Source organism: Streptomyces kanamyceticus (genome assembly GCF_008704495.1).
GTDB classification, from domain to species: Bacteria; Actinomycetota; Actinomycetes; order Streptomycetales; family Streptomycetaceae; genus Streptomyces; species Streptomyces kanamyceticus.
In genome coordinates this window covers 9,188,125-9,303,467 of the sequence record NZ_CP023699.1, presented here as the reverse complement: position 1 = coordinate 9,303,467, position 115,343 = coordinate 9,188,125, and the positions used below count along the sequence as shown (strand labels likewise).

The window sequence follows — 115,343 nt, the reverse complement described above, 5'->3', positions numbered from 1 at the left end:
GCACGCGCTCCAGCTCGGCGATGAGGTTGTCGAAGGCGCGCTGGGCGCCGGGACGGTCGGCCACGCACCGCGTGAAGGTCTGGTCCACGCGGACGTAGGGGCGCTCGCGGTCGCCGAACAGCACGGGCACCGCCTCGGGATTGCGCTCCATCTCCTCGGCCCTGGCGAGCGCCGGGTGGTCGGGGAAGCGGGTGCGCAGCTGCCGGACGTGCTCGTCGTCGGGGAGGTTGTAGAAGTCGGGGCGCAGCAGCGCGTCGAGGTCCTCGTCGCTGAGCTTCACGTCACGGACCGAGGAGAGGGCGGTCGGCACGTGTTCGTCGTTGCGCATGCCGAGGAGCAGCAGGTAGTCGCAGCGGTCGGGGTGGAAGCAGTCCTCGGTGTGGAGTTCGAGGAGCGCCTCGCTGCCGTGTCCGGTGGGCCGGTCCTCGTCGCCGCGGATGGGCAGCACGTCCTGGACCATGCGGCCGAGCTGCAGGGTCAGCCAGTTGTAGGGGTCGCCGAGCGCCGTCGAGCACATGGCGAGGAAGTGGTCGGGCTCCCGGGTGGATCCGCTCGGGTCGGTGCGCTCCCAGTGCTCGGGGGTCGCGCCGACCGCCGCGTCGTCCACGGGGAAGCCGTGGACGAGGAACCCCACGTGGTCCTCGGTGCGGCGGAACCGCTCCAGGGCCTTGCGCAGGCCGTCCGGGAGCCCGGCGTCGGCGAACGGGTTGCGGTCGTAGCCCGTCGGGTCCGTCGCGTCGGGCAGGGTGGCGGCGAGGCGGGCGCTCTCGTCCCTTAACTGACGTGCCTCGGCGGGGGACAACTCGTAGTGCAGGATGTTCTCTTCGGCCATGGCGCCGGACTTCCTTCCTTGAGCCTCGGGTGCGTGCGGGGTGATGGGGGCGGGCAGGGTCACGGGTGCGTGGGGCTCCCGGCGAGCGCGCGGGCCAGGACGGCCGCGATGTCCTTCAGCGGCGCGGGCCGTGTCATGTCCAGGTGCTCGCAGGCCAGGGAGTGGGACGCGATGTCTCCCGCGACGTACGCGCGCCAGTCCTCGGGCAGCGGCGAGGTGCCGTCCCGCCCCAGGGCCGCCGTGAAGTGCAGGACGTCCCCGGGGTACGTGGCGGTCTCGGCCTCCTCGACGAGCCGGACCGTGTGCGCGGCCGCGGTGGTGAGCGAGGCGACGAAGGCGGGTTCCTGTTCCGGCCACTCGCCGCCTTCCCTGCGCAGGAAGCCCGCGATCTCGCCCGGGTCGAACGCGGGCGCGGAGCCGTCGGCGTCCATCGGGGTGGAGGTGTCCGTCGAGGTGGAGGCGTCCATCGGGGAGGAGGCGTCCATCGGGTAGGAGTCGAGGAGCGCGAGGAGTGCCACCCGCTCGCCCTGTCCGCGCAGGCGGCAGGCCATCGCGTGCGCGATGTTCCCGCCGAGTGACCAGCCGAGCAGGTGGTAGGGACCGTGCGGCTGCACGCCGCGTAGATGCGCGAGGTAGTCGTCCACGAGCGCGCCGAGGTCGGCGGGCCGCTCCTCCTCCCAGACGCTCGCCGCCTCGCCCTCGCCGGGGCGCCGCGCCTGGAGCCCGTACACGGGCCGGTCCGTCAACTCACCGGCCAGGCCGCCGTAGCACCAGCTCAGACCGGTCACGGGGTGGACGCAGAAGAGCGGCGGGAGACTGCCCGTGGTGCTCAGCGGCAGCAGCACGCCGGAGCCGGGCCGCGTGCCGCCGCCGTCCGCCCGCGCGGCGAGACCCGCCACGGTCGGCGTCTGGAAGAAGTCCTGCAGCGTGAGACCGGCCAGACCGGCATGCGCCGCGCACTCCGTGTGGATCCGGCTCACCAGCCGCGTGACCAGGAACGAGTGGCCGCCCAGATGGAAGAAGCTGTCGTCCACGCCGACGTCGGGCACGTCGAGCGCCTCGGCGAACAGGCCGCTCAGCCGCTGTTCGAGCTCGGTGTCCGGGCGCCTGCCGGCGCCGCCGTACTCGGGCACGGGCAGCGCCCGCCGGTCCAGCTTGCCGTTGCCGGTGACGGGCAGGGCGTCCAGCGGCACGAAGGCTGCGGGGACCATGTACGCGGGCAGTGACTCGGAGAGGAAGCGGCGCAGCGCGTCGGGGTCGGTGCCGTCCCGGCCACCGGCCGCGACCACGTAGGCGACCAGACGCTGGTCGCCCGGCCGGTCCTCGCGGACCACCACCGCGGTGTGCGCGATCCCCGGGTGGCCGCTCAGGACCGCCTCGATCTCGCCGAGTTCGATGCGGAAGCCGCGGAGTTTCACCTGGTCGTCGGCGCGCCCGCAGAATTCGAGGCTCCCGTCGGAGCGCCAGCGGGCGAGGTCTCCCGAGCGGTACATGCGCGCCCCGGTGGGGCCGAAGGGCGAGGCCACGAAGCGTTCCGCGGTGAGCGCGGCGCGCCCGGAGTAGCCGCGGGCGAGGCCGCGTCCCGCGATGTACAGCTCCCCGGTGACCCCGGGCGGTACCGGCCGCAGCGCCGCGTCCAGGACGTACACCCACATGTTGCTCATGGGGCGGCCGAGCACGGGCGTCGGCGATCCCTCCAGCGGCGCGGTGAGCGTCTCGACCGTGCACTCGGTGGGCCCGTAGCAGTTGTAGCCGGTGGTGCCCTCCTCTTCGAGCAGCCGCCGCCACAGGGGTTCGGGGATGGCCTCGCCGCCCAGGGTGATCGTGCGCGGGGTCAGTCGCGGCGTCGAGAGCAGACCGTGCTCCAGCATCTCCAGGCCGTACGTCGGTGTGGTGTCCAGGAGGTCCACGCCGTGCCGCCCGATGTAGCGCACCACGGCGGCCGGGTCGCGCCGGTCGGCCTCGGTGAGCGGATGCAGCTCGTGGCCCAGGCACATCGCGACGACCCACACCCAGGAGGCGTCGAAGGACAGCGGCGCGGTGAACGCGATCCGCGCGGTGTCGCGGCCGGTGGCCAGCAGGTGCTCGGTGAAGAGCTCCTCGCGGTGGGCGTGGCACATGTTGGTGAGGTTGCGGTGTTCCACCACGACGCCCTTGGGGCGCCCCGTGGAGCCCGAGGTGTAGAGGACGTACGCCGGGTGGGCCGGGCGCAGCGGCGTGACCCGCTCGGCGTCGGTGGGGTCCTGCGACAACACGGAACATCCCGGCCCGTTCTCCCTGTCGTCGGAGCCGGTCTCCGCGCCGTCCTCCAGGTGGTCGAGGAGCAGTACGGGCCCCGGGTCGAGGCCGTCCAGGGTGGCGAGGGCTGCCATGCTCGTCAGGGTCAGCCGGGACTCCGCGTCGTCGAGGATGTACGCGATGCGGTCCGACGGATGTCCGGTGTCGACGGGGACGTAGGTGGCTCCCGCCTTGAGCACCGCGAGCAGCGCGACCACGGACGAGACCGAGCGTTCGAGGAGTACGGTGACCCGGTCCTCGGGCCCGATCCAGCGCCGGACCAGCTCCCAGGCGAGTGAGTTCGCCCGGGAGTTGAGCTCGCCGAAGGTCAGCCGCCGACTGCCGAGGACGAGCGCGGTGGCGTCCGGCTTGAGCCGCGCCTGCTCCTCGAACAGTTCGTGCACGGGCCGTTCGTCGGCGAGCACGGAGGCGTGTCCGCTCCACTCGGTGAGGATGCGGCGGTGTTCCTCGGGGTCGAGCAGTTCCATCCGGCCGAGCGGCTCGTCGGGCCGTTCGGCCACGCCGGTGAGGAGGTTGACGAGCCGGACGGCCATGGTCTCGACGGTCGCGTGGTCGAACAGGTCGGTGGCGTACTCGATGTCCCAGCGCAGACCGGCCGGTTCGCCGTCGTCGTCGAAGCACTCGTGCGCGGCGAAGAACGTGTCGAACTCGGCGATGTGGGCGACCACCGGGAACTCCGACGCCTGGATTCCGGGGAGGTCGAAGGAGGTTCCCGCGCTCTGGCCGCGCAACATCAGCATGTGCTGGAAGAGCGGGTTGCGGGAGGTGGAGCGGGCCGGGTTCAGGGCTTCCACGACGCGTTCGAAGGGCAGGTCCTGATGGGCGTACGCGTCGAGATCGGTGACACGCACCCGGTCGAGCAGCTCACGGAAGGTCGGATCACCCGACACATCGGTCCGCAGAACCAGCGTGTTCACGAAGAACCCGACCAGATCGTCGAGCGCGTCATCGGTACGCCCGGCCACCGCCGTCCCCAGCGGAATGTCCGAACCCGCACCCAACCGCGAGAACAACGTCGTCAACGCCGCCTGCAACACCATGAACAACGTCGCACCCGACTCACGCCCAAGACCAACGAGCCCCGCGTGCACAGAGGCGGGCACGGTGACGGATACGGTCCGGCCCCGGTAGGAGGCGACCGCCGGACGAGGGTGATCGACCGGCAGCTCCAGCTCGGCGGGCAGGCCAGCCAACTGCGCCCGCCAGTACGTCAATTGGCGAGCGCCGAGGCTCGCCGGATCGGCCGCGTCGCCGAGCAGCTCCCGCTGCCACAGGGCGTAGTCGGCGTACTGCACGGGCAGTTCGGCCCGCTCCGGAGCCGTCCCGGCCAGGCGTGCCGCGTACGCGACCGAAAGGTCCCGAGCCAGCGGCACCAACGACCACCCGTCACCCGCGATGTGATGCAGCACCACCAACAGCACGTGATCGTCCTCGGACACCCGGAACAGGTCACACCGCAACGGCGGTTCGGCCGCCAGGTCGAAGCTGTGGCCCGCCGCCGACTCCACCCGCTCCGACAGCGCCTCCGCGTCCACCTCCGTGACCAGCAGCGGGACCTCGGCATCGTCGGCGATCTCCTGCCGTGGTGCACCGCCCTTCGCGGGGTAGCGCGTGCGCAGCGTCTCGTGCCGGGAGACGACGTCCCCGAGCGCGAGGCGGAGGGCCGCCGCATCGATCGCGCCCCGCAGCCGCACGGCAAGCGGAATGTTGTAGGAGGCACCGCCCTCCTCCCACTCCCGCATGAACCACAAGCGGTACTGCGCGAACGACAGCGGCACCACGTCGGGCCGCTCCCCCGCACGCAGCACGGGACGCGCCTCGTCCGCGTCCCGGAGCAGCGCGGCAATGCCCGCCGGGGTCGGCGCCGAGAACAGTCGGCGGATGCCCACCTCGACGCCGAGCACCGTGCGGATGCGGCTGATGAGCCGGGTCGCGATCAGCGAATAGCCGCCGAGCAGGAAGAAGTTGTCGTCCATGCCGACGCACGGCACGCCGAGGACCTCCGCGAAGAGCCCGCACAGCACTTCTTCCTGAGGGGTGCGCGGAGCGCGCGGGCCGGACGGTTCGGCCGCGACAGGGCGGGGAGCCGCTTTCGCACGGGGTGCGGGGTCCGGGGCCTCGGCCAGTTCGAGCGTGCCGTCGTGCCGCCAGCGGGCCCGATGCCCCGTCCGGTACATCCGGCCGTCGGGGGTGAAGGGGCTGTCGACGAGCCGGTCATCGTCGCCGGGGGCGGTCGGTGCGGCCGCGAGGTACACGTCACCGGTGACGCCCGCGGGCACGAGCATGAGCCCGGCGTCCAGGACGTACGCGGTGTGTTCGCACTCCGGACCGGTGGACGAGGCGGCGAGCCGCTGCCATAGGTCGGCGGGCAGGGCGGTGCCCCACTCGGCGAGGATCCGGCGGCGTTCCTCGCCGTCGAGGAGCTCCACATTGCCGACCGGGGCGTCGGGTTCGGCGACGACCGCCTCCAGAACGCGGCGGAAGCGCCGGGCAAGGACCTCGACGGTCTCGTGGTCGTAGAGGTCGACCGCGTACTCGAACTCGGCGCGCAGGCCCGTCCGCCCGTCATCGGCACCGGGCGTCTCCACCACGCTGACGGTGAGGTCGAACTTGGCGGCGCGGTGCTTGAGGGGGTGCGGCTCCGCGCGCGTGCCGGTGAACTCGAAGGTGGCGACGTCGTTGTTCTGGAGGACGAGCATGTGCTGGAAGAGCGGGTTGCGGGCCGTCGACCGATCCGGGTTGAGCACTTCCACGACGCGTTCGAAGGGCAGATCCTGATGGGCGTACGCATCGAGGTCGGTGACACGCACCCGGTCGAGCAGCTCACGGAAGGTCGGATCACCCGACACATCGGTCCGCAGAACCAGCGTGTTCACGAAGAACCCGACCAAGTCGTCGAGCGCGTCATCGGTACGCCCGGCCACCGCCGTCCCCAGCGGAATGTCCGAACCCGCACCCAACCGCGAGAACAACGCCGCCAACGCCGCCTGCAACACCATGAACAACGTCGCACCCGACTCACGCCCAAGACCAACGAGCCCCGCATGCACAGAGGCGGGCACGTCCACCGAGGCCGTGCGGCCGCGATACGACGCCACTGCGGGACGCTGCCGGTCTTTCGGCATCTCCAGTTCGTCCGGAGCGCCCGCCAACTGCTGTCGCCAGTAAGCCAGTTCGCGGGCCTGGACGCTGTCCGGATCGGCCGCGTCGCCGAGCAGCTCACGCTGCCACAGGGCGTAATCCGCATACTGCACCGGCAGCGCGGCCCACTTGGGACTCGCCCCGTCGCGGCGTGCCGCGTACGCCACCGAGAGGTCCCGCGCCAAAGGCGCCAACGACCAGCCATCACCCGCGATGTGATGCAGCACCAGCAACAGCACGTGATCGTCGCCAGAGACCCTGAACAGCTCACACCGCAACGGCGGTTCGGCCGCCAGGTCGAAGCTGTGGCCCGCCGCCGACTCCACCCGCTCCGACAGTTCCTCCGCGCCAACCTCCGTGACCAGCAACGGGACTTCGGCATCCGCGGAGATCTCCTGCCGGGGCTCACCGCCCGTCACAGGGAAGCTCGTGCGCAGCGTCTCGTGCCGGGAGACGACGTCACCCAGCGCGAGCTGGAGGGCCGCCGCGTCCATCGCGCCCCGCAGGCGTACGGCGAGGGGAATGTTGTAGGCGGCGCCACCCTCCTCCCACTCCCGCATGAACCAGAGCCGGTGCTGCGCGAACGACAGCGGTACGACCTCGGGCCGCTCCCCCGCACGCAGCGCCGGGCGTGCGTCGCCGCCCTCGCGGATCAGTGCGGCGATACCCGCCGCCGTCGGCGCCGCGAACAGATCGCGCAGGCTCAGCTCGGCGCCCATCCGCGAGCGCACCCGGGAGACGAGCCGGGTCGCCGACAGCGAATGACCGCCCAGGGCGAAGAAGTCGTCGTCGACGCCGACCCGGGGAACTCCGAGCACCTCGGCGAACAGGCCGCACAGCACGTCCTCTTGTGGCGTGCGCGGAGAACGGCCTCCCTCCCCGGCACCGCCCGCCACGGGTACGGGGGCGGGGAGCGCGCGCCTGTCGAGCTTGCCGTTGGCCGTCAGCGGCAGGGCGTCCAGGACCACGACGGCCGAGGGCACCATGTAGTCGGGCAGCACCCGGGCCACGGACGCGCGCACCGGTTCCGGCTCGACCGACGCATCGGCCGCCCCCACCACGTACGCGACGAGGCGACGTCCCCCGGCCTCGTCCGCGCGAGCCACCACCGCACACTGGGCGACCCCGGCGCACCCCGCGACCACCGCCTCCACCTCGCGCGGCTCCACCCGGAAACCCCGCACCTTCACCTGGTCGTCCGCGCGCCCCAGGAACTCCAGGACACCGTCACGGTTCCAGCGGGCGCGGTCCCCGGTGCGGTACATGCGCTCCCCGACGGCGTACGGGTCGGCGACGAAGCGCTCCGCGGTGAGCGCGGGCCCGCGCGCATAGCCGTCGGCGAGGCCCGCCCCTGCCACATACAGTTCGCCCGGCACGCCGACCGGGACCGGCTGGAGCCGCGCGTCCAGGAGGTAGGCGCGCTTGCCCGCCAAGGGGGCGCCGATGGGGACGGAGGTCGCGGCGGGGGCGAGGTCCCGCACGGTGTGGCTGGTGGTGAAGCCCATCGACTCGACGGGGCCGTATCCGTTGACGACGGTCAGCCCGGGGAACAGCTGTCCCGCTCGGGCGACGTGTTCCACCGATGCCGCCTCGCCCGCGGTCATCACCGTGCGCAGCCCGGAGAGGATCTCGGGCCGCTCGTCGACGAAGAGGTTGAACAGGGTCGCCGAGACCTGGAGGACGGTCACGCCGTGCTCCCCGGCCAGGTCGGCGAGTTCGTCGATGTCGGTCTTGCGCTCCTTCGGCAGCACCGTGCGGCCGCCGTGGAAGAGGGCGCCGAAGACCTCCAGGGCGAAGGCGTCCCACGACACCGGCGACGACTGGAGGTAGACGTCATCGGCGCGGAAGCCCAGGTAGTCCTGGCCGAGGAAGGTCGACGCCACCGCGCGGTGCGGTGCCACCACGCCCTTGGGGACGCCGGTCGAGCCCGAGGTGAACATGACGCACGCGGGGGTGCCGGGCGGGCAGGCGATGTCCAGGTCGCTTCCCGAGTGCGCCGCGACGGTCTCGGCCTCCTCGTCGAGGAGCAACAGGCGAGCGTCGGTGGCGAGGCGCTCTGGCGGTGAGCCTTCGGCGCTCAGGCGCTCGGGCAGTGAGCCATCGGCGCCCAGGCGCTCGGGCAGTGAGCCATCAGAGACGATCACCCGCGCCCTGACCGTGTCCACCACCGTGCGCAGCCGCTCCTGGGGGAAGGAGGGGTCCAGGAGCGTGTAGGCGGCGCCCGTCTTGAGCACGGCGAGCAGCGACGCCACCAGGTCGGTTCCCCGGGCCAGGAAGATCCCCACCACCTGGTCCCGGCCGACGCCCAGGTCGGCGAGGCGGCGGGCGATCCGGTTGGCACGGGCGTTGAGTTCGGCGTACGAGACGTGCGCGGTGCCGTGGACCAGGGCGGTCCTGTGCGGGTGCGTGCGTGCCTGCTCCTCGAAGACCTCGTGCACGGCGCGGGCCCGTGGGAGCGGTGCGTGGGCGTCGCTCCACTCCGCGAGGACGCGCCGTTCCTCGTGGGCTTCGAGGAGTCCGATGCGGGAGACCGGGCGGTCGGGGTCCGCGACGACCGACTCCAGGAGCCGCAGGAGACGGCCGGTCAGGGTCTCCACCGTGGTGCGGTCGTAGAGATCGGTTGCGTACTCGACGTCGCACCGCAGCCCGTTCGCGGTGCCGCCCGTGTCCTCGTCGAAGGTCTCCTCCACGAAGAACGTCAGGTCGAACTTGGCCGACCTGCGGTCCAGCGGCACGGCGGACGACGTCACGCCGGGGAAGGTGACGTCCAGTGCCGCGCTGTCCTGGAGGACGAGCATGTGCTGGAAGAGGGGGTGGCGGGCGCTGGAGCGGGCCGGGTTGAGGGCTTCCACGACGCGTTCGAAGGGCAGGTCCTGATGGGCGTACGCGTCGAGGTCGGTGGCGCGCACCCGGTCGAGCAGTTCACGGAAGGTGGGGTCGCCCGAGACGTCGGTCCGCAGGACGAGGGTGTTCACGAAGAAGCCGACGAGATCGTCCAGTGCCTCGTCCGCGCGTCCCGCCACAGCCGTGCCCAGGGGAATGTCGGAGCCGCCGCCGAGCCGCGAGAACAGCGCAGCCAGGGCCGCCTGCACCACCATGAACAGCGTCGCGCCCGACTCGCGGCCCAGACCGACGAGACCGGCGTGCAGCGCGGCGGGCACCTCGACCGTCACCGAACGGCCTTGGTAGGAGGCGACCGCCGGACGCGGGCGGTCCGTGGGCAGCTCCACTTCCGCTGGCACGCCCGCCAACTGCTTTCGCCAGTACGCCACTTCACGGGCCTGGACGCTCGCCGGATCGACCGCGTCGCCGAGCAGCTCACGCTGCCAGAGCGCGTAGTCCGCGTACTGCACCGGGAGCTCGGACCACTTGGGACTCACCCCGTCGCGGCGTGCCGCGTACGCCACCGAGAGGTCCCGAGCCAGCGGCGCCAACGACCAGCCGTCGCCCGCGATGTGATGCAGCACCAGCAACAGGACGTGCTCGTCGGCGGTGATCCGGAGCAGCTCACACCGCAGCGGGCCCTCGGCCGCCAGGTCGAACCGGTGATCGGCGGCGGCGTCCACGCGCGCCGACAAGGCGCTTTCGTCCACGGTGGACGTCACGTCGGACATCAGGAGCGGGATCTCGGCGTGGTCGGCCACCTCCTGCCGCGGCTCTCCGTCCGTCACGGGATAGCGCGTGCGCAGGACCTCGTGCCGGGAGGCGACGTCGCCGAGCGCGAGCCGCAGGGCCTCCGCGTCGACCGCGCCCCGCAGGCGTACGGCAAGGGGGATGTTGTAGGAGGCGCCGCCCTCCTCCCACTCCCGCATGAACCAGAGCCGGTGCTGCGCGAACGACAGCGGCACGACCTCGGGCCGCTCCCCCGCACGCAGCACCGGGCGTGACGACTCCTCGTCGACCCGCAGCCGGGCGGCGAGACCCGCCACCGACGGGGCCGAGAACAAATCGCGCACGCTCAGCTCGACGCCCATCCGCGAGCGCACCCGGGAGACGAGGCGGGTCGCCGACAGCGAATGCCCGCCCACTGCGAAGAAGTCGTCGTCCACGCCGACCCGGGGAAGTCCGAGGACGTCGGCGAACAGGCCGCACAAGACCTCCTCTTCGGGAGTACGCGGGCCACGCCCGGTCCCCGCTCCGCCGCCTGCCTCGGGGGCGGGCAGAGCGCCCCGGTCGAGCTTGCCGTTGGCCGTCAGCGGCAGGGCGTCCAGGGCGACGACGGCCGAGGGCACCATGTAGTCGGGCAGCACCCGGGCCACGGACGCGCGCACCCGTTCCGGCTCGACCGACGCACCCACCACGTAGGCGACGAGGCGAGGCCCTCCCGCCTCGTCCTCGCGGGCCACCACCACACACTGGGCGACCCCGGCACAGCCCGCGACCACCGCCTCCACCTCGCGCGGCTCCACCCGGAAACCCCGCACCTTCACCTGATCGTCCGCGCGCCCCAGGAACTCCAGGACGCCGACGGGGGAGGCGATTTCGGGTTCCGTGTGGAGCGCCGGTCGTGAGGAGATGAGCCGAACGTGCCCGTCTGGGTCCAGCGGTGCGGGGGCATCGAGCTCGACCGACGTCAGGGGCAGCCAGTTCATGTCGTCCTCGCTCCACATGTCAGGGGGTGGGGTTCAGGGGGCGGCGGACGGATCAGGGGGAGTAGACGCCCGGGAGCTTGGGGTACGCGCACGCCTCCCAGATGTGCTCGACACCGGTGATGTACCGGGTGAGGCGTTCGAGGCCGATGCCGAAGCCCGCACTGTCGGGGATCCCGTCCCTGACCATGTCGAGGTACCAGGCGTACTTCGACGCGTTCTCGCCGGTCTCACGCATGCGCGTCACGATCCGGGCGTACTCGAATTCGCGCTCACCGCCGCTGGCGAGCTCCCCGTAGCCCTCCGGGGCCAGCAGGTCGAAGTTGCGCAGGACGCCGGGCAGTTCGCGGCTCTCGCGGTCGTAGAACCCGCGCGATCCCTTGGGGTAGTCGGTGACGAAGAAGGGGCGGGTGGCCTTCCTGGAGATGCGCGCCTCGCCCTCCCAGTCGATCTCCGCGTGCGGGTCCCCGCCGACCTCACTGACGGCGTCGGCGTGCGAGATCAGATCGAAGGGACGCCGCAGCAGATCGCCGAAGAGGTCGGTGTCGCGCCCGAGGCGCTCCAGTTCCTTCGGCATGGACTCGATGGCCTCGCGCACGGCGCAGACCACGATCTCCTGCGCGACCCGCATGATCTGCTCGCGGGAGTAACCGGCCGCCTCAACGTCGATCTGGTTGAACTCGGCGAGATGGCGGCTGGTGCCCGCGGTCTCCAGCGGTTCGAGCCGGACGTTGGGCGCGATGCAGAAGATCTTGTCGAAGGCGAGCAGCGATGCCTGCTTGTAGAGGATCGCGCTGGTCATGAGCTTGTACCGGCGGCCGTAGTAGTCGATGTCGACCTGCTTGGCGCCGCGGGCCCCCGGGTCGGTCACGGGCCCGATGATGGGCACCCTGATCTCCACGAATCCCTCCGCGTCGAGGTGCCTTCGTATCGCCATGAGCACCTTGTGCTGAATTCGCAGCACGTCGCGGGTCGTCTCGGAGGTGAGGTGTTTGTGCGGGGTGTCGGGAAGGCGCTCGGGACGGGGCATCTCAGCTGCTGGGGGCTGCTGCATGTCGGGATCCTCTTTTCTCCGGGAATTCGGTTCTGTTGGTTCCCCAAGGACTTCCGGACGGACTGCTCTCGTATCTCTTGAAGGTAATCTCTTCCGCGTGGCGCGTGCGGCAGCTAAGAGCGGCAGCTTTGGGCGGCAACGCGCTTATGCGGAAAGGACGGTGGGGCTATTCGGTGGCTTTGCTTCAACGTCTCAGGCGTTCTGCCGGCGCTCTTCAGGAGTTCTTCAGGCGTTCTTCAGGCGGGCCGCTTCGCGCGCCAGGTCGCGCAGTGCCGGGTACTGGTAGACCAATTTGGTCGGAATGACCACGCCGAGGCGCCGTTTGAGGTTCGCCACGACGCGCAGCGCCATCAGGGAGTGGCCGCCCATGGCGAAGAAGTCGTCCGTGGCCAGGATCCGGTCCCTGCCGAGGACTTCCTGCCACGCCTCGGCCACCGTCACCTCGAACTCGCCCTCGGGCAGCGCGCCGTCCTTCGTCCCCTCGTCGGCCGCGGGTGCGGGCAGCGCGGAGCGGTCGACCTTGCCTCCCACGCCGTAGGGCAGTTCCGCGAGCGCGGTCAGCGAGGGGACCAGGTGGGCGGGCAGCCTGGCCGCGAGCCAGGCGCGCAGCCCCGGCAGGTCCAAGTCGGCGCCAGCGCGCGCGACCACATATCCGGCGAGGGCCGCGCCCGTGGCGTCCTGGCGTACGGCGACCACGCCCGCGCCGACGTCCGGATGGTCCGTCAGGGCCGCCTCGATCTCGCCCGGTTCGACGCGGAAGCCGTTCACCTTCACCTGCCGGTCGGCGCGGCCGAGGTAGTGGAGCGTCCCGTCCGCCCTGCGCCGCACCCGGTCGCCGGTGCGGTACATGCGGCTGCCCGCGGGTCCGAACGGCGAGGCGACGAAGCGTTCGGCGGTCAGTGCGGCGCGGCGCCAGTAGCCCTGGGCGAGACCGGCGCCGGTCAGATACAGCTCGCCCTCGGCGCTCGGCGCGAGGGCGTCGTCGAGCACGTGCGCGCCGACGCCGGGCAGGGGCGCGCCGATGTGGGCGCTGTCCCCGCTGACCCACGCCGCCGTGGAGTCGACGGTGCACTCGGTGGGTCCGTACAGGTTCACGGCGCTTACGACCCCGCGTGCGGCGAGGTCCGCCAGGTCCGCCCACATGGCGGGCGGCACCGGTTCGCCGCCCAGGAGCAGCCGCAGCGGACGGTCGGGCAGGGTTTCCGCGGCCGCCACCACCTGGTCGCGCAGCGCAATCCAGTGGGAGGGGGTCGCGTCCAGGTCGGTGGTGCCGTGCCGGGCCAAGTGGGCGGCCAGCGCGTCGGGTTCGGCGCGCAGTTCGTCCGCGAGGAGGACGAGGGTGTCGCCCCGGCACACCCGGATCCACTGCTGCACGGACGCGTCGAAGGACACGCTGGCGTTCCACGCGACCCGTCCGGGGGTGTCCGGGCAGATGCCGCCGCGCTCCAGCGAACTCACCAGATGGGCGACGCCGCCACGGGTCACGGTGACGCCCTTGGGACGGCCCGTGGAGCCCGATGTGTAGATCACGTACGCGGGTGTGCCGGGCGACACCCGGGCCTCCGGCGTCGGGAAGAGCGCGGTGGCGTCGGGCGCCAGGACCTGCACGCCGTCGGCCCAGGTGTGACCGCCCGGCTCCGCGACCACCACCGGGACGCCCGCGTCCCGCGCCATGTGGTCGAGCCGCTCCCCCGGGTACGCCGGATCGAGCGGGACGTACGCCGCGCCCGCCCGCCAGACGGCGAGCAGCGCGACGACGAGAGCGGGCCCGCGCCGCAGGCTGACGCCGACGACGGCACCGGGGCGCACCCCCGCGCCGGTCAGCGCGGCCGCCAACGCCCTTGCCCGAGCGTCGAGTTGGGAGAACGTGAGGCGCTCCCCCGTGGGGGTGACGACGGCGGTGCGACCGGGGTGCGCGGTGACCGCGGCCCGGAAGCGGGACAGCGGGTCGGCCTGGATGACGGCCCGGTCCCGCTCGGCGGGCGCGACCTCGGTCGGACCGGTGGAACTCGCGTGCATCACAGGCTCCTTCGTCTGAACAGGACGTCCGGAATGAGCGGAAGACGACTGGACGGAAAGGGGTGGCGGCCGGTCCATCGGCGCGGACCACGGGGGCCGGGTCCACTCGGCCCGAACCGCACAGGCCGTGGCCGCTCGGCACGGGCCACAAAGGCCAGACCTCCGGCACGGGCCACAGAGGCCAGACCTCCGGCTCGGACCGGAGAAGCCGGGCTCCGGGCCCGGACCAGCACCGGGCGACTCGGCCCGGACCGGAGCCGTCCCACCCGGCAAGGCTCAGACCAGCCAGGCCCCCGGCCTGACTCAGCTCACGGCCGCCGCCCGCCCCGCCTCCCCCCTCGGCCCCACCGGATCGCAGTCCGCCACCGCCACCGGCTCGCCCATCGCGACGACGATCTTGCGGTCACCCCGGAAGGGGTCGCGGCCGTGTGCGGCGAGGACGTTGTCGACCAGGAGCAGGTCGCCGGGCCGCCAGGCCCGCCGCACCGTCGCGCGCTCGTACGCGGCGTCGAGGACGGCGACCTCGTCGGGGGTCAGCCGCGTCCCGTCGCCGAGCGCCGTGGTGAAGGGCAGTCCGTCCGCGCCGAACTCGCCGACCAGGACGTCGCGGATGTCGGGGTCGAGGGCCCACTCGCTCCAGAAGGCCACGTGGTTGAACCACACCTCCTCGCCGGTGCGCGGGTGCCGGATCAGTGCCGCGCGCAGCTGACGGGTGCGCAGGGTGTCGTCCGCGCCCCACTCCCAGCTGATCCGGTTCTCGCCGCAGTAGCGCTCCACGTCCGCGCGGGACTCGGTAGCGAAGGCGGTGCGCCAGTCCAGCGAGATGTGTTCGGCGTAGTTGCGGGTCAGCTCCCATCCGTACGTGCGGAACCGCTCCACCAGCTCGGGCGGCAGCTCGGCGAGGACCCGTCGTACGTCCGCGACGGGCGTGGCACCGCCCTGTTCCGGCGCGACGAGGCAGCAGAAGAGGAGCAGTCCGGGAAAGGTGAGGGTGTAGCTGTTCTCGTTGTGCATCCGGATGGACTGCGACGGCGGCAGGTCCGTGGACGAGAACACGTCGTCGCCGAAGTCACTGCGGGGAGTGGCCTTCTCCTGGTACTTGGCACGCCGCGCGAACAGCGCGTCGCGCAGCCGCGCGAAGTCCCCGGCACCGGCGATCGGCAGACCGCGCACATAGAGCGCGCCGTACCGGCCGAGCGCCTCGCGCAGCTCGGTGTGGTGCGCACTCACCCAGGCGTGTGCCTCGTCGAGGGTGGTCACGTCCTCGACCACGGTCGTCGCCGGTGTGCCGGGCTCCTCGGTCCAGTGGAGCGTCATCGGAGTTCCTTTCGCGGCGCGAAGTGCTCGGGCAGGTCCTTCCACAGCGGCTTCGTGTAGAAGTGGCCGCCGGGCAGCGCGTCCACGCGCAGCTCGCCGTGGGCCACCCGTGCCCACTGCTCGGCGACGGCGGGTTCGATCACCGCGTCGTCCTCGCCGTACAGGACCTGCACGGGCAGCGAGACGGCGGCGCCCCGCGCGGGCCGGTAGGAGTCGCGTACGACGATGTCGGCGCGCATCAGCTCGATCGCCATCTCGCTGAGGTCGGGGTCCTCCAGCACGTACGGCGGCAGCAGACCGATCTCCCCCATCCAGTCCAGGAGCCGGGCGTCGGCGTCCTCGATGCGGGGGAAGCGGTCCCGTTCGGTGACGCCCCGGTCCGGGGCGTTGCAGGAGGAGACGATCAGCTGTACGGGGGCGTGCTCGCCGCGCGCTTCGAGCCGGGCGGCGACGTCGAAGGCCATCCAGCCGCCCATGCTGTGCCCGAACAGCGTGTACGGGAGCCCGCCCGCGGCCCGCAGCACCGACTCCACGGCGTCCGCGGCGAGTTCGTCCCAGCTGGTGGCGTACTCCTCGGCGAACCGGCCCTCGCGGCCCGGATAGCAGACCAGGGCGAGTTCGGTGTCGTCGGCGAGCAGCCCGGGCCAGTCCCGGTAGGGCCCCGTCCCTCCCCCGCAGAAGCCGAGGCAGACGAGCCGGTGCCCCGCGGCGGGTTTGGGCTCCGGCCGTACGACCGACGCGTCCTGCAGCACCTGGTCATTCATGGCTACGAGGCCACCTCGTCCATCTCGCGACGCAGGCCCGCGGGGCGCATGTCGGTCCAGGTCCGCTCGATGTACGCGAGGCACTCGGCGCGACTGTCCGCGCCGTGCGCGGTGCGCCAGCCCGCGGGCACCTCGATCGTGGCGGGCCACAGGGAGTGCTGCTCCTCGTCGTTGACGAGGACCAGATACTGGCCCTCTTCGTTTTCGAAGGGATTCGCCATGGGCTCTGTCCTTCTCTCTCGTGAGAGCTGTGGCCGCTCGGTCGCGTCGAGCGTACAAAGGGGCACGCGTTCGGCCCGGCAGTTCTCCGGGCAGGTGCCGGGCAGTTTCCGCGGCAAAGCCCGTCCTTCGCCGTTCCGTCGCGCCGTGTCACGGAAACTGCCGGTGGACCTGCCGACCATGCGGATCGCCCGAGACTACGGTTTGTCAGAGGCTTTTCCTTCCCCTGGAACCCGCATGGAACCCGCACTCCGGAATTGACCATTCGGCCGTCGCCGGTGTCACCGGAAAAGCCCGTTCCACGAAAGCAACGCACGTTCCTGGATTCCGCGAACCCGAGAGGCGAGTGACCGGTGATTCCGCTTTCGTTCGCACAGTCACGGCTGTGGCCGCTCCGGCGGTCCGGCGGGCCGGACGGCGCCCACCACCTCTCGCTCGGCGTCCGGTTGCGCGGCCCTCTGGACACCGGCGCCCTGCGCGAGGCGGTGCGCGATGTGGTGGGGCGGCACGAGGCGCTGCGCACGGTCTACACGGAGCGGGCGGGGCAGCCGTGCCAGCGGGTGCTCGACGTGCGCGAGGCGGTCGTGCCGTGGTCCGTCGCCGCGAGCACGCCCGACGCGCTGGCCGCCGACGTGGCCCGCGCCGCCGGGCGAGCCTTCGACCTCGGTCACGCGATCCCGCTGCGCGCCGAACTCTTCGAAGTCGCCGCCGATGACCACCTGTTGCTCGTCACCGTGCACGCGCTCGCGGCCGACGGCTGGTCCCTGGCACCGTTGGTGCGCGACCTGGCGACCGCGTACGACGCCCGGTGCCGGGCCACCGCCCCCACCTGGTCGTCGCCGCCTCTCCCGTACGCCGAACACATAGCGGGCGAGCGCGAGCGCCTCCGCGCGTCCGACGAGCCGAGCGGGCTCGCCGCCCGACAACTCGCCTACTGGCACAAGGTGTTGGAGGACCTGCCGAGACAGCCCACGCTGCCGCAGGCCCGACCGCGCCGCGCCCCCGCCGAGCACCCACTTCGGTACGACGTGGTGCCCGCGGACCTCGAACGGGCCCTGCACGAGCGCCTCCTGACGTTCGCGCGGGAGCAGCGGACCACGGTGTTCACCCTGCTGCAGGCCGCTCTCGCGGCCCTGCTGACCCGGCTCGGCGCGGGCACGGACATTCCGCTGGGGACGCTCACGAGCGTGCCCGATCTGGTGGGGCGCTTCGCCGACACCGTCGTACTGCGCACCGACGTGTCGGGGAACCCCTGTTTCCGGGAGCTGGTGAACCGGGCCCGTACGACGGGACAGGAGGCACACGACCACGCCGACCTCCCCTTCGACCACGTGGTCGCGGGGCTCGCCGCCGAAGGGGCACTCCCGGACACCGCCGACGCCGCCCTCTTCCAGGTCATGCTGGTGCGGGCCCCCGGCGCGCCCGGGGTGCGGTTCACCGGCCTCGACGCGGAGGTCTGGGTCTCGGACGGTGTCGTGGACGCCGTCCCGCACGGCCGGGACGGCGCGGGGCACGACCTCACCGTGGAGTTCGCCGAGCGCCACGACGGGGAGGGGCGACCCGCCGGGATCCGCGTGCTCCTGAAGTACGCGACGGACGTCCTGGACCGCGCGGTGGTGGAGCGGATGGCCGAGCGCCTCCTCCGGCTCCTGGACGCGGCGCTCGCCCAACCTGACGTACCCGTCGGGGAGTTGGCGGTCCTCTCGGAACACGAGCGCGGGACCCTCCTCGACCGGTGGAACGAGCACCCCGGCCACACGCCCGACAGTGAGACCTGCGTCCATGAGCACGTCGAGCGCCGGGCGGCGGCCACCCCGGACGCACCGGCCCTCCTCTTCGAGGAGCAGCGGGTGTCGTACGCGGAACTGGACGCCCGCGCCAACCGGCTTGCGCGGCACCTGGTGGACCGGGGCGTCGTCCGCGGCAGCGTGGTCGCGGTCCATCTGCCGCGCGGTGTGGAACTCGTCGTCGCGGTCCTCGCGACGCTCAAGGCCGGTGGCGTGTACACCATGCTCGACCCCGACCTCCCCGAGGAACGCGTCACCGGCATCCTCGGCCGCACCGGCGCCTCCTGCGTCATCACCTCCGGTGAGCTGGCGGGGCGGCTCGGGTCGGGACACACCGAGATCGACCTGGACCGGGAGGCGGCCGCCGTCGCCGAGCACTCCCCCGAAGGCCTGGGGCGCGTCGCGGGCCCCGAGGACCCGGCCTGCGTGATGTTCACGTCCGGCTCCACGGGCCTGCCCAAGGGCATCGTCTCGCCGCACCGCTCGGTGGTGGGCACCCTGATCGGGCAGCGGTACGTCGACTTCGGCGCGGGCCGCGTCTGGCTGCAGTGCGCGCCGGTCTCCTGGGACGCGTTCGCCCTCGAGCTGTTCGGACCGCTGATGTCCGGGGCCGTCTGTGTGCTGCAGCCGGGGCAGCGCCCGGAGGCCGACGCCATCGTCGACCTGGTGGCCCGGCACGGCGTCGACACGATGCACGTGTCCGCGAGCCTGCTGAACCTCCTGATCGACGAGTACCCGCGGGTCTTCACCGGGCTGCGGCAGGTGATGACGGGCGGCGAGGCCGCGTCCGTCCCGCACGTCATGCGCCTCACCCGCGACTTCCCAGGACTCCGCCTGGTCAACGGCTACTCCCCCGCGGAGAGCATGATCTTCACGGTCACGCACCGCATCACCGCGGCGGACGGCGCCCACGGCACCATCCCGGTCGGCGGCGCCGTCCCGGGCAAACGCCTGTACGTCCTCGACGACCGGCTGCACCCCGTCGCCCCCGGCGTCGTCGGCGAGCTCTACATGGCGGGGATCGGCCTCGCCCACGGCTACACGGGCCAGCCGGGACTGACCGCGGCGCGGTTCGTGGCCTGCCCGTTCGGCGCCCCGGGCGAACGCATGTACCGCACCGGTGACCTGGTGCGGTGGCGTACGCAGTCCACCACCCCCACCCCCAGGAGGCAGCCGCAATGACCCCAGAAACGGCGACGCGAGCGTCCCGCACCCGCCAGGTGATGAGGTTCTACGCCCTGGTCGACGCGGGCGACGCCCCGGCCATGGCCGCGCTCTTCGCACCCGACGCCGTCTACCGGCGCCCCGGCTACGGCCCCCGGATCGGCCCGGCGGGACTGCTGCACTTCTACACGAAGGAACGGACGATCCGCGAGGGCGGTCACGTCATCGAGCGGGTCGTGGAGAGCGGTGCAGACGTGGCCGTCTTCGGGGAGTTCCACGGCGTGCTGCACGACGGCAGCCCCGTCGACCTGGAGTTCGCCGACTACTTCGGCTTCGGCCACGACGGCCTGTTCACCCGCCGGGACACCTACTTCTTCGCCCCCCTCGCCTGAAGGAGCTCACCCATGACCTCTGTCACCGAGCCGAGCCGCACCAAGGCCGTGGCCGACCCCGGACACGGTGAGGCGTTCACCGACCACATGATCCTCATGGACTGGTCGGAGACCGGCGGCTGGACGCGGCCCGAGGTCGCGCCCCTGGAGGACTTCTCCGTCCACCCCGGCATGATCGGACTGCACTACGGCCAGGTCGCGTTCGAGGGGCTCAAGGCCCACCGCCGCACCGACGGATCCGTGGCCGCCTTCCGCCCCCGGGACCACGCGCGGCGCTTCCAGCGCTCCACCCGCCGCCTCGCCATGCCGGAGCTGCCCGAGCAGGCGTTCGTCGACGCCATCGGCCTCCTGCTCGGCCTGGACCAGGACAGCCTCTCGGACGATCCGGCCCACAGCATCTATCTGCGCCCGCTGATGTTCGCCACCGACGTGTCGCTGATGCTGCGGCCCTCGCGTACGTACCGCTTCGCTCTGATGGCCTTCGTCGCCGGTGGCTTCTTCGGCGACGACGTGGAGACGGTCAACGTCTGGATCAGCCACGAGCACGCGCGGGCCTTCCCCGGCGGCACCGGTGACGTCAAGATCGCGGGCAATTACGCGCCCACCTTCCTGGCGCAGCGTCAGGCCGAGGCGGCGGGCTGCCAGCAGGCGATCTGGCTCGACGCCGAGGAGCACCGCTACATCGAGGAGATGGGCGGGATGAACATGTTCCTCGTCCGGGGCAGCGGGCCCGGGGCCGAGGTGGTCACTCCCGAACTCACCGGCACCCTCCTGCCCGGCGTCACCCGGGACACCGTCCTGAAGCTCGCGGAGCGCCTCGGCTATCTGCCGCGCACCGAACGCGTCTCCCTCGACCAGTGGCGCGCCGAGTGCGCGGACGGCACCGTCTCCGAGGTCTTCGCCTGCGGTACGGCGGCCGTGGTCACCCCCGTGGTCGGCGTGCGCGACACGGTGGGCGGCGACTGGACCATCGGCGACGGCGGCGCGGGCCCGGTCTCCCTCGCCCTGCGCCGAGCCCTGGTGGACCTGCACCACGGTGAACTCGCCGACCCCGAGGGCTGGTTGCACGTCTGCCGCCCGGCGCGCTGACCTCCGCTCGGCGCGCGGGGCGGCTCCGGCCGCCCCGGGCGCTGCCTCCGGTCACGTGCCGGGCCGGTACCTCCGCTCGACGTGCCCCGCGAGGTCCTCGGGGTAGAAGTAGACGGGGCGCAGATCACCTTGCGCGTAGCGCTCCGCCTGATCGTCGAAGTGCGGTGATTCGGGGTGCCCGCTGCCGCCTCCCGCCGTCACCGCCCAGGCACGCAGCCGCGGGCCGAACTCCACCACCGCCACGAAGCTGTTGCCGCTGGTGCCGTAGAAGCGCTTGGTCCCCGGGTAGCGCTTCGCTCCGAACGAAGCGAGCGAGCCCCAGCGCGCCGAGGTGAAGGGCACGGGGATGCTCGGCTTCGCGTCGCTGAACTCCTGGACGATCGAGCCGTCGTTGCGCTGGTAGCGGTTGATGTCGCCCCACGGCACCCGCCAGCCGCCGAAGTCCTGCTCCAGCCGCTCCACCGCTTTTTGGAGCGCCCCGAGGCGCTGCGTGTTGGAGGCGCGCTCCGCCATGTAGTCCCACACCGACATGCCCGATTCCGTGGCCGCCTCGACGGTCAGCGCCCACAGCTCCTCACCCCAGAACACGGCAAGGGACGTGGCGGTGGACCGCTCGGCCCAGCGGCGGTTCCAGTCGCGCAGCAGGGCGACGGGACCGGCAAGACGTTCCTTCTGCCCGCTGCCCGCGGGCAGCCGCTCCCACGCGGCGACGAGCCCCGGCACCAGGCGTGCGAAGGCGGTGAGGTAGGGATCGAAGGCGGCCGCGATCAGGCGTCGCGGGGTGAAGTCGTCGCGCGCGGAGAGGACCCGAACCGCCTGCGGTCCGCGCGGGTTCTCCCCGACCCGGTCGAAGTAGCGCGGGTAGTCGTCCGCGTCGGGGCTGTCCGCTCCCGCGGCGGTCCAGGGCCAGTTGTTCGTGTTGAACGCCCAGCCGTTCCTCGGGTTCACCGCCTGCGGCATGCTGTCGAGGCTGTGCAGGCCGCGCCAGTCGGTCGCCGGATCGCTGCCGTCGACGGGCCTGCGGTAGTCGAAGCTGTCGTCGCGCACCGGCATGAACTGCGGCATCAGGAAGGCGATCTCGCCCTTCGAGTCCGCGAAGAGCGTGTTGTTCGAGCTGTTGGCCTTGAGGTTCGCGACCCGGCGGTAGCCCGCGTAGTCCCGCGTCTTGGTGCGCAGGAAGCTCTGCTTGAGGGCGTCGAGGGGCTTGTTCATCAGCGCGCACGCGATCCACTTGCCGTCCGCCTCGCGAACGATCGGGCCGTGGTGCGTGGCGAAGGTGGTGAAGCCGCGCTCCTCCTGCCCGCCGTCGGCGGTGCGACAGGACAACGTGATCTTCTTCGTCGTCACGGGGCGCAGCACGTCGCCGTAGCGGTAGTGGCGGCTGCCGTCCGCCCGGGTCACGATCCGCTCGGCGAATTCGTCGACGTTGTCGACGCCGCTCGTCGTGTGCATCCAGCCGGTGTCCGCGTTGAAGCCCTGGTAGATGAAGAACTGGCCCCAGGTGGCGGCGCCGTAGGCGTTGAGTCCTTCGTCGCTGGTGACGTGCTGCTCGGACCGGAAGAAGAAGCTGGTGTGCGGGTTGATCAGCAGCAGCGCACGGCCGTCCCTGGTGCGGCTCGGCGCGATCGCCATGCCGTTGGACCCCGTGGGTTCGCGTATCAGCAGCCCCCGTTCCGCGTCGGTCATCGGCACCGTGCGCTTGCCGTAGAAGGCTTCGAGCTGGCTGAGCGGCACCGATTCGATGTCGCCGCCGATGCTGCCCTCCGAGAAGCTCAGCGGCATCCACGGCTCGAACCGCCGGATCACTCGCGGACGCACCTCGGGATGGGTCGCGAGGTAGTGGTTCAGCCCGTCGGCCCAGGCGCGCATCAACGCGCGCAGCCAGCCGGGGGACTTGGCGTAGGTCTTCTTCAGGGATGCGGGGTCCAGGAACAGCCGCTGGCGCAGGTCCTGCCAGATCGCGCTCTCGCCCTCCGCCTCGGAGAGCCGTCCGAGGGCGACCAGGTAGTTGCGTTCGATCCGGTCGAAGTCGTCCTCGGCCTGGGCGTACATCATCCCGAAGACGGCGTCGGCGTCGCTCTCGCCCCGCACGTGCGGCACGCCCCAGTCGTCGCGGGTGATCGTCACGCGCGCCGCGTGTCTGTGCCGGCGGGCCGCGTCGGGTGGCGACTGCCGCGGTGCCGCGCTCGCGGCGCCCGCGGGCAGACCTGCCGCGACAGCGGCAAGCCCGGCAGCTCCTCCCAGGACGCGGCGCCGACTCACATCCGTGTGCTGCGTGTGGCTCATACGTCGCTCCACCCTCCGTCGGGACCCGTTGATCACCCGCACGGACAGTGCTATCCAGCGGGCCGCGGAATGACAAGGCCCCGGACCGGGCGGCGAAGGCCCGAACGGCTCGGCACGGGCGCCCCGCCATGTCACATGCGAGTCACCTGCCGGAAACCCTTGACGTTTCTCCACACACGTTCTTAACCTCTGCATGTAGTTAGCACCTTGTGGTTCACGTGCTGCGGCGCTTTCCGCAGTGTTTTGACAGGCACAGACATAGACCACCTGTCGGTGGTCTCGTCATGCCTGTTTCCGTGCTCCCCGTGCCACCGATGGGTCCTCCTCAAAAGGCGGATTCATGGCACAACGTCCGAGCGTCAAAGGCGTCGCCGACGTCGTTGCGCTCATCGATGGGCTGGGCAAGATCACCGGCCGGGCGCAGGTCATCTGGTTCCTCGTGTTCGGCGGGCTGTTTCTCGACGCCTACTCGAACGCCGCGCTGAGCGCGGGTCTCGGGCCGATGACGGCCCAGATGGAGCTCACCAGCACCCAGGTCTCCATCCTCACGGCCACCGCTCCGGCCCTGGCGATCATCTTCAATCCGGTCGGCGGCTGGCTCGCCACCCGGTTCGGCCGTGTTCCCCCGCTGCTCATCGCCAAGGTGTTCGCCATCGCGGGCGCCCTGCTCGCCGCCTTCGCCGGTGATTTCACCGTCGTCTGGCTCGGCCGGGTCCTGGTGGGTGTCGCGTACGGGATCGACTTCGCCGTCGCCATGGCCCTGCTCGCCGAGTACACGCCCGCCAAGCTGGGCGGGCGCCTCAACCTGTGGCAGGCCGTCTGGTACGTCGCGACCACCAGCAACCTCGCGCTCGCCCTGCTCTTCTTCAACCTGGACGTCGGCTCGGACATCTGGCGCTGGTCGGTCGGCTCCGCCGCGATCGTCGCCCTCGCGCTGCTGATCGGTCAGTGGCTGATGCTGCGGGAGAGCCCTGCCTGGCTGGCGAGCAAGGGGCGCCTCGACGAGGCCGTCGTCAACCTGGACAGGATCTACGGCCTCAAGGCCGTCGCCGGGAAACCCGACGAGGCGACCCGCGCCGCCACCGAGGCACCCGCCATCGGTTTCCGTCAGGCCGGACTGCTCTTCAAGGGCGAGTATCTGCCGCGCACGGTGCTCTCCTCGGTCATCTCGCTCGGGCAGTCGATGCAGTACTTCGCGGTCGGCTGGTACCTCCCGCTGATCAGCCTGACGATCTTCGGCGAGAGCTTCGAGAAGGCCACGATCGGCTCGATGGTCTTCAACGCCTTCGGCATCGCGGGCGGACTCCTCTCGGCCTACTTCGGCCGCCGCCTGGGACTGCGGCTCAGCTCCGCCGCCGGTTTCGCCGGGGTCTTCGTGGCGCTGATCGCGATGGGAGTGACCTTCGAGAGAGTGCCCACGGCCGTGGCGTTCCTGCTGCCGGTGCTGTTCATCCTCTGCCACTCCGCGGGCCCCGGCGCCAACGGCAAGTCCATCGCCGCGCTCTCGTACAGCAGCGACGTCCGTGCGCTCGGCACGGGTGTCACCGGGATGGTCGGCAGCTTCGGCAGTGTCATCGGGCTGTACGTGTTCCCGCAGATCAAGGACTCCCTGGGACTCGCCGACACCTTCCTTGTGCTCTCCGTCGTGCCGCTGCTCGGCCTGATCACCTGCCTGGCGATCAAGTGGGATCCGACGAAGGCCGCCTCACCCGACGAGGTCGCGGCACAGGACAGGGTCGCCGCAGGGACCCCGACGGGCTCGTGAAAGGGCCGTACGGGCTCATGAAAGGGCTGTCATGACACAGACGTTCCCCGGCGCCGCCCGACGGCGCGGTGTGCTGTCCATCGACGAGGGCACCACGGGCACCCGTGCCGGAGTGGTCCTCGACTCCGGTGCCGCGCACGAGGTGTTCTACCGGTCGATCAAGGTCGGCCACCCGGACGACCTCTCGGTCGAGCAGGACCCGATGGAGATCTGGACGGCCACCGTCGAGGTGGCGCGCCGGGCCGTCGGCCGGGCGCACGAGGAAGGCATCGAGATCACCGCGGTGGCGCTCGCCACCCAGCGGGCGACCGCGATGCTGTGGGACCGGGTGACCGGGCGGCCGTTGCTGCCCGCCGTGGTGTGGCAGGACCGGCGCCACGCGGCCGAGCTCACCGCGTACGCGACGGAGTGGGACGCCGCCCTGCTGGCCCGCCAGGGCCGTCCCGTCGGCGCCCGCGCCCCCTTCCTCTGGGCCGCCCGGCAGATCGCCACGCACCCGGAGGTGGCCGCCGCGCACCACGAGGGCCGACTGCTCTTCGGCACCGTCGACACCTGGCTGATGTGGCGGCTCACCGGCGGCGCCGTGCACGCCACGACGCCGACGAACGCCGCCTCCACCGGCGGCTATCTCCTTGAGCGGCACGCCTGGGACGAGGAGTGGATCGACCACCTCGGCTTCCCCCTCGACCTGCTGCCCGAGCTCCGCTCCGACGACGCCGGATTCGGCACCACCGACCCGGCCGTCCTCGGCATCGCCGTCCCACTGGCCGCCTCCATGGGCGACCAGCACGCCGCGCTCGTCGCGCTCGGCGGCCTCGCCGCCGGGCAGGGCATGTGCGTGTACGGGACCGGCGCCTTCGTCGACGCGGCGACCGGCACCACACCCGCCCTGCCCCGCCCCGACATCTCCGGAGTGCTCGCCCAGCCGGGGCGGCGGCAGGGCGACGTCAGCCACTACAGCCTGGAGGCGTACACCTCCACGGTGGGTTCGGCGCTGCACTGGCTCTGCGACGGACTGGGCCTGTTCGCCTCGCCCAAGGAGCTCGGTGAGGAGGCCGCTCTCGCCCCCGCCCGGCCGGGCCGCACCCCGCGCTTCGTCCCCGCGCTCGCCGGGGTCCGTACGCCTGTCTGGCATCCGGAGGCCACCGCGGCCCTCACCGGGCTCACCCTCGCCACCACCCGCGCCGATCTCGCCCGCGCCGTGCTCGACGGGATCGCGCACTCGGTGTGCGACCTGATCGACGGGGTCGCCGACACCATGGGCACGCCGTTCACCCGGCTCCGGGTCGGCGGCGGCGTCTCCGGCAGCGACCCGCTCCTGCAGATCCAGGCCGACCTGACGGGGCTGCCCCTTGAGCGCGTCGCCGACTCCGCCACCGCGAGCCTGCGGGGCACCGCGTATCTCGCCGGTGTCGCCCAGGGCCTGTGGTCCTCGCTCGAAGAGGTCGTCGAGGCACAGCCGCTCGGCCGGATCTTCGAGCCCGCGATCGCGGCGGCCGAGCGCACCGCGCAGCGGTCGGCCTGGCGCGACGTCCTGATCGCCCACCTCGGCGACCCGGCGCTGCTCCCCCTGAACGACCCCGAACCGCACACCCCCACCAGGAGTTGATGTTGTGATCACCATGCCCGCCAGGAAGCCGCGGCGCAGCGCCGCGGCGGCCCGCCGAACGCCCCTGTTGCTCGACCGGAAGGCACTCAAGCGGCAGTTGGCCGACGACACCTTCGACGTGCTCGTCATAGGCGGTGGCATCACCGGGGCGTACGCCGTGCTCGACGCGGCCTCGCGCGGGCTGCGCGCGGCGCTGGTCGAGAAGGACGACTTCGCCTCCGGTACGTCGTCGAAGTCCTCGAAGATGGTGCACGGTGGCCTGCGCTACATCGAGCAGGGCAACGTCAACCTCGTCCGCCACTCGCTCCTGGAACGGCACAGGTTCCGCAAGAACGCCCCGCACCTGGTGCACCGGCTGCCGTTCCTCTTCCCGATCCTGGAGAAGGAGGGCGTTTTCGACGCCCGCCTCGCCAAGGGTTTCGAGGGTCTGCTGTGGACGTACGACCTGGTAGGCGGCTGGCGGATCGGCAAGCTGCACCAGCGGCTCACCGTTCCCGAGGTGCTCGCGCAGGCGCCGACGCTGCGCGCGGAGAACCTCAAGGGCGGGCTGATGTACTTCGACGCCCGCACCGATGACGCCCGCCTCGTCCTGACCATCGTCCGGACGGCGGCCGCGCTCGGCGCGACGGTCCTGAACGGGGCGCGGGCCGAGGGTCTCCTGACGCATCTGGGCAAGGTGGCGGGCGCCCGGGTCTCCGCGGACGGCGACACCTTCGACATCCGTGCGCGGGCGGTCGTCAACGCCACCGGCGTATGGACCGACGAGCTCGACGCGAAGGCGGACGACGGGCACGAGCCGCAGGTCAGGCCCGCCAAGGGCGTCCACATCGTGGTGCCGTGGGACAAGGTGCGGATCAACTGCACGGTCACCGTGCCGATCCCGGGCCGGGCCCGCCGCGCGACCTGCACCCGCTGGGGCAACAGCGTCGTGCTCGGCACCACCGACGAGGACTACCGGGGCTCCCCCGACGACGTGCACTGCACCCGCGAGGAGATGGACTTCCTCCTTGAGGGCGCCAACACCGCCTTCGAGGGGAAGCTCACCCCGGACGACGTGGTCGGTTCCATCGGCGGTCTGCGCCCGCTGGTCGGCGGCAAGGAGGGCGCGACCCTCGACATGCGCCGCGACCACCACATCACCGTCGGCCGCACCGGCATGGTGACGGTGACCGGCGGCAAGCTCACCACCAGCAGGCACATGGGCGAACTCGTCGTCGACAAGGTGATGGCGGTCCTCGGCCGCAAGGGCAAGAGCCGCACCGCGAACCTGCCGCTGCTCGGCGGCGCCGGTTACGACGCCGAGGCCGTCGCGGCCTCCGGCGGGATCGCCGCCCACCTCGGCGAGCGCTTCGGCACCGAGGCCCGCTTCGTCGGTGACCTGATCCAGGACGACCCGGCGCTCGCCGCGCCGATCGTCGCGGGACTCCCGTACACGAAGGCCGAGGTGGTGTACGCGGCCCGCGCCGAGCTGGCCCGCTCGGTCGACGACGTGCTCTCCCGCCGGATGCGCGCCCGGCTCTTCGCCCGGGACGCGTCCGTCGAAGCCGCCGAGGCCGTCGGCGCGATCCTCGGCCAGGAACTGAACCTCCCGGAGGCCGAGGTGGAGCGTTCGGTCTCCGATTACCTCGCAGCCGTCCGGCACGAAAAGTCCGTACTCCTCGAAGGGGCAGCAGCATGATCAGCCGTCAGACCATCACCCACCCGTTCAACCGGGGCAACTACACCATCGGCGCCCCCAGCTTCGCCAAGTGGGCGCGGAACACCCCGATCGGGGACGGCGAGGCCGCCCTCCAGGTGGACCCGGTCGAGGTGCCGGAGAGCGTGGTCGAGGCGCTGCGCGAGGCCGCGCACGCCGTGCACACCGCCCGCGACGAGGTCGTCACGAGCACCCGTGACTGGTGGGCGGGATCGATGATCGGCGAGACCGAGGGCCGTCCCGCGACGCCGGACGCGGTGGTCGTCGAGGCCACCGACGCCGACCAGGTCGCGGCCGTCCTGCGGATCTGCCACCAGGCGGGCATACCCGTCACCCCGTCCGCGGGACGCTCCAACGTGACCGGTGCGGCGCTCCCCGTCTTCGGCGGCGTCGTGCTCGACGTCTGCGGCCTCAACGAGATCACCGGCTTCGACGCCGAGTCGAACATCGTGGACGTCCAGGCGGGCATGTTCGGCGACCTCTTCGAGAAGCAGCTCCAGGAGGAATACGGCGTCACCACAGGCCACTGGCCCTCCGCGTTCGCCGTCTCCACGGTCGGCGGCTGGGTCGCCTGCCGCGGCGCGGGGCAGCTCTCCACCCGGTACGGCAAGATCGAGGACATGGTCGTCGGCGTGGACGTCGTGCACGCGGACGGCACGCGCGCCACCTACGGCGACTACGCCCGCGCCGCGGTCGGCCCCGACCTGCGCCAGCTGTTCGTCGGCTCCGAGGGAACCCTCGGCGTCATCGTCTCGGCGCGGCTGCGGGTCCACCCGCTGCCGGAGTACGCCAAGGCCGTCGCGTACGGCTTCACGACCTTCGCCGAGGGCCTCGACGCCTGCCGCAAGATCATGCAGCGCGGCGCGACCCCGGCCGTCCTGCGGCTCTACGACACGCTGGAGTCGGGCACCCACTTCGGCCACCCCGACACCAACCTCCTGCTCATCGCCGACGAGGGCGACCCTGCCATCGTCGACGCCTCCATCAAGGTGGCGGCCGAGGTCTGCGCGGCGTACGGTCCCGAGCTGGACAGCGAGGCGGTCTTCGCGCGCTGGCTGGACGAGCGGATGCTGGTCGGCAAGTCCGCCGACGGCTTCACGCCAGGGCCCGGCTTCGTGGCCGACACCCTGGAGATGGCGGCGTCCTGGACGGACCTGCCGGTGATCTACGACGAGGTGGTCGCCGCCATCCAGTCGGTGCCCGGCACCCTGGCCGCCTCGGCCCACCAGTCCCACGCGTACACCGACGGAGCCTGCGTCTACTTCTCGCTGCGCGGCGACGTGGCACCCGAGGCGCGCCGCGACTGGTACCGCTCGGTGTGGGACGCGGCGAACGGCGTATTGATCAAGCACGCGGCGGCGCTCAGCCACCACCACGGCTGCGGGCTGCTGCGCGGCCCCTACCTGGAGGAATCCCTCGGCGCCGGCTTCGCGACCTTCGTCGCGGTGAAGAACGCCCTGGACCCGGCCGGGATCCTCAACCCTGGCAAGCTGGGCCTTCCCAGCCGATTCGGTACGTCTCCGCTGAACTGACAGGTCACCGCCATGCCCCCTTCCCCTTCCCGGCCCTGTGCCGCGCTCGACCCCCGGCTCACCGCGGCGTTCGCCGAGGTGCCGGTCGTCGCGTCGGTCGTCGGCCCCCAGCCGCTGCGGCAGTTCCTGACCGCACCGGCCAAGGTCTGCATCCTCGCCTCGTTCGCCGTGGGACAGCTGCCCCAGGTCGTCCCGGCGCTGGGCCGGGCGGGGAAGACCGTGTTCGTGAACGTGGACAGCAGCCCCGGTCTGGCCCAGGACCGGGGCGCGCTCGAGTTCATCAAGAACATGGGCGCGCACGGCGTGGTCAGCACGCGGCTCTCCCTGATCGAGAAGGGCCGCCCGCTCGGCCTGCTGACGATGATGAAGGTGTTCGTCACCGACCGGTCCAACCTGCGCCGCTCCACGGACGCGATCTCGCGCGGGGCGCCGGACCTGGTCGAGATCATGCCCGCCCCGATCGTCGCCCGGATGAGCGCGCAGGCACAGCGCGCGATGTCCCCTTCGGTGGCCGCGGGCTTCGTGGAGACCCCCGCGGACGTCGCGCTCGCCCTGGCCCTCGGGTCGGCCGCGGCCGCCACGTCCGATCCCCGCCTCTGGAGTCTGCGCAGGGACCAGCTGCCGCCGGTCCCGCCCTCCGCTGTGAAGAGGCCCGCCGCACCCGAGGAGTAACCCCATGACCTATGTGGTCGTAGCCCGCTACCGCACCAGAAGCGGAGCGGAGAACACCGTCCTGCCCCTGCTCGACACGGTCGCCGCCGCCTCCCGCCAGGAGCCCGGCAACCTCGCCTACCGGGTCCACCAGGGCACCGAGGACCCGCGCGCGATCGTCCTGTACGAGGAGTACGTCTCCGAGGCGGACTTCACCGCGCACTGCGCGACCCCGCACTTCCAGGAGATCGTGCTCGGCAAGGTCGTCCCGCTCTTGGAGAGCCGCGACGTGCTGCGCTGCGCCCCACGTACGGAGGTGACCGCGTGAAGACCCGCGCGGTGGTGCTGCGCGGGACGTCGACGTCCCGCCCGTACTCCGAGACCCGCCCTGTCGAGGTGGAGGAGCTGGAACTCGGGGCCCCGCGCGAGGGCGAGGTACTGGTACGCGTCGCCGCCGCCTCGCTCTGCCACTCGGACCTCTCGGTGGTCAACGGCGACCGGGTCCGTCCGCTGCCGATGGCGCTTGGCCACGAGGCGGTGGGGGTCGTCCAGGAGACGGGGCCCGGCGTCGGCCGGGTCTCCCCCGGCGACCATGTGGCGCTGGTCTACGTACCGAGCTGCGGCTTCTGCGGCGACTGCGCGGCGGGCCGTCCCGCCCTGTGCGCGAAGGCCGCGGCGGCGAACGGCTCAGGTGCGCTGCTGCACGGCCCGTCGCTCCTGACCGACGCCTCCGGCGCCCCGGTCCTCCACCAGCTGGGCGTCTCGGCATTCTCCGAACACGCGGTGCTCGCCCAGGAATCGGTGGTGCCGATCCCCAAGGACATCCCGTTCACCGTCGCCTCGATGTTCGGCTGCGCGGTCCTTACGGGCGCGGGCGCGGTGATCAACACGGCGGCCCTGCGTCCCGGTCAGTCGACGGTGGTCTACGGCCTGGGCGGCGTGGGCCTCTCCGCGGTCCTCGGCGCCCGCGCGGCGGGGGCGTACCCGATCATCGCGGTCGACCCCGTCCAGGAAAAGCGCGAGCTGGCCCTGCGCCTTGGCGCGACCCATGCGTACGCCCCCGACGACGCGGTCATGGATATCCGCGAACTCACCTCCGGCGGAGCCGAGTTGGCGGTGGAGGCGGTGGGCAGCGCACAGGTGATGGCGGAGTGCCTGACGGCCGTGGCCCGCGGCGGCAAGGTCGTCTCGGTCGGCCTGCCCGCACCCGACCGCGTGCTCCAGGTGCCCGCCCTCGCGTTCGCGGGCGAGGGCAAGTCCCTGCTGGGCTCGTACATGGGCGACGCGGTACCGCGCCGGGACATCCCGAGGTTCCTGGACCTGTGGCGGGCGGGCCTGATGCCGGTGGAACACATGCACAGCGGCACGCTCCCGCTGACGGACATCAACACGGCGCTGGAGGAACTGGCCTCGGGCCGGGCGATCCGTCAGGTCATCGACACGTCGGGCATGCTGAACGTGTGATCAGCGTCAGGCCCTGCCCAGGTACCGCAGCACCGCGAGCACCCGCCGATGGTCCGTGTCCGTGATCGGGAGGTCCAGTTTGGCGAGGATGTTGTTGATGTGTTTGGCCACCGCGCTCTCGCTGACGACCAGTTCCGCGGCGATCCCCGCGTTCGAGCGGCCCTCGGCCATCAGGGCGAGTACGTCGCGTTCGCGCGGGGTGAGGCGGTCGAGCGGGTCGTCGCTCCGGCGCAGGATGAGCTGCGAGACGACCTGCGGGTCCAGGGCCGTGCCGCCCGCGGCGACCCGGCGCAGGGCCTCGATGAACTCCTCGACGTCGGCGACCCGTTGCTTGAGGAGGTAGCCGACCCCTCCGGCGTGCGTGGCCAGGAGGTCCGCGGCGTAGCGCTCCTCGACGTACTGCGAGAGCAGCAGGACCGCGGTGTCCGGCCACTGCTGCCGGATCATGAGGGCCGCGCGTACGCCCTCGTCGGTGAAGCCGGGCGGCATCCGCACGTCGACGACCGCGATGTCGGGGCGGTGTTCGTCGACCGCCGCCAACAGCCCCTCGGCGTCGCCCACTTCGGCCGCCACCTCGAACCCGGCGGCCTGCAGGACCTTCACCACCCCGATCCGCAGCAGCAGCGAGTCCTCGGCGATCACAGCACGCACGGCAGCTCCACGGTCACGACGGTCGGGCCCCCTCGGGGGCTGCTGATCGAGAACGTCCCGTCGACGGAGGCCACACGCCGCCGCAGGCCGTCGAGTCCACTGCCCCCGGCCGGATCAGCGCCGCCCACGCCGTCGTCGGAGACGATCACCTGAAGTATGCCGCCCGAGCGGACCACGCTCACCTCTGCCCCCTCCGCCCCGGCGTGCTTGGTGACGTTGGCGAGGGCCTCGGAGACGACGAAATAGGCGACGGCCTCCACGGCGGGCGCGGGCCGCTCCTCCAGGGACACCGTGAGTCTGACGGGCAGCGGGGCGCGCGCCGCGATCCCGGACAGGGCCGCGTCCAGGCCCCGGTCCTCCAGGACGGCGGGGTGCAGCCCCCGTACGAGCAGCTGGATCTCCTCGATGGCGGCCTTGGCCTCGCGGTGCGCCTCGTCGATGACCTGGCGCGCTTCGGGCGCCAGATCGGTGAGCGTGGCGCGGGCCAGGCCCAGGTTGACCGCGAGCGAGACGAGGCGCTGCTGGGCGCCGTCGTGCAGGTCCCGCTCGATGCGGCGCCGCTCGGCGTCGGCGGCGGCCACGGTCTCGGCGCGCCGCTCCGCGAGGTCCTCGACACGCCGCTCCAGCTCCTCGGCACGACTTGGGCCCAACAGCCTTGTGACGACGGGCTGTTCGACGCGAATCAGCGCGTTGAAGGTGCGCGGAGCAATCAAGAGGCCTACGACACCCACGATCATGAGGAAGGCGATCTGGGTGGAGTAGCCGGCGTACGCGTCCCGCCACGGGTCGGGCAGCGCCCACTCCCAGGCGTAGACCGTGGCGGCGGCGACCGAACCCACCAGCAGGGTCAGCACCGCCGCCTCGGCGATGCCCATCACGATCCCGGCGAGGAAATGGTGCGCGGCCTGGCGCCAGTACGGCCGCGAGCGCATCCGCAGCCAGCCGCGCACCAGGCCGTACCCCCCGCGGAGCGGCGGGACGCGCGGGATCTCCGCGTCCCGCACGTACGCCGCGAAGCGCAGCCGGTGCAGCCAGGCGGCCGGGACCACCGAAGCCAGGCCGAGCGCCAGGGGGACGAGGGCGCCCCCGGGAGCGTAGAAGAGCATCAGCCAGAACCACACCCACAGCAGGAACGCGGTTCCGTGCAGCAGCACGCCGGTGGCGAGGAAGGCGATCCGCGCGCCCAGGAGTCGCCGGGCGCGGCGCAGGGGTTCCTTCAGCGGGCGGCCCAGTGCGCCGAGCAGTGCACGGGTTGTGTGGATCATGCGTACGACGGTATCCGCCCAGGTCGGGCGTGGGCCATGCGGCCAGGGTCCGGGTCGGGGGTAACGCTAGTGCCACCCCAAGTCGGAAAGCAGCGTTACTGATCTTGGCCGCCGTTCCGCGAAGCCTTGGCCGTGAGCCCGAAACCCGGGTCCACGACACCGGAAGGCGCCGCCCGCGATGACCCTCATCACTCTCACCTCTCGTACGGATACGGCCACTTGGAATCGCTGGCAGGGGCGGCTGCTCGTCGGAGCCGGAGCGGTCCTGCTGCCGTGGATGGCCTACCTGGCCGCGACCCTTCCGCCCGAGCAGGCCGTCGCGTGGATAGCCCTCGACACCCTGGAGGCGGCCGCGCTGATCACGGCGGGCCGCTCGCTGCTGCGGGGCGACGGTCGGCACCGCACGGCCGCCGCGGGGGCGGCGCTGTGCCTCCTCGCCGACGCGACGGCGGACCTGCTGACGTCGGCGCCGGGCGCGGAGTTCGCGCAGGCGGTGGCGATGGCGGTGGCGGCGGAGCTGCCGCTGGCAGCGCTGTGCGGAGGGCTTGCGATGGGGCGGCGGGGGCGCGCCCGGTAGTCCTGCGCGGTCTTCAGTCTTCAGGCCACTAGCCCAGGAACGACAACCGGACCTGCCGCTGTGGGTTGTCCCGGTTCGTGTCGACCAGGCACACCGACTGCCAGGTGCCGAGTTCCAGGCTGCCGCCCACGACCGGCAGCGTCGCGTGGGGCGGGACAAGGGCGGGCAGGACGTGGTCGCGGCCGTGGCCCGGGCTGCCGTGGCGGTGTTGCCAGCGGTCGTCGGCGGGGAGCAGCGTGTGCAGCGCGGCGAGGAGGTCGTCGTCGCTGCCCGCGCCCGTCTCCAGGACGGCGATGCCCGCCGTGGCGTGCGGGACGAAGACGTTGAGGAGGCCGTCGCGGCCTGCCGCCGCTTCCCGCAGGAAGCGCTCGCAGTCCTGGGTGAGGTCGACGACCGTCTCGGCCGAGCCGGTGGCGATGTGCAGGACCCGGGTGGTGAAGGCATCGGACATGGGTCCATCCTCCCTCACGACAGCCGCTGATCGCCGACGGCACCATCCGATCACTGATATGTGACGTCCGCCTTTCGAGACGGCATTGACCCTGCGTACGCGATCTGGCTACGTTCTGCGGCATGTTGCGTTCAGCCTTGCTCACCACGCGCGGTCACATCGACCTGCTGCGGGTGGCCTCCTCCGCGTGTCGTCGCGGCTGCTGACGCCCTCTCACTCGCTCTCCCCTTACTCTCCCCACCGCCCGGCCGGTCCGCCGCCGTTCTCCGCCGCTCCCGCGTGATCTCCGTGTGCGCTCGCCCGGCACGCGCGCCCGAGCGCCGCTGACGCACGCCGTCCCGGACCGGTCACCCCTCCCCCTGCCGTGGAGCCCCCATGAGCATCAGCCATGCCCCGCCGCATGACTCGGCCGACATTTCCGGTATATCCAAGAAACAGGACCCCGACAGCGGGACCGGCCCCGCGTCGGATTCGGCATCGGTGTCGCCATCGAAACCGGGGTCGACAGCCGCATCGGCACCAGGACCCGAACTCGAACCCCTCGTCCCCGCCTCGAGCCGCCGCACCTTCGTCCCCCGCTGGCTGCGCCGCACCTCAGGCCCGCTCCTGCTGCTCGCCCTGTGGCAAGTCCTCAGCTCCACGGGCGCGTTGACGGCCGACGTACTCGCCTCGCCCGGCACCATCGCGCGCCTCGCGGGCGACATGGTCGCCGACGGATCGCTGCCTTCCGCCATGGGCGTCTCGCTGCGGCGCGTCGCCGTCGGGCTGCTGTTCGGCACCGTCGTCGGCACCGCGCTCGCCCTGGTCTCCGGGCTCTTCCGGATCGGCGAGGACCTCGTGGACGCCAGTGTGCAGATGCTGCGGACCGTGCCGTTCGTGGGGCTCATCCCCCTGTTCATCATCTGGTTCGGCATCGGTGAGGCGCCCAAGGTCGCCATCATCACGCTGGGCGTCTCCTTCCCCCTCTACCTCAACGTGTACGCCGGAATCCGTGGCGTCGACTCCCAACTGATCGAGGCCGGGGAGGCGCTCGGGCTCTCGCGCTGGGGGCTCGTGCGGCACGTCATCCTGCCGGGGGCGCTGCCCGGCGCCATGACCGGGCTGCGCTACTCGCTGGGCATCGCCTGGCTGGCCCTGGTCTTCGCGGAACAGGTCAACGCCGACGCCGGCATCGGCTTCGTGATGGTCCAGGCACGTGACTTCCTGCGCACCGACGTGATCGTCGTCTGCCTGATCGTCTACGCCTTCCTCGGCCTGATCGCCGATTTCATCGTCCGCACCCTCGAAAGGCTGCTGCTGCAATGGCGACCGACGTTCACCGGCCGGTGACCACCCCGGCGGCCACCGCCCCCGCGGGATCCACCCGCTCCGCCGTGCGCGTCGAGGGCCTGACCCGCTCCTTCGACGGGCGCGCCGTGATCGACCGGCTCCACCTCGACGTCAGGCCCGGCGAGTTCGTGGCCCTGCTCGGACGCAGCGGCTGCGGCAAGTCGACGCTCCTTCGCATCCTCGCCGGGCTGGACCGCGACATCGAGGGCACCGTCCTCGTACCGCGCCGCAAGGCCGTCGCCTTCCAGTCGCCGCGGCTGATGCCGTGGAAGCGGGTGTGGCGCAACGTGCTGCTCGGCCTGCCGGGCAAGCCCCGACGCGACGTCGCGGAGCAGGCGTTGACCGAGGTCGGCCTCAAGCACCGCACGAACGCCTGGCCCAAGACGCTCTCCGGCGGCGAGGCCCAGCGCGCCTCGCTGGCCCGCGCGCTGGTGCGCGAGCCCGATCTGCTCCTGCTCGACGAGCCGTTCGGCGCGCTCGACGCGCTGACCCGGATCAAGGCGCAGCGCCTCGTCGACGAGCTGTGGCAGCGCCGCGGCTGCGCGGTGCTCCTGGTCACGCATGACGTCGAGGAGGCCGTCCTGCTCGCCGACCGGGTGCTCGTCATGGACGAGGGCGTCATCGCGTACGAGAGGGAGATCGATCTCGACCGGCCGCGCGGGATCGCCGACCCCCGGTTCGCCGAGATCCGCGCGGAGCTGCTGCGGCGGCTCGGCGTGGAGGGACCCGACGACGCCGACCCGGCGGGCGGGACCGGCACCGCCGAGACCACCGAAACCGCCGAAACCCCTGCTCACACCGCCACCTGAATGCCCGTCACGCCCGCCACGCCCCTCACGCCCCTCACGCCCCTCACGCCCCTCACGAACGGATCGCACACCACAGCCATGCGACGACCACGCCTCGCCCCAGCCGCCCTGCTCCTCCCCCTGGCCCTGCTGCTCGCCGCCTGCACCGGCACCTCGTCCGCCGACACCTCATCGGGCGGCGCCGGTGGCTCCGTCGACGGCAAGGGGTCGCTGACCCTCAACGTCGGTGATCAGAGGGGAGGTTCGGAAGCGGTACTGCGCGCGGCCGGGGAGCTCGACGACCTCACGTACAAGATCCACTGGTCGACCTTCACCTCCGGACCCCCGCTGCTCGAAGCGATCAACGCCAAGGCCGTCGACCTCGGCGCGGTGGGCAACACGCCGCCCGTCTTCGCCGCGGGCGCCAACTCGAAGATCTCCGTGATCGCGGCGAGCCACGGCACGGCGAACGGCGAGGCGATCCTCGTCCCGAACGGCTCGCCCCTGAAGCGCACGGAGGACCTCAAGGGCAAGTCGGTCGCGGTGGCGCAGGGTTCGTCGGCGCACTACCAGCTCGTCGCCTCCCTCGAGAAGGCCGGGCTCGACTTCACGGACATCAAGGTCAAGTACCTGCAACCCGCCGACGCGCTCGCCGCCTTCACCGGCGGCAAGGTGGACGCCTGGGCCGTCTGGGATCCCTACACCTCGCAGATCCTGCAGCCCAAGAAGGGCCGCGTCCTGACCGACGGCGAGGGCGTGGTGAACGGGATCAGCTTCCAGGTGGCGGCGCCCGGCGCGCTCGGCGACAAGAAGAAGTCCGCGGCCATCGACGACTACCTGAAGCGGCTGCGCAGGGCCCAGGCCTGGGTCTACAAGCACCCGGAGGAGTGGGCGAAGGTCTGGGCGAAGGACACGGGCCTGCCGTACGAGGTCGCCCTCGCGTCGGTCAAGCGCAGCAACGGCACCCGCGTCCCCGTCGCCGTGGACAAGAACGTGGTCAGCACCGAGCAGGACATCGCCGACACCTTCACCGATCTGACGCTGATCCCGCGCCGCATCGACTTCGGCGACTTCGTCGACACCCGCTTCAACGGCGGTCTGCCGCCCTCCACCACCCCGCCGCGCACGTACCCCGAGGAGAACTGACGATGACCGTCCACCTGCACTGGTTCCTGCCGACCGGCGGCGACGGCCGCACCCTCGTCGACCGGCACGCCTACACCGACGGCGGCATCACGCGCTCCCGCGTCACCCCGGTCAGCGGTGTGCGGGCGCCCGACATCGAGTATCTCGCCCAGATCGCCAAGGCCGCCGAGCAGTTGGGCTTCGAGGCGGTGCTCACGCCGACCGGGACGTGGTGCGAGGACGCGTGGCTGACGACGGTCGCGCTCGCCCAGCACACCGAGCGGCTCAAGTTCCTGGTGGCGTTCCGCCCCGGCGTCATCTCCCCGGTGCTCGCCGCGCAGATGGCGGCGACCTACCAGCGCATCACGCGCGGACGGCTGCTCCTGAACGTGGTCACGGGCGGCGACTCGACCGAACAGCGCCGGTTCGGCGACCACTTGGACCACGACCGCCGCTACTCCCGCACCGACGAGTTCCTCTCGGTCGTACGCGGGGTGTGGAGCGGGCTGCCGTTCGACTTCGGCGGCGAGCACTACCAGATCGACGGCGGTCTCACCGCGCTGCCGCCCGACCCGCTGCCGGAGATCTTCTTCGGCGGTTCGTCGGCGGCCGCGGGGCCCGTCGCGGCGCGGCACAGCGATGTCTATCTGACCTGGGGCGAGCCGCCGGAGCAGGTCAAGCGGAAGATCGACTGGATCCGCGGGCTCGCCGAGCGCGAAGGGCGCACGGTCCGCTTCGGCATCCGACTGCACACGATCTCGCGCGACTCGTCGGCCGAGGCGTGGGCGACCGCGAACCGGCTGCTCGACGACCTCGACCCGGACACCATCGCGGCCGCGCAGGAGGCGCTCGGCCGCAGCGAGTCGGTCGGCCAGCAGCGGATGCTCGCGCTGCACGGCGGCTCGCGGGACGAGCTGGAGATCGCGCCCAACCTGTGGGCGGGCGTGGGCCTCGTGCGCGGCGGCGCGGGCACGGCGCTCGTCGGCAGTCACGCGGACGTCGCCGACCGCATCGAGGAGTATCACGCCCTGGGCGTGGACCACTTCGTGCTGTCCGGCTATCCGCATCTGGAGGAGGCGTACTGGTTCGGCGAGGGCGTGATCCCCGACCTGGCGCGGCGCGGCCTGCTCGCGCGCATTCCGGCCTCGCCCCTGGCCGGGGTGCCCGCGGCGAACGGCCGTCCCGCGTCCGCTCCCGGCGGCGCGCCGCTGCTGGTGGCCGGCGGACGCTGAGACCGGCGGCCCCGGGCGGGCGGTGCGTCCGCCCGGGGCCTGACCGAGGCCGGGCCGGGCCTGGTCGATATTCCCCATGTACCGCCATGCGGGAACAGCATGGCGAATACACCGTGATGAGCGGAAACGCCGTATACGAATACGAACCCCGTCATCACAAAGCGTAATTTGTGACCCAGCTCACACCAACAGCTGTAAAAGATCTTGATTATGCATATCCACATCCCTGTTTCCCTGTGACACGATGCCAATGCGTTGGCACTGACCGCCCCACTCGGGTGGTAGCAGTACGGCAAGTGGCTTCTCCAAAGTTTTTGCTAGCCGTAATTCGGGGGAACAAGAATGCCCGCAATGATTGTCATCGGTTACCGGGACGACCTTGATCTTGCAGTACGGAAAAGGGGATTGACCCCTTTCTATATCGTGCCGCAGTCCGCAGCACCTCCCCAGGGCATCGACTTCACCGCCGTATCCGATATAGAAAATGCCCACGAACTTCTGCGCGCGGTACTCGCGGCGCAAATCGATGACGTCGCAGGAGTCCTCAGCTGCCATGAAATGGGCGTCTTCGGGGCCGCCTATCTGAGACAACAGCTCAATCTTCCAGGGAACCCGGACTCACACAGAGTTCTCCATTTCCGGGACAAGTACCTCCAGAAGAACGGCCTGCCGCCCCACATCCGGCGGGCACACTGCCGGTACGTGCCGAGCGGCACCGCGTTCGAGGAGCTCACCACCGAGCTCGGCGACACCTTCGTCATCAAACCGGCGAACGGAGGCGGCTCCCTTCGTACGACGATCGTGCGCTCTCCGGAGGATTACGAGCAGGCCCTGAGCCCGTTCCCCGACCGCTCGGACGTCGCGGTCGTCGCCGAATCCTTCATCGACGCCCCGGAGATCTACGTCGACGGCGTCTGGGGCGAAGGGGGCCTGCGGTGGTGGACGCTGGTGGGCTATCACGCCTCGCCCCTCAGCGCCGCGCAGGGCGGCATCATGGCCGCGTACATCCTGGACAGGAGACTGCACGCGGCGCTGTACGAGCAGGCGGAGGCACTGGCCACGGACGCGCTGTCGAGCCTCGAAGCGCCCGACTGCGTCTTCCACCTCGAAATGTTCCAGGAAGCCGAAGGACTGACGTTCGGCGAATGTGCGCTGCGCCTACCCGGCGGCCTTTCCCCGCGTTGCGACGAACTGACGTACGGCGTCAACCTCTTTGACGTCGAGATCAGCCTGGCGCTCGGCGAAGGGGTTCCGCCGCTCGATGCCGACCCGAACCCCGAGCGCTTCCATGCGCATATCCTTTTGCGCCCTTCGAGCAGAGGCACGGCGACTCAGGCCGATTTCGAGCACGCCTTCCAGCTCGACGAGATCTCCTATCCCTCGACGCCGGACGCCCGCGTGGGTCCCTACGGGATGGTCGGCTACGCGATCGTCTCCGACCCGGACGAGGCGACGCTGCGGAAGAAGATCGAGGAAATCGTGAGATTCAACGAGGTCTGCTGAGAAGGCCGCGTTCCTGACGCCGGTTTCTTCCGGCGTCTCTGACCCTTCCGACGTCTCCGGCGCCTCCCGCCCGATTTTGGAACCGAGCCGTACCCGGCCCGCGCCGCATTTCATTCTGCCGCCTCGCGCGCCCCATGTATGCAGGGCATCTGGGTGATGCCAGGTGACCGGCGGAGAGCCCACGGGCACGTCCACGGAATTCACCTGACGTCACACCCATCTCCTTTAATTCGCCCAATTTTCCGCCCCCTTCTTCTTACTCATTCGAGTTCTCTCTCCATTTTTCCGATCGGAGGTCTTCGCCCCCATGCCGGATCACCGTTCCCTTTCCACGCTTCCGCACCTGCTGGAGAGCGCGGCCCGCGACACCTCGCGTGGCATCACGTTCATCGGCGGTTCCTTCCTGACCTACGCCGAGCTCCAGGAGTGCGCGGGACGGATCGCTCAAGGGCTGCACGACCGCGGCACCGCCCCTGGCGACCGGGTCCTGATCGTCGCCGATGAACCCGAGACCTTCTTCCGCGCCTTCTGGGGATGTCTCATCGCCGGGCTCGTCCCTTGCCCCGTCGCGCCGCCCGCCGACCCGTCCCGCTGGACGGCTCAACTGGAGTACCTGCGCGAGCTGTTGGGCGATCCCCTGGTGCTCGTGTCCAAGGCGTCCCACGCCGACCTGCCCGATGTCGGACTGCGGACGGCGACGGTGGACGAGCTGAGCCACGCCGCGCCCGCGCATGTCCGGATCCCCGCGGCGGCGCCCGACGACCTCGCCCTGCTGATGCTCACCTCCGGCTCCACCGGATCGAGCAAGGCGGTCAGGCTCACCCACGCCAATCTGCTCGCGGCACAGGCCGGGAAGGCCGGTGCGCTCGAACTGGGGCCCGCCGACACGATATTGAACTGGATATCGACCGATCACATCGCCGCGATCGAGGCGCATCTGCTGCCGATGCTGAACGGCGCCGACCAGGTCATGACGGTTCCGGCGACCGTGCTCGCCGACCCCGTGGAGTTCCTCAGGCTGCTCACGACGCACCGCGTCAAGGTGACCTTCACCCCCAACTTCCTGTTCGGGCAGATCAATCAGGCGCTCGCGCAGCGGCCCCCCGCTCAGCGGGAGGTGGACCTGTCGCAGGTGCGGCACGTCATCTCCGGCGGCGAGGCCACGGTGACCGCGACCGTGCGGGAGTTCCTGGCCAACCTCGCCCCGTACGGGCTGCGCGGCGATGTGATCGTCCCCGCCTTCGGGATGACGGAGACCTGCGCGGGCAGCGTGTTCAACCGGGACTTCGCCACCCGCGACCAGGGCACCGAGTTCCCGCCGCTGGGGCGCCCCGTCCAGGGCCTGCGCATCCGCGTCGCCGACGAGAGCGGCACCGTCCTGGCCTCCACCGACCGGCCCGGGGTCACCGAACCCGGCGAGGTGCAGCTGCACGGCACGATGGTCACCGCCGGGTACTTCGCCAACGAACGCGCCACCACCCAGGCGTTCACCGCCGACGGCTGGTTCCGCACCGGCGACCTGGGACAGCTCGACGCCGACGGGCGGCTGATGCTGGTCGGGCGTACCAAGGACTCCATCATCGTCAACGGCGTCAACTACTACAGCCACGATCTGGAGACCGTCCTGGACGAGCTGGGCGAGGTGCGGCGCGGGCAGGTCGCGGCCTTCCCCGTCCGGCCCGAGGGCGCCGACTCCGAGCAGCTCGCCATCGCCTTCGTGCCCGAGGGCGACCTCGCCGACGACACGGCCGTGTACCAGGCGATCGTGGCGATCCGCAGCTCCACGGTCATGCACTGGGGCTTCCGCCCGCACCTCGTCCTGCCGGTCACCGTCCCGGACATCCCGCGCGGCAACCTCGGCAAGGTCCAGCGGACCCGGCTGCGCACCGCCGTCGAGAACGGCGCCCTCGACGGGGCGGCCCGCCGCGCGGACGAGGTGAGCACGCGGTTCCTCGGCGGGTACGTGGCACCGGAGGGCACCACGGAGACCGCGCTCGCCGCCATCTACGCCCGCGCGCTCAACATCGCAAAGGTCCCGGCAACCGTCAGCTTCTTCGACCTCGGCGGCACCTCGCTCGATGTGCTGCGGCTCAAGCTGGAGATCCAGAACGAGTTCGGCATCGAGGACGTGCCCATGTCGACTCTCCTTCAGGCACCGTCAGTTCGAGAGCTGGCCGGACGGCTCACCGGCGGCCGGGGCACGGGCGGCGACGCGGCGTACGATCCGCTCGTGCCGCTGCAGGTCACCGGCGAGGGCACACCGCTGTTCTGCGTGCACCCGGGCCTCGGCGAGGTCCTCGTGTTCATCAACCTCGCCAAGTACTTCACCGGGGAGCGGCCGTTCTACGCGCTGCGGGCCCGCGGGTTCGGGCAGGGCGAGACCCACTTCGCGTCCTTCGACGAGATGGTCGCCACCTATGTGGCGGCGATCCGCCGGGCGCAGCCCCACGGTCCCTATGCCGTCGCCGGGTACTCCTACGGCGGCGCGGTCGCCTTCGAGATCGGCAAACAGCTGGAGGCCGACGGCGACGAGGTCAAGTTCGTCGGTGTGTTCAATCTGCCGCCGAGCATCTCGGGCCGCATGAACGAGATCACGTTCACCGCGGGTGCGATCAACCTCGCGCTGTTCCTCGAACTGATCGACGCGGCCGACATCCCGGAGCTCACCGCCCGTCTGGACCCGCTGCCCGAGGCCGACCAACTGGCTCGGCTGATCGACCAGGCACCGAAGCGGCGCCTGACCGAACTGGACCTGACCATCGAGCGGTTCACCGCCTGGGTGCACCTGGCACAGAGCATGGTGCACCTCGGCCGTGACTACGAACCCTCGGGGTCCGTCGGACAGGCGCACGTGTTCTACTGCACCCCGCTGAAGGGCACCAAGCAGGAGTGGCTGGACAACCAGCTGCGCCACTGGGACGACTTCACCCGGCGCCCCACCACGTTCATCGAGGTCGAGGGCGAGCACTACACGCTGATGAGCCCGCAGCACGTACAGACCTTCCAGACGACACTGCGCCGCGAACTGGCCCGTGCGCTCGGCTAAGGACGGAAAAGGCATGCAAGGCAAGAAGATTCTGCTGACCGGTGGTACGGGCCAGGTCGCGCGGCCCGTCGCCGAGGCGCTCGCCGCCGACAACGAGGTGTGGTGCCTGGGCCGGTTCGGCGACCTGGCCGCGCGCAAGTCGCTGGAGGAGCGCGGCGCCCACACCTTCACCTGGGACATGGCCGCCGGTGATCTGACGGACCTGCCGGACGACTTCACCCACGTGCTGCACTCCGCGGTGCACCGGGGCGACGGCACGGACTTCGACGAGACGGCCCGTGTCAACGCGGCGGGCACCGCCCAGTTGATGACGCACTGCGCCACCGCGGAGGCGTTCCTGTACGTGTCGTCGGGAGTCGTCTACAACCGGGCCGACCGCACCCATCGTTACCGCGAGAGCGACCCGCTGGGCGGTGCGGCACCCTGGCTGCCGACGTACCCGATCGCGAAGCTGTCCGCGGAGGGCGTGGTGCGGGGCCTGAGCGAGGCGCTCGGGCTGCCCGCGGTGATAGCCCGCCTCAACATCGCCTACGGCGTGCACGGCCATGGCGGCGTACCCATGATCCTCTTCAACCAGATGCGGGCGGGCCGCCCCTGCGCGGTGCCGCGCGAGGGACAGAACTACTGCAACCTCCTGCACGTCGACGACCTCGTCCGCCAGGTGCCGCTGCTGTGGGGCGCGGCGCAGGCGCCCGCGCGCGTGCTCAACTGGGGCGGCGACGAAGAGGTCGGCATGACCGACCTCCTCGCGTACATGTCCGAGCTCACCGGCGTGCCGGTCCAGCTCGACCGCGGCGACCTCAGCCGGGAGACGGCCGTCTTCGACCACGAGGCCCGCCGCGCGCTGATCGGCGACTGCGCCGTCGGCTGGCGGGCCGGGATCGCCCGCACCATGGCCGAGCTGTTCGAGGAGTACCGCGACCGCATCGACGCGTACGTCACCGCGCACAGCATCGGGACGTCCGCCAACCAGCCCGTCGGCGAACGGGGTTAGGGATCAGCATGCGCAGGCCCATCGACATCGACGCGCTCCAGCAGGTGCTGTGCGCCGCTCTCGGCACCGACGCACCGGTCTGCACCCCGGCCCAACTGGGCGTGGACATCGCCGCGTTGACCGCGGCGGACATCGCGGTGGCCGACCGGCCCACCCTCGTCGGCGGCGCGGCACCGTACGCCCCGACCACTCCCGCCCCCACACCCCAGGCCCTCGACGCGCTGATCGAGCGCGCGCGCTCCCTCGGCGTCAGCCAACTCCTCGTACCGCATGTGAGGCGCACCGACGACCCCGGTGCGCTGCGGGACGCGGGCTTCGTCCCCGTCACCGCCGACAGCGAGTGTGTCGTACGGCTGACCGAGGACGTGGACGATCTGCTGCGCGGCCGCGTCGGGGCCGACCGGCTCCGCGAACTCCGCGCACTCCATGAGGCGGTGTCCCAGGACTTCACCTGGGAGCGGATCCGCTTGAGCGAGCTGAGCGCGCACGGCTGGGCGCGGGAGGCCTTCGTCGCGCTCCATCGGCAGGCCGCCGAGCGGGACGGGCACGGCCGGACTCCGTACAACGCCGACGCTCTCGACGCACTGGCCCAGGGCGCTCCCGCGGACCGCACCGAGCTGCTCGTGCGCCGTCGCGAGGAGGTCGCGGACGCCCAGGACGCCGTCGTCCAGGTCGCGATCCTGGTGCGGTCCCACACCGGGCGCGGAACCTACCACCTCGCCGGGGCCGTCGGTCTCGACGATCCCGGCGCGCGCCGGAACCTCGAAGACGCCACCCTGTACCGGCTCTGCCTCGACGCGCGGAGCTCCGGCCTGGCATGGGTCCACCTCGGTTCCGGGGACGCCGAGCGCAAGCGGGGCCTGGGCGCCGATCTGTTCATCCCCCTCGACCACTGGCTGCGCGCCCCGGACCTACCGCCCACCGTCGAGGAGGGGGACGGGTCCGCCCTGTCACGCTTCGCGACCGGACCCGTCGCCGCGGTCCCCGTCCCCGGCCCCGCCCGCTTCCGCCGCCAGCCGCGCTTCGACACGATCGACCTGTCGAGCAACACCAACCCGTTCCTCGGCGCCGACGCCCTCTACCCCCATCTCGACACCACCGAACTCGCCAGGACGTACCTGGCGGCGATCGCGGAGCTGCCGGGCCACCAGGGTGTCGACACGCTGAGCCCGGAGCACGTGCTGTTCTCCAGCGGGTCGGTCGACGGCGTCATGCTGCTGCTCGCGGCGCTGGCATCGCCCGGCGAGACCGTCTGCGTCACGCCGCCGACCTTCCCGCTCTACGCCCACTTCGCCCGCGTCCTGCGCCTGCCCGTCGTCGACGCCCCACTGCGCGGCGACGACCTCCGCGAACTCGACGTGGCGGCGATCCTGGCCGCGGAGCCACGGGTGACGTTCCTGTGCGACCCGAACAACCCCGTCGGCACCCGGCTCGACCGGGCACAGGTGCTCGACCTGGTGACGCGCACGCGCGGCATCGTGGTGATCGACGAGGCGTACGCCGAGTTCAGCGACACCCCTTCGTACGCCGGTCTGGTCGCGGCGCACGACAACCTCATCGTGCTCAGGACCCTCTCGAAGGCGTGGGGGCTCGCGGGCGCGCGCTGCGGGATCGCGCTGGCCCGACCCGGTCTCATCGACGCGCTACGACGGGTGCAGGTGCCCTTCGGGTTCACCGACGCGTCCCAGCGGGCCGCGCGGCACCGGCTGACCAACCGCGAAGAGGCGCTCGGCAGCGTCCGGCGCATCCGCGCCGAGCGCGACCGGATGGCCTCGGCCCTCGCCGAACACCCCTCGGTGGAGCGGGTGTTCCCCTCAGAGACCAACTTCCTCCTCGTCCGACTGCACAAGCACGAACAGGTGATGGCACGGTTCGCCGCCGCGGGGATCGTCGTCGCCGACACCGGATTCGTCATTCCCGCCACCTGCCGCATCTCGATCGGCGACCCCCGCGCGAACGACACGCTGCTCGCCGCGCTCTCGTCCGTGCTGTGAGGACCGGATCGCCGTGTGCGGACCAAGACCGAAAGGATCCCTTCGTGGGTCACGATTCCCGCTCCGATCTCCCCTTCACCAGCACCGTCGTCGCCGAAGGGTTCGACCGCTGGAGCCCGCCCCTGCACCAGGAGTTCGCGGCCAACTCCCACAACGACCAGCTGGGCCAGACGCTCCTGAAGAAGACGGAGCAAGTACGCGTCTGGGAGACGCACCTGGCACCGGGCGAGCGCCTCCCCGTCCACCGGCACGAACGGGACTACACCTGGATCGCGCTGACCGACGGCCACGCCCGCCAGCACTCCGAAGACGGCGCCAGCCGCGAGATCTCCTTCGCCCGCGGCCAGACCCTCCACTTCCGCCTCGACGAGGGACGCCACCACCTGCACGACCTCAAGAACATCGGCGAGGAACCCCTGTCGTTCCTGACGGTCGAGACACAGGCCGTGTAGTCGCGGGAAGATCTCCGACCCCGACGCGGTTAGTAGAAACGTGAACGACATCGGGGTACGAGACGCGGCCGCCCCAGCGGCGGTACAGAACGTGGACGTGGTCGTCATCGGCGCCGGGCAGGCGGGCCTGTCCAGCGCCCACCACCTGCGGCGGGTCGGCTTCGAGCCCGACCGGGACTTCGTGGTGCTCGACCACGCGCCCCGGCCCGGCGGCGCCTGGCAGTTCCGCTGGCCCTCCCTGACGTACGCGAAGGTCCACGGCATGCACTCGCTCCCGGGCTTCGAGCTGACGGACGCGGACCCCGCGCGCCCGTCGTCGGAGGTCATCGGGGAGTACTTCGAGGCGTACGAACACCGCTTCGACCTGCAGGTGCGGCGCCCCGTCGACGTACGCGAGGTCCGCGAGGGCGAGGCGGGCCGACTGCTCGTCGAGACCTCGGCGGGCACCTGGTCGACCCGTGCGGTCATCAGTGCGACGGGCACCTGGGACCGGCCGTTCTGGCCCCGCTACCCGGGCCAGGAGACGTTCCGCGGGCGGCAGTTGCACACGGCGGTCTATCCGGGGCCCGAGGCGTTCGAGGGGCAGCGGGTCGTCGTGGTGGGCGGTGGCGCGTCCGGTACGCAGCACCTCATGGAGATCGCCCCGTACGCGGCCGCGACCACCTGGGTCACCCGCCGTCCGCCGGTCTACCGCGAGGGGCCCTTCACCGAGGACTGGGGGCGCTCGGCCGTGGCCATGGTCGAGGAACGCGTACGTCAGGGGCTCCCGCCACGGAGCGTGGTGTCGGTGACGGGGTTGCCCGTGAACGACGCCATCCGGCGGGCGCGGGCCGACGGCGTGCTCGACCGGCTCCCGATGTTCGACCGCATCACGCCGAGCGGCGTCGAGTGGGACGACGGGCGCCACGTCGACGCGGACGTCATCCTCTGGGCGACGGGCTTCCGCCCGGCGATCGAGCACCTGGCCCCCCTGCGGCTGCGCGAGCCGGGCGGCGGCATCCGCATGGAGGGCACCCGCGCCGCCGCCGACGCCCGCATCCACCTGGTCGGCTACGGACCTTCGGCCAGCACGATCGGCGCGAATCGCGCGGGCCGCGCGGCGGTACGGGAGATCCAACGGCTACTCGCCCAGGAGCCAGTCACGGCATGAGGGCCCCGTAAGGGGCGCGAGGAACGGCGCGCCCAGCCACAAAGCGACCCGCACGCGCAACGAAGCGACTAAGGCAAGTAAAGGGTGTAGAGCAACCTGTCGGGCACAACCGGCGGGGTCCCCTGCAGCACCCCCGTCGTGGCATTGTCGACAAGCCCACGCTTCACCTGCGCCGGGGTGTCCGCGGGCCGAAACCCAAGATGGAGCGCGGCCGCCCCGGCCGCGTGCGCCGTGGCCATCGAGGTCCCGCTGAGCGTCGCCGTCGCGGTGTCGCTGCCGATCCACGCCGAGGGGATCTGCACCCCCGGTGCGAACAGGGACACGCAGTCGCCGTAGTTCGAGGAGCCGGCCCTGCGGTCGCCGCGGTCGCTGGCGCCGACGCTGATCGTCTCGGGCACCCGCGAGGGCGAGGTGCCGCACGCGCCGCCCGCCTGGCCCTCGCTGCCCGCCGCGACGGTGTACGTGACCCCGGAACGGATCGAGTTGCGCACCGCGGTGTCGATGGCCTCGCTGGCCGTGCCGCCGAGGCTCATGTTCGCGACCGCGGGGCGCGCCGCCTTGGCGGTCACCCAGTCGACGCCCGCGATCACGCCCGACGCGGTGCCCGAGCCCTGGCAGTCGAGTACCCGCACCGCCACGACCTTGGCCTTCTTGGCCACTCCGTACGTCGTGCCCGCGGCGATGCCGCCGACCTGGGTGCCGTGGCCGTTGCAGTCCTCGCCGTTCCTGCCGTCGCCCACCGTGTCGGTGCCGACCGAGGCCCGGCCGCCGAACTCCTTGTGCGTGGTCCGCAGGCCCGTGTCGATGACGTACACGCTGACGTCGGGCGCGGTCGTGCGGTACGTGTACGTGGTGGAGAGCGGGAGGCGCCGCTGGTCGATCCGGTCCAGGCCCCAGGGCGCGTTCGGCTGGGTCGTATCGCCGGCCGTGGTGTCCACGGCCGTGTCGACCACGCTCACCCGGGTGTCCTGGCGGATGTACGCGACACGGGGATCGGCGGCCGTCCGGGCCGCCTGCGCGCGGCTCATCCGCGCGGAGAAGCCGTGCAGCGCGGCGCGGTACACATGACCGAGCCGGGCCCCTTCGGCCCGGCCCACCAGCTCGCGCGCCACGTCGGGCACGGCGGCCGCGGCGGCCGCGGCGGCCTTCGCGGGCTCCTTCAGTACGACGATCCAGCCGTCCGGCACGGCGACCTCGGCGCCACGCGCGAGCCGCAGCTCCCCGGCGGAAGGGCCGGACGAGGCATGTCCTGCGGGTGGTGTGACGCCTAACTGGAGTCCTGCGGCTATGAGCGCGGCGGGCAGCAGCACCGCTGCCGTCCGCCCACGGGAGGGCATTCTCATTCCCGGTGCACCTGAACCTTTCGTTGACCGGTCGACCGGTTGACCAGTTGACCGGTTGGCCAGAGGTGGGGTCGGGTCACGTGCGGTGCGCGGCGCTGTCGTTGCCGGTGGTTCGGCGCGGAGCGCATGCCAGAATCTCGCGCCGCTCAGCGCGGCACAAGAGTCCGGACCGGGGCCGGGAAGGGGCACCTAGCTCTTCGCGTGCTTGTTGAACTCCGCGACGTTCTTGCGATGCGTCTCGAAGCTCGACGTGAACCGCGTGTCACCCGGTTTCACGGTGACGAAGTACAGCCAGTCCCCACGCGTCGGGCTGGTCGCCGCGCGCATCGCCGCTTCGCCCGGGTTGCCGATCGGCGTGGGCGGCAGGCCCATGCGCGCATAGGTGTTGTACGGGCTGTTGATCTTCGTGTCACGGTCGGTGGTGGCCAGCGTGGAGCGGTTCAGGGCGTAGTTGACGGTGGAGTCCATCTGCAACGGCATGCCCTGGTCGAGCCGGTTGTAGATGACCCGGGCCACCTTGCCCATGTCCGCCTTGGAGCCCGCCTCCGCCTCGATCATGCTGGCGATGGTGACGGTCTGGTAGACGTTCACCGCGTTGCGGTCGGCGCCGGCGGTGACCTGGCTGCCGCCGAACTTCTTCGTCGCCGTGTTCACCATGTACGACAGGACGGAGGCCGGGGTCGACTGGGAGCTGATCGGATACGTGGCGGGGAAGAGGTACCCCTCGGGGTTGCCCCCGGCGTCACTGGGAAGCTTGAGACCGGCCTTGGGCAGGGCCTTCTTCGTGCTGCCCGCGGGCACCTTGAGCGCCTGGTCCACGGCCGCGTACACCTGGCCCGATCGCCAGCCTTCGGGAATGGTCAGCGACTCGGGCCGCGCGTCGTCGTCCGGAAGCATCAGCGGCACCGCCACGGCGGTGGCCGCCGCGACGGCTCCGGTCGCGATCAGGGCGATCCGGCCCCGCCGCGTCAGTCGAATCGTGCCCCGTCGCGGAGTCTTGGTCTGCATGCGGGCACGGTAACCCGCAGAACATGACATTCCTGGCATATCTTCATGTCGCGGGCTCCAGTTGCGCGTCTCTGCGCACCAGGGCGGCGTAACGCCCGTCGCGCGCCAGGAGCTGCTCGTGGGTGCCTCGCTCGGCGGTGCGCCCGCCGTCGAGGACCACGATCTGGTCGGCGCCGCGGACCGTGGAGAGCCGGTGGGCGATGGTGAGCGTGGTGCGGTTCGCGGACAGCGCGTCGATGGCTTCCTGCACGGCCCGCTCGGTGCGGGTGTCCAGGGCGCTGGTCGCCTCGTCGAGGATGAGGACGGGCGGGTCCCGCAGGATCGTGCGGGCGATGGCGAGGCGCTGCTTCTCACCGCCGGAGAAGCGGTGGCCGCGCTCACCGACCACCGTGTCGTACCCGTCGGGCAGCGACGCGATGTGGTCGTGGATCTGGGCCGCGCGGGCCGCGGCGACCATTTCCTCGTCGGTGGCGTCGGGCTTGGCGAAGCGGAGGTTCTCGGCGACCGAGGCGTGGAAGAGGTAGGTCTCCTGGGAGACGACTCCGACGGCGCGCGCGAGCGTGTCGAAGTCCAGGTCCCGCACGTCGACACCGTCGAGCGTGACGCGCCCGCCCGTCACGTCGTACAGCCGGGGCACGAGGTGGCTCAGGGTCGACTTGCCGGATCCCGTGGGCCCGACCACGGCGAGGCTGCCGCCCGCGGGTATCTCGATGTCGATGTCCTGGAGCGTGGGCCCCGACTTGTCGTCGTAACGGAACTCGACGCCCTCGAAGCGGACCTCGCCCTTGATCTTGTCGAGGCGTACCGGGTGCTCGGGTTCGGTGATGTCGATGGGCAGGTCGAGGTACTCGAAGATGCGCTGGAAGAGCGCGAGCGAGGTCTGGATCTGCACGCCGGTGGAGAGCAGGCTGACCGTCGGCCGGAACAGGCCCTGCTGGAGCGAGACGAAGGCGACGAGCGTGCCGATCGAGACGGTCGGGCCACCCATCTGGAAGGCGATGCCCGCGGTCCAGTAGATGACGGCGGGCATGGCGGCCATGACGATCGAGATGACGGCCATGCGCCAGCGGCCCGCCATGTTCGACCGGATCTCCAGGTCGACGAGCTGCTCGGACTCGTCGGAGAAGGACTTGGTCAGGGAGTCGGAGCGGCCCATCGTGCGGCCCAGGACGATGCCGCTCACCGAGAGGGACTCGGTGACCGTCGCCGCCATCGCGGCCATCTGCTTCTGGCGCTGCGTGGCGATCTTCTTGCGCTCGCGGCCGACGCGGCGGCTGATCCACACGAACACGGGGAGCAGCAGCAGCGAGACGACGGTCAGGCGCCAGTCCAGGGCGAGCATGGCGACGACGGTCGCGATCACGCTCGTGAGGTTCGAGACCAGGGACGTGGCGGTGGAGGTGACGGTCGCCTGCATGCCGCCGATGTCGTTGGCTATCCGGGACTGGACCTCGCCCGTGCGGGTGCGGGTGAAGAAGGCCAGGGACATGCTCTGCAGTCGGCCGTAGACGGCGGTGCGCAGGTCGTGCATGACCCGCTGCCCCACGGACGTACTGATCAGGGTCTGCAGGACGCCGAAGACGCTCGTGACGACCGCGCTGACGATCATGCCGAGCGCGAGCAGGCTCAGCAGGCCCGTGCGCCCCTGCGGGATCGCGGTGTCGAGGATCTCCTTGAGCAGGAAGGGCGTCGCGACCGAGACGAGGGACGCGGCGCAGACCAGCAGGCCCACGACCGCGAGGCGGCCGCGGTAGGGGCGGAAGAGGCGGAGGATGCGGCGCATCTGGCGCGGCGGTTCCTGGCCGGGGGCCTGGGGCGGCGGCGTCCAGGTGGGTTCGTCGTGACGCATGGGCTCCTACGGGGTGAGGGCGTACGGGACCTTGTTCCGGATGATGCGAGATTCAGGGAGCATAGCTCACTGTTACCTATACTCACAATGCACATGGTCCTGATAATGTTCCCGTCATGAGCACCCCGGACACCGACGGCCCTCTCGCCGAACAGTTGCTGCGGCTCACCCGCAGGCTGCACCGCATCCAGAAGCACCATCTGGAGCCGGTGGGCATCACCCCGGCCCAGTCCCGGCTGCTGCGCACCCTCGCGCACTACGAGACGCCGCCGCGCATGGCCGACCTGGCACAGCGCCTCGAAGTGGTGCCGCGCGCGGTGACGAGCCTCGTCGACGGCCTGGAGTCGGGCGGCCTGGTGCGCCGCGCGCCGGATCTGAGCAATCGCCGCGTCATCCGGATCGAACTCACGGACGCGGGGCAGGACGCACTCAAGAAGCTGCGCAGCGCGCGCAGAGCCGCCGCAGAGGACATCCTGGCCCCACTGACCGCCGCACAGCGCGAGGTGCTCGGCGGCCTGCTGTCCGCCCTGCTCGACGACCCCGGACGCCGTTGCTGACGACCCGGACGTCGTTGCCGACCACCGCCGAGGAGTGCTCATGCCCCTGCTGGAGCCCGAGCCGGACGCCCTGCGCCCCACGTCGCGCGCCCCGAAGCCGTCACCCGACCGGGTGGCCGACCTGCGGGCCTCCGGCACACCTGACCCGCTGCGCACCGAACTGACCGCGCTGCTCGGCGCCGACAAGGTCCTGACGAAGGTCTCCGACCTGGTGCGGTACGCCTCGGACGCGAGCCCCTACCGGTTCCTGCCGCAGGTCGTGGTCGTCCCCGAGGACATCGACGACGTATCGGCGATCCTCTCGTACGCGCACGGCAAGGGCCGCGAGGTCGTCTTCCGCGCGGCGGGGACGTCGCTGAACGGCCAGGCCCAGGGCGAGGACATCCTCGTCGACGTGCGCAAGCACTGGTCGGGCATCGAGGTCATCGGCGAGGGCGAGCGGGCGCGCATCGGCCCCGGCACCACCGTGGTGCGCGCCAACACCGCGCTCTCCCGGTTCGGCCGGGTGCTCGGCCCCGACCCGGCGAGCGCCATCGCCTGCACCATCGGCGGCGTCGTCGCGAACAACGCGTCGGGCATGACGGCGGGCACCACCCGCAACTCCTACCGCACGGTCGCCTCGCTGACCTTCGTGCTCCCCTCGGGGACGGTCGTGGACACCGCCGAGCCGGACGCCGACGAGCAGCTGGCCCACGCGGAACCCGCCCTCTGCGAGGGGCTCCTGGCCATCAAGCGGGAGATCGAGGCGGATGCCGAGCTCACCGCCCGCATCCGCGCCAAGTACGAGATCAAGAACACCAACGGCTACCGCCTGGACGCCTTCCTCGACGGCGAGACCCCCGTGCGGATCCTGCGCGGCCTGATGGTCGGCTCCGAGGGCACCTTCGGCTTCATCTCGGAGGTCGTGTTCGACACGCTGCCGCTGGACCGGCACACGACGAGCGCCCTGCTCTTCTTCCCCTCGCTGCCCGCGGCCGCCGCGGCGGTGCCGCTGTTCAACGCCGCCGGTGCGCTCGCCGTGGAGCTGATGGACGGCAATACGCTGCGCGCCTCGGTCAGTGTGCAAGGGGTGCCCGCCGACTGGGCCGAGCTGCCGAAGTCGACCGCCGCGCTCCTGGTGGAGTTCCGCGCACCGGACGTGGCCACCCAGGAGGCGTACGAAGCGGCCGCGGCCAAGGCCACCGAAGGGCTCGAACTGGTGGCGCCCGTCGCCTCGGTGACCAATGCCTTCACCCGCGACCCCGGCACGATCAACGGCTACTGGAAGGCGCGCAAGGCGTTCGTCACGGCCGTCGGCGGCTCGCGCCCCTCGGGGACGACGCTGATCACCGAGGACTTCGCGGTGCCTCCCGAGCGGCTCGCCGAGGCGTGCGAAGCGCTGCTCGAACTCCAGACGCGGCACGGCTTCGACGCCGCCGCGGCGGGCCACGCGGCGCACGGGAACCTCCACTTCCTGCTCGCCTTCGACGCGGCGAAGCCCACCGACGTGGACCGCTACGCCGCCTTCATGGACGACTTCTGCCGCCTGACCGTCGAGCGCTTCGACGGCTCCCTGAAGGCGGAGCACGCCACGGGCCGCAACATCGCGCCCTTCCTCGAGCTGGAATGGGGCCCCAAGGCGACCGAACTGATGTGGCGCACCAAGCAGGTCATCGATCCCGACGGCGTGCTCGCCCCACGCATCGTCCTCGACCGGGACCCGAAGGCCCATCTGCGCGGCCTGAAGACCATCCCCACGGTGGAGCCGATCGCCGACCCGTGCATCGAGTGCGGCTTCTGCGAACCGACCTGCCCCAGCGAGGACTTGACTACGACACCGCGCCAGCGCATCGTGCTGCGCCGCGAGATGATGCGCCAGCCCGCGGGGTCCCCCGTCGAGGAAGGTCTCGTCGAGGCGTACGGCTACGACGCCGTGGACACCTGCGCGGGCGACTCGACCTGCAAGCTGGCCTGCCCGGTCGGCATCGACACGGGCGCCCTGATGAAGGACTTCCGGCACGCCCGTCACTCGCCCCGCGAGGAGAAGGTCGCGGCGCTCACCGCCAGGAACTTCAAGGCGGTCGAGGCGGCCGCGCGGCTCGCGGTGGCCGCCGCGGACCGGATCAGCGACCGGCTGCTCACCACGGTGACCCGCACCGCCCGCAAGGCCGTGCGCCCCGACCTCGTACCGGAGTGGCTGCCGCAGATCCCGGGGGCCGCCGCCCGCAAGCTGCCGCGCACCGCGCGCGTGGGCGCCTCCGCGGTCTACTACCCGGCGTGTGTCAACCGCATCTTCGGGAGCCCCGGCGACCGTTCCCTGGCCGAGGCCGTCGTGGCGGTCTCCACGCGCGCGGGGAAGTCAGTTTGGATTCCGGACGATGTCGCGGGGACGTGCTGCGCGACGATCTGGCACTCCAAGGGGTACGACGCGGGCAACAGGGTCATGGCCAATCGCATCGTCGAGGCGGCCTGGGGCTGGACGGCGGGCGGGCGGCTCCCGCTGGTCGTCGACGCCTCGTCCTGCACGCTCGGCATCGCGCACGAGGTGGTGCCCTATCTGACGGACGACAACCGCGAGCTGCACCAGGAGCTGACGATCGTCGACTCGATCGTCTGGGCCGCCGATGAGCTGCTCCCCCGGCTGACCGTGCACCGCACCGTCGGCTCGGCCGTGCTGCATCCCACCTGCTCCATGCGGCACCTGGGCGACGAGGCACAGCTGCGCGCCGTCGCCGAGGCCTGCGCGGACGAGGTCGTCGTGCCTGACGACGCGGGCTGCTGCGCCTTCGCGGGCGACCGGGGCATGCTCCACAAGGAGCTCACGGAGTCGGCCACGCGCAAGGAGGCCGCCGAGGTCACCGCCCGCCCCTTCGACGCGCATCTCTCGGCGAACCGCATGTGCGAGGTCGGCATGGACCACGCGACGGGCCGCGGCTACTACTCCGTACTCCTGGAGCTGGAGCGCGCCACGCGTCCGTAGCGCGAGGAGTCCAGCGACAAGGCGAACGGCCAGGCCAGCGACACGGACCGCGAGAAGTCCAACTCCTCGATCACTACAGCCTCTTGCTTCTCGCCCGCACCGCCATCAAGGTGGCTTCCGCCCAGTGGTAGAGACCACGACGACGGAGGTCCGATGCACGACGAGAACGCGACACCGGTCCCGGACGAATCCACCGACGCCACCGCCGACGGCCACTCACGACGTGCGATGCTCCGCACGGCGGGTCTCGCGGGCGCGGGGCTCGGGATCGGCGCCGTCACCGGCGGAACGGCCCGGGCGCAGACGCCGGGGAGCGCCGCCCAGGGAGCCGCTGCCCCGGAGAGCGCCACCGCGGCGGTCGACGCCGCTCCCGCCCGCAAGGGCGACACCATGATCGGCGTGCCGTTCCAGCGGCGCTCCACCGTGCGGGTCGGCATCATCGGGCTCGGCAACCGCGGCGGCAGCATGATCGACCTGTTCCTCGCGATCCCCGGCGTCCGCGTCGTCGCGCTCTGCGACCCGGTCAAGGAGAAGACCGCGGCCGCCGCGAAGAAGGTCACCACCGCGGGCCAGCCCGCCCCGGCCACGTACACCAAGGGCGAGCACGACTACGAGAACCTGTGCAAGCGCGGGGACATCGACTTCGTGTACGTGGCGACGCCCTGGGACTTCCACTTCGACATGGCCAAGTCAGCGATGCTGAACGGCAAACACGTCGGCGTGGAATGTCCGATCGCTCTGCGGCTCGACCAGCTCTGGGAGTTGGTCGACCTGTCCGAGCGCACCCGCAGACACTGCGTGCAGTTGGAGAACTGCTGTTACGGCAAGAACGAGATGCGCGTCCTGCGGATGGCGCACGCGGGCAAGTTCGGCGACCTGCTGCACGGCGCGGGCGCGTACAACCACGACCTGCGCGGTCTGATGTTCGACCCCGACTACTACGAGGGTCCCTGGCGCCGACTGTGGCACACGCGGCTGCGCGGCGACCTCTACCCCAACCACGGCTTCGGCCCGGTCGCCAACTACATGGACGTCAACCGGGGCGACCGCGTCACCCACATCTCCAGCTTCGGCACGCCCGCACTCGGCCTCGCCGAGTACCGCAAGAAGAACATGCCCTCCGGTGACCCGAGCTGGAAGGAGACGTACATCGAGAGCGACCGTACGATCAGCCTCGTCCAGACGGCGAAGGGCCGGGTCATCCGGCTCGAACACGATGTCTCCACGCCGCATCCGTACTCGCGCATCAACAGCCTGGGCGGCACGAGGGGCGTCTTCGAGGACTATCCGGAGCGCATCTACATCGAGCCGGACCACACGAACGACGAGTGGGGCGACTTCGGCAAGTACGCCGCCGAGTTCGACCACTGGCTGTGGAAGGAGCACGCCAACCCGCCGGGCGGCCACGGCGGCATGGACTACATCATGATCTTCCGCCTGATGCAGACCATGCAGCTCGGGCTCGTCCCGGACTTCGACGTGTACGACGCGGCGACCTGGACGTCGCCCGTGCCGCTGAGCCATCTGTCGATCAAGGCGAAGGGCGCGCCGCAGGCGATCCCCGACTTCACTCGCGGGCTGTGGAAGAAGGCCCGTCCCGGCGTGGACTCGGAGAAGCCGAAGGGATAGTAGACGCCTGGGACTTGAGGCGGGTTCGGCGACGAGCGGTGGGACGGCTGTGCCCAGCTGGGGCCACAGCCGTCCACAGTGACGCGGGGCGGGACCGGGCGGGCGATCAGCAGCGGCGACTGTCCCGCGTCAGGATTCCCTGGACCGTGGCCAGCGTGCGGTCATGGCATCCGTCGTCGCCGATCAGCCGGTAGCGCTCGCGCGAAGTACCCAGGGCCTGTCGCTCTTCGCGCGGGACGTTCGCGGTGTACGTCGCGTCACCGTCGTAACGGTCGTCAAGGACCGACCAGTTGGCGCGCCGCCCACCGTGCCGCGTGACGCTCTCGGCGCGGTCACCGAGCGCGATCTCGGTGCGCAGCCGGTCCCCGGCACCGAGCGTCGTGGTGCCGTCCATCGTGTACGTCCGGTCGGTGCGCACGGCGCGGCTGCCCGTCGTGACCTTCTCGTCGTCGGTCCAGGTCGCCTTGAGCGCGTCCATCGACTCACCCTCGGTCCAGCGGTGGACCGAGGTGTTCGCGACGGTGCGCGTGACGGTCGTGGCGACGCGGCCGTGCGAGGTGTTCACATAGCCGGAGACGCTGAGCCGGTGGCCGCCCTCGGTGTCCAGACGGTGCTCCTTCGTGGGCGAACCGGGCGTGTACGTCGCCTCGTTGGCGAGGTCGTCCTCGCGGTGCCGGGTGAGCTCGCCCGTGACGTGATCACTCTTCTCGTCCTGCCAGACCAGCACGTTGGCCGGGGTGCTCCACCCGGTCTGCCCCTTGGACACGCCGACGACGGAGACCTCCACGTCATGCGGCCGCCCGTCGTTGAGCAGCCCCGCGAAGGGCGTCAGGTCGTACTCGATGGGCTTGATGTCGAAGGCGCGGGGGCCAGGAATCACGTACCAGAGAAAGGGGTTGGACCAGCCGCCGGTCCATACGGTCGGGAACGGCGCGGCGATCCCGGCCAATCTCCCGTCCACCGTGACCTGCACCTCGCGGTAGGGCCCTTCGTCCGCCTTGCAGGAGTACGGCGCGGCGCCGGGCACGGTCAGATACCAGTACTCCTCGCATCCGCCGCCGGAACCGGTGGCGTACACCTCGGCGACGAGGTGTTCGCTGTTGCGCGGGGTGGTGAGGGTGCCGCCTTCGAGCGGCAGGACGCGGTCGGGGACTCGCTGAGCCGACGACTCCTTCTTCTCCTTCTCCCTCTCCGTGGCGTAGAACGTGAGGGTGGCCTTGACGTCGATGACGCCGGTGTACGTCTCGTTGACGACGTTCCCGATCAGCATCTCCACCGGCCGGTCGCCACGCAGCGTCGCGCTGTAGCGCGTGACGTCCTTCTCCACGGACCAGGCGATGCCATCGGGCGACGGCTCGGGCGTGGACGTGCGAAAGATCTCGATCCCGCCAATGCGGAGGTAACCCAGGCGGTCGTACTGCCGTCCCTTGACCTTGCCGTCCATGCGCAGGACGACCTTGCTCCACCGGTCCCCGCACCCGGCCGGAGGCGCGTACTCCCCCTTGTACGGCGTGAAGTCCTTGAACTGGGCTTCCGCGACCGTGACTTGGCAGGACCTGGTGTGCGGCTTCCGGATGGGGGGCGCGGCGGTGACCGGGTCGTGCCAGTCGGTGCCGAACTCGGAGGGAGGCGGGTCGGTGGCCGCTGACGAGGCGACCGTCAGCGGCGATGCGGCTGTTGGCGATGCGGCTGTTGCGGGGCCCGTCCCCAGGAGGGCGCTCGCCGCCAGCGCGGTTCCGACGAGCATGGACATGACGCGTCTTCTCATGGGGGATTTCTATGGGCAGTCGGCGATCACCGCAATGCCCCGCCCCTCAGGCCGCCTTGAGGTTGGCCTTGTCCCCCATCACCACGACCGGGTGCAGCTTCGGGTCAAGTGTGCGGAGCAAATACCGCATGCCCGACTTCGAAAGACTCACGCATCCCGACGTACCGCTGCCGTGGTCCATGTGTACCCAGATGCTGCCGCCCTTTTCCTTGCCCTGCGGGCGCGTCGGGTCATTCGGCGGGGTGCCCTTGACCCGGTTGTAGTCAATGGCGATGACGTAGTCGAAGTCATGCCAATGAGACTTCGGCCAGTAGTGCGGGGCCTGCATGGAAGCGCTCTGGCTGTACGGCAGCTTCGCACCGGGGGCCGCGAGGACGCCGCCCCCGTCGGTGAGCGTGAACACGCCGACCGGGCTGCGCTTGTCGTCCTCGTGGTGGTTGGTGGTCCACCCCTTCTTGCCGTTGTGGCCCGACCAACTGCGTGCCTTCTCCCAGGTGGCGTCCTTCGGCCCGGACTTCGTGAAAAGAACGATGGTGGACTTCGCGGAGTCCTCGCCGTCCCCGTAGACCGCGAGCACCTGCTGGGAATTCCGGGGAATCTTCGACTGAAGCCGGTCCCCCACGTCAGGGATGCGCTTCGGGTCGGCAGCCCGCGCATGGGTGTCGGACTCTCCCTGCCCGGCGTCATCGTTCTTCTTCGCCGAGTCGTCCCCGCTGCCGCAGGACGTCACAAGGACACCGCAGGCCGCCATCGCGACCGCCGTTCGCACCACACCGGCTATCCGCATCCGCCCATGGTCGCACCCGGTTGCGGCGCATCTGTCCGCAGCCTCGCGGCTCACGGAGATCGGGCTCATTCTTTACCGTCGGACGGAAAATCGTTTGCTTCCGCCCACCCTACGAGGTGAACCTTTCACGGCTTGTCACCGCCGCCCTCCACCGCACCGAGCTCTGGGACCCCATGCAGATTCGCGACCTTCCGTACTCCGACCCCGGCATTCCGGATGCCCGGTCGGGGCCACGCTTCCTGCTGTGGCTCGGCCGCAATCAGCTCGGCGGCCAGCTCAAGTCCCTCGCCTGGGGTCTGCTGCACTTCGGCTCCATCGCGGGTCTGCCCTACATGGTCGGCATCGCCGTCGAGGCCGTGCTCGACCGTTCCGGCGGTCGGCTCGCCCTCGCGGGCACGCTGATCGTCGTGCTCGGCACCGCCATCGCGTTGGGCGACACGATGCTGCACCGCACGGCGGTCACCAACTGGATCACCGCCGCCGCCCGTGTCCAGCAGCTCCTCGCCCGCAAGACCGCACTCCTCGGCTCCGCGCTCACCCGGCGCGTGGCCGCCGGAGAAGTCGTCGCGGTCTCCACCGGCGACGTCGAGAAGATCGGCTGGTTCGTGGAGGCGCTCTCGCGCTTCGCCGCCGCCGCGCTCACCGTGGTCCTGGTCACCATCGGGCTCCTCGTCTACCAGCCCGCGCTCGGCGCCGTCGTCGCGGTGGGCATTCCGCTCCTCGCGATCGCGGTCCTCCCCCTGCTGCCCCGCGCCACCCGCCGGGCGGACTTCCAGCGGGAGAAGGCGGGCCGCGCCACCGAGCTGGCCTCGGACACCGTCGCGGGCCTGCGGGTCCTGCGCGGCATCGGCGGTGAGGAACTCTTCCTCGACCGCTACCGCCGCGCCTCCCAAGAGGTCCGCACGGCTGCGGTGCGCAGCGCCCGGATGTGGGCGACGATCTCGGCGATCCAGGTCCTGATGCCGGGCCTCCTGATGATCGCGGTGGTCTGGCACGGCGTGCATCTCGCCCGCGAGGGCCGGATCACGGTCGGCGAACTCGTCACCGTCTACAGCGCGGTGATGATGCTCAACTACCCGCTGCGGCACTTCGAGGAGATCGCCATGGCGTACTCCTTCTCCCGCCCCTCGGCCAAGCGGGCCGCTCGCGTCCTGTCTCTGGAGCGGACCACGCGGTCGGCGGACGAGGAAGCGTCGGACGTGGGCACGGAGAGCCTCGACACGGGCGCCGAGCACGCGAGCGCCGCCGCAGCGCCCGCGGGAGACCTGTACGACCCGGCCACCGGGCTCCTCGCCCCTGCCGGTCGGCTGACCGCCGTGGTCTGCGGTGACCCGGACGAGGCAGGGCGGCTCGCCGAACGTCTCGGTGGCCACCCGGCGTTCGACGGCGCCGCCGACCTGCCCTCGGTACGCCTCGGCGACGTCCCGCTAGACGGACTCCCACTGGCCACCGCCCGCACCGCCGTGCTCGTCCAGGACAAGGACCCCGTCCTGCTCTCGGGAACACTCAGCACGCTCCTCGACGTCCCCGCCTCGGGATCCGTCAGCGCAACGGAGGCCCTGTCCGCGGCCCAGTGCTCGGACGTCCTCGACGCGCTGGCGCAGGCATCGGTGGACGACGACCCGATGGCCGCCCACCTCACCGAGCGCGGCCGCTCCCTCTCCGGGGGCCAGCGCCAGCGCCTCGCCCTGGCACGCTCGCTGGTCACCGACCCCGAGGCGCTGGTCCTCGACGAGCCGACGTCCGCCGTCGACTCCCACACCGAGGCACGGGTCGCCGACGGCATCCGGCAGCTGCGCCGGGGGCGGACGACCGTGGTCCTCACCTCCTCGCCGCTGATCCTGGACCGCGCCGAACGCGTCGTCTTCCTGGACGACGGCGAGGTCGCCGCTGTGGGTGAGCACCGCGAGCTGGTGCACAGCCAGCCCCGGTACCGCGCCGTCGTGACCCGGGAGATGGACGACGAGCGCGTCGCCGTGGAAAACCTGACAGATCTCGACATCGAGGAGACGGCATGATCGGCCTGGCGCCACCGGCGTACGACCCGGCGGCCCCCACCACGGCGGAGACGCTGCCCGTCGGCGCGCCCTCGACCGTGCGCGGCTACGTGCGCGAGCTGTTCCAGCGCCACCGTCGGGCCTTCGTCGTTCTCATGGCGGTCAACACCCTCGCCGTGATCGCCTCCATGGTCGGCCCCTATCTGCTCGGCGGCCTGGTCGAGAAGGTCTCCGACGACGCCCGTGATCTCCATCTGGAGCTCACCATCGGCCTGTTCGCCCTCGCACTCGTCGTGCAGGCGTTCTTCGTGCACCAGGTACGGCTGCGCGGCGCGATGCTCGGCGAGCGCATGCTGGCGGATCTGCGCGAGGACTTCCTCGTACGCTCCGTCGGCCTGCCGCCCGGCGTCCTGGAGCGGGCCGGGACGGGCGACCTGCTCTCCCGGATCACCACGGACATCGACCGGCTCGCCAACGCGATGCGGGAGGCCGTGCCGCAGCTCGCGATCGGCGTGCTGTGGGTGGTGCTGCTCCTGGGCGGTCTCGCCGTGGCCGCGCCGCCGCTGGCACCTGCCGTCCTCGTCGCCGTGCCGCTGCTGGTCGTGGGCTGCCGCTGGTACTTCAAGCGGGCGCCCGCCGCCTACCGCTCGGAGGCCGCCGGTTACGCGGCGGTGGCCGCGGCCCTCGCGGAGACCGTGGACGCGGGCCGCACCATCGAGGCCCACCGGCTCGACCAGCGGCGCATCGACCTGTCGGAGCGCCGCATCAAGGAGTGGACCGCCTGGGAGCGGTACACGCTCTATCTGCGCTCCGTGCTCTTCCCGGTGGTCAACTTCACCCACACCATCGTGCTCTGCTCGACCCTGATGATCGGCGGAGTCTTCGTCCTGCAGGGCTGGATCGGCGTGGGACAGCTGACCACGGGCGTGCTGATCTCGCAGATGCTCGTCGACCCGCTGGGCATCATTCTGCGCTGGTACGACGAGTTGCAGGTCGCCCAGGTATCGCTGGCCCGTCTCGTCGGTGTGCGCGACATCGAGCCCGACGCCGGTGATGCCTCCGTGACGCCGAAGGGTCGCGACGTCCTCGCGGACGACGTGCACTTCGGCTACCGCGCGGGCGTCGACGTGCTGCGGGAGGTGTCGCTCGCCGTCGAGCCCGGCTCGCGTGTCGCTCTGGTCGGCCCGTCCGGCGCGGGCAAGTCGACGCTGGGCAGGCTGCTCGCGGGCATCTACGGACCGCGTACCGGCCGCATCACCCTGGGCGGCGCGGAACTGTCGGACATGCCCGCCGAGGAGGTCCGCGCGCACGTGGCCCTGGTCAATCAGGAACACCACGTCTTCGTGGGTTCGCTGCGTGACAACCTCCTGCTGGCCAGGACGGGAGCAGGCGACGCCGAATTGTGGGCGGCGCTCGGCGCGGTCGACGCGGCCGACTGGGCCCGGGCCCTCGACGAGGGACTCGATACCGAGGTCGGCTCCGGCGGTTTCGCGCTGACACCGGCGCAGGCGCAGCAGATCGCACTGGCTCGGCTGGTCCTGGCCGACCCGCACACCCTGGTCCTGGACGAGGCCACCTCGCTCCTCGACCCGCGTGCGGCACGCCACTTGGAACGCTCGCTCGCGCGGGTCCTCGACGGCCGCACGGTCGTGGCGATCGCCCACCGGCTGCACACCGCGCACGACGCGGACGTCATCGCGGTGGTCGAGAACGGCCGGATCAGCGAACTGGGCGGCCACGACCAGCTGGTGGCGGCCGACGGAGCGTACGCGGCGCTGTGGCGGTCCTGGCACGGCTAGGGCTGACGGGGGTGCTGTCGGGGGTGGGGACGACAGCAGGGCTGCGCCTGGCGTAACTGGAGAGAGCACCTGACCAGTCCACCCTGGTGCCTGCGAGGCCCCTGTGACTAAGGTTCGTGGATGTCTGCATCGGCCAAGGATCCCGGCGCCCCCGACCGTCGCGGCCCCGCCCGCTACCTCTGGTGGGTGATCGCCTCCCAGCCCTGGCGGATCGCCACCGGCGCCCTCTTCGGCACCGTGTGGATGGTCTGCCTGACCCTGCCGCCCTACGTCCTGTCGCGCGCCATCGACGACGGGCTGCGACCGGGCGACCGGAGCTCCCTGGTGGGGTGGAGCGTGGCGCTGCTCGGCATCGGGGTCCTCAACGCCTGGCTGGCGATCATGCGGCATCGCACGATGACCCGAGTCCGCCTCGACGCCTACTTCCGCACGGTCCGGGTCATCGTCGACCATGCGACCCGGCTCGGCGCGGGACTCTCCCGCCGCGTCTCGACCGGCGAGGTCGTCACGATCGGGCACTCCGACGTGGGCGTCATCAGCCAGACCCTCACGGCGACCGGCCCCGGCGTGGGCGCGGTGATCGCCTACTTCGTGGTGGCCGCCCTCCTCCTGTCCGTCTCCACACTCCTGGCCGTGGTGGTACTCGTCGGCGTGCCGCTGCTCGTCGCGCTGATCGGTCCGCTCCTCAGCCGGTTGCAGAGCGCCGAGGCCGCGTACCGGGAACGGCAGGGCTCTCTCGCCGCCGTGCTCGCCGACCTCGCCGGTGGACTGCGGATCCTCAACGGCCTCGGCGGCAAGTCCGTGTTCGCCGCCCGCTACCGCGAAGGCTCGCGGAAACTGCGGGACGAGGGCTACCGCGTCGGCTCCACCATGAGCTGGATCCAGGCCTTCGGCCTCGGCCTCCCCACCCTGTTCCTCGCCGCCGTGACGTGGCTCGCCGCGCGCATGGCGGCTCAAGGGACGATCACGGTCGGCGAGTTGGTGGCCGTGTACGGGTACGTCGCCGTCCTCGTGCTCCCGGTGTCCTTCCTCATCGAGGCGGGCTACGACATCAGCCGCGGCCTGGTGTCGGCGGGCCGGGTCGTGGGGTTCTTGAACCTGGAAAGGGATCCGCGCATACAGGGCTCGGACGCCGAGGGAGTGGACGGGCCCGAAGCGCCGTCCGTGCTGCGTGACCCGCAGTCCGGTGTCGAGGTCACGCCCGGCATCCTGACGGCGCTGGTCAGCGCCCGTCCGACGGAATGCGCGGATGTCGTCGACCGGCTCGGCCGCTTCGCCCCGTCCCGTGTCACCTGGGGCACGATCCGGCTCGACGCCGTCGCGCTGGACCAGGTCCGTGCGCGGATACTCGTCGCGGACAACGAAGCCGATCTGTTCGCCGGGACGTTGCGCTCGGCTGTCTCCGGCCGCTGGGATCCCGACGACGAGGCCCTGGCGGACGCCATCGACGCGGCCATGGCCCGCGACATCGTGCTCGGGCTGCCGCAGGGGCTCGACGCGCCCCTGGACGCCCATGGCCGCAACCTCTCCGGAGGCCAGCGTCAGCGACTGCGCCTGGCGCGGGCCCTGCTCGCCGGTCCGGAGGTGCTGATGGCGATCGAACCCACCTCCGCGGTCGACGCCCACACCGAAGCGAAGATGGCGGCCGGCCTGCGCACCACCCGCGCCGGTCGCACCACCGTCATCACCAGCACCTCTCCCCTGCTCCTCGACCAGGCCGATGTGGTCCAGTACCTCGTGGACGGCCGCGTCGCCGCCGTCGGCCGACACGTCGACTTGCTGGCCGAACAGCCCGGCTACCGGCACCTGGTGTCGCGCGACGCCGAGGACGAGGGCAACGCGGAGGCAGAGCTTCCTGGCGGCGCCGAGAAGCAGGGCGAGCCGGGCCTCCCAACGGGATCCGGCCTGCCCTCCGCATCCACTCACGATCTCTCCCCTTCGGGTCACGATCCCTCCGATTCGACTCACGGTCCCTCCGATTCCACGCGCGAGGCCCTTCGATGACACAGCTCCCCAGGACGAAGCGATCCCAGCGCCGGGCGCGCTCCGCGGCCTCCGAGTCCCACCCCGAGCCGCCGCCGGGCCACCTGCCCGTCGCGGGGCCCCGCCAGGTCCGCCGCGCCGCGGCGCATCTCATCCGGCAGGACACCCGCGCCTTCACCGCGATGATCGTCTTCAACGCTCTCGCCGCTGCCGCTGGTCTCGTCGGGCCCTGGCTCCTGGGGCGCATCATCAACACGGTCAAGGACGGCGGAAGCGTCGCCACCGTGGACCGCCTCGCCCTCGGCATCCTGGCCGGGGCCGTCGCCCAGCTCCTCCTGTCCCGGCACGCCCGCTACCTCGGCCACCGCTTCGGCGAACGCACCCTGGCCCGCATCCGCGAGCAGTTCGTCGACCGGGCACTGGCCCTGCCCGCCTCGGTCGTGGAGCGCGCCGGGGCGGGAGATCTGACGGCACGCGGCACCACCGATGTCGCGACAGCGGGCCAGACACTGCGCGACACAGGGCCCGACGTCTTCGTGGCGGCGGTCCAGGCCCTCTTCATCCTCGGCGCGGTCTTCCTCCTCGATCCGCTCCTTGGCGCCTGCGGTGTGCTCGGTCTCGTCGGGATCTGGTTCGCCACCCGCTGGTACCTGCGCCGTGCCCACACCGCCTACCTTGAAGAGGGCGCGGCGCACTCCACCCTGGCCGAGGTGCTCGCCGCCAACGCTTCCGGTGCCCGCACCGTGGAGGCCTTCGGCCTGCGGGAGCGGCGTGTCGCGGACAGCGAGGAACAGATCGGGCGGTGCGTCGCCGCGCGTGAGCGGACCCTCTTCCTGCGCAGCGTCCTGTTTCCCAGCATCGACATCTCGTACGCCGTCCCTGTGGTCGCCGTGCTGATCGTCGGCGGCGTCCTGCACGAGCAGGGCTCGGTGAGCCTGGGCACGGTGGTGGCGTGTGCCCTGTATCTGCGGCAGCTTTCCCAGCCTCTGGACACGATCCTGCAGCAGGTCGAGCACCTGCAGAGCAGCACCGCGTCCTTCGCCAGAGTCGAGGGCCTGGCCGGGACCGCCGCCGTCGAGGCGGGGGCCGTCGGCACGGTCGAGGGCGAGGGCAGGGCCGAGGGAGTTCCCGCAGATGACCGGATCGACGTCGACGGTGTCTGCTTCTCGTACGGGGACGGCCCCCAGGTCCTGCGCGACGTGGACCTGTCGGTCCGCCCCGGTGAGCGTCTCGCGATCGTCGGCCCGTCCGGGGCGGGCAAGACCACCCTGAGTCGGCTGCTCGCGGGCATCGACGCGCCGGTGAAAGGGTCGGTGACCGTCGGCCGAGTACCGATCGCCGATCTGCCGCCCGACCGGCTGCGCCGCCAGGTCGTCCTGGTCACGCAGGAGCACCACGTCTTCCTCGGCACCGTCCGCGACAACCTGCGGATCGCCGCGGAGTCCGCGACGGACAGCGAGCTGCGAGCCGCCCTCACCTCGGTCGGCGCCGACTGGGCCGACGGCCTCGAGGACGGTCTGGACACCGAGCTCGGACCCGGCGGCCGTCTGCTGCACGGCGCGGAGGCCCAGCAGCTGGCACTGGCCCGCGTCGTGCTCGCCGACCCGCACACCGTGATCCTCGACGAGGCCACCGCGCTCCTGGACCCGACAACGGCTCGCCATACGGAGCGGGCCCTGGCCGCCGTGCTCCACGGCCGGACCGTCATCGCCATCGCCCACCGCCTGCAGACGGCCCATGACGCGGATCGCGTCGCGGTGATGGAGGACGGCCGGGTGACGGAGCTGGGTGCCCACGACGATCTGGTGTCGGCCGACGGCGCCTACGCCGCGCTCTGGCACTCCTGGCATTCCCAGCCCGAGGAGCGCCCGGCGTTCGGCTGAGCCTGGGCAGGCAGGGCGGTTCCTCAGACGGGCGCGGCGGTCCCTCAGATGAAGTTGAGCGCGGCCGCTCCGCCCACTCCGCCGAGGAGCATGAACACCGGCATCAGCACCTTGAGCTCGATCCAGCTGCCGGCCCGGAAGCGCATCATCCGCGGCGGCCCGATCGGGTACCAGCGCTTGCGACCGATGGGGATGGGCCACAGGATCGGGCACCCGGAGACGGTCAGCGCGTCCCCGATGTCGTGCACCAGCGCGCCGAGCACGATCGGCAGCCCCAGCCACAGGTACTCCTGCCCGGGCGCCGTGAACAGCCAGTCCGCGCCGTTGCCCGGCTTGTCGAGCACTCCGGCGAGGATCCACGCGCTCGTCGCCGCGAGCAGCCAGACCAGGACGTCGCTGCTCGACCCGCGGGCAGCCCGCCACAGCAGGCCTTCGATGGCCAGCACCATATGAATGAAGAGGATGGCGAGGACCGCCCAGCGCCCACCGAAGATCGCCAGAGCCGAGGTGCCCGCTCCTATCAGTACCGCCCACAGCCAGGTGTGCGTGAGCGTGCGGTGCCCGCCCGAACGGCGCGGGTCGCCCTGCTTCCGCGTCGCCTTGTAGACGGCTGAGGAGAGTTTGTCGACGATCTCGCACAGGCCCCGGGAGACGGGGCCGAAGGCCCGCGAGATGGTGGCCGACTTGTGGTCGAGGTCGGGTGCGAGGGCCGCCCCGGCGCAGATCAGTGCTCCCACCAGCAAGACCGGCCATGGCATCGTGTGTCCGGCGGCCGCAGCGGCCGCTCCGACACCGAGCCAGGCCGCCGCCCCCGACAGTGAGTGTGCCGGTCCCATCATTGTTGTTGCCCGCCCCATTTCCGTTGAACTGACGCCCCGTTGGCGACACAGCGTAGCGTTCATGATCTTCGTAGGGACCTCCGGTTCCCTGATCGGGTGAGAAGGAAGGCAAGATGGGGGTGTGACCCTTATCGATCAGCTGCCGCCGGATGCCGACCCCGATGCCCTCTTCGAAGCCTTCTCGTCGTGGGCCGAGGACCAGGGGATCACTCTCTACCCGGCCCAGGAGGAGGCGCTGATCGAGGTGGTCTCCGGGGCCAACGTGATCTTGTCCACGCCCACGGGCTCGGGCAAGAGCCTGGTCGCCGCAGGCGCCCACTTCACGGCCCTGGCCCAGGACAAGGTCACCTTCTACACCGCGCCCATCAAGGCGCTGGTGTCGGAGAAGTTCTTCGACCTGTGCAAGCTCTTCGGCACCGAGAACGTGGGCATGCTCACCGGTGACGCCTCCGTCAACTCCGACGCCCCCGTCATCTGCTGCACGGCCGAGGTCCTCGCCTCCATCGCGCTGCGTGACGGCAAGGCCGCCGACATCGGCCAGGTCGTCATGGACGAGTTCCACTTCTACGCCGAGCCGGACCGCGGCTGGGCCTGGCAGATCCCGCTGCTCGAACTGCCCCAGGCCCAGTTCATCCTCATGTCGGCAACGCTCGGCGACGTCTCCATGTTCGAGAAGGACCTGACGCGCCGCACCGGTCGCCCCACCTCGGTCGTCCGCTCGGCGACGCGCCCGGTCCCGCTGTCGTACGAGTACCGTCTGACGCCGATCACCGAGACGCTCACCGAGCTCCTGGAGACCAAGCAGGCGCCGGTCTACATCGTGCACTTCACGCAGGCACAGGCCGTCGAACGCGCGCAGTCGCTGATGAGCATCAACATGTGCACCCGCGAGGAGAAGGACAAGATCGCCGAGCTGATCGGCAGCTTCCGCTTCACCACCAAGTTCGGCCGCAACCTCTCCCGCTACGTACGCCACGGGATCGGCGTGCACCACGCGGGCATGCTGCCCAAGTACCGACGCCTCGTGGAGAAGCTCGCGCAGGCCGGTCTCCTGAAGGTCATCTGCGGCACGGACACCCTGGGCGTCGGAGTCAACGTCCCGATTCGTACGGTGCTGTTCACCGCGCTCACCAAGTACGACGGCACCCGCGTCCGTACCCTGCGCGCGCGGGAGTTCCACCAGATCGCCGGGCGCGCCGGGCGGGCGGGCTTCGACACGGCGGGCCTCGTGGTGGCACAGGCGCCCGAGCACGTCATCGAGAACGAGAAGGCGTTGGCCAAGGCCGGCGACGATGCGAAGAAGCGCCGCAAGGTGGTCCGCAAGAAGGCTCCCGAAGGCTTCATCGCCTGGTCGGAGGGCACCTTCGAGAAGCTGATCGCCTCGGAGCCCGAGCCGCTGACGTCCCGCTTCCGGGTCACGCACACCATGCTGCTCTCCGTGATCGCCCGCCCCGGCAACGCCTTCGAGGCGATGCGCCATCTCCTCGAGGACAACCACGAGCCGCGCAAGCAGCAGCTGCGGCACATCCGCAGGGCCATCGCGATCTACCGCTCGCTCCTCGCCGGCGGCGTGGTGGAGAAGCTGGACGAGCCGGACGCCACCGGCCGCATCGTGCGCCTGACCGTGGACCTGCAGCAGGACTTCGCGCTGAACCAGCCGCTCTCGACGTTCGCCCTCGCCTCCTTCGAGGTGCTCGACCCCGAGTCCCCTTCGTACGCCCTGGACATGGTGTCCGTCGTGGAATCCACCCTCGACGACCCGCGCCAGATCCTCGCCGCTCAGCAGAACAAGGCGCGCGGCGAGGCCGTGGCGCTGATGAAGGCGGACGGCGTCGAGTACGAGGACCGGATGGAGCGGCTTCAGGACATCACGTACCCGAAGCCCTTGGAGGAGCTGCTCTTCCATGCGTACAACACGTACCGCACCAGCCACCCGTGGGTCGGCGACCATCCGCTCTCCCCGAAGTCCGTCATCCGCGACATGTACGAACGGGCTCTCTCCTTCACGGAATTCACGTCCTTCTACGAGCTCGCGCGCACCGAGGGCATCGTCCTGCGCTACCTCGCGGGCGCGTACAAGGCCCTTGAACACACCATCCCCGACGACCTGAAGTCCGAGGACCTCGAGGACCTGATCGCCTGGCTCGGCGAGATGGTCCGTCAGGTCGACTCCAGTCTCTTGGACGAGTGGGAGCAGCTCGCCAATCCGGAGGTCATGACGGCCGAGGAGGCCCAGGAGAAGGCCGATCAGGTCAAGCCGGTCACGGCAAACGCCCGTGCCTTCCGGGTCCTGGTGCGCAACGCGCTGTTCCGCCGGGTGGAGCTGGCCGCTCTCGATCACGTGGAGGAGCTGGGCGAGCTGGACGGGGAGTCCGGCTGGGACGCGGACGCCTGGGGCGAGGCCATGGACAAGTACTGGGACGAGTACGAAGATCTCGGCACCGGTCCCGACGCGCGTGGGCCCAAGCTGTTGCTCATCGAGGAGGATCCGGAACACGGTCTGTGGCGCGTCCGCCAGACGTTCGCCGACCCGAACAGCGACCATGACTGGGGCATCAGCGCGGAGGTCGATCTCGCGGCCTCCGACGAGGAGGGCCGCGCCGTCGTCCGGGTCACGGACGTCGGCCAGCTCTGAGCGCCCCGAGGATCCGTTCGCCCCGGACAGGAGTCGAGGAACTGCCATGAACAACCCCGCCGACGGCTTGGTCGATCTGCTGGACCTGGAGCAGATCGAGCTCAACATCTTCCGTGGCCGCAGCCCGGAGGAATCCCTCCAGCGGGTGTTCGGCGGACAGGTCGCCGGGCAGGCCCTGGTGGCGGCGGGCCGCACCACCGAGGGCGACCGCCCGGTGCATTCGCTGCACGCGTACTTCCTGCGTCCGGGGCGCCCCGGCGTGCCGATCGTGTACCAGGTCGAACGGGTCAGGGACGGGCGTTCCTTCACCACGCGCCGCGTCACCGCAGTCCAGCAGGGCCGCACCATCTTCAACCTCACCGCCTCCTTCCACCAGCCAGAACAGGGCACCTTCGAGCACCAGTTGCCGCCGCGCATCGCGGCTCCTCCCCCGGAGTCGCTGCCGACGGTCGCCGAGGAGATCAAGGAGCACCTCGGCGCGCTTCCCGAACAGTTGGAGCGCATGGCCCGTCGCCAGCCCTTCGACATCCGCTATGTCGACCGGCTGCGCTGGACCGAAGAGGAGATCAAGGACGCCGAGCCGCGCAGCGCGGTGTGGATGCGTGCCGTCGGGCCGCTCGGCGATGATCCGCTCGTACACACCTGCGCACTCACCTACGCGAGCGACATGACGCTCCTTGACGCCGTCCGTATCCCGGTGGAGCCGCTCTGGGGCCGACGCGGCTTCGACATGGCGTCGCTGGATCACGCCATGTGGTTCCACCGCCCCTTCCGGGCGGACGAGTGGTTCCTCTATGACCAGGAGTCCCCCATCGCGACGGGGGGCCGCGGGCTCGCGCGAGGCCGCATCTACGACACGGAGGGCAGACTCTTGGTGTCGGTCGTCCAAGAAGGGCTCTTCCGTCCGTACGGAGAGCGGCACATGGACGCCCCGACCACCACCGCGTAAGCGGCACAGGGACCTTGTAGGAGGCGTGGTGCGACGGATCGACGTGGCGGAGCGGCGGGCGCGTCTGGCGCTGCGTCACCGGCTGACCGCGGACACCAGAGCGGACGACCCGACCGACGTGGCGCGGTCGCTTCTGGCGCTGCACGGCACCGACCCCTCGTCGGTGTATGTGGGTGCGTGGGCCCGTATGAACGACGGCCGCGTTGCCGACGTGGAGCGTGCCCTGTACGAAGATCGCTCGCTGATCCGCTTCATGGGCATGCGGCGCACGGTCTTCGTGACGTCCTTGGACGTCGCCCCCGTGTTGGTGGCCGCCTGCTCCCGTCCCGTCGCCGCGCGGGAGCGCCGTCTGCTCGTCAGCATGCTGGCCGATTCCGGGATCGCCTCCGACGCCTCCGGGGTTCCGGCATGGCTGGCCGAGGCCGAGGAAGTGGCACTTCGGGCCCTGAAGGAACGGGGCGAGGCGACGGCGGCCGAGCTGGCGAGCGACGACCCGCGGCTGAGCACCGAGTTGGTCCTCTCGCGCGGCAAGAGCTACGAGGGACGGCAGAAGCTGGCCAGCAGACTCCTCCTGCTGCTGGCCGCCGAAGGGCGCGTGGTGCGCGCCCGCCCCCGCGGTTCGTGGCAGTCGCACCAGTACCGCTGGGCGCATCTGACCGACTGGATTCCCGGCGGCCTCGCGGACTGGGACCCCCAGGAAGCCGAGACCGAGGCCGCGCGACGCTGGCTGCACACCTTCGGACCGGCACCGGCCGACGATCTGCGTTGGTGGGCAGGGTGGACCAAGACCCAGACGAAGCGGGCACTGACCGAACTGCGCCCCGTCGAAGTCGACTTGGACGGAACGCCAGGCCTGCTCCTCCCCGACGACCTGGCCGAGACGCCCGCGCCCGAACCCTGGGCCGCCCTGCTGCCATCGCTCGACTCCACCCCGATGGGCTGGCAGAACCGTGGCTGGTTCCTCGGCGACCACGGCCCTCGGCTCTTCGACCGCAACGGCAACATCGGCCCGTCCCTGTGGTGGAACGGCCGCATCGTCGGCGGCTGGGCCCAGGACGCGGACGGCGAGATCGTGTGCCGGATCTTGGAAGACGTCGGAGCGGACGCCCGCGACGCGGTCGCGACCGAGGCCGAGCGCCTCGCCTCGCGCCTGGGCGACGTACGGCTCACCGCGCGCGCTCGGGGCCGCACTTGGCTCGAGGAGGAACTGGCCGGTTGACGCCAGCGCGGCGGGCTTCGGCAAGGACGGCATGGGCATGTGTACTTCCGTTCTGGCGTCGAGGTTGGGGGAGGGGGATGGACATGGACGGGGTCGGCAGAGGAGTGGACAACGTGGACAGGGACGAGGTGCTCGCGGAGGCCATACGGCTCCGCGAGTCGGGCCGACGCGAGGAGGCCAAGGAACAACTGGTCGCCCTCGCGGGGCGCTTCCCCCGCGATGCGGAAGTGGCCTACCAGACCGCGTGGGTCCACGACGCGCTCGGCCTGGAGGCTGAGGCCGTGCCGTATTACGTGCGGGCGCTGGAAGGACCGGGCCTTGCGGAAGACGACCGGTGTGGCGCCCTCCTGGGTCTGGGCAGCACCTATCGGACCCTTGGGCGCTACGAGGACGCCGTCGCCACCCTCACCGGTGCCGTGGCGGAATTCCCGGACGACGCCGCGCTCAAGACGTTCCTGGCGATGGCTCTGTACAACACCGGCCGGGCCCATGAAGCGATGCAGTTGCTCCTGACGCTGCTCGCCGCCACGAGCAGTGCCCCGGACATCGCTCGCTATCGACCCGCCATCGAGTTCTACGCCAAGGACCTCGACGCGACGATGTAGGGATGCCGCGCCCTACCCTCGCCTGCGGCGCAGCCACTTGCGCAGGCCGCGCGGCACCTCTGTCACGGTCGTCACCACTTCGGCGGCTTCGACGGCCTTGCCGTGCTGTGTCGCCGGTTCCGGAATGTCCGTGGCTTGGGCCACGGGCCGTGGTGCGGGGCGCGGCGCCTGTCGCTGTCCGCGCGCCTGGATGAGGCTGATCAGCAGGCTGGAACGGAGCCATCGGATCTCGTCGGGGTCGTCCGCTGTCGTGATCCTTTCGACGATCAGCGCCGCGGGCGAGTCCGGCGTGCTCTGCTTGCGCGGCGCGGGCTTGAGCCGGTGCAAGTAAGCGCGTTCGTACGGATCCCTGACGATCTCCGCGATCTGCACCGGGTCGAGCAGCGACGCCATGACGGCGGCGCGCTCCCACGGATCCTCACACTGGCGCAGCAGGAACCCCGTGTGCCGACCGCGCCAGTTGCGTGCCCGCAGGTCCTGGCCCTCTTCGAGTCGGGCGCGCATCGGCCCTGGGGTGCGCCCGGTGAGCAGGCAGGCGTTCTCCTCGGCCCTGGCGAACTGCCTGAGCTCTTCGGCCAGATAGAGCCAGACGACGGCGCGATAGCGATTGAGGTAAAACTTGATCGGCGTCAGCACACCGGCGCGGGCAAGCCGAGTGAAGCGAGCCGTGGTGATGTCCATCAGCGCCGCGCCCTCCGTGGTGCCCACGGCTCTGACGCTCTCCCGCAGCGCCTCGGGAAATCCTTCGCTCTCGCGTACGCGGTCGATCTCCTCGTGGGCGACTCGGCGCTGACCGCCTGCCGCGTCACCAACGGTGCGCACCCGGCCCAGCATCACGGCGAGCTCGAACTCTCCGCGTTTCAGGTCCAGTTCCCGCGCGGCACGGCTCGGCGCCAGCGACTGCTGTGCGGGCGCCACCGTGGCGGATGGCGCGATGATGTCACTTGTCATGGTGGTTCTCCCCCGTGAGATGTGATTGCTCTCGGGAAAAACCGTAGCCCGATCCCCGCGATCCCGCTCGGCCTGTGGATAACTCTTGACGTGACAGCGTCAGTGCAGGTCAGAGGTCCACTATGGGCGTGCGTTCCGGCTGCCTGGCGCCAACGCCCAAGTGCTCACCGACCCGGTTCACGAGCAGCGTCATCTCGTACGCGACCTGGCCGATGTCGGCCTCCGCCGAGCTCAGGACGCAGAGGCAACTGCCGTCGCCCGCCGCCGTGACGAAGAGGACCGCGTCATCGAACTCGATCATTGTCTGACGCACATTGCCCGCGTTGAACTGGCGCCCTGAGCCCTTGGCCAGGCTGTGGAGTCCCGAGGAGACCGCCGCCAGGTGATCCGCGTCCTCGCGCTTCAGTTCCGAACTCGCCCCCGTCACGAGACCGTCATTCGAAAGGACCAGTGCGTGCCGTACGTGTTCCATCCGCTGCGTCAGGTCGTCCAGCAGCCAACCGAGCCCCGTGCTCTGCCCCATGTTCCCGTCTCCCCGAGTCCGCTCCCCCTGGCTGGAGGATCTGACCTGCCAGCCTTCACCACGACCGGCGCCCCGGCAAGCAAGATGGGGACATGGCACAGAAGATGACCGATGACCAGTGGCGAGCCTTCGTCTCCCACGGAACCCGCACCGGCAAGCTGTCGACCGTCCGGGCCGACGGCAGTCCGCACATCGCACCGATCTGGTTCCTGCTCGACGGGGACGATCTGGTGTTCAACACCGGCAAGGACACCGTGAAGGGACGCAACCTCGTTCGCGACGGGCGCGTGGCCCTGTGCGTGGACGACGACAACCCGCCGTTCGCCTTCGTCGTCCTTCAGGGCCGTGCCGAGATCAGTGAGGACATCGACCAGGTCCGCCACTGGGCGAGCCGACTCGGCGCGCGCTACATGGGCGAGGAGCGAGCCGATGAGTTCGGCAAGCGCAACGGCGTACCGGGGGAACTCCTGGTGCGCGTGAGGATCGACAAGGTACTCGCCTACGCCGCGGTCTCCGACTGAGCCCCTCAGCCCACGGTGTCGAGCAGCCGGGCGGTATACATCCGCCCGGCATACTCGACCAGCCGGATCAGCACCTCCTTCCCCGAGTCGCGATCCCGCGCGTCGCACAACACCACCGGAGTTCCGCGGTCGAGGTCCAGTGCTCGTGACACCTCTTGCGCGCCGTACGCACGCGCGTTCGCGAAGCAGTTGACTGCCACGACGAACGGGATGCGTCGGTGCTCGAAGTAGTCCACGGCGGGGAAGCAGTCCTCGAGCCGTCGGGTGTCCGCCAGGACAACGGCTCCCAGGGCGCCCTGCGACAGCTCGTCCCACAGGAACCAGAAACGGTCCTGTCCCGGAGTTCCGAACAGGTACAGCGACAGGCCCGACCTGATGGTGATGCGGCCGAAGTCCATGGCCACGGTCGTCGTGGTCTTGCGGTCGACGCCGTCGGTGTCGTCCACCGACTCGCCCGCTTCGCTGAGTAGTTCCTCCGTGCGCAGCGGGCGGATTTCGCTGACCGCGCCGACCAGGGTGGTCTTGCCCACCCCGAAGCCGCCCGCGACCAGGATCTTGAGCGCCATGGCGGTGTCGTCGCCGGTGGCGTCAGAGTGCTCGGAGACCATCGATCACCTCACGAAGAATCATTTCGTCGGGTAGCTGCGCGGGCGGCACCGGTCGGCTGACCTTGACGCAGCCGCTCTCCAACAGGTCGCCCAGGAGCACTCGGACGACGCCAACGGGCAGATCGGCGCCCGCGGCGAGTTCGGCGACGGACTGCGTCTCGGTGCGGCACAGTTCGATCAGTGCCCGGTGTTCGGGTCCCAGCGTGGTGTCGTCGCCGGAGCCCTGTGCGCTGTCGTCGAGTGCGACGAGCGCGATCAGGTCGAAGCGCACATCGCTCGGCCCGGGCTTGGTCCGCCCACCCGTCATCGCATAGGGGCGGACGAGGGGCCCGGCTTCGTTGTCGTACCACTGGCTGCCCGCCTGGTGCGGGGGGTCGTGTGCTTCCTCGGTCATGGCTGCCGACCGTCCTCGGTCATCCGGCGGCGGGCGGCCGCGCGGCGAAGCGCGCCGGGGTGTAAAGGTGTTCGCCCACCCGCTTGACCAGCCGCGCCATCTCGTAGGCCACGAGTCCGATGTCGGCCGTCACGGAACTCAGGACCGTGAGGCAGGAGCCGTCGCCCGCGGCCGCCACGAACAGGAAGGCGTCATCCATCTCGACCATGGTCTGACGCACTCCCCCGGCCCCGAAATGGCGGCCCGCTCCCTTGGCGAGGCTGTGGAACCCGGATGCGACGGCGGCCAGGTGTTCGGCGTCTTCGCGGGTGAGGGCGGTCGACGCGCCGACCGGCAGGCCGTCGTTGGACAGGACCACGGCGTGCCGCACTTCGCCGACGCGCAGCACCAAGTCGTCCAGTAACCAGTCGAGTTCGCCGGTCCGCCCGGCAGTGATGCTCTGATCCTGGATCATGCGTGGTCTCCTTCACTGCGGTCTCGGCCCGGTGCGGGCCCTGAGATGTCGGGGACCGAGCCGACGATGCCCGGGCGCGGACCGCCGCCCCGCGCCCAGCCGTCGCGGTAGGCGGTCATGCGGGCACGCACGTGCTCAGGGCTGCGCTCGTCCTCAGCCCCGGGGACCGCCGTGGCCACCGCTTCCGCAGGCTCACGTTCTCGGAGTTGAGGTGCGAGACTCGCCTGGCGGACCCGGCGGGGCAGTTCGTCCGAGGCTGCCTGGGCGTCGGTGCGTCGCTCTGCGGGATCGGCTGCGTCAGAGCCTTGTGTGTCGTCGGAGGCTTGCGCGTCGGCGCCCGCCACGTCAGCACTCGCCACGTCGAGAGGCCTTTCACCGTAGGGTCCGGAGCCCGGGGAGGCGGCGTCACGCGTCCGGTGCGGTCGCAGCGTCGTGACGCCGGGCGGCGGGGGCGCCTCCACCGCGGCGGCGAGAGCCGGGCGAGATTCGGAGGCATGGACGTGGTTGCCATTCACTCGGTGTTCCGACCCGCCCGCCACGCGCGCGTGCTCGTTTCCAGGGAGGCGCCCGCGCTCCATGGTGGCGGCCTGAGGGCTTTCCGCCGTGCCGCTGTGGAGGACCGCGGTGGGAAGCAGCACCACCGCGGTGGTGCCTCCATAGGGAGAGGTGCGCAGGTGCACCTTGATGTAGTGCCGTGCCGCGAGCCTGCTGACGACGAAGAGGCCGAGTTGGTCGCTGTCGAACAGGTCGAGCGCCTCGGACTGCTCGATGCGCCGGTTGGCTTCGGCGAGCATCTCCGTCCCCATGCCGAGCCCGCGGTCCTCGATCTCCAGGGCGTAGCCGTTGCCGACCGGTTCACCGCTGACGCGCACCTTGGTGTGCGGTGGGGAGAACTGCGCGGCGTTCTCCACGAGTTCGGCCAGGAGGTGGGTCAGGTCGGCGACGGCCGTCCCGAGGACCGAGGCTCCGGGCAATTGGCGTACCTCCACGCGCGCGTAGTCCTCGATTTCGGAGACCGCCGCACGGACCACGTTCGTCAGGGACACGGGCATGCGCCAGGCGCGGCCGGGCGCGGCCCCGGAAAGGATGATCAGGCTCTCCGCGTGCCGCCGCATCCGAGTGGTCAGGTGGTCCAGCCGGAAGAGGTCGCTGAGCTCGTTGGGGTCCTCGGCCCGGCGTTCCATGCTGTCGAGGAGGCTGAGTTGGCGGTGGACGAGAACCTGGCTTCTGCGGGCGAGATTGACGAAGACTCCGGAGATGCCGCTGGCCAGCTCCGCGCGGTCGACCGCCGCTCGCAGGGCCGCCCGGTGGACGGTGCCGAGCGCCTCGGAGACCTGTCCTGTCTCGTCCTCCGCGGGTGGCCCGGGCGGCGCCTCGGCATTGATGTCGAGCTCCTCACCGGCGCGCAGCCGCCGCATGGCGTTCGGGAGTTTGCGCCGAGCGATCTCCAGGGCCCCGTTGCGCAGCCCGACCAGCTCGACGACCAGCCCGCGGCCGATGCGTACGGAGACGACCAGGGACGCGACGACGGCGACGAGTCCCAGGAGGACGGCTGCGCCCGCGGAGGTGAGCAGTCCGTGCGTGAGCGGGTCGGCCTGGGCAGCGGCGGCGCGGTGTGCGTTGCCCACGACCGCGCCGAGCTTGTCCCGTACCTCTCCGTAGGCATCGTCCCAGGTGCTCGCCGGAGCCGCGCCGAGCGCCTTCGGCCCAGCCTGCGTCACGAGCACCTTGTCCTCGGCGGTGCGCACGTCGTCGTACGCACTGCCCTCCTCGATACTGTGCCAAGCCGCCCGTTCGGTCCCGCGCAGATCACCGACCGCCGATTCCGTCAACGCCCTTCGGGTGTCCACGGCCCCGGTGAACAGCCGCAGCCGCTGCCCCGCGAGGGAGCCGTCCAGTCGTGCCCCGGCGAGCACCGCGTCCTCGCGCGCCAGCATTTCGCCAGCCCTGGAGAGTTCGAGCAGCACGCGCGCGTGAGAGCCTGCCGTGGTGTCCTGCATGCCGGTGAGCGCGCCACCGACCCCGAAGGCCTGGGTGATCGTCTTCGTGTACTGGCCGTACGCCGTGTCCCAGCCGATGCGGCGGTCGAGCACCTCATTCCGCAGGGCGCGCAGTCCGTTTGCCGCCTTGAGGAACGTCTCCAGCCGGTCGGCCACACCTTGGGGAAGGCCGACTCCGTCGGCGACGGTCGCGTCATCACCGATGTGCAGCTTCGCCACCGCACGGTCAGTGCGCTCACCCTGCCGCGTGAGCGCGTCGCCACGGCCGGTGTCCGGCTTCGTCGCGTAGCGCACGGCGGCGGCGCGCTCGGCCTGGAGCGAGGTGATCGCCGAGTCCACGGGGGTGCGTATGCCGGTGTCCACGCGCTGCAGTTGGCGCAGACGGGCCACGTCCTGGGCCGTGCTGACGGTCGCGTACCCCCACAGAGCGAGCAGGGAGATGACGGGCACCATCAGCAGGCACACGATCTTGGCTCGCACGGTGCGGGGCCGCAGCCGCCAGCGGCCCGCGCGCGCGGGAGCCCGATCCGCTGCGGGTTCGGCGATGTCGTCCTCTCCGTAGGGGTGTTCGTCGCGTTCGTCGGCTGGCTGGCCCGCGTGGGCACGGCGGCCGCGCGCCGGGGACACCGGCTGTGGCGATATGGCGCCGTCGGCGGGATCGGAGGTGCTTCGTGGTGTGCGCATGGCCTCCTCGCTCGGGTGGGTTCGGTGCATGCCGCCGGGCCGTCACCGGCCTCGGTGGGGCCCGCTATCGGGCGGCGGTCTCGGCCGGTCGCTGGGCCGACACGGAGGCTTCGCGCTCACCTTCCGTCGGGGAGAGCGCGACGAAGGCACACGTCAAGAACAGGTAAGACCCGAGGCCGACGGCGAGGGGAAAGATGAACTGCATCGTGGTGGCCCCGGGCAGTGCGGCTTCGGAGGGATCGACGCGCACGCTCACGGCGAGCATTCCGGTGTAGTGCATGCTGCTCACCGCCCCGCCCATGACGAGAGACGCGACGGCCACGGCGAGTGGCGACTTGATGTTGAGGCCCGCCCACAGGGCCGCGGTCGCCGCGATCACGGCGATCACTACGGAGAGGCCGACGAGCACCGGGTCGTACCGCACGTCGCCGTGCATGCGCAGTGCCGCCATGCCGATGTAGTGCATGCTCGCGACGCCGAGCCCGGTGGTGAGTCCACCGATCGCGAGTGCCCGCCCCCGGTCCCGGCCGTATCCGACGGCGAAGACTCCGGCGCCGACGACGACCACCGCGCCCAGGAGGCTGAGCATGGTCAGCGGCACGTTGTAGTGGATCTCGGTGCCGGTGACTCCGAAGCCGAGCATCGCCACGAAATGCATGGTCCAGATGCCGGTGCCGATGGCGGAGGCCGCGGTGATGAGCCAGTTCCGGCGTGAGCGGCCCTCGGCGCCCAGCGCGCGGACGGTGCAGCACAGCCCCAGGGCGGAGCCGATGCAGGCCATCGCGTACGACAGCACGGGGGTCAGCCAACCGAATGTGGCGTGGTCCAGGTGTCCCATGGCTCCGGGACGCTAGTCCTACCCCGGGCGCACTACGGGGGCGCATTTCGAAAGGTGTTGGAAGATGACAGAGAGGGATCCTTGAACGATCGCGTCACGCTCGAACGAGTGCGCCCAACGCGCGTGCGGTTCTTGCGGGATCATGGGTGGCATGAACGACGAGCGCACACGGGTCCAGGAATTCTTCACGGCGCGCGCCGCCGACTGGGACGCCCGATTCCCCGACGACGGTCCCGCTTATCGGGCCGCGGTCACCGAACTCGGGCTGCGGCCCGGCTCTCACGTGCTCGACGCGGGCTGCGGCACCGGACGGGCACTGCCCGCTCTCCGGGAGGCCGTAGGGCCCTCGGGGGCCGTGCTCGGGGCGGATCTGACGCCCGCCATGCTGGAGGCCGCGAAACGGGCCGGCAGGGACCACGACGGGCAGCTCCTGCTCGCCGACGTGGCCCACCTGCCGCTGCGCACGGGATCGCTCGACGCGGTGTTCGGCGCGGGGCTGATCGCCCATCTGCCCGATCCGGAGGAGAACCTGCGGGAGTTGCGGCGCGTGGTGCGCCCCGGCGGGCTCCTCGCCCTGTTCCACCCCATTGGCCGGGCGGCGCTCGCCGCGCGCCAGGGGCGGCAGATCACCCCGGGCGATCTGCGGGCCGAGGCGAACCTGAGCCCCCTGCTTGCCGGTTCCGGCTGGGACATGACCACGTATGTCGACGAGGACGCCCGGTTCCTCGCCCTGGCCGTACGCCAGGACTGATCCCTCTGGACCGCGGCGATCGCCGGACGTCTCATCCGGCGGTCAGGGGCGCCCGGCGATCACAGCGGCGAAGGCCGCCGGATTGTCGAACATGACGTTGTGTCCCGCGTCCGGAACGGTGACCACCCGCACTCCGGCCGCCACCAGGTCGTCCTCTCCGGAGAGTTCACCGCTGAGTGCGCCCTGTACGTAGACTCGGTCGACCGCCAGATCGGTGAGCATGCGGCGCATCGTGGGCTGTGTGCCCTTGATGAGCCCGGTCGCGCTTCTGTGCAGAGCCAAAGGGTCGGCGAGACGCATGGTCGCCGCCCACGTAGAGCCCACTTTCTCCAGCACGCGGGCGTGGCCGCCGCTGCTGACGAAGTCCTCCTCCTCGTACCCGGCGATGCCGCTGCTGCCCGCCGTCACGGGCGGCATCGGGTCGAGGTTGGCCTCCGTGAGGACGAGCCGCGCGACCAGGTCGGGCCGCCGGTGGGCGAGCACGATGGCGACGGAGCCTCCCATGCTGTGCCCGACGACCTCGGCCCCCGTCACCCGTGCCGCGTCGAGCGCCGCGGCCAGCGCGTCAGCGTGATCCTCCAGTGTGTATCCGAAGTCACCGGGCCGGTCACTGATGCCGTGCCCCGGGAGGTCCACGAACAGCGAGCGGCGGCCTGCCAGTTCGGGGCGCGCGGCGATGTGTGCGTGGTAGACCGTCGACGCGGCGCCAAGTCCGTGGACGTACACCCGCGCCGGTTCGGCTCCGTCGACCTCCGTCCATCGCACATGACTGCCTCCCGCGTCGAACTGTGCCTCTCGCATCTCCGTGCCCCGTCCTGTCGTGTTCACCGTCTCGCCCGTCGCGAGCCCCGTGGAGACAATACATCGACACCGATGTATTGCGAAGGCGATGTACACCGGCATGCATCACGAGTGCGGCAGAATGCAGGGCATGCTCGAACTGGCCATCCTCGGTTTCCTCCACGACGCCCCCTTGCACGGCTATGAGCTGCGCAAGCGCATCACCGCACTGACCGGGCACGTGCGGCCCGTCGCGGAGAGCACGCTGTACCCCGCCATCAAGCGGCTGGAGAAGGCCGGGCTGATCGCCCGCGAAACACAGCCCGGCTCAGGAGCAGCGCCACGTCACGTCCTGAGCCTCACCCCGGAAGGCAGACAAGAGCTTCGCGCGCGGCTGTCGACCCCCGCGCGGGTGGACATCACCGATGAGAACCGCTGGTTCACGCTGCTCGCCTTCCTGCGTCATCTGGAGGACGACAGGGCACAGGCGGCGGTACTCGAGAGCCGACTGGCCTTCCTGGAGGAACCGGCGAGCTTCTTCTACGACGACAGCGGCCGCCCGTTGCGCGCGGAGGAGCTCGACGACCCCTTCCGGCGCGGCATCCTCACCATCGCCCGCGCGACGAGCCGGGCCGAACTCGCCTGGCTGCGCGCCACATTGACGTCACTCGACGGGCGAGCCCACTGACCTGCCCGGGTGCGGCACGGGGCACCCCCGCACGCCGGGAACGGGGAACGTACCGAGCTCGGGCACCTCATACCCGTCGGGGTAGCCCTTGATCTCCCAGTTCTGCCGCGCGTAGTGCGGAGCCTTGCGCGGGGGCATCAGGCGCACCGCACGCCCCCGAAGCCGCACGGCGCGGTTGACCAGCGAGCGCGTCACGGCGCCCGGCTGCTCGTACCGGAAGGCCCGCAGCAAGGGCTCGTCGAGCAGGGCCAGGGTCGCGGCGCGCAGGACAGGCGCCACGGCGCGCGGATACCAGGAGGCCATCAGGTCCAGCGTCGCGTCGGAGACCTCTCGCGCGCCTTGGTCCCAGCCGAAGTTGGCCTCTTCGTAAGCGTCGAGGCAGTTTTCGAACTCTTCGTAGGAGCCGGGAATGTCTTTGATCCCCATGTGCTGCCCGAGCACGCGGTAGTAGGTGGCGGCGGCGACCGTCTCGTGACGCGAGAGCCTGCGCCAGCCGAAGGTGTCGATCCATCGCTTCGGCACGACCACAAAGGTGCACAGTACGTAGCGCATGTCGTCGTTGCTGATGTCGTAACTGCGGTGCATCTGGTTGATGCGACGGATGGCTGTACGGCCCTCGTCGTCGTCAAAGCCGTGCTCCACGACGGTGTCGAGAAGCAGCGCCGTGTCGTCGTAGCGCTTTTGCGTACGGTCCGTCAGCTCGGCTGTCTGCGCCAGGAGTCGACCGATGCTCGGCACGGCGTACGTGCGGTAGAGGGCGAGTTCGAGTGCGCGCGTCACGTCCCAGGGGAACTCGTATGCCGCGGTGAGTCGGTAGATCGCGAGGAAGTCCTTCTCCGGGTCCATGCGACGGATCTGCTCGAGCCGCTCATAGCGCTTCACCGCGCGGTCCCCCTTCTGTCACCGGAGCTCTAACTCTACGTTGGGGAACGACAGACAAGGGATCAGCGGTGCAAGCCGCTTCGGGGGAAGATGGCCCACATGTTCGACAAGCTCCGCAGGTTCTGGAACAAGGACGGACCGGCAGACACCAGCAAGCCCGTGCGTACCGAGAACAAGCGCACGCACAACCTGTTCGAAGCGGCCGCCGTCTACGTGGCGGCCAGCGCCGAAGACGACCGGGACACGATGGACGAGGCCACGGAATGGGTGTCTCCCGAGGCTCTGTCGTTCGGCGTCAGCGAGCTCGCATGCCGCGCCGTCATCGCGCTCGCCCGGGAGCGCGACGAGTCGCCGCGTGACGTGGCACGCACGCTCCTCGGGTTGCCGGGCACCTGAGCCCCTGTCCTCCGCACCAACGTCGAACACGGGGCCGCGTTGACGAATTTCCTGGTCATCGACCCCTCGACGATCTCCGGGGCGAGTGGTTAGGGTGCGCCGACGGATGAAGCGATGGGGAGGCTGGCATGGCCGGGACGGACGACGCTGTCGCCGCCGATGACGACGCGCTGTACGTACTCACGGCGGTGCTGCTGACCCCCGCGAAGTTCCCCAGTGTGCTCGGGGACGACTATCCCGAGGCGTGTGCGCGGCTCGGCCTCGCGCCGCTCGCCTCGGGTTACGGTCTTGTGCTCGGCCAGGACGGCGAGGGCGCGCGCTGGACGGTCGTCGTGGACGACGTGTCGCTCGTGGCCGTGGCGATCGCCTCCTGGGACTGCGGCATGGAGTACGACCTCTCGCCGGATGAACGCACGGTGGTCACCGCGCTGCCGGGCTGGCCGCTGGCCGTCGCGGTCGCGGCCCCCGGGGTGCCCGCTCCGCACGATCCGGATCCGGTGTCCGAGGACGCGGACGCGGGCCGGGCGCCGCTGGCGCCGCCGCAGTCCGACACTTGGGGTCCGGCCCAACGGCGCCTGGGCGCCGACGAGATAGCGCTCCAGTGGGCGACGTGGCGGGAGCAGATCGACGACGCCGACTTCGCGACGGACGGCTCGCCGGGGGCTGTCCACGGCGCGGCCGCGGCAGCGGAACCGCTCACTGGCATACAGCGCGTGCTGGCGGAGGCGCGGGCCTATGTGACCCATCCCCCGCCGCTGGGCAGGGTGCGGTCGTCGTTCGCCTCGGGTGACACGCGCACCCTGCGTGCCGACGGTCCTGGCTGGTCCATGGTGGCCAGGACCGACGACATCGCGTTCGTGCTGCTCGACGAGGAGCCGGGCGAGGTCCTGCCGGTCGGCCGGGGGCCGGAGCTTCCCGGGCTTCTGGAGGCGCTCGACAAGATGGCAGTCCGTCCCGCTTGAGCAGAGGCGGAAGCCTGTGCACGGCCCGGGGCGTGCGGCTGTTCGTAGCCCCGGTCAGCAGTCCGTCTCGGGGTCGACGAGAAGCGCGGCCATGGCCGTGTCGTGATCCTGATGATCGCGCAGCGCCGCCAGTTCGTCGAGCCATACCGCGTCCCACGAGCTGTCCCTGCCACCCGCACGCACCAGTTCCACGGCCACGGCACCTGGACCCGGCGTGCCTCGCTCCCGGAGCATGCGGGCCGCGCCGAGCAGGGCCTCCCGCGTAGGTGGCCTGCTCGCGTCCAGGTATCGCTCGCCCTCTGCGGCGGCCAGGCGCCCGGGGCGCTCCTCAAGCAGGTCGACCAGCCGCTGCCACCGCTGCGCGTCGTAGCGCCCGAGCCCCGCGGCCACGAGTGCTGTCTCCCATGTCAGGAGCGCCGCCTGCCGACGCAGCCCCGCGCTCTCCAGAGTCCGGGCGAGGCCGTCGGCGATCTGGAGGTTCACCGTGGTGCCTCGCCCGACCCGCGCCATCTCGGAGAGCGCCACGAGACGGCGCAGCGCATCGGCTCTTTCGCGCGGGTCCGTTCCCCCCGCCCGCTCGCGCAGTTGTCGGAGGACGCCCTTCAGGACGCCTCTTGCGTGGGGCCCGGACGGGAGCCGCACCAACTGGCGCAGCGCCGCGTCCCATTCACGACGTGTTCGGTGCTTGTCGACGGCTATCTCGGCCATGGCACACATCGCCTCTTCCGCATCGGCTGTGAGCCACCCGAGTAGCGCCTCGCACGCGTCTTTGACGGTGTCCGCATCGCCCTCCCTGATCAGCCGCATCAGGAAACTCCGGTAGGGCACGGCCAAGGAATGGCATACCTGCCCTCGGCCCGCGTGGACCACTGCCTCTCGCAGAGCGGGTTCACCCATGCAACGCGCCAGACGCTCAGCGACCTCCGGTCGGTCGATCGCGGCGAGGAGGCCCTGGGCCAGGACGGCCCGTACGTCGCGGTGCTGGCGCGGAGCGTCCCAGGCCGCCAGCAGTGCCTCCTGGGCCTCGGCACCAGGGAGTGCCGCGAGCCCGCGGGCCGCTTCCTTACGAGTTCCGACCGGGGTGTCCACCGCACGGACCACCGGGGCGAGCAAGGCTACGGCGCGACGGTCCGGCACTGCCTCCAAAAGGCGTCGGACGGCTCCCATGGCGGCGCGGCCCCGGACACCGCCGGTCGCGGCGTGCCACAGCAGCAAGTCCAGGAGAGGCGCGCTCCCGGGCGATACGTCGGTCGCGCCGGGTACGAAGAGGTCACCCAGCGCGCCCAGCGCGGCAGCGGCGACGGGCTGCGGCGCGTCGTCCGCCAGTTCCTCGATCAGAGCCGGGTCGCGCAGGCGCGCTGCCGCGTCGGTCCTGATGCGCAGCGGGACCGCTTCGTCGACGGCCACGCGTGCGTGGTGCTCGTTCCAGCGCATGCGCTGTCCGGGCAACCAGCGCTGCGTGACACCGGGCGGCAGCTGCGGGACCCAGGCTGTGGCCCGGGGTCGTACGCGGCCTCTCAAGCCCTCCTGCGCGGCGGCCAGGACGGTGTCGAACAAGTCCGTACGTCGGGTGGCCACGGTGGCCAGGACGACGGGCACCGCCGCGAAGGAGGCGTCCAGAGCCACCAGTTCGGCGCAGCGTGCCTCGCGCAGCGTTGCCGGTGTCACCCATGCCTGCGCCGCGCGGGCTGCCAGGTGGGGATCGTCGTGCCCCAGGGCGATGCCGCGCGCCAGGGCGTCCAGTTCCGGCAGGGCCCTGAGGTGTGGTGCGAGCAGTTCGGCGAGGTGGACACCGGTGCTGGGGCGTGTGGTCGCCGTCCGGGCGAGCAACGCCCAGACGGCCTGGGCCGCGTTCTGGTCCATGTGCAGGGTGACGACCGGGCCGTGGCGCCGGGGATCGGCCACGACCTGGCAGAGCAGTTCCACCGTGTATGCGGCGCGTTCGAAGTCGGCGCGTGTCGCGGCGTTCTCCGCTGTGCGTCGGAGCAGTTCCTCGGCCGCGGCGAGCGTGCGGCTCTTGGAGTCCGCAGACTGCACGGTGGTCAGCGTCGCGTCGCGCAGTACACGCTCGGGCAGCGCGGCCAGCAGACGGAGCGGCGCGCCGCCGAGCTGGCGCAGGGTGCGATACCGCACCTCTTCTTGGTCGTGCCAGGCCCGCTCGCAGTCGACGGCGACGCGCGCGAACTCGACGGCATCACCTTCCAGTTCCGCACAGGCCAGCAGCGAGGGCCAGCCCATCAGGCGCTGGTGGATGCGGTGTCGCTCCGCGATCTCGCGCAGCAGCGGTTCACCCGAGGCGAGTGGAAGAGCAACGGCGAGGTGGCTCACCGTCCGTCCCCGGCCTGACCATCGCTCCACCCAGGGCAGGACGAGCTCCGCCCTGTCCGCGGGTTCGAGCGCCGCCAGGGTGGTCACAGGCAGACTCCGTACGGAGTTCGACCGTTCCGCGCGCTCCTCCGCCAAGCGTCGGCGTTCCGGCGCCGGGACCAGCATCAACAGCCCGTCCGGTGCTACTTCTCGGCGCTCCGGGAAGCGTGCCCGGGGCCGTTCCGCCGGGCAGAGGCGCGCCAGGTCCTGCCGGTCCGCGAGGCTCAGTTCACGAACGGCGCGGCGCACCGAAGGCGGCAGAGGTCCGGCGGGCAGAGCGAGCTCGGGGAGCGAGTCGTCCGCGTCCGGTGCTGCGGCCCGCAGGATCTCGAGGACGCGGTCCGGGTGGCGAAGCAGCGAGCGGGCAGCTCGGGCGGTGAGCAGAGCGCGGGCGCGTTCAAGGAGGACGAGCCCGGCTTCCGGGTCACGCTCCGCCGCGAGGCTCGCCACGGCTCGGTGTTGCCGTACGAAGGAGTATCGGGCGTTCCGTTGCTGGCTCCTGTTGCGGGAGACCAGCAGTTTCGCCACGGCCAGCGGGGCCGTTCGGGCCAGGGCGTTGAGCACACCCGGAGACGGGTCGAGTCGGTCGATCCAGTCGGCGGCGGTCGCCGGTGAACACGCGGGCAGAAGCAGTGACGCGTCGGAGCTGCCGTAGCGCTCGTACACCTCGGGCAGCAGGCGTCCGGCGAGTGCGCTGCGACCGCTGAGCCGCAGGACTCGGTATGTCTCTCGACGTGTCGCCCGGGTCTCGCTCAACGCGAGCTTTTCCAGTGCTTGTGCCGGAATCGGGAGCCTGATGGCGGCCGAGAGGGCTCGGCGGCGCAGGAGCGGGTCGGACAGCGCCGCGGCGATGGTGGGGAGGTCGCGTCGGGCGACGGCCAGGAAGAGGGCGGTGTGCCGTTCGTCCGCTTCGCCGGCATCCAGGACGCGGTGGAGAGTGGTGTACGCCGCTGGCGTGAGGGTGCGGCCGTAGCGGGCGAGTGCGCTCATCCGTGCCGGGAAGGGCAGGGGATCGAAGTGGGCCTTCAGCCACGCCGACGTCAGCGGCGCGGGCGTGGGCATGGACTGGGGCGTTGAGGACGGCGTCTGGGACGCTTCGTGTCCGGCCATCAGCGATCACCGAGGGATCGCTGGGCCTCCTTTCGGAAAGTCATGGCGTCATGGTCACGGGCGAGGGGCCGGTGTCGCAACGCATTTTCCGATCGGCTCGCGGAACCGCCGTGGGCGGGCCCGCGAGCGGACGGAGATCCTTGCGTCACCGAACGCCTCAGTGACCTATTTCCTTGCGTGTGACTCGGCGCAGCCTGCGCCGCTGGCCCGGGTCCAGCGTCAGATAGGCCGCCGCCGGGACCCCGAGCACGATCAGGAGTGCGGCCCACCACGGCAGCCAGATCAGCAGAATGATCCCGGCCGCCACACCTCCTGCCGCGACCTTCGCGTTCTTCGACATGTGTGTCGCCTCCTTCGCGGCTCTTGCCGCTCTCTGCCTGGAAAACGTGATCGAGCGCCGCACAGTTCCGGACCCCGCCCCTGAGAGACCCCTGAGTCGTGACCCCTACTGGTTCCCGTGCCGCTCCACCCTCGTCGACAGTCGGGCACCTCCCGCTCTACTCGACGCGGAGAGGCTCCCCGACCTCGTACATGTGCCGCAGAACCTGACGGTAGGAGTCGACGAATCCCGCCTCGGTGTAGGACATGCCCAATGAGGCGCAGTGGGCACGTACGAGAGGTTGGGCGAGCCGCAGGTGAGGGCGGGGCATGCTCGGGAACAGGTGGTGCTCGATCTGATAGTTGAGCCCGCCCAGGAACCAGTCGGTCGCCAGGCTGCCGCGGATGTTGCGCGAGGTGAGGACCTGACGGCGCAGGTGCCCCCAGCGCTCCCCGTCCGGATCGGGCATCTCCATGCCCTTGTGGTTGGGCGCGAAGGCGAGTCCGAGGTGCAGGCCGAACAGCGCCTGGTGGATGGCGGCGAAGGCGATGGCGTGGCCGAGGGGCATGGCGGTGAGCAGCAGCGTCACATAGCCGACGAGGTGGGCCACCAGGAGGGCCCCTTCCACGACGCGTTCACGCGGGGCCTGCCTACGCAGATCCTGGAATCCGTAGACCTTCATGGCGACGCCCTGGAGCAGCGTCAGAGGGAAGAAGAGCCAAGCCTGGTTACGGGTGAGCCAGCGCCGGAATCCCACGCGAACCTTGGCCTGCTTGCTGGTCCACACCAGGACATCGGCGGCGACGTCGGGGTCCTTGTCGATGTGGTTGGGGTTGGCGTGGTGTCGGTTGTGCTTGTCGTTCCACCAGGCCGAGCTCATCCCGAGCAAGAGATTGCCGTGTATGAGCCCCATGACGCGGCCGGCAGTGCGATTGCCGGATATCTGTGAGTGGCCCGCATCGTGGCCGATGAAGGCCGTGCGGGCGCACAGGACGGAGAGTACGGGAGCGAGCAGCAGTACCCACCAGGACGTTCCCAGGAGGAACATGCCGACACCCACCGCCGCCAGCGCCAGGGCGTTGATCGCGACGGTGCGCGTGTACCAGTCGATGCGGCGGTCCAGGAGGCCCTGCTCCTTGACCGTGCGCAGAAGGGGCGCGAAATCACTTCCGGCGTGCTGCCTGCCAGTACTGACAGGGGAGCGTTCCGCGACTGCGGCGGCCTGGGGCATGCTGGGTCTCCGGTCTCCGTAACAACGGGCTGACCTGTAAAAATGTACGGATCAGTGACCTTCGGCGACCATGGCGCCACCCCCCGTGTCAAGGCGGGGGAAAGCACCGCCCGACAGGGGGGCTGGCTACACCCCCGCGACACGGAGTGACGCGTATCACCACTACGCACCCCCCGTGAAGACGTGAATGTGTTGTACCCTCGGCCGCTCCAGCTCCAGTAGTCAAACTTGAGGAATGCGCCATCGCTGTGCACGGACTCCCTGCCGTATCCCCCTCCGAGATCTCCGAACTGTCCCACTGCTCCGTGCTGTTCGTGCCGGGCGATCCGGCACGCGGCGGGCGCGTGGCCTTCTGGCAACCCGATGGCACTGAGCTCCCCTCGATCACCGCGGGGACTCTCGAGGAACTGACCGTCGCCGTACCGGGCGACGACGGCGTCGAGCTCGCCGACGTGATGGCACTGCTCCTCCCGGTGCGCGTAGCGCTGCCCGTCCTCACACGCGCGCGTGCCGCCTCGGGCACGCACCCCACGGCCGCCTTCTGGGGCACCGCGGGCGTGCTCGCCCTGCAGCTGGCGGCGAGGGGCCTGCTCCTGCCCGGGCTCACCAGCAGCGATCACGACGCCTGGCGTACCGGCCCGCTGGGAGCCGATGACGTGCGGCGGCTGCGCGACCTCGCTGCCGCGATGCCGCCCGCCGCACACGCGCACCCCCTGGACCACACCGTGCCACCGCGGCTGCCCGAACCGGAGCGCCTGCTGCGCCAGTTCCTCGACGCCGTGGCCGATACGCTGCCGCGCTCCCCCGCCGCCGCGATGGCCACGGGCGGGCCCGCCTTCACCGTGGCGGAACCGCAGCATGTTCCCGAACAGCGCGCCTGGGCCCTGGACGTGGCCGCCGGTCACGACGCAGGCGTGCGGATCTCCCTGCGGGTGGAGATCCCCGGCCTCATTTCGGAGACCGAAGGCGGTACCCGGCTGCCGTTCCGTGCCGTACTGCAACTGCACAGTGTCAGCGACCCCTCGCTCGTCGCGGACGCCGCCGAGGTGTGGGCCGGATCCGGTACGTCGGCGCAGGCGTTCGGGTCGCGCGCGCGGATGGACGCCCTGCTCGCGCTGCGTCGCGCCACGCGCGCGTGGCCGCCGCTGGCCCCGCTGCTCGCCGCCACCGTGCCCGACGCCATCGAACTCGCCGACGAAGAGGTGACCGACCTCCTCGGGGAAGGTGCGCGGATGCTCTCGGTCGCGGGCGTCGACGTGCACTGGCCCAGGGAGTTGACGCGCAACCTGACGGCGCGCGCGGTCATCGGCCCGCCGGACGACGAAGGCCAGGGGCCGCAGAAGCTGTCCTCGGACACACCGTCGTTCCTCTCGGCCGACGCACTGCTGGCCTTCAACTGGCGGTTCGCGCTGGGCGATCAGCAGCTGACCCGCGAGGAGCTGGACCGCCTCGCCGAGGCCAACCGCCCCGTGGTGCGCCTGCGGGACCAGTGGGTGCTCATCGACCCGGACGAGGCGCGCCGCGCCCGTGAGCGCCACGACCGCAAGGTCACCCCGATCGACGCCCTCGGTGCCGCTCTGACCGGCACCACCGAGATCGGCGGCCAACGCGTCGACGTGCAGCCGACCGGCTGGCTCGCCACCCTTCGCGAGCGCCTGGCGGACCCGGAGGGCATGGATCCCGTCGGGCAGCCCGCCGCGCTCGCCGCGCAGCTGCGCGACTACCAGCTGCGCGGCCTGAACTGGCTGGCCCGCATGACCTCGCTGGGCCTCGGCGGCTGTCTCGCCGACGACATGGGTCTCGGCAAGACGATCACCCTCATCTCGCTGCACCTGCACCGCCAGCTGGATAGGGAATCCGCGGGCCCCACGCTGGTCGTCTGCCCGACGTCCTTGATGGGCAACTGGCAGCGCGAGATCGAGAAGTTCGCACCGGGCACCGCCGTACGGCGCTTCCACGGTGCCCGTCGCAGCCTTGAGGACCTGGCCGACGGCGAGTTCGTGCTCACCACCTACGGGACGATGCGGCTCGACGCGGAGACGCTCGGGCAGGCCCCTTGGGGCATGGTCGTCGCCGACGAGGCGCAACACGTCAAGAATCCTTACTCCGCGACGGCCAAGCAGCTGCGCACCATCGGGGCACGCGCGCGCGTGGCGCTCACCGGCACTCCGGTGGAGAACAACCTCTCCGAGCTGTGGGCCATCCTCGACTGGACGACGCCGGGGCTGCTCGGAAAGCTCGGCACTTTCCGCACCCGTTATGCGCAGGCCGTGGAGGGCGGGACGGACCCGGGCGCGGCCGAGCGGCTCGGTCAGCTCGTACGCCCGTTCCTACTGCGGCGGCGTAAGTCCGATCCGGGCATCGCGCCTGAGCTTCCGCCGAAGACGGAGACCGACCGTGCGGTATCGCTCAGCACCGAGCAAGCAGGGCTCTACGAAGCGGTGGTGCGGGAAACGCTCGCGGAGATCTCCGGGGCGGACGGTTTCGAACGGCGGGGGCTGATCGTCAAGCTCCTCACCGGCCTCAAGCAGATCTGCAACCACCCGGCGCAGTACCTCAAGGAGGACGAGCCGAGGATTTCGGGTCGCTCCGGGAAGCTGGAACTGCTCGACGAACTGCTCGACACGATCCTCTCCGAGGACGCGTGCGTACTCGTCTTCACGCAGTACGTCCAGATGGCCCGGCTCATCGAGCGGCATCTGTCGGCACGCGGCATCCCGTCGCAGTTCCTGCACGGCGGCACTCCCGTAGCGGAGCGCGAGGCGATGGTGGAGCGCTTCCAGGAAGGCGCGGTCCCGGTCTTCCTCCTGTCGTTGAAGGCGGCGGGGACCGGGTTGAACCTGACCCGTGCCGAGCACGTCGTGCACTACGACCGCTGGTGGAATCCGGCGGTCGAGGCCCAGGCCACCGACCGCGCGTACCGCATCGGTCAGACGCGGCCTGTGCAGGTGCACCGGCTGATCGCCGAGGGCACCATCGAGGACCGCATCGCCGACATGCTCCTGCGCAAGCGGGAGTTGGCGGACTCCGTCCTCGGATCCGGTGAAGCGGGGCTCACCGAACTGACCGACTCCGAACTGTCCGATCTGGTCGAGCTGCGAGGGGGCGCGCGATGAGTGACGCGTACGACGAGGAATACGACGGCGCGAACAACGACGGCCCGGGCACGGACGAGCGGACCTTCGCCGCACTGCCGCCCGCGCACGGGAGGGGTTTCGCGCAGAGCTGGTGGGGCCAGGCATGGCTCAAGGCATTGGAGGACACGGCCCTCGACCTGCAGCAGTTGAAGGCGGGGCGGAGCCTCGCGCGCGCGGGATCCGTGGGCGCGGTGTCGGTGCGGCCCGGCCGGATCACGGCAGTCGTTCAGGGCCGTGACGGCACGCCGCACCGCTCCGACGTCCTGCTGCAGGAGCTGAGCGAGGACGAGTGGGACCGTTTCCTGGGGATGGCAGTCGAACGGGCCGGGCACATCGCGGCGCTCCTCGACCGCGAGATGCCCCCGCACCTGGTGGAGGACGCGGCCGCGGCGGGCGTCGAACTCCTGCCCGGCATAGGCGATCTGGAGCCCGAGTGCGACTGTGACGCGTGGGACCACTGCGGGCACACGGCCGCCCTCTGCTACCAGATGGCGCGGCTGCTGGACCAGGACCCCTTCGTCCTGCTGCTGATGCGGGGCCGCGGGGAGCGTGCGCTCCTCGACGAGCTCCAGGTCCGCAGCGTGGCACAAGCCGATGCGCAGCTGATTCCAGAGGAGACGCACGATGCGGCTCCAGAAGGCGTGAGCGCCGCTCAGGCGTACGCGGAGGGGGCCGTGCTCCCGCCGCTGCCACCGCTCCCCGCGCTGCCGCCAGAGCCGGGTCTGCCGCCCGCGCTCGACACGGAGACGGACCCGGCTGCCGGTCTCGATGTGGCGGCGCTCGAGTTCCTGGCGGCGCAGACTGCCGTGGAGGCGTACCGGCTGCTGGCCGACGCGCTCGCTTCCGGCCATGAACGACTCCCTGTGGGACGTGAGTTGACTCCGCGCGAGGATGCCGTACGTCTGGCGGCCGGGGCCCCTGATGAGGAGATCGAGGCACGGCTCGCGGCCGGGTCCGGGCGCGGCCGGGACGGTCTCGCGCTCGCCGTCCGTGCCTGGGAGTACGGCGGTCATGCGGCGCTCTCCGTACTTGAGGAGGAGTGGACTCCACAGGAGGAGTCGTTGGCACGCGCGCGTGCCGCGCTGGATGCGGCGTGGGAAGAGGACGAACGGCCCCGGCTGCGGGCGGCCGACAACCGCTGGACCCTGGTCGGCGCCGACGCCCAGGTACGGCACGGCGTGGACGGCCGCTGGTGGCCCTACCGCAAGGAGCGCGGTCGTTGGACCCCGGCCGGACCTGCGGCACAGGACCCGGCGACGGCACTGGCCGTGGCGACCGGTAGCGAGTAACGAGTCACGCAGGGCGGTCCGGCCAGGGCCTGAGGTCCTGGCCGGACCCGATGCCGGAAGCAGGGCCCAAGGGGGCACGGGCGTACGACATGACGCATGGCCGAAACGCACGCGGCGCCCACCGGCGCATCCACGCGGGGCGCCCGTGCGCCGGGAACACCGGCGCACGCACTCACTCTGGCCAGCGATTGAGCGAGGGCATGACATCCGCGAGCGTGGGTCGCGTCGGTTCAGGGAGATCCGACCGCAACAGGAGCCGCCCCAGGCTCATCTGCGGGGGCATCGGATTCGTCAGCTCCGTGCGTGTGACCCGTCCGAAGGGAGTGATCAGGGCACCGGGCCCCACGACTACTGATCGGACCGATGGTCGACGACGGCGCCTCCTGCCCCTCGCGGGAGGCGCCGTCAGCGCGACTCCCGCCGTTCACCTTGTGGACCCTTGACGTTCGTGGCGGCGGCGAAGTCTGGCCGCTGTGACCGAACTCGTGCCCCAGAAGGCCCCGATGTCCCCGCACGCCGCCCGCAAGCGCCGTGTCCGCCGTTCCCTAGCTGTCGGCGTGCCGCTCGCCGTGGCCACCGCGATGGTGGTGACCGGCACCGCGATGGGCAGCCAGCAGAGCGCAGACCGCAAGCACGGTGCCCACAAGAAGGCGCGCGTCACCCACACGGCCACCCTGGGAGACATCCCTCTCGGCACGTTCAGCAATTCCCTCCTGCCGGGAACGGTCGACAACGACCGCGGCGTGGATCTCGGCGGCATCGGCAGCGACCTCTACCCGGCGGGCCGCAAGGGCGAGTTCTGGACAGTGACCGACCGCGGCCCCAACGGCCAGATCAAGGTGGACGGCAAGAAGCGCCGCACCTTCCCTGTGCCCGGCTTCGACCCCGCGATCGTGAAGATCCGGGTCTCCGGAGAGACCGTCAAGGTCCTCTCCGCTGTGCCGATCACGACTTCCTCCGGGAAGCCCGTCACCGGACTACCCAATCAGAAGGGGCGCGACGAAGCGCCCTACACGTACGACGCGCAGAAGCCCGTCTCCTACGACCCGAACGGTCTGGACACCGAAGGGGTCGTGCGGGCGTCCGACGGCAGCTTCTGGCTGGTGGACGAGTACGGGCCGTCGCTGATCCACGTCTCCGCGCGCGGGAAGGTGCTCAAGCGTTACGTCCCTGAAGGGCTCGCCCTGCGGGGCGCGGACTACCCCGTGGCCGAGGCGCTGCCCGGCATCTTGATGCACCGCAAGACGAACCGCGGCTTCGAAGGGCTCGCCCAGTTGCCCGGGGGCGACCTGGTGATGGCGGTGCAGAGCCCTCTGTCCCTGCCGGACGAGGACGCGGGTGAGGCGTCGCGGACGACGCGACTGCTGCGCTTCTCGCCGAAGAAGCAGGCAGTCACCGCCGAGTACGTCTACCGCTTCGATCCCGTGGACGTCGTCGACCCGGGCGAGGACGACACCTCGGAGCTGAAGATCTCCTCCGTGGTCGCCGTCGGGCGCGATCGGCTGCTCGTCCAGGAGCGCACGGACAAGGCCGCGCGACTGCAGAGCGTCACCCTGGACCGCCGGTCGAACATTCTCGGCCGCAAGTGGGACAACGAGACCACCAAGCCCTCGCTGGAGCAGCTCGACGACCCCGCAGCCTCCGGAGTGCCCGTCCTGCGCAAGCGTCTGGTGGTCGACCTGGGTGCGGTCGACGGCGTCCCCGGCAAGATCGAAGGCGTCGCCAAGGTCGACAGCCGCACCCTGGCACTCATCAACGACAACGACTTCGGGATGACCGACGGCCCGGAGGCCTTCGACAAGAACGGTCGCCTGGTGGACAGCGGTGTGGAGACGACGGTCACGTACGTAAAGCTGCCTCAGAAGTTCTGAGGCAGCGACCTGTTTTCCGGGAGCGGGGGTTAGGGCGGCCAGCCCCCGCCCCCGGAGATCTCGCTCAGCCCCGGGCGCCCAGCAAATGGTCCATGGCCAGCTGGTCGAGGCGCTCGAAGGCCATCCCGCGCGCGGCGGCGCTCTCCACGTCGAATGCCTCATAGGCGGCCCGGTCGGCGAGCAGCCCGCCGAGGCCGTCGTCGGCCGTGGGCACCGCCAGTTCGTCCAGACGCGAGGCCCTCAGGGCCTCCTGCACTTCGGGGTCGGCCCGGAAGGCGGCCGAACGCTCACGCAGGATCAGGTAGTTGCGCATGCAGCCCGCGGCCGATTCCCACACCCCTTCGTAGTCCTCCGTCCGCGGCGGCTTGAAGTCGAAGTGCCGCGGTCCGTCGTAACCGCCCCTCTCCAGGAGGTCCACCAACCAGAACGCGCTGCGCAGATCACCCGCGCCGAACCGCAGGTCCTGGTCGTACTTGATGCCGGTCTGGCCGTTGAGGTCGATGTGGAAAAGCTTGCCCGCCCACAGGGCCTGGGCGATGGAGTGCGGGAAGTTCAGGCCCGCCATCTGTTCGTGGCCCACTTCAGGGTTGACGCCGTACATGCCGGGCCTCTCCAGGCGTTCGATGAACGCGAGGGCGTGCCCGACGGTGGGCAGCAGGATGTCGCCGCGCGGCTCGTTGGGCTTGGGCTCGATCGCGAACCGCAGGTCGTAGCCCTGTTCGAGCACGTACTCGCCGAGTAGGTCGAACGCCTCCTTCATGCGGTCGAGGGCGCAGCGCACGTCCTTCGCGGCGCCGGATTCCGCTCCTTCCCTGCCACCCCACGCGACATAGGTGTGCGCGCCCAGTTCCACCGCCAGGTCGACGTTGCGGATCGTCTTGCGCAGCGCGTAGCGGCGTACGTCGCGGTCGTTGGCGGTGAACGCGCCGTCCTTGAAGACGGGGTGGGTGAAGAGGTTCGTGGTGGCCATCGGCACGACCAGACCCGTCGTGTCCAGCGCCTGCCGGAAGCGTTTGATGTGCGCTTCGCGCTCGGTGTCCGACGATCCGAACGGGATCAGGTCGTCGTCGTGGAACGTCACTCCGTAGGCACCTATTTCGGCGAGGCGCTGTACCGATTCGGCCGGATCGAGCGGAGCCCTGGTGGCGTCGCCGAACGGGTCCCTGCCCTGCCAGCCGACGGTCCACAGGCCGAAGCTGAACTTGTCCTCAGGAGTGGGCTGGTAGTTCATGTGCGGCTCCCTCGACTATTTCGTCATGGCGATTTACAAATTAGTATCCGAGGGCTCCGCTGGGAAGGTCGGGGAGGAAGTCCGGGGCCCCGTCCCGGGAAAGCCGCAGGAACGGAGAGCTCAATGTCATCATCGCCAGCAGCCCAAGGGCCGCTCGTCGTCGGTGTGGACACCTCCACGCAGTCCACCAAGGCCTTGGTCGTCGACGCCGCCACGGGACGCGTCGTCGCGAGCGGCCAGGCCCCGCACCGGGTCAGCACGGGCGACGCCCGCGAGAGCGATCCCCAGGAGTGGTGGGACGCCCTGTGCGCGGCGCTTCGCCAATGCGGGACCGCCGCGCGCGAGGCATCGGCGGTGTCGGTCGCGGGACAGCAGCACGGCCTCGTCGCGCTCGGTGCCGATGGCACACCGGTGCGGCCCGCCCTGCTGTGGAACGACGTCCGTTCAGCCGCGCAGGCCCGGGAGCTCGTCGAGCGGCTCGGCGGCCCCAAGGCGTGGGCCGAGCGCGTCGGCAGCGTTCCGGGGCCGTCCTTCACCGTGACGAAATGGGCCTGGCTCGCCGAACACGAGCCCGCGGCTGTCCGGGCAACCAGGGCGGTGCGGCTGCCCCACGACTACCTCACGGAGCGTCTCACCGGATGCGGCACGACCGACCGCGGCGATGTCTCGGGCACGGGATGGTGGGCCTCCGCCTCGGAGACGTACGACGAGGAAATCCTCGGCATGGTGGGGCTGGACCCGGCGTTGCTGCCCCGAGTGGCGCGTCCCGGAGAGGTCGTCGGCACCGTACGAGGAGGCGATCTACCGTTCTCCCAGGGCACGCTGGTCGCGCCCGGCACCGGTGACAACGCGGCAGCGGCCCTCGGGCTCGGGCTGCTCCCGGGTACGCCCGTGTTGAGTCTCGGCACATCGGGCACGGTCTACGCGGTCTCGGAGCATCGCTCCACGGACGCCACGGGAACCGTCGCGGGCTTCGCCGACGCGCGTGGCGCCTGGCTGCCGCTGGCCTGCACCCTCAACTGCACCATGGCCGTCGACAAAGTGGCCGCGCTCCTGAGCCTGGACCGTGAGGCGGTGGAGCCGGGCGGCACTGCCACGCTCCTGCCCTATCTGGACGGCGAGCGGACCCCGAATCTCCCCCACGCCTCCGGGATCCTGCACGGTCTGCGGCACGACACGACACCCGGGCAACTCCTGCAGTCGGCATACGACGGTGCCGTCCACTCGCTGCTCGACGCCCTCGACCAGGTGCTCGACGCGGACGCCGACCGGTCGTCTCCGTTGCTGCTCATCGGAGGCGGGTCGCGCGGCGCCGCTTGGCAGCACACCGTGCGTCGCCTGTCCGGCCGTCCGGTGCAAGTTCCCGAGGGCAAGGAGCTGGTGGCGCTCGGCGCCGCCGCGCAGGCCGCCGGAGTGCTGACCGGTGAGGATCCGGCCGCGATCGCCCGGCTTTGGGGCACGGCCGAGGGGCCCGTGCTCGACCCCGTGGAACGGGATGAGGCGAAGCTCGCGCGGATCTCCGAGGTACTCTCCGACGCGGCGCCGCTGCTCGTCAGGGCGCCTCATGGGGAGTGAGGGCTGACGAAGGCATGACCGCACCGCTGCACGAGGAACGCCGGGGCACGAACGGCGCGCGGCTGCCCGACACCCAGCAGGGCATGCGCCGCCGCAACCTCTCCCGAGTGATGCACACGGTGGCCGCGCACGGCCCGCTGTCACGGGCCGCCGTGGCCTCCCACATCGGGCTCACCCGGGCCGCCGTCTCCACCCTGGTCGACGAGCTGATCCGCACCGGGCTGCTCGACGAGTTGGGCCCCGAGCGTCCGAGCCGGGTGGGCCGCCCCGGATCGGCCCTGGCGGTCAGCGGTCGAGGGCCGGTCGGCATCGGCGCCGAAGTGGGCGTCGACCACCTCGCGGTATGCGCGGTCGATCTGCGCGGTGAGGTGCGGGCCCGCACGGTGCGGCAGGTCGGTAATCGCCATCGCGCGCCCGAACCGGTGCTCGAAGAGCTCTCCGCCATGATGGAGCGGCTGTGCGCCGAAGTCCGGCAGGCGGGCCTGTCCCCCGCGGGCCTCGCCGTCGCCGTGCCCGGTCTCGTCACACGTGACTCGCGGACGGTGGTCCGCGCCCCCAACCTCGGCTGGCGCGACATCGACCTTGCCCCGCTTCTACCCTCTGACCTGCCGCTGACCGTGGACAACGAGGCCAATTTCGGTGCCCTCGCGGAGCTGTGGCTCGGCGCGGACACACCGGAGGACTTCCTCCACGTCTCGGCGGAGATCGGCATCGGAGCCGCCCTGGTCGTCGATGGCCGACTGCTGCGCGGAGCACATGGATTCGCGGGCGAGTTGGGACACGTACCGGTGCGTCCCGAGGGCCCGGCCTGCCCCTGCGGTGGGCGGGGCTGCCTGGAGCAGTACGCCGGTGAGGAGGCGGTGCTGCGCGCGGCCGGCCTGGAGCCGGGTGAGGATCGGGTCGGCCTGCTCGCCGATCGGGCCGCCGCGCAGGACGCTGAGGTGCGGCACGCACTTCACGGTGCGGGCACGGCATTGGGCATCGCGCTCACGGGTGCCGTCAACCTCCTCGATCCGCGAGCCGTGGTGCTCGGTGGCGCTCTGTCGAGGCTGGCGCCATGGCTGCTGCCATCGCTGGAGAGGGAATTGACCGGGCGGACCGCGGGACGGGCCTGCCGTGTCACCGTGTCCGAGATCGGTCCGGACGGGCCCTTGCTGGGGGCGGCCCACTCGGTGATGCGAGCCGTGCTCGATGATCCGGTGGCGGTCGCAGGCGGCGGATAGGCGGGGCACGGGGCGGAGTCCGGGGGCGGATCAGGCAGCGGCCGAGCGGGTAGTGGGCGCCTTGCAAAGGTCGAACCGGTAATGGTCGCCCGGCAGCGGCCGACCGGCTGGGATCAGCAGCGACGGCCGACCCACCTGAGACCAGCGGCTGTACGCGACGCGGGATGAGTCAAGACCGCAGAGGTTCTGGCGCCTGCCCTCCCCCGTTCGAGTGGCCGAGTTTTCCACAATCCCTCACCTGTACACAGATGCGAGGCGGGCCCTTCCACCTCAACCAGCAGGCGCCGTAACGTAATTCGTGCGAGGCGCAGCTGCCCTACCGGCGGTGGTCGTCCACGCCGATCGGGGGATTCATGTGTCGGGGGAAAGCTGGACGAGGCCCGAGGCCGGACCAGTGCGGCTCGGCGACGAGCCCGCGCCGGTTCCAGATCAGTTCGACGAGCACGGCCTCTCCGGCCAGAGCGGAGCAGTACAGCGATGAGCGACCCTCGGATCCTGACCGTGCGCCCCGAACCCGGCGAGTACGCCTGGACGTTCGGCGGCGCCCCGCCTGTCGCCCGCATCACACCAGGAACCGTCCTCGACCTCTTCACGGAGGACTGCTTCGCGGGGAACGTGCGCTCGGAGAAGGACCTCGTCTCCGAGGTCTGCCAATTCCCTTATCTCAATCCGCAGACGGGGCCCTTCCATGTGGAGGGAGCCGAGCCGGGTGACACGCTCGCCGTGCACTTCGTGTCGATCGAACCGGCCCGCGATTGGGCGGCATCGACCACGGTCCCCTTGTTCGGCGCCCTCACCTCCACGCACGCCACCGCGTCCCTGCAGCCACCGCTTCCCGAGGCCGTATGGATCTGGCAGCTCGACCGGGCCCGCCGCACGGCGCGATTCGCCTCGCGTGACAGCGACTTCGAGACCGACCTGCCGATGGACCCCATGCACGGCACCATCGGCGTCGCGCCCGCCCACCTCGAGGTCCGCTCGGCGCTCGTACCCGACGCCCACGGTGGAAACATGGACACACCCGAGATGCGCGCCGGAGTCACCTGCTATCTCGGGGTGAACGTCGAGGGCGCCCTGCTGAGTCTCGGCGACGGGCACGCGCGGCAGGGCGAGGGCGAGACGTGCGGGGTCGCCGTCGAGTGCGCCATGAACACTGTGGTGATCGTCGAGCTCTTGAAGGGGGTCTCCACCCCGTGGCCGCGCCTGGAGTCCGATACGCACATCATCTCGACCGGGTCCGCCCGGCCGCTGGAGGACGCGTTTCGCATATCCCAGCTGGACCTGGTCCAGTGGCTGGTGCGGGACTACGGATTCAGCGAGCTGGACGCCTACCAGTTCGCGACGCAGACCGTCGAGTCGCCGCTCGCCAACGTCTGCGACACCAACTACACCTGCGTGGCCAAGCTCCGCAAGGACTGGCTTCCCGCACGCGAAACACATCGCGGACTGCACGCGCGGCTGCGCGAGGTCGCCACGACGCTGCCGCGTGGGGGCCTCCACTCCTCCTAAGGCCCCATGTCCCGACGTTTGGCCCTATGCCCCCAACTTGAGTCCTACTCCCCGAAGTTCATCTCCCCTCTCAAGTGCAGCGCCAGTCCAGCCGTTCCCCCCACCGAGAGGCAGGCCAGTCATGGATCGAGCAAGACGCTTCCCGAGCAGGCGCCGACTGTTGCAGGGTGCGGTCGCCGCGGCGGTTCCCGCGACGCTGCTGCCCACCGTTCACGCGAACGCGCAGGACCGTGCGGGCGACTACCCGCCGGCCGAGTGGGTGCCCGCCAGCACTTCCAACTACACGGCGTCCACCCGGCCCAGCGCCTACACCATCGACTACGTGGTCATCCACGTCACGCAGGAGACGTACGCGGACGCTCTCGCGATCTTCCAGAACCCGGCGAAGCAGGTGTCCGCCCACTACGTGGTGCGCTCCAAGGACGGGCACGTCGCCCAGTGTGTCCGTAATCGCAACGTCGCCTGGCATGCGGGCAACTGGAGCTACAACACCCACAGCATCGGCATCGAGCACGAGGGCTGGGTCGACAAGCCGCAGTACTTCACCGACGCGATGTACCAACAGTCCGCCGCGCTGACCTCCGCCATCTGCACGAAGTACGGCATCCCCAAGGACCGCGAGCACATCATCGGGCACTCCGAAGTCCCCGGCGCCGACCACACGGACCCCGGACCGTACTGGGACTGGTCCCGCTACATACGCCTCGTCAACTTCGCCTGAGGCACCCGGGCCGCTTGTCGGCTTCCGCTCCTGGGGCGACGATGGCGACACCCCACCGCCGTCCCAGGAGGCCGAGTTGACCGATCCGTGGGTGGCTCTCAAGCCGGGCACCGATCCCACCGAGCAGGCACGGGAGCTGCGCCGGGCGCACGAGGACTTCACCTCCAGGGGAACGGTGGCGCGGCCGGTGCGCCCGGTCGTGGCCGACTCATGGCGGCGGTCGGCCAGGGCGCGGGTCAGTCCGGAGGCCACGGGCGCGGCGGTGGAGCTGACCGATGGTGACCTCGGTGCGTATCGCGCGGAGCATCCGTTGGCCCGGGTGATGCCGCTGTTCCGCGAGTTGATGGGCACCTTCGCCTCGGATGGCGAGCATCTGCTGGCCGTGTGCGACGCACAGGGCAGGCTGTTGTGGGTCGAGGGACACGCGGCGACGCGGCAGCGCGCGGGGCGGATGAACTTCGTTCCGGGCGCGCGGTGGGCCGAGTCCGCCATGGGCACGAACGCGCCGGGGACGGCGGTCGCCGTCGACCGTCCGGTGCAGGTGTTCGCCGCCGAGCACTTCATGCGGCGTGTGCAACCGTGGACGTGCGCCGCGGCTCCGGTGCACGATCCGCGCACCGGGCGGCTGATCGGCGCGGTCGACATCACCGGTGGGGACGGCCTCGCGCACCCGCACAGCCTCGCATTCGTGCAGGCTGTGGCGCGGGCAGCGGAGTCCCAACTGGCGCTGCTGGCACCGCCGATGCGGGCCGAGGACACGGTGGAGCTGACCACGTTGGGGCGAGAGGAAGCGCTGCTTCTGGTAGGCGGCCGGAAGGTGCGTCTCAGCCGCAGGCACAGCGAGATCGTGGTGTTGCTCGCTCGCCATCCGGAGGGGCTGACCGGTGACGAGCTGCTGTACGCGCTGTATGAGGACGAGTCGGTGCCGAAGGTGACGTTGCGGGCGGAGATGGCGCGGCTGCGGCGGGTGCTCGGTGCGGAGTTGCTGCGGTCGCGTCCGTATCGTCTCGCGGCGCCCGTCGAGTGTGACGTCGACACGGTCGAGCGTCGGTTGGGGGCCGGTGCGGTGACGGCGGCCGCCGCCGCGTACGCCGGTCCGCTGCTGCCCGGGTCCCAGGCACCCGCGTTGGCCCGGCTCCGGCGCAGGCTGGCCGATCAGCTGCGTACGGCGTTGGTCGACCGCAACGATCCCGATCTGCTGGCCGATTGGGCGCACGCCCCGTGGGGCGAGGAGGACCTGGTGGTGTGGCGTGCGCTGGCCGCGCTGCGCCCGACAGCAGCCGTCCTGGCTCGTCTGCGGGCGCTCGACGCCGAGCTGGCCGCGCCAGGGCACGGCCGTGCGTAGCCCCCCTCGGGCCGGTGATCAAGCCCGCCCTGCCCCATGCCGGTGCGAGTATCGGCGCCAGCCCCGCCGCCGGTGCCGGTGCCCATCCCAGTACCGGGCCGGTGCCGATTCCGGTGCCAGTCTCGAAACCGGTGCCAGTCCTGATGCCGATACCGATGCCAGTCCCGATGCCGATGCCGTGAGGTGAGCACCGCAACGTACATGCAACGTCCGCGCTCCTAGCCTCCGGGCGAGAGCTGCCCGACGGCGGGCAGTCTTCCCCGGGAGGCCAGCCAAGATGACCCGTTACGCAGCGCCCGGCACCGAGGGCGCGATCGTCTCCTACCAGTCGCGCTACGACAACTTCATCGGCGGCGAGTACGTGGCGCCCGCCCGCGGCCAGTACTTCGAGAATCCCAGCCCGGTCAACGGACAGGCCTTCACCGAGATCGCCCGGGGCACGGCGGAGGACGTGGAGCGTGCCCTCGACGCGGCGCACGCGGCCGCACCGGCGTGGGGGCGTACGTCTGTCACCGAGCGCGCGGACGTCCTGCGCAAGATCGCCGACCGGATGGAGGCCAACCTCGAACAGCTCGCGGTCGCCGAGAGCTGGGAGAACGGCAAGCCGATCCGCGAGACGCTGGCCGCCGACATCCCGCTCGCCATCGATCACTTCCGGTACTTCGCGGGCGTCATCCGTGCGCAGGAGGGGTCGCTGAGCGAGGTGGACGAGGACACCATCGCGTACCACTTCCAGGAGCCGCTGGGCGTCGTCGCGCAGATCATCCCGTGGAACTTCCCGATCCTGATGGCGACATGGAAACTGGCACCGGCACTCGCGGCCGGAAACGCCGTCGTTCTGAAGCCCGCCGAGCAGACTCCGGCCTCGATCCACTACTGGCTGAGTCTGGTGGCGGATCTGCTGCCCGCCGGTGTCGTCAACATCGTCAATGGTTTCGGCGTCGAGGCGGGCAAGCCACTCGCGTCGAGCCCGCGCGTCGCCAAGGTCGCCTTCACCGGGGAGACCACGACGGGGCGGTTGATCATGCAGTACGCCTCGGAGAACATCAAGCCGGTCACGCTGGAGCTGGGCGGCAAGTCGCCGAACATCTTCTTCGACGACGTGTGGGCCGCGAACGACGACTTCCGGGACAAGGCGCTCGAGGGCTTCACGATGTTCGCCCTCAACCAGGGCGAAGTCTGCACCTGTCCGTCGAGGGCGCTCGTGCAGCGCGGCCACTACAGCGAGTTCATCGAGGCGGCGATCGCCCGCACGGAGCAGATCAAGGCCGGGCACCCGCTCGACACCGACACCATGATCGGCGCGCAGGCGTCCAACGACCAGTTGGAGAAGATCCTCTCCTACCTGGACATCGGTCAGCAGGAGGGCGCCAAGGTGCTGACGGGCGGTCAGCGGATCGAGTACGACGGTGAGCTGGCCGGAGGTTACTACGTCCAGCCGACCATCTTCGAGGGCGACAACCGGATGCGGATCTTCCAGGAGGAGATCTTCGGCCCCGTCGTCTCGGTCTCGTCGTTCAACGACTTCGACGACGCCATCAAGATCGCCAATGACACGCTCTACGGTCTCGGTGCCGGAGTGTGGACGCGGGACATCAACACGGCCTATCGGGCGGGCCGTGCGATCCAGGCGGGCCGCGTCTGGACGAACTGCTACCACGCCTATCCGGCGCACGCGGCCTTCGGCGGCTACAAGCAGTCCGGCATCGGCCGTGAGAACCACAAGATGATGCTGGAGCACTACCAGCAGACCAAGAACATCCTCACGTCCTACAGCCCGAAGAAGCTCGGGTTCTTCTAGACCCTGACGTCGGGGTGTCTAGACCCTGACGTCGGGGTGTCTAGACCCTGACGTCGGGGTGCGGCGCCTGAAGTCGGGTGCCTGAAGCGAGCCTTGTGCCTCAGGCACCCGACCAAGCACCCGACCGCGACCGGCCTCCCCCTCCCCCCCCTGTCCGTACCAACAGCCCCTAAGCCCCCCGTCGGCCCTCCCGCACCAGCAGTACCAGCAGATACGCCCCGCCGACACACACGGTGACCGCGCCTGTCGGCAGCAGTACGCCGGGGATCGCGTGCTGGGCCGCGATGTCGGCGCCGAGCAGCAGGACCGCGCCGACGAGCGCCGCACCGGCGAGGTCGACGGAGCCTCCCTGCCCGGTGAGGCGGCGGGCGATCTGCGGCGCCGCCAGCGCGACGAACGCGATGGGGCCCACCGCGGCGGTCACCGCGGCGGTCGCGGCGACGCCGAGGACGACCAGCATCACCTTCGTGCGCTCGACGGGTACGCCCAGCATCGCCGCGGTGTCGTCGCCCAGTTCGAGCCGCCGCATCCGGCGCTGTGCCACCGGGGCCGCGATCGCGACCCCTGCGAGTACGACGGCGGCCATGGTGACGGCGGGCCAGCCGACCGCGCTCAGCGAGCCCGCGCCCCACACCGCGGCCCGCAGCGCGGTGTCGACATCGGCCTTCACCGAGAACCACGTGTTGGCCGAGGACAGCAGCGCGCCGACCGCGATGCCCACGACGATGAGCCGGAAGCCCTGCACACCCCGCCGGAACGCCAGCAGATACACGGCGAACGCGGTGATGAGACCGCCGACGAGCGCGCCCGCCGCGAGCGCCGCGTAGCTGGTCGCGCCTGCCAGCAGGGTGAGGACCACACCGGTGTAGGAGCCGGTGGTGAAGCCGATGATGTCGGGGCTGCCGAGCGGATTGCGGGTCAGGGACTGGAAGATCGCACCGCCCACGGCGAGCGCGGCCCCGAACAGCACGGCGGCGACGATGCGCGGCGCCCGCCACTCCAGGACGACGGTACGGACGCTGTTCCTCGCCGTACCCGTCATGACGGCGGTCAGGTCGCCGAGGCTCAGCGGGTAGCTGCCCAGGGTGAAGGCCCACAGGACCAGTGCGATCAGGACGACCCACAGCAGTCCGCACACCACGACCGCGCGGCGCGTCACCCGCAGGCTCAAGGGCCCCGCCCTGAGGACGAAGAACCCGCTCACAGTTCCCTCGCCCGGCTTCCGCGCACCAGCACGATCAGTACGGGGGCGCCGATGAGGGGCATCATCACGCCGACCGGCAGTTCGGTCGGCATCACGATCAGCCTGCCCAGGACATCGGCGACCAGCACGATCACCGGTGCGAGGACGGCCGAATAGACGAGGATCCAGCGCCAGTCGGGCCCGGTCAGCCAGCGCACGGCGTGCGGCACCATGAGGCCGACGAACACCAGCGGGCCCGCCGCGGCGGTCGCCGCGCCGCACAGCAGGGCCACCGCGATCACCACACCGCACCGCGTCGCGCCGACCCGCAGCCCGAAGGCCCGCGCCGCGTCGTCACCGAGGGCCATCGCGTTGAGCGGGCGCGCACAGCAGACGGCGACCAGCAGACCGGCCAGGACGAACGGCGCGATGGCGGCGGCCGTGCCCGTCGGGCGGTCGGTGATGGTGCCCGCGTCCCAGAACCTCATGCGGTCGAAGGTCTCCGTGTCGATCAGTGCGAGGGTCCGGGAGATGCCGGAGAGCACCGCCGTGAAGGCGACACCGACGACGGTGAGCCGTAGCGGCGACGGGCCGCCCCGTCCGCCGCTCGCGGCGAGGTAGACCAGCGCCGAACCGGCGATCGCCCCGATGAAGGCGAAGGGCAGGTACTGCTCGATACGCGTGACGCCGAAGACGGCCACACCCAGGGTGACGGCGAAACCCGCACCGGCGTTGACGCCGAGTATCCCGGGATCGGCGAGCGGATTGCGGGTGAGCGCCTGGATGAGCGACCCCGCCACACCCAGCGACACACCGACGAGGACACCTACCAGCGTGCGGTCGACACGTGCCTCGCTGATCGTGGCGTGGGACGCGGAGCCGTCGGGGGCGGTCAGCGCCTGCCACACCACGTCCAGCGGGAGCATCGCCGAACCGATCGCGACGCTGAGCAGCACCGCCACCAGGAGCACGCCGACGGCGGCGCCCAGGCCGATGAGCCGACGCGTCCCGCGACGCGACGATGTGGTCGGCGGGGGCGCGGTCGTCGTCGCGAGCGCCTGTGCCATCGAACCTCCCTGACTGCCCGCCACCCGGACAGCCCGAAGTGCCGTACATACTCGAACTGCTACGTGAACTGCTGCGTGAACTACTGCGTGAACTACTGCATGCGCTGCACGTGCCGGACGTACTGCATGCGCTGGACACGCTGAACGTGCCCGTGCCGCCCGTGCCGCCCGGCTCCCGGATCAGCGCGCCCCGAGCGCCCCCACCGCGTCCGCCGTCAGCGCGCTCACCGGTACCCCGGACTCGCGGCTCAGCGCGCGCAGCAGTCCGGCCCGGGTCGCGTAACCCGCCGCCCTGGCCGCCGCCGTCAGTTCGCCTCCGCCGCGAAGGTGTTCGACGGCGGCGTTCATCCTGGCCCGGTTCCGCCACCGTGTGAAGGGCAGTCCGGTCTCGTCGATGAAGACGCGCTGCACCTGGCGGGGGCTCATCCGATGCTGTGCGGCGAGCCGTTCCAGCGTCGCGGAGGGGGTGCGCAGGGCCTCGCGGGCCAGGGCGCGCACCACGGGATGGACGGGCAGCACCACCGGAAAATATCGTCGGGAGATGCCCCGGAGGACGCGCCCCAGCGCCTGCCGGAAGGGCTGGATCTCCTCCGTCGTGCTCGGCGCAGCGCCGAGTGTGGTGGTCATGACGTCGACGACGGCGGGCACGGCCCCGAGCGGCTGCACGCGGCATCGGGGCAGGTCACCGGGGTTGAGGGTGGGTCCGAGCGCCATCCCGCCCGGCTCGATGCGCAGCGCGTGCGGCACCCGGGGAGCGAGCCAGATCGCCTCCTGTCGGCCCAGCCGCCACTCCTCGCCGTCGGCGAGCAGGCGGGCGGTTCCGGTGACCACGTAGATGAGGTGCGGCTCGTCGTGCTGATGCGTGTCGTGTCCGAGGAAGCGGATGGCGTTCGCGGCGACCACGGTGCCGAGGGACGTCGTCGGCAAGCGTGCCTCCCGTTGCATGCGATGCGTCGTATCCGTCACCGGTCATGTCGCACTCGGAGCGACGCCACGGAACCAGCGAGGTTAGCCTCACCTTACCAACAGCTCGAAACTGTCGAGCCTGCCCTTCACATGAGGTCCCATGATTGCTCCAGCCCGCCTGTTCGCCGCCGCGCTCGTCGCCGTGCTTGCCCTCACCGGCTGCTCGGCCAGCGACGCGTCGGGCGACGGTGACAAGGCGTCCGCCGCGAAGAGCCGTACCGTCAAGACCGATTACGGCGAGGTGAAGGTGCCGAGCAAGCCCAAGCGCGTGGTCGTCCTCAACCACGCGCTCGCCGGGTACCTCTACGACCTCGACGTACCGGTGCGCGCCACGATTCCCGAGGACGCCGACGGCAAGGGCACGTTCTCCCCGTACTGGGCGAAGGAGGCGAAGAAGGACGGCACGACGTTCCTGCCGTGGAGCGTCGACGGCTTCGACCTGGAGGCGATCCTCGCCCTCGACCCCGACCTCATCGTCGGCGGCGGCATCGGCTTCCCGCTGTTCCAGGCGGAGAAGGTGTACGACGACCTCTCCGACATCGCTCCCACCGTGCTCGTGGGCAAGAAGCTCGGCGACTGGCGCAGCCAGTTCTCCTTCCTCGCGGACGACGTGTTCGACAAGGGCGACGTCTACGAACAGCATCTGGCCGCCTACGACAGGCGGATCGCCGAGGTGAAGAAGGCCATCAAGCCGCCGCCGGGACCCGTGTCCTTCCTCGCCCTCACCGGCGACGGCACCGCCTACGGCCTGGTGGAAAAGGTCGGCCTGCCCGCCGAGTTCGAGAAGGTCGGCATCGAGCCCGCTCCGGTCTTCGCCAAGGGCGGCTTCAAGGTGTACGGGCAGGGCGGTGACATGTTCGAGCTGTCGACCGAGAAGGTGGGTCAGACGATCACCCAGCCGTCCGTGTTCGTGATGGGCTTCAACGCCGACACGACCGACGTCGCCACGCTCAAGAAGAACCCCGTCTACCGCGCGCTGCCCGCCTTCAAGGCGAACCACGCCTACGACCTGCCGTACTGGGTGCTGCGCGGCGACTACGACGAGTCGATGGCGCTGCTCGACATCATCGAAAAGAAGTTCTCCTGATGGCCGCCCAGCGTGCGTACACGACGCACCCGCTCGTCCTGCGCCGGGTCACGGTGCGCCGCGTGCACGAGGTGAGCCCTCGGATGCGTCGGGTCGTCCTCGGCGGCGAGGAGCTCGGCGCGTTCACCCGCGACGGAATCCACCATCCCGCCTTCGCCGCGCCGGGGTTCGACGACCACGTCAAGCTGATCCTGGCGGCGGACGGGGACGTCCGCGCGGCGCTCCCCGCCCAGTTGCCGCACGGCGTCGAGTGGACTCCGGCCGAGCACCGGCTCACCCGCGACTACACGCCCCGGCGCGTGGACCACGAGGAGGGTGAGCTCGACCTCGACTTCGTGCTGCACGGCGAAGGACCCCACGGCGATGGGCCCCACGGCGATGGACCCCACGGCCAAGGACCCGCGGAGGCCTGGGCCGCGTCCGCGCGCGAGGGCGACGAACTGTGGTTCGTCGGTCCGAAGTCGTCGCTGCGGCTGCCGGAACACCTGGACTGGGTGTTCCTCATCGGGGACGAGACCGCGCTGCCCGCGATCGGCCGCTTCCTCGACGAACGCCCCCTCCCCCACACCGTCCCGGTGCATGTCCTGGTGACCGTCTCCGACGATTCGGCACGCCAGGAACTGGCGCTGCGGGATGACGACTCGATCACCTGGGTGGTCGCGGAGCCCGGCGACGCGGCGGCCCTGGACGCCGCCGTCCGCGCGCTGCCGGTGCCCACGGGCGAGGGATACGCCTGGGCTGCGGCGGAGAGCCGGGCGCTGCTGCCGGTACGCCGGCATCTGCAACGCGAAAGGAAACTCCCCAAGGACCGTCTGAACATCACGGGCTACTGGCACCGCGAGGAGAGCGCCACGGCCGATGTGAAGGGCGCGACCGACGTCGGTGTCGGCGCTGTCGCGGAGGGCGCTGCCGACGGCCGGATCCCTTCGCCGCTGCCGTGGTTGGTCACACGGGCGGCATTGCAACTCGGCGTCGTCGACGCGGTCGCCGACGCGCCGGGCCTCTCGCCCGACGCACTCGCGAGCCGCGTCGGTGTTTCCGAGCCGGGGATCGGCGTACTGCTGCCGCTGCTTGCCGCGTACAACGTGGTGGTCGGTTTCGACGACGAGAGCGGTCTCCGCCTCGGCCCGGCGGGCGAGGAACTCCTCGACGACCATGAGCGCGAGGAGTACACCGGCCACGATGCCGAGCTGCTGCTCGCCCTCGCTCACCTCGCTCCCGCGCTCCGCGAAGGGACGTCACCCTGGCGGCTCGCCCAGGGCACCCCTCTGTACGACACGGTGACCCACGACGCGGAACGCTACGGCGAACTGGTCGAAGAAAGCGAGCAGTTGGTCTTCCTGCTGGACGGTCTGACGGCCGACCCGCTCTGGGAGGACGTCGGGACCTGTCTCCTGACCGGGCCCGGCAGCGCCTCGGTCGTCGCCGCTCTCGACGACGCCGGACGGCGGCCGCGGCTGCGGCTGCGCGTCGCGGAGGACGACACACCGGCCGCGGTCCTGCGTGGGTCCGTCTCCTCGCCTGAGCGGATCGACTGGACGCCGGGACCCGCCGACGTCGCCGTCGCCGCGAAGGCCCTCGCCTACCGCACCGATGACGAGGCCGCCCTGCTCCTCACCCGGCTCGCCACCTGGACCCATACGACGGTCCTCGTCGAGGCCTCCCGCCCGGACGGCCTGAGCCCGCACGCTGCCGAGGCGGCCCTGCGTGCGTACGCCTCGACCGGCAGCGCCCTGCGCGACTCCGCGGCCATCGCCGCCCTCGCGAAACGGTCGGGCTGGCTCGTCGACCGGACCATCGCGCTGGGCTGGGGGACGGAGGCCACGGTCCTGCGCCGGGCCTGACGCACCGACCGGCGGCGCTCAGGGGCACCGGCGCCCCAGCTTCGCGAACCAGCGGCTGCCCCCCTTGGTGTCCCACCACTCTTCCAACAGGCCACGCACCAGCTGCACCAGCTGGCGGAGGCGCTCGGGATCGGGCACGTCCGAAGTGAGCACGTCCACGAAGGACTTGTCGTGCCACGGCAGCGTGACCACCCAGCGCTCGTCGGCGTGACCCTCGCGCTCGATGACGAGACGGTAGGTCAACGTGGCGCTTCGGTCGGAGTGGTGATCCACCGTCAGGTCGACGACGTCGAACCTGATCGCGCCGTCATCGGAGGTGTACGAGCGGGCCAGGGCGCGCTCAGCCGGGGTGTGAGCCGTCATGTGCACCTCTCATCTCGCCTACGGGCTTCAGGGTAAGTTCAGTGCATCACTTCTTGACCGGCGGGCACGTGCCCGTGTCCTCGCCGATGGAGTTGATCTCGGCGTTCGGGCGCGTGTCACCCGCGTAGTTGATCTGGTCCGTGCACTTCTTGCCGGGCTCCTTCGGCGTACCCGTCGGCTTTTCGGACTTCTGGACGGGCGGGCACGTGCCCGTGTCCTCGCCGATCGAGTTGATCTCGGCGTTGGAGCGCGTGTCACCCGCGTAGTTGATCTGGTCCGTGCACTTCTTGTCGGACTTGGCGGGCGGGCCCGACGGCTTCTCCTTCGCCGTGCCATTCGCCGGGTCCTTCGCGGTGCCCTTCGCCGGGTCCTTCGCCGTGTCGGAGCCCGGGGTGCTCGCGGCCGACGATGAGCTGCTCGCGGAAGAGGAACCGTCGTTCCCGTCGTCGGAGTTGCATGCCGTCAGCGCCAGGCTGAGGGCCACTGCCGTCATGGTCAGTGCCGAGATCTTCCGAATGCGCATGCTGATGTCCTCTGTGTGGGGGTGTCGCTCCTGTGGAGCGCGTGACCGGGCGAGCGAGTTGAGCAACTGTTGAGCTGAGCGGCTTTTCGCCCGTGTGGCTTTCTGTCCTGTCAGATGAGCGCCGTGGTTGCCCCAGTTGCTTCATGATCGCGCTCAAGACACGTTCGTGACATGACAGTGATCACGTCGTGAAGTACGCATTCGCCGTACGGAGGGTGGGTCCAGGCACACCCCGGGCCGGAGGCCTGCACCAGTGTGCCGCGCGTGGCCCTACGGAAGTGTGTTCCGCGTGCCCAGCCCGCACACAGGACACACCGGACCCGCGACCGGCGCAGGTCCGCCGAGACAGGGAGAACATGATGAGCAGCCAGCGCAGTCAGCGCACCCGCGTCACCGCCGCACTCCTGTCCGCCGCCGCGCTCGTCGGCGCGGCCGCCCCGATGGCCACCGCCGACGACGCCCGCGGCGGCGGTCGGCACGGCGATCCTTCCGGCGTGCAGCGGCAGTTGGACCTGCTCGTCGGCGAGGACGGCGTGCCCGGCGCGCTGGCGTACGAGAAGGGGCACCGCGCCGTCAGGGCCGGGACCGCGGAGCTGGGCAGCGGGAAGCCGATGGTGGGGCCCGAGGGGCGGTTCCGGATGGCCAGCGACACCAAGTCGTTCACGGCCGCCGCGGTGATGCGGCTGGTCGCCGACGGCGAGCTGCGGGTGGACGACCGGGCCGGGCGGTACGTGCCGCAGCTCGCAGACAGCCCCATCACCATCCGGCAGCTCCTCAAACAGCGCAGTGGGCTGACCGAGTACGCGCGGCTGATCGACTGGACCACGCCGAACACCGACGAGGGCTATCTCGATCTGGCGCTGAAGGCCGGTCCTGAGTTCGAACCCGGCACGGAGTGGGGCTACTCCAACACCAACTACATGGTGCTCGGCATGATCATCGACCGGGTGTCCGGCACCGACTACCGCACGTACATCGAGCGGACGATCCTGAAGCCGCTGGGGCTCACGTCGACGTACTGGCCCGGCCGTGACGAGCTGACGTTGCGCGGCCCGCACGCCCGCAACTACGGCATCCACCCGGCGCACCCGGAGCAGGGCCAGGTGGACGTGACGGAGCTGCCGGGCCACGAGTTCGGCGCGTCCGGCGGTCTGGTGACGACCCCGGGGGACCTGAACGCGTTCTGGGACGCGCTCTTCGGCGGCAAGCTGCTGCCCCGCTGGGCGGTGCGGCAGATGACGCACGACACGACGGACGTCAGCGGGCGCGACGTGTACCCGAAGGGCAGCCGGTACGGCTACGGCGTGGCGAGCATCCCGCTCAGCTGCGGCGGCGAGTACTGGGGCCACGGCGGCGACCTGCCCGGCGACTCGGTGGGCGGCGGCCGCGCGTCGGGCGGCCGGGGCACCGTGACCGTGTACACCACCACCGGGGCGGCGGAGGGGAGCAAGCTCGCGCACCTCCAGGGCGCGGTGGACGCCGCACTGTGCGACGGGCGTTGACGCGACGCGTGACGGGCGGACACCACGTGGCGTAGGCGGCTCCGTGCCCGGGCAGGTCCAGGGGACCGGAGGGCGGCGGGCACGGGAGGGCGGCGCATGGTGACGATCGGGGAACAGCCGGGGGTGGAGCTCTCGGCGCGCGGCGTCGAACTCGTCCTGCCGGGCGGCGGCGTCGCGCTGTCCGGCATCGACGTGCCGACGGTCGCTCCCGGGCGGGTCCTCGGCATCGCGGGTGGCAGTGGGGCGGGGAAGACGCTGCTGCTCGAAGTGCTCGCCGGGCTGCGGGCGCCCCGGCACGGGCAGGTGTCGGTGCGGGCGGCGACCGGCGACGCCGGGCATGTGCCGCGCTACGGGTTCGTACCGCAGGACGACATCGTGCACCGCGCGCTGCCGCTGCGTGTCGCCCTGGAGTACGCGGCGCGGCTGCGCGGCACCGACCCCGGTGACGTACCGCGGGTACTGGACGAACTGGGACTGGGTGACGTCGCCGGGCAGCCGGTGCGCACGCTCAGCGGTGGGCAGCGCAAGCGGGCGAGCATCGCGATCGAGCTGCTGTCCCGACCGCGGCTGTTGTTCCTGGACGAGCCGACGTCCGGGCTCGACCCGCCGGCGG

Annotated in this window: 86 protein-coding genes (2 of these 86 only partly in view); 51 read left to right on the top strand and 35 right to left on the bottom strand. The window is 71.0% G+C overall.

What is annotated here, in order from left to right; all coding sequences use genetic code 11:
• The 7 genes from gntD to CP970_RS40200 all read right to left on the bottom strand — a co-directional run.
• On the bottom strand, positions 1 to 832 hold the 5' portion of the coding sequence (gene gntD / locus CP970_RS40230) for a guanitoxin biosynthesis L-enduracididine beta-hydroxylase GntD (RefSeq protein WP_055544489.1). 188 nt of this gene lie to the left of the window's left edge; only the first 832 of its 1,020 coding nucleotides appear in the window; it begins with the start codon at positions 830 to 832; its stop codon lies off the left edge, out of view.
• Positions 833 to 891: 59 nt separating this feature from the next.
• The gene (locus tag CP970_RS40225; protein ID WP_191095011.1) at positions 892 to 10,863 is read right to left on the bottom strand and encodes an amino acid adenylation domain-containing protein; all 9,972 of its coding nucleotides are present in this window, start codon (positions 10,861 to 10,863) and stop codon (positions 892 to 894) included.
• 52 nt (positions 10,864 to 10,915) lie between these two features.
• The gene (locus CP970_RS40220; protein WP_079043240.1) at positions 10,916 to 11,914 is read right to left on the bottom strand and encodes an asparagine synthetase A; all 999 of its coding nucleotides are present in this window, start codon (positions 11,912 to 11,914) and stop codon (positions 10,916 to 10,918) included.
• A gap of 225 nt (positions 11,915 to 12,139) precedes the next feature.
• Positions 12,140 to 13,933 carry a non-ribosomal peptide synthetase gene (locus CP970_RS40215; protein ID WP_150494591.1) on the bottom strand — a complete coding sequence of 598 codons (1,794 nt, stop codon included), beginning with the start codon at positions 13,931 to 13,933 and terminating at the stop codon, positions 12,140 to 12,142.
• Between the two features lie 303 nt (positions 13,934 to 14,236).
• Complete coding sequence (locus CP970_RS40210; RefSeq protein WP_150494589.1) at positions 14,237 to 15,250, bottom strand: TauD/TfdA family dioxygenase; 1,014 nt, start codon at positions 15,248 to 15,250, stop codon at positions 14,237 to 14,239.
• Positions 15,247 to 16,014, bottom strand: a complete 768-nt coding sequence (locus tag CP970_RS40205) for a thioesterase II family protein (protein ID WP_055555366.1) — start codon at positions 16,012 to 16,014, stop codon at positions 15,247 to 15,249. Before CP970_RS40205 ends, CP970_RS40210 begins: the two co-directional genes overlap by 4 nt.
• A 2-nt stretch (positions 16,015 to 16,016) precedes the next feature.
• Positions 16,017 to 16,235: an MbtH family protein gene (locus CP970_RS40200; protein WP_055555363.1), complete on the bottom strand. Its 219-nt coding sequence runs from the start codon at positions 16,233 to 16,235 to the stop codon at positions 16,017 to 16,019.
• Between the two features lie 351 nt (positions 16,236 to 16,586).
• Here CP970_RS40200 and CP970_RS40195 point away from each other — a divergent pair, with 351 nt between their 5' ends.
• Genes CP970_RS40195 through CP970_RS40185 form a run of 3 tightly spaced genes read left to right on the top strand, consistent with a single transcriptional unit; the run spans position 16,587 to position 20,665 of the window.
• A complete protein-coding gene (locus CP970_RS40195) occupies positions 16,587 to 19,202 on the top strand; it encodes a non-ribosomal peptide synthetase (RefSeq protein ID WP_055555361.1) in 2,616 nt (871 codons plus the stop codon).
• Positions 19,199 to 19,576: a nuclear transport factor 2 family protein gene (locus tag CP970_RS40190; protein ID WP_055555359.1), complete on the top strand. Its 378-nt coding sequence runs from the start codon at positions 19,199 to 19,201 to the stop codon at positions 19,574 to 19,576. The genes CP970_RS40195 and CP970_RS40190 overlap by 4 nt, the downstream gene beginning before the upstream one ends.
• 12 nt (positions 19,577 to 19,588) lie before the next feature.
• The gene (locus CP970_RS40185; RefSeq protein ID WP_055555357.1) at positions 19,589 to 20,665 is read left to right on the top strand and encodes a branched-chain amino acid aminotransferase; all 1,077 of its coding nucleotides are present in this window, start codon (positions 19,589 to 19,591) and stop codon (positions 20,663 to 20,665) included.
• A gap of 51 nt (positions 20,666 to 20,716) precedes the next feature.
• On the opposite strand, the gene CP970_RS40180 is transcribed toward CP970_RS40185, so the two are convergent.
• Positions 20,717 to 22,951 (bottom strand): penicillin acylase family protein, encoded by a 2,235-nt coding sequence (locus tag CP970_RS40180; RefSeq protein ID WP_079043990.1) that lies wholly within the window; start codon positions 22,949 to 22,951, stop codon positions 20,717 to 20,719.
• 340 nt (positions 22,952 to 23,291) lie between these two features.
• On the opposite strand from CP970_RS40180, the gene CP970_RS40175 reads away from it, so the two are divergent.
• Genes CP970_RS40175 through CP970_RS40145 form a run of 7 tightly spaced genes read left to right on the top strand, consistent with a single transcriptional unit; the run spans position 23,292 to position 31,668 of the window.
• On the top strand, positions 23,292 to 24,716 hold the full coding sequence (locus tag CP970_RS40175; RefSeq protein ID WP_055555354.1) for an MFS transporter: 1,425 nt from the start codon (positions 23,292 to 23,294) through the stop codon (positions 24,714 to 24,716).
• A 31-nt stretch (positions 24,717 to 24,747) separates the two neighbouring features.
• Entirely contained in the window at positions 24,748 to 26,325 is a 1,578-nt protein-coding gene (locus tag CP970_RS40170; RefSeq protein ID WP_055555352.1) for an FGGY family carbohydrate kinase, read from the top strand.
• Positions 26,326 to 26,329: 4 nt separating this feature from the next.
• A complete protein-coding gene (locus tag CP970_RS40165; protein WP_055555350.1) occupies positions 26,330 to 28,003 on the top strand; it encodes a glycerol-3-phosphate dehydrogenase/oxidase in 1,674 nt (557 codons plus the stop codon).
• Positions 28,000 to 29,553, top strand: coding sequence for an FAD-binding oxidoreductase (locus CP970_RS40160; RefSeq protein WP_055555347.1), 1,554 nt, complete (start codon positions 28,000 to 28,002; stop codon positions 29,551 to 29,553). The genes CP970_RS40165 and CP970_RS40160 overlap by 4 nt, the downstream gene beginning before the upstream one ends.
• A gap of 12 nt (positions 29,554 to 29,565) precedes the next feature.
• A complete protein-coding gene (locus CP970_RS40155; protein ID WP_055555345.1) occupies positions 29,566 to 30,225 on the top strand; it encodes a glycerol-3-phosphate responsive antiterminator in 660 nt (219 codons plus the stop codon).
• Positions 30,226 to 30,229: 4 nt separating this feature from the next.
• On the top strand, positions 30,230 to 30,532 hold the full coding sequence (locus CP970_RS40150) for a putative quinol monooxygenase (protein ID WP_055555343.1): 303 nt from the start codon (positions 30,230 to 30,232) through the stop codon (positions 30,530 to 30,532).
• Positions 30,529 to 31,668, top strand: a complete 1,140-nt coding sequence (locus tag CP970_RS40145) for a zinc-binding dehydrogenase (RefSeq protein WP_055555340.1) — start codon at positions 30,529 to 30,531, stop codon at positions 31,666 to 31,668. The genes CP970_RS40150 and CP970_RS40145 overlap by 4 nt, the downstream gene beginning before the upstream one ends.
• Positions 31,669 to 31,674: 6 nt before the next feature.
• On the opposite strand, the gene CP970_RS40140 is transcribed toward CP970_RS40145, so the two are convergent.
• A complete protein-coding gene (locus tag CP970_RS40140) occupies positions 31,675 to 32,319 on the bottom strand; it encodes a response regulator (protein WP_055555337.1) in 645 nt (214 codons plus the stop codon).
• Complete coding sequence (locus CP970_RS40135) at positions 32,307 to 33,584, bottom strand: sensor histidine kinase (protein ID WP_055555334.1); 1,278 nt, start codon at positions 33,582 to 33,584, stop codon at positions 32,307 to 32,309. Before CP970_RS40135 ends, CP970_RS40140 begins: the two co-directional genes overlap by 13 nt.
• Positions 33,585 to 33,762: 178 nt before the next feature.
• Between CP970_RS40135 and CP970_RS40130 the strand changes: the two genes are divergently transcribed.
• The gene (locus tag CP970_RS40130; protein WP_055555332.1) at positions 33,763 to 34,161 is read left to right on the top strand and encodes a hypothetical protein; all 399 of its coding nucleotides are present in this window, start codon (positions 33,763 to 33,765) and stop codon (positions 34,159 to 34,161) included.
• A 28-nt stretch (positions 34,162 to 34,189) separates the two neighbouring features.
• Here CP970_RS40130 and CP970_RS40125 read toward each other — a convergent pair whose 3' ends face one another.
• Entirely contained in the window at positions 34,190 to 34,612 is a 423-nt protein-coding gene (locus tag CP970_RS40125; protein WP_055555329.1) for a secondary thiamine-phosphate synthase enzyme YjbQ, read from the bottom strand.
• A 122-nt stretch (positions 34,613 to 34,734) separates the two neighbouring features.
• Here CP970_RS40125 and CP970_RS46075 point away from each other — a divergent pair, with 122 nt between their 5' ends.
• The 11 genes from CP970_RS46075 (at position 34,735) to CP970_RS40075 (ending at position 48,225) form a co-directional block, all read left to right on the top strand.
• Positions 34,735 to 34,818, top strand: a complete 84-nt coding sequence (locus CP970_RS46075) for a putative leader peptide (RefSeq protein ID WP_355809829.1) — start codon at positions 34,735 to 34,737, stop codon at positions 34,816 to 34,818.
• A 169-nt stretch (positions 34,819 to 34,987) separates the two neighbouring features.
• Entirely contained in the window at positions 34,988 to 35,941 is a 954-nt protein-coding gene (locus CP970_RS40120) for an ABC transporter permease (RefSeq protein ID WP_055555327.1), read from the top strand.
• Positions 35,914 to 36,750 (top strand): ABC transporter ATP-binding protein, encoded by an 837-nt coding sequence (locus tag CP970_RS40115; protein ID WP_224058975.1) that lies wholly within the window; start codon positions 35,914 to 35,916, stop codon positions 36,748 to 36,750. The genes CP970_RS40120 and CP970_RS40115 overlap by 28 nt, the downstream gene beginning before the upstream one ends.
• Before the next feature lie 78 nt (positions 36,751 to 36,828).
• Positions 36,829 to 37,875 carry an ABC transporter substrate-binding protein gene (locus tag CP970_RS40110; RefSeq protein ID WP_055554239.1) on the top strand — a complete coding sequence of 349 codons (1,047 nt, stop codon included), beginning with the start codon at positions 36,829 to 36,831 and terminating at the stop codon, positions 37,873 to 37,875.
• Between the two features lie 2 nt (positions 37,876 to 37,877).
• Positions 37,878 to 39,086, top strand: coding sequence for an LLM class flavin-dependent oxidoreductase (locus tag CP970_RS40105; protein WP_055554229.1), 1,209 nt, complete (start codon positions 37,878 to 37,880; stop codon positions 39,084 to 39,086).
• A gap of 351 nt (positions 39,087 to 39,437) precedes the next feature.
• A complete protein-coding gene (locus tag CP970_RS40100; protein ID WP_317987177.1) occupies positions 39,438 to 40,589 on the top strand; it encodes an ATP-grasp domain-containing protein in 1,152 nt (383 codons plus the stop codon).
• Between the two features lie 307 nt (positions 40,590 to 40,896).
• On the top strand, positions 40,897 to 43,635 hold the full coding sequence (locus CP970_RS40095) for a non-ribosomal peptide synthetase (RefSeq protein WP_055554234.1): 2,739 nt from the start codon (positions 40,897 to 40,899) through the stop codon (positions 43,633 to 43,635).
• Between the two features lie 13 nt (positions 43,636 to 43,648).
• Positions 43,649 to 44,629 (top strand): NAD-dependent epimerase/dehydratase family protein, encoded by a 981-nt coding sequence (locus CP970_RS40090; RefSeq protein ID WP_055554237.1) that lies wholly within the window; start codon positions 43,649 to 43,651, stop codon positions 44,627 to 44,629.
• Between the two features lie 8 nt (positions 44,630 to 44,637).
• Positions 44,638 to 46,623 carry a pyridoxal phosphate-dependent aminotransferase gene (locus CP970_RS40085; protein WP_150494587.1) on the top strand — a complete coding sequence of 662 codons (1,986 nt, stop codon included), beginning with the start codon at positions 44,638 to 44,640 and terminating at the stop codon, positions 46,621 to 46,623.
• A gap of 44 nt (positions 46,624 to 46,667) precedes the next feature.
• Positions 46,668 to 47,075: a cupin domain-containing protein gene (locus tag CP970_RS40080; RefSeq protein ID WP_055545304.1), complete on the top strand. Its 408-nt coding sequence runs from the start codon at positions 46,668 to 46,670 to the stop codon at positions 47,073 to 47,075.
• Between the two features lie 40 nt (positions 47,076 to 47,115).
• Positions 47,116 to 48,225 (top strand): NAD(P)-binding domain-containing protein, encoded by a 1,110-nt coding sequence (locus CP970_RS40075; RefSeq protein WP_055545303.1) that lies wholly within the window; start codon positions 47,116 to 47,118, stop codon positions 48,223 to 48,225.
• Between the two features lie 68 nt (positions 48,226 to 48,293).
• Here the strand turns inward: CP970_RS40075 and CP970_RS40070 are convergent, their stop codons facing one another.
• From CP970_RS40070 to CP970_RS40060, 3 genes are all read right to left on the bottom strand, one after another.
• Entirely contained in the window at positions 48,294 to 49,562 is a 1,269-nt protein-coding gene (locus CP970_RS40070; protein ID WP_224058972.1) for a S8 family peptidase, read from the bottom strand.
• Positions 49,563 to 49,757: 195 nt separating this feature from the next.
• The gene (mltG, locus tag CP970_RS40065; protein ID WP_055545301.1) at positions 49,758 to 50,576 is read right to left on the bottom strand and encodes an endolytic transglycosylase MltG; all 819 of its coding nucleotides are present in this window, start codon (positions 50,574 to 50,576) and stop codon (positions 49,758 to 49,760) included.
• Between the two features lie 43 nt (positions 50,577 to 50,619).
• The gene (locus CP970_RS40060; protein WP_055545300.1) at positions 50,620 to 52,425 is read right to left on the bottom strand and encodes an ABC transporter ATP-binding protein; all 1,806 of its coding nucleotides are present in this window, start codon (positions 52,423 to 52,425) and stop codon (positions 50,620 to 50,622) included.
• 116 nt (positions 52,426 to 52,541) lie between these two features.
• On the opposite strand from CP970_RS40060, the gene CP970_RS40055 reads away from it, so the two are divergent.
• The 3 genes from CP970_RS40055 (at position 52,542) to CP970_RS40045 (ending at position 57,570) form a co-directional block, all read left to right on the top strand.
• Entirely contained in the window at positions 52,542 to 52,982 is a 441-nt protein-coding gene (locus CP970_RS40055; RefSeq protein ID WP_055545299.1) for a MarR family winged helix-turn-helix transcriptional regulator, read from the top strand.
• 40 nt (positions 52,983 to 53,022) lie between these two features.
• Complete coding sequence (locus CP970_RS40050) at positions 53,023 to 55,941, top strand: FAD-binding and (Fe-S)-binding domain-containing protein (protein ID WP_055545298.1); 2,919 nt, start codon at positions 53,023 to 53,025, stop codon at positions 55,939 to 55,941.
• Positions 55,942 to 56,094: 153 nt separating this feature from the next.
• Positions 56,095 to 57,570, top strand: a complete 1,476-nt coding sequence (locus CP970_RS40045) for a Gfo/Idh/MocA family protein (protein ID WP_055545297.1) — start codon at positions 56,095 to 56,097, stop codon at positions 57,568 to 57,570.
• A 106-nt stretch (positions 57,571 to 57,676) separates the two neighbouring features.
• On the opposite strand, the gene CP970_RS40040 is transcribed toward CP970_RS40045, so the two are convergent.
• Together CP970_RS40040 and CP970_RS40035 are read right to left on the bottom strand one after the other, a co-directional pair.
• Positions 57,677 to 59,338 (bottom strand): peptide-N4-asparagine amidase, encoded by a 1,662-nt coding sequence (locus CP970_RS40040; RefSeq protein ID WP_079043331.1) that lies wholly within the window; start codon positions 59,336 to 59,338, stop codon positions 57,677 to 57,679.
• A 46-nt stretch (positions 59,339 to 59,384) separates the two neighbouring features.
• Entirely contained in the window at positions 59,385 to 60,125 is a 741-nt protein-coding gene (locus CP970_RS40035; protein ID WP_055545295.1) for a L,D-transpeptidase family protein, read from the bottom strand.
• 173 nt (positions 60,126 to 60,298) lie between these two features.
• Here CP970_RS40035 and CP970_RS40030 point away from each other — a divergent pair, with 173 nt between their 5' ends.
• The 4 genes from CP970_RS40030 to CP970_RS40015 all read left to right on the top strand — a co-directional run bounded on the left by CP970_RS40030 (position 60,299) and on the right by CP970_RS40015 (position 67,787).
• A complete protein-coding gene (locus tag CP970_RS40030) occupies positions 60,299 to 62,143 on the top strand; it encodes an ABC transporter transmembrane domain-containing protein (RefSeq protein ID WP_055545313.1) in 1,845 nt (614 codons plus the stop codon).
• On the top strand, positions 62,140 to 63,921 hold the full coding sequence (locus CP970_RS40025) for an ABC transporter ATP-binding protein (RefSeq protein WP_055545294.1): 1,782 nt from the start codon (positions 62,140 to 62,142) through the stop codon (positions 63,919 to 63,921). The genes CP970_RS40030 and CP970_RS40025 overlap by 4 nt, the downstream gene beginning before the upstream one ends.
• Positions 63,922 to 64,041: 120 nt before the next feature.
• Complete coding sequence (locus CP970_RS40020; RefSeq protein WP_079043330.1) at positions 64,042 to 65,925, top strand: ABC transporter transmembrane domain-containing protein; 1,884 nt, start codon at positions 64,042 to 64,044, stop codon at positions 65,923 to 65,925.
• Entirely contained in the window at positions 65,922 to 67,787 is a 1,866-nt protein-coding gene (locus tag CP970_RS40015; RefSeq protein WP_079043329.1) for an ABC transporter ATP-binding protein, read from the top strand. The genes CP970_RS40020 and CP970_RS40015 overlap by 4 nt, the downstream gene beginning before the upstream one ends.
• Positions 67,788 to 67,831: 44 nt before the next feature.
• Here CP970_RS40015 and CP970_RS40010 read toward each other — a convergent pair whose 3' ends face one another.
• Positions 67,832 to 68,626, bottom strand: a complete 795-nt coding sequence (locus tag CP970_RS40010) for a metal-dependent hydrolase (protein WP_055545293.1) — start codon at positions 68,624 to 68,626, stop codon at positions 67,832 to 67,834.
• Positions 68,627 to 68,747: 121 nt separating this feature from the next.
• Between CP970_RS40010 and CP970_RS40005 the strand changes: the two genes are divergently transcribed.
• The 4 genes from CP970_RS40005 (at position 68,748) to CP970_RS39990 (ending at position 74,034) form a co-directional block, all read left to right on the top strand.
• Positions 68,748 to 71,261, top strand: coding sequence for a DEAD/DEAH box helicase (locus CP970_RS40005; RefSeq protein WP_055545292.1), 2,514 nt, complete (start codon positions 68,748 to 68,750; stop codon positions 71,259 to 71,261).
• Between the two features lie 46 nt (positions 71,262 to 71,307).
• The gene (locus CP970_RS40000; protein ID WP_055545291.1) at positions 71,308 to 72,210 is read left to right on the top strand and encodes an acyl-CoA thioesterase; all 903 of its coding nucleotides are present in this window, start codon (positions 71,308 to 71,310) and stop codon (positions 72,208 to 72,210) included.
• Between the two features lie 37 nt (positions 72,211 to 72,247).
• Positions 72,248 to 73,429, top strand: coding sequence for a winged helix DNA-binding domain-containing protein (locus CP970_RS39995; RefSeq protein WP_107098871.1), 1,182 nt, complete (start codon positions 72,248 to 72,250; stop codon positions 73,427 to 73,429).
• Positions 73,430 to 73,512: 83 nt separating this feature from the next.
• Entirely contained in the window at positions 73,513 to 74,034 is a 522-nt protein-coding gene (locus tag CP970_RS39990; protein ID WP_055545310.1) for a tetratricopeptide repeat protein, read from the top strand.
• Positions 74,035 to 74,046: 12 nt separating this feature from the next.
• Here CP970_RS39990 and CP970_RS39985 read toward each other — a convergent pair whose 3' ends face one another.
• On the bottom strand, positions 74,047 to 74,985 hold the full coding sequence (locus CP970_RS39985) for a DUF6397 family protein (RefSeq protein WP_191095010.1): 939 nt from the start codon (positions 74,983 to 74,985) through the stop codon (positions 74,047 to 74,049).
• A gap of 109 nt (positions 74,986 to 75,094) precedes the next feature.
• Positions 75,095 to 75,508 (bottom strand): roadblock/LC7 domain-containing protein, encoded by a 414-nt coding sequence (locus CP970_RS39980; protein WP_055545290.1) that lies wholly within the window; start codon positions 75,506 to 75,508, stop codon positions 75,095 to 75,097.
• 92 nt (positions 75,509 to 75,600) lie between these two features.
• Between CP970_RS39980 and CP970_RS39975 the strand changes: the two genes are divergently transcribed.
• A complete protein-coding gene (locus CP970_RS39975; RefSeq protein ID WP_055545289.1) occupies positions 75,601 to 76,029 on the top strand; it encodes a PPOX class F420-dependent oxidoreductase in 429 nt (142 codons plus the stop codon).
• Positions 76,030 to 76,034: 5 nt separating this feature from the next.
• Here the strand turns inward: CP970_RS39975 and CP970_RS39970 are convergent, their stop codons facing one another.
• From CP970_RS39970 to CP970_RS39950, 5 genes are all read right to left on the bottom strand, one after another.
• A complete protein-coding gene (locus tag CP970_RS39970; RefSeq protein WP_055545288.1) occupies positions 76,035 to 76,637 on the bottom strand; it encodes a GTP-binding protein in 603 nt (200 codons plus the stop codon).
• Positions 76,618 to 77,031 (bottom strand): DUF742 domain-containing protein, encoded by a 414-nt coding sequence (locus tag CP970_RS39965; protein ID WP_055545287.1) that lies wholly within the window; start codon positions 77,029 to 77,031, stop codon positions 76,618 to 76,620. Before CP970_RS39965 ends, CP970_RS39970 begins: the two co-directional genes overlap by 20 nt.
• 19 nt (positions 77,032 to 77,050) lie before the next feature.
• Entirely contained in the window at positions 77,051 to 77,485 is a 435-nt protein-coding gene (locus CP970_RS39960; RefSeq protein WP_055545286.1) for a roadblock/LC7 domain-containing protein, read from the bottom strand.
• The gene (locus CP970_RS39955; RefSeq protein WP_055545285.1) at positions 77,482 to 80,169 is read right to left on the bottom strand and encodes a sensor histidine kinase; all 2,688 of its coding nucleotides are present in this window, start codon (positions 80,167 to 80,169) and stop codon (positions 77,482 to 77,484) included. Before CP970_RS39955 ends, CP970_RS39960 begins: the two co-directional genes overlap by 4 nt.
• 64 nt (positions 80,170 to 80,233) lie before the next feature.
• Positions 80,234 to 81,007 carry an MHYT domain-containing protein gene (locus CP970_RS39950; protein WP_055545284.1) on the bottom strand — a complete coding sequence of 258 codons (774 nt, stop codon included), beginning with the start codon at positions 81,005 to 81,007 and terminating at the stop codon, positions 80,234 to 80,236.
• A gap of 151 nt (positions 81,008 to 81,158) precedes the next feature.
• Here CP970_RS39950 and CP970_RS39945 point away from each other — a divergent pair, with 151 nt between their 5' ends.
• Positions 81,159 to 81,758: a class I SAM-dependent methyltransferase gene (locus tag CP970_RS39945; protein ID WP_055545308.1), complete on the top strand. Its 600-nt coding sequence runs from the start codon at positions 81,159 to 81,161 to the stop codon at positions 81,756 to 81,758.
• A 42-nt stretch (positions 81,759 to 81,800) separates the two neighbouring features.
• On the opposite strand, the gene CP970_RS39940 is transcribed toward CP970_RS39945, so the two are convergent.
• On the bottom strand, positions 81,801 to 82,559 hold the full coding sequence (locus CP970_RS39940; protein ID WP_055545283.1) for an alpha/beta fold hydrolase: 759 nt from the start codon (positions 82,557 to 82,559) through the stop codon (positions 81,801 to 81,803).
• A gap of 130 nt (positions 82,560 to 82,689) precedes the next feature.
• On the opposite strand from CP970_RS39940, the gene CP970_RS39935 reads away from it, so the two are divergent.
• On the top strand, positions 82,690 to 83,226 hold the full coding sequence (locus CP970_RS39935; protein WP_055545307.1) for a PadR family transcriptional regulator: 537 nt from the start codon (positions 82,690 to 82,692) through the stop codon (positions 83,224 to 83,226).
• Here CP970_RS39935 and CP970_RS39930 read toward each other — a convergent pair.
• Positions 83,203 to 84,108: an oxygenase MpaB family protein gene (locus CP970_RS39930; RefSeq protein WP_055545282.1), complete on the bottom strand. Its 906-nt coding sequence runs from the start codon at positions 84,106 to 84,108 to the stop codon at positions 83,203 to 83,205. The genes CP970_RS39935 and CP970_RS39930 overlap by 24 nt on opposite strands.
• Before the next feature lie 99 nt (positions 84,109 to 84,207).
• Between CP970_RS39930 and CP970_RS39925 the strand changes: the two genes are divergently transcribed.
• On the top strand, positions 84,208 to 84,504 hold the full coding sequence (locus CP970_RS39925; protein WP_055545281.1) for a hypothetical protein: 297 nt from the start codon (positions 84,208 to 84,210) through the stop codon (positions 84,502 to 84,504).
• 128 nt (positions 84,505 to 84,632) lie between these two features.
• Entirely contained in the window at positions 84,633 to 85,466 is an 834-nt protein-coding gene (locus CP970_RS39920) for a hypothetical protein (protein ID WP_055545280.1), read from the top strand.
• Between the two features lie 54 nt (positions 85,467 to 85,520).
• Here CP970_RS39920 and CP970_RS39915 read toward each other — a convergent pair whose 3' ends face one another.
• The 3 genes from CP970_RS39915 to CP970_RS39905 form a co-directional block, all read right to left on the bottom strand.
• Positions 85,521 to 88,895 (bottom strand): hypothetical protein, encoded by a 3,375-nt coding sequence (locus CP970_RS39915; RefSeq protein WP_150494585.1) that lies wholly within the window; start codon positions 88,893 to 88,895, stop codon positions 85,521 to 85,523.
• A 205-nt stretch (positions 88,896 to 89,100) separates the two neighbouring features.
• Positions 89,101 to 89,283: a hypothetical protein gene (locus tag CP970_RS39910; RefSeq protein ID WP_055545278.1), complete on the bottom strand. Its 183-nt coding sequence runs from the start codon at positions 89,281 to 89,283 to the stop codon at positions 89,101 to 89,103.
• A gap of 157 nt (positions 89,284 to 89,440) precedes the next feature.
• Positions 89,441 to 90,493, bottom strand: a complete 1,053-nt coding sequence (locus tag CP970_RS39905; protein ID WP_055545277.1) for a fatty acid desaturase family protein — start codon at positions 90,491 to 90,493, stop codon at positions 89,441 to 89,443.
• A gap of 248 nt (positions 90,494 to 90,741) precedes the next feature.
• Here CP970_RS39905 and CP970_RS39900 point away from each other — a divergent pair, with 248 nt between their 5' ends.
• The 3 genes from CP970_RS39900 (at position 90,742) to CP970_RS39890 (ending at position 96,790) form a co-directional block, all read left to right on the top strand.
• Positions 90,742 to 93,609: a DEAD/DEAH box helicase gene (locus CP970_RS39900; protein WP_079043328.1), complete on the top strand. Its 2,868-nt coding sequence runs from the start codon at positions 90,742 to 90,744 to the stop codon at positions 93,607 to 93,609.
• On the top strand, positions 93,606 to 94,919 hold the full coding sequence (locus CP970_RS39895) for an SWIM zinc finger family protein (RefSeq protein WP_055545276.1): 1,314 nt from the start codon (positions 93,606 to 93,608) through the stop codon (positions 94,917 to 94,919). The genes CP970_RS39900 and CP970_RS39895 overlap by 4 nt, the downstream gene beginning before the upstream one ends.
• A 503-nt stretch (positions 94,920 to 95,422) precedes the next feature.
• Complete coding sequence (locus tag CP970_RS39890) at positions 95,423 to 96,790, top strand: esterase-like activity of phytase family protein (protein ID WP_055545305.1); 1,368 nt, start codon at positions 95,423 to 95,425, stop codon at positions 96,788 to 96,790.
• A 64-nt stretch (positions 96,791 to 96,854) separates the two neighbouring features.
• Here the strand turns inward: CP970_RS39890 and xylA are convergent, their stop codons facing one another.
• Positions 96,855 to 98,021: a xylose isomerase gene (gene xylA, locus CP970_RS39885; RefSeq protein ID WP_055545275.1), complete on the bottom strand. Its 1,167-nt coding sequence runs from the start codon at positions 98,019 to 98,021 to the stop codon at positions 96,855 to 96,857.
• 123 nt (positions 98,022 to 98,144) lie between these two features.
• Here xylA and xylB point away from each other — a divergent pair, with 123 nt between their 5' ends.
• From xylB to exaC, 6 genes are all read left to right on the top strand, one after another.
• Positions 98,145 to 99,596 (top strand): xylulokinase, encoded by a 1,452-nt coding sequence (xylB, locus tag CP970_RS39880; RefSeq protein ID WP_055545274.1) that lies wholly within the window; start codon positions 98,145 to 98,147, stop codon positions 99,594 to 99,596.
• A gap of 14 nt (positions 99,597 to 99,610) precedes the next feature.
• The gene (locus CP970_RS39875) at positions 99,611 to 100,819 is read left to right on the top strand and encodes an ROK family transcriptional regulator (RefSeq protein ID WP_055545273.1); all 1,209 of its coding nucleotides are present in this window, start codon (positions 99,611 to 99,613) and stop codon (positions 100,817 to 100,819) included.
• Between the two features lie 477 nt (positions 100,820 to 101,296).
• A complete protein-coding gene (locus CP970_RS39870) occupies positions 101,297 to 102,328 on the top strand; it encodes an acetamidase/formamidase family protein (protein WP_055545272.1) in 1,032 nt (343 codons plus the stop codon).
• Between the two features lie 121 nt (positions 102,329 to 102,449).
• Positions 102,450 to 103,049: an N-acetylmuramoyl-L-alanine amidase gene (locus CP970_RS39865; RefSeq protein ID WP_055545271.1), complete on the top strand. Its 600-nt coding sequence runs from the start codon at positions 102,450 to 102,452 to the stop codon at positions 103,047 to 103,049.
• A 76-nt stretch (positions 103,050 to 103,125) separates the two neighbouring features.
• A complete protein-coding gene (locus tag CP970_RS39860) occupies positions 103,126 to 104,394 on the top strand; it encodes a GAF domain-containing protein (protein WP_055545270.1) in 1,269 nt (422 codons plus the stop codon).
• A 277-nt stretch (positions 104,395 to 104,671) separates the two neighbouring features.
• Positions 104,672 to 106,195 (top strand): acetaldehyde dehydrogenase ExaC, encoded by a 1,524-nt coding sequence (gene exaC, locus CP970_RS39855; protein WP_055545269.1) that lies wholly within the window; start codon positions 104,672 to 104,674, stop codon positions 106,193 to 106,195.
• A gap of 169 nt (positions 106,196 to 106,364) precedes the next feature.
• Here exaC and CP970_RS39850 read toward each other — a convergent pair whose 3' ends face one another.
• The 3 genes from CP970_RS39850 to CP970_RS39840 all read right to left on the bottom strand — a co-directional run bounded on the left by CP970_RS39850 (position 106,365) and on the right by CP970_RS39840 (position 109,372).
• A complete protein-coding gene (locus CP970_RS39850) occupies positions 106,365 to 107,399 on the bottom strand; it encodes a FecCD family ABC transporter permease (protein ID WP_055553979.1) in 1,035 nt (344 codons plus the stop codon).
• The gene (locus tag CP970_RS39845) at positions 107,396 to 108,445 is read right to left on the bottom strand and encodes an iron chelate uptake ABC transporter family permease subunit (protein WP_055553981.1); all 1,050 of its coding nucleotides are present in this window, start codon (positions 108,443 to 108,445) and stop codon (positions 107,396 to 107,398) included. Before CP970_RS39845 ends, CP970_RS39850 begins: the two co-directional genes overlap by 4 nt.
• Positions 108,446 to 108,625: 180 nt before the next feature.
• A complete protein-coding gene (locus CP970_RS39840) occupies positions 108,626 to 109,372 on the bottom strand; it encodes a helix-turn-helix domain-containing protein (RefSeq protein ID WP_224058969.1) in 747 nt (248 codons plus the stop codon).
• Positions 109,373 to 109,511: 139 nt separating this feature from the next.
• Between CP970_RS39840 and CP970_RS39835 the strand changes: the two genes are divergently transcribed.
• The gene (locus CP970_RS39835) at positions 109,512 to 110,498 is read left to right on the top strand and encodes an ABC transporter substrate-binding protein (RefSeq protein ID WP_055553985.1); all 987 of its coding nucleotides are present in this window, start codon (positions 109,512 to 109,514) and stop codon (positions 110,496 to 110,498) included.
• Positions 110,498 to 112,342 carry a siderophore-interacting protein gene (locus tag CP970_RS39830; RefSeq protein WP_055553986.1) on the top strand — a complete coding sequence of 615 codons (1,845 nt, stop codon included), beginning with the start codon at positions 110,498 to 110,500 and terminating at the stop codon, positions 112,340 to 112,342. The genes CP970_RS39835 and CP970_RS39830 overlap by 1 nt, the downstream gene beginning before the upstream one ends.
• An 18-nt stretch (positions 112,343 to 112,360) precedes the next feature.
• Here CP970_RS39830 and CP970_RS39825 read toward each other — a convergent pair whose 3' ends face one another.
• Positions 112,361 to 112,705, bottom strand: a complete 345-nt coding sequence (locus tag CP970_RS39825) for a hypothetical protein (RefSeq protein ID WP_055553988.1) — start codon at positions 112,703 to 112,705, stop codon at positions 112,361 to 112,363.
• 46 nt (positions 112,706 to 112,751) lie between these two features.
• A complete protein-coding gene (locus tag CP970_RS39820) occupies positions 112,752 to 113,228 on the bottom strand; it encodes a hypothetical protein (protein WP_055553990.1) in 477 nt (158 codons plus the stop codon).
• Between the two features lie 359 nt (positions 113,229 to 113,587).
• On the opposite strand from CP970_RS39820, the gene CP970_RS39815 reads away from it, so the two are divergent.
• Together CP970_RS39815 and CP970_RS39810 are read left to right on the top strand one after the other, a co-directional pair.
• On the top strand, positions 113,588 to 114,730 hold the full coding sequence (locus CP970_RS39815; RefSeq protein WP_055553992.1) for a serine hydrolase domain-containing protein: 1,143 nt from the start codon (positions 113,588 to 113,590) through the stop codon (positions 114,728 to 114,730).
• A 96-nt stretch (positions 114,731 to 114,826) separates the two neighbouring features.
• Positions 114,827 to 115,343, top strand: the 5' portion of a protein-coding gene (locus CP970_RS39810) for an ATP-binding cassette domain-containing protein (RefSeq protein WP_055553994.1). 1,163 nt of this gene lie beyond the right edge of the window; only the first 517 of its 1,680 coding nucleotides appear in the window; the start codon lies at positions 114,827 to 114,829; the stop codon falls past the right edge of the window.

Bases quoted from the DNA above. Each gene is read 5' to 3' on its own strand.
- CP970_RS40225 (WP_191095011.1), bottom strand. From the start codon at position 10,863: ATGAACTGGCTGCCCCTGACGTCGGTCGAGCTCGATGCCCCCGCACCG.
- CP970_RS40220 (WP_079043240.1), bottom strand. From the start codon at position 11,914: ATGCAGCAGCCCCCAGCAGCTGAGATGCCCCGTCCCGAGCGCCTTCCC.
- CP970_RS40215 (WP_150494591.1), bottom strand. From the start codon at position 13,933: ATGCACGCGAGTTCCACCGGTCCGACCGAGGTCGCGCCCGCCGAGCGG.
- CP970_RS40210 (WP_150494589.1), bottom strand. From the start codon at position 15,250: ATGACGCTCCACTGGACCGAGGAGCCCGGCACACCGGCGACGACCGTG.
- CP970_RS40205 (WP_055555366.1), bottom strand. From the start codon at position 16,014: ATGAATGACCAGGTGCTGCAGGACGCGTCGGTCGTACGGCCGGAGCCC.
- CP970_RS40200 (WP_055555363.1), bottom strand. From the start codon at position 16,235: ATGGCGAATCCCTTCGAAAACGAAGAGGGCCAGTATCTGGTCCTCGTC.
- CP970_RS40190 (WP_055555359.1), top strand. From the start codon at position 19,199: ATGACCCCAGAAACGGCGACGCGAGCGTCCCGCACCCGCCAGGTGATG.
- CP970_RS40185 (WP_055555357.1), top strand. From the start codon at position 19,589: ATGACCTCTGTCACCGAGCCGAGCCGCACCAAGGCCGTGGCCGACCCC.
- CP970_RS40180 (WP_079043990.1), bottom strand. From the start codon at position 22,951: ATGAGCCACACGCAGCACACGGATGTGAGTCGGCGCCGCGTCCTGGGA.
- CP970_RS40175 (WP_055555354.1), top strand. From the start codon at position 23,292: ATGGCACAACGTCCGAGCGTCAAAGGCGTCGCCGACGTCGTTGCGCTC.
- CP970_RS40170 (WP_055555352.1), top strand. From the start codon at position 24,748: ATGACACAGACGTTCCCCGGCGCCGCCCGACGGCGCGGTGTGCTGTCC.
- CP970_RS40160 (WP_055555347.1), top strand. From the start codon at position 28,000: ATGATCAGCCGTCAGACCATCACCCACCCGTTCAACCGGGGCAACTAC.
- CP970_RS40155 (WP_055555345.1), top strand. From the start codon at position 29,566: ATGCCCCCTTCCCCTTCCCGGCCCTGTGCCGCGCTCGACCCCCGGCTC.
- CP970_RS40150 (WP_055555343.1), top strand. From the start codon at position 30,230: ATGACCTATGTGGTCGTAGCCCGCTACCGCACCAGAAGCGGAGCGGAG.
- CP970_RS40135 (WP_055555334.1), bottom strand. From the start codon at position 33,584: ATGATCCACACAACCCGTGCACTGCTCGGCGCACTGGGCCGCCCGCTG.
- CP970_RS40130 (WP_055555332.1), top strand. From the start codon at position 33,763: ATGACCCTCATCACTCTCACCTCTCGTACGGATACGGCCACTTGGAAT.
- CP970_RS40125 (WP_055555329.1), bottom strand. From the start codon at position 34,612: ATGTCCGATGCCTTCACCACCCGGGTCCTGCACATCGCCACCGGCTCG.
- CP970_RS46075 (WP_355809829.1), top strand. From the start codon at position 34,735: ATGTTGCGTTCAGCCTTGCTCACCACGCGCGGTCACATCGACCTGCTG.
- CP970_RS40120 (WP_055555327.1), top strand. From the start codon at position 34,988: ATGAGCATCAGCCATGCCCCGCCGCATGACTCGGCCGACATTTCCGGT.
- CP970_RS40115 (WP_224058975.1), top strand. From the start codon at position 35,914: ATGGCGACCGACGTTCACCGGCCGGTGACCACCCCGGCGGCCACCGCC.
- CP970_RS40110 (WP_055554239.1), top strand. From the start codon at position 36,829: ATGCGACGACCACGCCTCGCCCCAGCCGCCCTGCTCCTCCCCCTGGCC.
- CP970_RS40105 (WP_055554229.1), top strand. From the start codon at position 37,878: ATGACCGTCCACCTGCACTGGTTCCTGCCGACCGGCGGCGACGGCCGC.
- CP970_RS40100 (WP_317987177.1), top strand. From the start codon at position 39,438: ATGATTGTCATCGGTTACCGGGACGACCTTGATCTTGCAGTACGGAAA.
- CP970_RS40095 (WP_055554234.1), top strand. From the start codon at position 40,897: ATGCCGGATCACCGTTCCCTTTCCACGCTTCCGCACCTGCTGGAGAGC.
- CP970_RS40090 (WP_055554237.1), top strand. From the start codon at position 43,649: ATGCAAGGCAAGAAGATTCTGCTGACCGGTGGTACGGGCCAGGTCGCG.
- CP970_RS40085 (WP_150494587.1), top strand. From the start codon at position 44,638: ATGCGCAGGCCCATCGACATCGACGCGCTCCAGCAGGTGCTGTGCGCC.
- CP970_RS40070 (WP_224058972.1), bottom strand. From the start codon at position 49,562: ATGCCCTCCCGTGGGCGGACGGCAGCGGTGCTGCTGCCCGCCGCGCTC.
- mltG (WP_055545301.1), bottom strand. From the start codon at position 50,576: ATGCAGACCAAGACTCCGCGACGGGGCACGATTCGACTGACGCGGCGG.
- CP970_RS40060 (WP_055545300.1), bottom strand. From the start codon at position 52,425: ATGCGTCACGACGAACCCACCTGGACGCCGCCGCCCCAGGCCCCCGGC.
- CP970_RS40055 (WP_055545299.1), top strand. From the start codon at position 52,542: ATGAGCACCCCGGACACCGACGGCCCTCTCGCCGAACAGTTGCTGCGG.
- CP970_RS40050 (WP_055545298.1), top strand. From the start codon at position 53,023: ATGCCCCTGCTGGAGCCCGAGCCGGACGCCCTGCGCCCCACGTCGCGC.
- CP970_RS40045 (WP_055545297.1), top strand. From the start codon at position 56,095: ATGCACGACGAGAACGCGACACCGGTCCCGGACGAATCCACCGACGCC.
- CP970_RS40040 (WP_079043331.1), bottom strand. From the start codon at position 59,338: ATGAGAAGACGCGTCATGTCCATGCTCGTCGGAACCGCGCTGGCGGCG.
- CP970_RS40035 (WP_055545295.1), bottom strand. From the start codon at position 60,125: ATGCGGATAGCCGGTGTGGTGCGAACGGCGGTCGCGATGGCGGCCTGC.
- CP970_RS40030 (WP_055545313.1), top strand. From the start codon at position 60,299: ATGCAGATTCGCGACCTTCCGTACTCCGACCCCGGCATTCCGGATGCC.
- CP970_RS40025 (WP_055545294.1), top strand. From the start codon at position 62,140: ATGATCGGCCTGGCGCCACCGGCGTACGACCCGGCGGCCCCCACCACG.
- CP970_RS40020 (WP_079043330.1), top strand. From the start codon at position 64,042: ATGTCTGCATCGGCCAAGGATCCCGGCGCCCCCGACCGTCGCGGCCCC.
- CP970_RS40015 (WP_079043329.1), top strand. From the start codon at position 65,922: ATGACACAGCTCCCCAGGACGAAGCGATCCCAGCGCCGGGCGCGCTCC.
- CP970_RS40010 (WP_055545293.1), bottom strand. From the start codon at position 68,626: ATGATGGGACCGGCACACTCACTGTCGGGGGCGGCGGCCTGGCTCGGT.
- CP970_RS40000 (WP_055545291.1), top strand. From the start codon at position 71,308: ATGAACAACCCCGCCGACGGCTTGGTCGATCTGCTGGACCTGGAGCAG.
- CP970_RS39990 (WP_055545310.1), top strand. From the start codon at position 73,513: ATGGACGGGGTCGGCAGAGGAGTGGACAACGTGGACAGGGACGAGGTG.
- CP970_RS39985 (WP_191095010.1), bottom strand. From the start codon at position 74,985: ATGACAAGTGACATCATCGCGCCATCCGCCACGGTGGCGCCCGCACAG.
- CP970_RS39980 (WP_055545290.1), bottom strand. From the start codon at position 75,508: ATGGGGCAGAGCACGGGGCTCGGTTGGCTGCTGGACGACCTGACGCAG.
- CP970_RS39975 (WP_055545289.1), top strand. From the start codon at position 75,601: ATGGCACAGAAGATGACCGATGACCAGTGGCGAGCCTTCGTCTCCCAC.
- CP970_RS39970 (WP_055545288.1), bottom strand. From the start codon at position 76,637: ATGGTCTCCGAGCACTCTGACGCCACCGGCGACGACACCGCCATGGCG.
- CP970_RS39965 (WP_055545287.1), bottom strand. From the start codon at position 77,031: ATGACCGAGGAAGCACACGACCCCCCGCACCAGGCGGGCAGCCAGTGG.
- CP970_RS39960 (WP_055545286.1), bottom strand. From the start codon at position 77,485: ATGATCCAGGATCAGAGCATCACTGCCGGGCGGACCGGCGAACTCGAC.
- CP970_RS39955 (WP_055545285.1), bottom strand. From the start codon at position 80,169: ATGCGCACACCACGAAGCACCTCCGATCCCGCCGACGGCGCCATATCG.
- CP970_RS39950 (WP_055545284.1), bottom strand. From the start codon at position 81,007: ATGGGACACCTGGACCACGCCACATTCGGTTGGCTGACCCCCGTGCTG.
- CP970_RS39945 (WP_055545308.1), top strand. From the start codon at position 81,159: ATGAACGACGAGCGCACACGGGTCCAGGAATTCTTCACGGCGCGCGCC.
- CP970_RS39940 (WP_055545283.1), bottom strand. From the start codon at position 82,559: ATGCGAGAGGCACAGTTCGACGCGGGAGGCAGTCATGTGCGATGGACG.
- CP970_RS39935 (WP_055545307.1), top strand. From the start codon at position 82,690: ATGCTCGAACTGGCCATCCTCGGTTTCCTCCACGACGCCCCCTTGCAC.
- CP970_RS39925 (WP_055545281.1), top strand. From the start codon at position 84,208: ATGTTCGACAAGCTCCGCAGGTTCTGGAACAAGGACGGACCGGCAGAC.
- CP970_RS39920 (WP_055545280.1), top strand. From the start codon at position 84,633: ATGGCCGGGACGGACGACGCTGTCGCCGCCGATGACGACGCGCTGTAC.
- CP970_RS39915 (WP_150494585.1), bottom strand. From the start codon at position 88,895: ATGCCCACGCCCGCGCCGCTGACGTCGGCGTGGCTGAAGGCCCACTTC.
- CP970_RS39910 (WP_055545278.1), bottom strand. From the start codon at position 89,283: ATGTCGAAGAACGCGAAGGTCGCGGCAGGAGGTGTGGCGGCCGGGATC.
- CP970_RS39905 (WP_055545277.1), bottom strand. From the start codon at position 90,493: ATGCCCCAGGCCGCCGCAGTCGCGGAACGCTCCCCTGTCAGTACTGGC.
- CP970_RS39895 (WP_055545276.1), top strand. From the start codon at position 93,606: ATGAGTGACGCGTACGACGAGGAATACGACGGCGCGAACAACGACGGC.
- CP970_RS39890 (WP_055545305.1), top strand. From the start codon at position 95,423: ATGTCCCCGCACGCCGCCCGCAAGCGCCGTGTCCGCCGTTCCCTAGCT.
- xylA (WP_055545275.1), bottom strand. From the start codon at position 98,021: ATGAACTACCAGCCCACTCCTGAGGACAAGTTCAGCTTCGGCCTGTGG.
- xylB (WP_055545274.1), top strand. From the start codon at position 98,145: ATGTCATCATCGCCAGCAGCCCAAGGGCCGCTCGTCGTCGGTGTGGAC.
- CP970_RS39875 (WP_055545273.1), top strand. From the start codon at position 99,611: ATGACCGCACCGCTGCACGAGGAACGCCGGGGCACGAACGGCGCGCGG.
- CP970_RS39870 (WP_055545272.1), top strand. From the start codon at position 101,297: ATGAGCGACCCTCGGATCCTGACCGTGCGCCCCGAACCCGGCGAGTAC.
- CP970_RS39865 (WP_055545271.1), top strand. From the start codon at position 102,450: ATGGATCGAGCAAGACGCTTCCCGAGCAGGCGCCGACTGTTGCAGGGT.
- exaC (WP_055545269.1), top strand. From the start codon at position 104,672: ATGACCCGTTACGCAGCGCCCGGCACCGAGGGCGCGATCGTCTCCTAC.
- CP970_RS39845 (WP_055553981.1), bottom strand. From the start codon at position 108,445: ATGGCACAGGCGCTCGCGACGACGACCGCGCCCCCGCCGACCACATCG.
- CP970_RS39835 (WP_055553985.1), top strand. From the start codon at position 109,512: ATGATTGCTCCAGCCCGCCTGTTCGCCGCCGCGCTCGTCGCCGTGCTT.
- CP970_RS39830 (WP_055553986.1), top strand. From the start codon at position 110,498: ATGGCCGCCCAGCGTGCGTACACGACGCACCCGCTCGTCCTGCGCCGG.
- CP970_RS39825 (WP_055553988.1), bottom strand. From the start codon at position 112,705: ATGACGGCTCACACCCCGGCTGAGCGCGCCCTGGCCCGCTCGTACACC.
- CP970_RS39820 (WP_055553990.1), bottom strand. From the start codon at position 113,228: ATGCGCATTCGGAAGATCTCGGCACTGACCATGACGGCAGTGGCCCTC.
- CP970_RS39815 (WP_055553992.1), top strand. From the start codon at position 113,588: ATGAGCAGCCAGCGCAGTCAGCGCACCCGCGTCACCGCCGCACTCCTG.